Below are 81,120 nucleotides of genomic sequence, written 5' to 3' on the forward strand. Positions count from 1 at the left end.
GCCATGAATCCGGATCATCACCCAGGGTTTCGGTAATGATGCGGGCATCCTCGAGGTGCCCGGCGCCGACATTGTAAGATGCCAGGGCCATCCATGTTCGGTCCGGTTCCTGTATTCGTTCGGGGATGCGCCGGTGCAGGCTAGCCAGATAGCGGCTGCCAGCCTGAATGCTCTGCTGTGGGTCGAGCCGGTTATCTATCCCCATTTCGCGGGCGGTCGTCAGCGTGACCATCATCAATCCTCGCACGCCGGTTGGCGAAACCGCATTACGCCGCCAGTGACTCTCCTGATAGGCCACGGCTGCCAGTAGGCGCCAATCCAGTCCGTGCAGGTCGGCCTGTTCCCGAAAGTCGGCTTCAAACTCCGGTAATCGAGAGCCAATGTGGCGTTCGAAAGTCAGGTTGCCCACATAGTCGAAATCACGAGTGTGGCCTAGATAACGATCTTCCAGTCTGGGGATCAGTTCGGTCCTTTCGAGTTCGCGCAAGGCGTTGTTAACCGCATCGATTAGGGAGCGATCGCGCTGGTTGCGAAACAGCGGGGCGACGGGTCGCGGGTGCTCGGTCAGGGGGTCGAAGCGCTGGTTGGGGAAAAACGGACGCATCACCAGAAAATCACGTTCATCAAGCAGCGCCATATCGAGCTCGCCCATGTCGATTCGGGTCATCAATTCGGCCGGACCGGCGCTGGTCAGCGTCATGTCAAGTGCCGGGTTGTCTGTGGTCAGGCGGTCGCTGAGGCCGCCGTGGCTGACCGGGTCGAGCGTGGCAATGCGCTGCTGATCGAGTTCTGGCGCTGTACTGGCCATCTCCCGGGCCAGCCCGACACGGGTCATCAGGTAGGGGAGTCCGGGTGTAAAATCTTGCTGGCTGGCGTTATAGGTGGTGCCGGTGAGCGCCATGTCGACAGCCCCAGCCGCCAGCGCACGATACAGGTCGGGCAGATCGCTGACCGCGAATAGCTGAACCTCGAGGCCCAGTTGCCGGCCCAACAGTTGGGCCAGATCGTACTCCAGGCCTGCCATGGTCTGGTCGTACTGTACATAGACGCCGTCCGTTTCCCGAATGGCGATGATCAGGGTGTCTCGCGCCTGCACCCGTTGCCAGTGGTTGTGCCAGCTGAAACCGGTGGCTACCCAGAAGCCGATGCCCGCCAGCAATAGCACCAGTATCGCGCCTTGGCAGAAAGAAAAAATTGAACGTCTGGTCAGTAACAAGCGCTGTCCCCGGGGATTGATATGGCTGTGATTGCAGTGCCATTTTACCTGTTTTTCGGCTACCATACGCGCCGATTTTTGCCCGCATCCAGAACAGGCCCCGATATGCTGATACTCCGAGGAAATCCCGTTTTATCCACGTTTCGCCGTCAGCGCTTGCTGGCCCGCTTGCCGACCGTGCTGGATGCCGGGCTTGCCGCCCGGGTTCGGGATGTCTACGCAGAGTACATGCATTTTGCCGACACCTCCGGGGATCTGACGGCAAGCGAACAGGATACACTGGAGCAATTGCTGCACTATGGTCCCCGGGTTGACGTCGAATCGGTCGATGGCGCCCCGGTCTGGGTATTACCGCGGTTTGGCACCATTTCGCCCTGGTCGAGCAAGGCCACCGACATTGCCAGAAACAGTGGCCTGTCGTCCATACGGCGCCTGGAGCGTGGCGTCCGTTATTGCATTCGTACCGATGAACCATTAAGCGAAGACGAAGTGCGACAGGTTGGCCAGGCGCTGCATGACCGGATGACCGAATCGGTGGTTTACGACACGCCCGATGCCGCTCAGCTGTTCAGTCATCACGAGCCGCAACCCCTCAGTCAGGTGGGCATTCTCACCGGTGGCCGGGAAGCACTGGCCGAGGCTAATCAGTCGTTGGGGTTGGCTCTGGCCGAGGATGAAATGGATTATCTGGTTGAGGCCTACCAGCGCCTGGAGCGCGACCCGACCGATGTCGAGCTGATGATGTTTGCCCAGGCCAACTCAGAGCATTGCCGGCACAAGATTTTCAATGCGACCTGGACGATTGACGGCGAGGAGCAGCCCTGGTCGCTGTTCAAGATGATCAAGAACACCTATCAGCATAATTCGGCGGGTGTGCTCTCGGCCTATAAGGACAATGCGGCCGTAGTTGAAGGCTTCCGCACGGGCCGGTTCTACCCGGATGCTGATCATCAGTACCGCTATCACGAAGAAAATGTGCACATCCTGTTCAAGGTTGAAACCCATAACCACCCCACAGCCATTGCCCCATTTGCCGGGGCGGCGACCGGTGCCGGTGGAGAAATCCGTGACGAAGGCGCAACCGGAACCGGCGGCAAGCCCAAGGCGGGACTGGCCGGGTTCAGCGTCTCGGACCTGAATATTCCTGGGTTCGTTCAACCCTGGGAAAGCCAGTATGGCAAGCCGGGGCGCATTGTTTCGGCGCTGGACATCATGATCGATGGCCCCTTGGGCGCGGCGGCGTTTAACAACGAATTCGGCCGGCCCAACCTGCTGGGTTATTTCCGCACCTATGAAATGTCCGCGGCTGGTGTCAACGGCACCGAAGTTCGCGGCTATCACAAGCCGATCATGATTGCCGGTGGATACGGCAATATTCGTGAAGACCACGTTGACAAGGCGTGGGACGCTATTCCGGTCGATTCGGCGTTGATTGTGCTCGGTGGCCCGGCCATGCAGATTGGTCTGGGTGGCGGTGCTGCCTCGTCGATGGACAGCGCCGAGGGCAATGAAGATCTGGATTTCGCCTCCGTCCAGCGTGGCAACCCTGAAATGGAACGGCGCTGCCAGGAAGTGATCGACCGCTGCTGGCAACTGGGTGCCAACAACCCGGTGGCCTTTATCCACGATGTGGGCGCTGGAGGACTGTCTAACGCCTTTCCGGAGCTGGTTAATGATGGCGGGCGTGGCGGTGACTTCCAGTTACGCGATATCCCCAACGACGAACCGGGCATGTCACCCCTGGCGGTCTGGAGCAACGAAAGCCAGGAGCGCTACGTGCTGGCGGTTACCCCGGAGCGACTGGCCGAATTTGAAGCCATTTGCCAGCGCGAGCGCTGCCCCTTTGCCGTTATAGGTACGGCGACCGAAAAACGCCAGTTGGTGTTGAATGACCGGCATTTTGGCAATAAAGCGGTTGATATGCCGCTGGATATTCTGCTCGGCAAAGCGCCGCGCATGGAGCGTCAGTTTGAGCGCCAAAGTTTTGAGCCCGGTTCGTTCTCGACCCGGGGCATTGATTTGCATGAAGCGGCCGAGCGGGTGCTGCGTTTGCCGGCCGTCGCCAGCAAGAGCTTTCTGATCACCATTGGCGACCGCTCCATTACCGGTATGGTTGCTCGCGAACAGATGGTTGGCCGCTGGCAAATTCCGGTAGCGGATGCGGCGGTGACCACGACCGGCTTTTCCGGCTATACCGGCGAAGCCATGGCCATGGGCGAACGCACACCGCTGGCCCTGTTGAACGCCCCGGCCTCTGGCCGTGTGGCGGTAGCCGAGGTGCTGACCAATCTGGCATCCGTGTCGATTGGCGAGCTGGAGCTGGTTCGCTTGTCGGCTAACTGGATGGCAGCCGCGGGCCACCCAGGCGAAGATCAGGCCCTGTATGACACCGTCAAGGCAGTGGGGCTGGAACTGTGCCCCGACCTGGGTCTGACCATACCGGTCGGCAAAGACTCCATGTCGATGCGCACCACCTGGGAAGAAGCCGGGCGTACCAGGGCCGTCACCGCGCCGCTCAGCCTGATCGTGTCGGGCCTGGCGCCGGTGGCGGATGTGCGTAAAACCGTTACGCCCGAATTGCGGACGGACAAGGGCGAGACCGATCTGATACTGATCGACCTGGGCCGTGGCCAGAACCGTCTGGGCGGGTCGGCGTTAGCCCAGGTCTATCGCAAGGTCGGTTCTGATCCGGTCGACCTGGACGACAGCGAAGACATGAAAGCCTTCTGGGCAGTGATGCAGGGGCTGGTTGCCGATGGCAAGCTTCTGGCCTATCACGACCGTTCCGATGGCGGCTTGTTTGCAACGCTGTGTGAAATGGCTTTTGCCGGTCGCACCGGCATCGACATCAAAGTCGAGCGTTTTGCCGGTGATGACGTCACTGCCGCCTTGTTTTCCGAAGAACTGGGTGCCGTCATTCAGGTTGCACAGGCGCAGACCGAAGACGTCCTGCAACAACTGACGGCGGCAGGCCTGGGTGATTGTTCGGCGGTGATCGGCCAGTGCAATGACGATGATTTCATTCGTTTCTCTGATGACGATGAGGAAGTGCTGGTCAAACCGCGAACGGATTTACTGCGCCTGTGGACCGAAACCAGCTACCACATTCAGGCCCTGCGCGACAACGAGGCCTGTGCCCGGCAGGAATACGATGCCTGGCTGAACGCCAACGACCCGGGCCTGCATGCCCAGTTGACTTTTGACCCGAACAGCGATGTCACCCGGTCTGTCGATTCGAGCGTACGCCCGAAAGTCGCCGTACTGCGGGAGCAGGGCGTTAATGGCCAGGTTGAAATGGCTGCCGCTTTTGATCGAGCAGGCTTTGATACCGTCGACGTTCATATGAGCGACCTGCTGACGGGCCGGCGCTCGCTGACCGAGTTCCGCGGTTTGGTTGCCTGTGGTGGTTTCTCCTACGGCGACGTTCTCGGTGCAGGGGAGGGCTGGGCCAAGACTATTCGCTTTAACGATCGTGTTCGCGACATGTTCCAGGCGTTTTTTCACGACCCCTCTACCTTCTCGCTCGGGGTGTGTAACGGTTGCCAGATGTTGTCGAACCTGCGCGATCTGATGCCTGGCACCGACCACTGGCCGCACTTCGTGCGCAATGAATCGGAGCAATTCGAAGCCCGTACCGTCATGGTCGAAATTCCCGAATCGCCGTCCATTTTCCTGGCGGGTATGGCCGGGTCGCGTTTGCCGATACCCGTTGCCCATGGCGAAGGCCTGACCGAGTTTCGCGATCAGGCGCATGCCGATGATGCGGTCGACAGTGGTCTGGTCGCCCTGCGTTACGTCGACAATTACGGTGAAGTAACGCAGCGCTATCCGTTCAACCCCAATGGCTCCATTGCCGGGATGACCGGTTTTACCAACAGCGACGGTCGCATCACCATCATGATGCCACACCCGGAGCGGGTATTCCGTTCGGTCACTAATTCCTGGCGGCCGGACCACTGGCAGGAAGACGGCCCCTGGCTGCGGATGTTCCGCAATGCCCGGGTCTGGGTCGGGTAGAGGTGGCTGAATTTCTGCTCGTCTTTGCCGTCACGCTTGTCGTGATTGTCGGCGTTACGCTGGCGATGATCTGGGGAAAGGCCCCGGTGTATCGCCCGACCCAGGATAGCGTTCAGGCACTGATTACCAGAGCGCTGGAAGGTGAAGCAGGCGAGGATGAGTGGCAGTTCTTTCTGGATATGCCCATACGCCATGATCCGGATCTGGAATCGTTGCGCAAAGACTGTGCTCAGTTGCACGATGAGCAAGGCTTGCGGCCCCGAACGGGCAAGGTGCGATTCAAGGAGGCGGGGCAGATTCGGTTGCGCCATTATCTAAGCCGCCTGGAGCAGGGCGGCTCCAAGTCTTTTTAACTCAAGTGTCGGAGTTCGGTCCAGTTCAAAGGCGGTGGCCCGCACCGGGTACCGGGTATGCCTCTGTAGGGTCGGCATTAACCCGTCCATGGGGCCTAGACTTCGGCATCCATGCCTCAGGCTTCCCCACATAGGCATACCCGGCACCCGGTGCTAGTCTATAGAGCAAACTCTGAAGCGTGAGTTAATCGGCTTCCAGAAACCGTTCCAGAATTCTCAGAAACGCGGCGGTTTTTTCGGCATGGGGCCAGTGGCCTGCGCCCTCGATGATCTTTGCGGTCGCTTTCGGGAAGCGCTCGGTGATAGCCGACTGATCGCTGGCCTGGATGTACTGGCTGTTCATACCCTTGATAAAGAGCGTTGGTCCTTCAAAGGGGTGCTCGAAATCGGGTTCGTTGGCAATGCTGTCGTACTGCTGTTGCAACGCCTCCAGATTGAAGCGCCAGGCCAATTGACCTTCGTCGTTTCGATACAGACTTTTCAGGATGAACTGGCGGATACCCGTGGTTTCGATACCGTCTTTGAGTGCTTCGTCGACCTCTGAGCGGTTCTTGAACTGACTCAGGTCCGTGTTTGCCAGGGCGCGGAAGATGTCCTGATGATGGGGCGGGTAGGCTCTTGGCGCGATGTCGACAATAATCAGTTTATTGAGGTGGGATTGAGCGTCGTTCAGTGCCATTTGCATGGCCACCTTGCCTCCCATCGAATGTCCGAGCAGAGCTGTGTTTTCAATGCCTTGTGAAGACATCCAGTCGGTTACTGCCCTGGCAAATACCGGATACGACTGTTGCTTTACCCAGGGAGAACGCCCATGGTTGGGCAAATCCAGCAGATGAACCCGAAAGTGGTCCGATAACGATTTGGCGATACTGCGCCAGTTGTCGCCACTGCCAAACAAGCCATGGAGTATGACCAGATCGGGTCCTGAACCCAGGGTGTCGCTGTACAGTTCCATGATGCCTCGGAGTCTCCTGCAGTGGGTTGTGGGGTTATCGATTCGTTTATGTTACCAGAGGTGGGTTATGCAATGTCGTTCCGGGTGCGGTGCCTGCTGCATCGCGCCGTCGATCAACCAGGCGTTCTATGGGATGCCTGCGGGCAAACCCGCTGGTGTACGCTGCGTCCATTTATTGGACGATGCCCGCTGTGCCCTGTTCGGGCGACCCGAGCGGCCTGCAGTGTGCTCGGCCTTTAAGGCCGAGGCGGCGTTTTGCGGGGCAAACCGGGAAGAAGCCTTGCAGATACTGGATGATCTGGAGGTCAGCTCCAGGCCGGCTCCCTAGAGGAAAGCGGCCTGTGCGGTTGCCGCTTCGCGCTCCAGCTCTGCATAGAGTGGGTCTTCGCGATCATTCGGCAAGGCCAATCGCTCAAAGGCCGAGACCTTGGTCCAGTCCATGCGGGACCAGCCGCTGGTGCTGTCTTTGAGCACGATCAGGTTGGCGACGGTGATGATGTCGGTCAGATCGGCCTCGGCCGGGTTACGGTCGAATTTGCGATAGTCGCGCGGTACCCGGCTGAGCTGAGGCGAGAAGTCCCAGCGTTCCAGAATGACGCTACCCAGATGACCATGCAATTGATCGATGATCTGACCCAGGGTGATGTTATCGAGAATCAGGTCATCGCGCTCTTCGGCAAAGGTCAGAATGGGTAAAGCCCCTAGCCTGTGCACCAGTGCGGCCAGCAACGCCTCTTCGGCGCCCACGATTGCGGTTTGACGCGCCAGTATGGTTGCCATGGCCGATACCTGGCCGGTCAGGCGCCACAGTTGGCGCATGCGCTTGTCGATCATGTCTGAGGTGGCCTGAAACATCTGCTCCATGGCCAGGCCAATCGCCAGATTTGAGGTGTAGTTCATGCCCAGGCGGCTGACTGCCATCGACAAGTCCCTGACCTCCTGCGGTGCGCGCAGCAGGGGGCTGTTAACCACCCGGATGATGCGAGCGCTCAGGGCGCTGTCGCGGGAAATAATGTCGGTCAGTTGTTTGATCGTCGCATCCGGATCCTCAGCCGTATCCCTCACTTTCAGGGCTACTTCCGGCAGACTGGGCAGAACCAGTTGGTCGTTGTTCAGCGCGTCGATGATGTCTTGCTTGACTGTCTCTAACAGTTTGCTCATGGGGCCAACGTTTCCTTGATACCGGGATGCCGTTCATCGGTAGGGCAGTGTAGCACGGGCATGCTGCGTCAGGCAGTCAGGCCTGCGGGCACTTTATCACCTAGTCTAGCAGCTCCAACGGTATCTGCCGCTCACTGTCCAGGTAGAGTGCCGGGGCATCGGCGGACTGTTTAACCATAGCAAGTCCCAGGCATTGTTCACCGTCTGCTACCCAGTTGATCCAGGTGCCGGCGGTGCCCGTGGCGGTGTAGACCTCTGGCCCGGCCGGTGTTGCATCGCCTTGCCAGCGCAGGCGTTGCAGGCCGCGCTTGCTCTGTCCCTTGTAGTGAAGCCGGGAAATCACTTCCTGGCCAGTGTAGCAACCCTTGTTGAATGAAATCCCGTCGAGTTGTTCGAGCCCGATCGACTGGGGCACGAACTCACCGGTCAGGCTGGCGTTAACCCAGGGATATCCAGCGAGGATGTCCAGCCGTTGCCAGTCGGCTGCAGGGTGCACCCGGGAATTTTCGATCTGTTCCATCAAGGTTTCGTAATCGTCTGCCAACGCCGATAGCCAGATCTGGGCGCGGCCGTCGGGCAGACTGAACGCAAAGTGGCCGCCCTTACGCCAGACATCATTGCTGCCTTTACCCAGCACCCGAGTTAGCCAGTGCCCGGCTTCCGGGCCGGACAGCCCCAGCCCATGCAGCGCCTGGCTCTCATCCGTCAGTTTAGAGCCGCGAAAGAAAGGGATGTACTTGCCCAGGTGGCGTTTCAGGGTGTCGGCGGCGCTGCGCTCGATCACCAGTTTGACGGTGCTCGGCTCAGTCGACAGCAGAATGTTCCAGACGTTTGCAACCACGCGCCCTTTGGGCGTGCAGAATGCCCCTGGCAGTGGTGCCTGAGGCAGGCGTTTCAGGTAGTCCTGGGTGCCCTGGCCCTGCAGAAATGTCAGGGCGTCGGTGCCGGTAATATCGAGTATCGCCAGATGTTCAAGCGGGTAAAAAATCGGGGTGTCGACTGGCGAAGAGGATTCGGTGGTCTGTTGGGTAGCCGGAGGCATGATGTCAGTGTCCGTATTTGGCTGGGTAGTGGGTGTTGAGTCCGGAAAGTGAAGGTTAATGAATCTTGGCATGCCAGACAAACCGGCGTGGTGAGAGGTTCGGTTTGCGCTCGCTTTGCTGTTACACTTTGCCCTTACCAGCCGGATTCATCAAGGGTGTCTCGCCTCACTCCCCAGGGAGTATCGGGACCACCAGGTATCCGGCGTCTCATTGTGGGTTTGAGTGTGGGCGTTTAATCGTGGAAATGACAGAAGAACAGGCTTTGATTCATCGTCGCCTCTGGTGGCACAGTCGGCGTGGCATGCTCGAGCTGGATGTATTGCTGGTGCCTTACACCGAATCGGTGTACCCGACCCTGAGTGAAGACGATCAGCGCATTTATCGCCGACTGATCGATAACGAAGATCAGGATTTGTGGAACTGGTTTCTGGAGAAATCCACTCCCGAAGACCCTGAGATGGCCTATATGGTGCGCAAGATACTGGACCGTGTCCAACCCGATTGAGTGCCGGTTACAACCCTCCCGCCTGCGCTGGCTGATGATGTCGGCGCCCCTGGTCTTATGTCTGCTCTTACTAGGCTTCAGTGCTTTGCCTCTTTGGTCTTTGGGTGCGCTTGCCCTGGTGTTGGGCCTTTGCCTGGTGGTGGCTGTACGCTCAGAACCACCGCCGGTATATCTGCGCTGGATGGGAGCGGACCTTTGGCTGTATGAGCAGATGGCGCCCTCCGGGGCCGAACGCTACTTGTGGCGCGGGCGTGGCCGACGCAATGCGCTCTATGTTCGTTTTGAACTGGAATGTGCCGATACCGGAAACCGTCGCGACCTGATGATCTGGAGAGACAGTGTAACCGACCCCAGCTGGCGCAGTCTCAATGCCTGGTTTCGAATTCAGGCCAGCGCTGTGAGACGGGAGCCGGAAAGGTTGTAAAACAGGTCTCGGAGTGCGCTGCATTGACTGGCGTAGCGGGCGCGAACGACTGGCAATTGAGCCACCCTGAGCTCCGAAACCTGATTCAGTCGTTGTTTCTGAATAGAGGCTTCAGTGTTTTCGTTCCGGAGACAGCACAGTAATTTCCGTCTGCTCCTGGGGTTCGGGGTAGCTGCGGGTGTAGTGCAGACCCCGGCTTTCCTTGCGAGACAGGGCCGATTCGATGATCAACTCGGCCACGACCACCAAATTGCGCAACTCCAGCAAGTCGGAACTGACCCGGAAGTTGGCGTAGTAGTCCTGAATTTCCTGCTTCAGCAGGCGCACCCGGCGCAGTGCGCGCTCTAGCCGTTTATCGCTGCGTACAATGCCCACGTAATCCCACATGAAACGGCGAATCTCATCCCAGTTATGGCTGATGACGACTTTTTCATCGGAGTCGGACACTCTGGATTCATCCCAGAGCGGCAGGTCGTCCGGGTCATTGGGTGTCGGGTCACTGTCCAGAATGTCAGCGGCGGCCATTTGCGCAAAGACGATGCATTCCAGCAGGGAGTTGGACGCCAGCCGGTTAGCGCCGTGCAAGCCGGTATAGGCGCACTCGCCAGCAGCGTACAATCCGGCGAGATCGGTTCGGGCATGCAGGTCGGTGCGAATACCACCACAGGTATAGTGCGCTGCCGGCACGACGGGAATGGGTTCCTGGGTCATGTCGTAGCCATAACTCAGGCAGCGCTCGTAAATGGTGGGGAAGTGGCTGCGAATGAAGGCGGCGGGCTTGTGACTGATGTCCAGATACAGATGGTCGGCGCCGAGACGCTTCATTTCGTGGTCGATGGCACGGGCGACGATGTCCCGCGGGGCCAGTTCGCCGCGCTCGTCGAAACGATGCATAAACCGTTCGCCATTGGGCAGCTTTAACAGCCCGCCTTCACCACGCACCGCTTCGGAAATCAGAAACGACTTGGCTTTGGGGTGGTACAGGCAGGTCGGGTGGAACTGGTTGAATTCCATGTTAACCACGCGGCAGCCGGCACGCCACGCCATGGCGATGCCGTCGCCAGTGGCACCATCCGGGTTGCTGGTGAACAGGTACACCTTGCTGGCACCGCCACTGGCGATCACCGTAGACCGGGCGCCTATGGTCACGACCCGGTCGTTGCGTCGGTCCAGAACATAGGCACCGAGGCAGCGGTCAGGCGCCTCGGAAGTGCCTTTGGTCTTGTTGTGGGTGATCAGATCGACCGCAATGTGCTGTTCCAGTACGTGAATGTTGGCGCGTTGCTGAACGTTGCGGACCAGGGTTTCGGATATGGCCCGGCCAGTGGCATCGGCGGCATGAATGATGCGCCGGTGCCGGTGGCCTCCCTCACGGGTCAGGTGGTAGTCGACTTCAGAGCCGTCTTCATGGGTAAAGGGTACACCCTGATCAATCAGCCACTGGATGGCACTGGCCGACCGCTCAACCGTATGGCGCACCGCTTTGGGCTCGCATAACCCGGCGCCTGCCTTTAGCGTATCTGCGACGTGATCGTCGACGGAATCGACTTTATCCAGCACGGCCGCAACACCCCCCTGTGCCCAGGCTGTCGAGCCCCAGCCCAGTTCACCCTTGCACACAAGGTAGATGTTCAGGTCGCGCGGCAGGCTCAGAGCCAGCGTAAGCCCGGCCGCACCCGTGCCGATAACCAAAACATCAGCGGACAATCGTGAAGGCATTGATGCGTTCTCCGTAGACAGTGTGGGGTGGCCCGGTGCGAAGTAGGCCAGGCGCATGAGCGCCAGTATAACCAAACTCGGATTGATTACTCACTCCCGGGTAACCCTGAGCGTTGCGGTTATTTGTTGAGCGCAGTTGAATCGTTATACTGTCTGGCTTAAGTCAGGCAAAGATGGATACCCTGTGGTCGAAGAGCGTGGTCAGGTCATTGACGTAAATGATTCCGGGAGTGTTGTATCCGTTGTGCAAACCAGCGCCTGTCAGAGTTGCAAGGCCCGTCAGGGGTGTGGTCAGGCGGTGCTGAGTGAGTGGGGCAGCGCCGACCGTCAGGATGCCAAAAACCATTTTTTTATCGACAGCGCCAACATCCTGGCGTCTCGGGCCTTGCGGCCGGGCGATGTGGTTCGCCTGGGCATTCCTGAAGATGCCCTGTCGCGCGCTGCCGTCTGGATGTATCTGTGGCCACTGCTGCCCGCTTTTCTGGCGCTATGGGTGGCTACCCGGCTGTCCCTGACTGAGCCGGTTCAGTTGGTGGCGGCCGTTCTTGCCGGTGCCGTCGCGGTGGTCATCACCCGCTGGCGCTTTGCCCATCCGGGCAAGACCGCACAGCCGCGCATTTTGTCGATTGAAGAGCCAGCGGTTAGCGTATTCGCCCGGGAAGCCGGCTAAAGACTTCAGCGCACTGACTAACAGGGCGTAAATGGCATGTAAAACGAACACCCCGGGCGCTTTGATAAGACACACTTAGGCCTAACATCCCAGTTCAACTCAAAGCTGAGTGGAGTACTCATTCATGTTTCAACGGACATCCATTGTTACCGCAGTCGTGGGCGTTTTGTTTTTGGCCAGCCAGGCCATGGCTGAAGGCTTACCCGATTTTACCGAGCTGGTGGAAGAGCATTCACCGTCGGTGGTTAAAATCACCACCTCAACCGCACCGGTTGAGCGGTCGGCCCAGCCGGACAGTAACCAGCAGGTGCCGGAATTCTTCCGCTATTTCTTTGGTGATCAGTTGCCACCGAATTTCGATTTCCAGCGGCCCAGCCCAACGCCAAGAGAGGGGCTCGGCTCTGGATTTATTCTCTCTGAAGATGGTTATATTCTGACCAATAATCACGTCATTGACGGGGCCGACGACGTTCGGGTGATGCTAACCAATGGCACCTCCTATGCCGCCGAAGTGATTGGCACTGACCCGCAAAGTGACGTGGCGCTGCTGAAAGTTGAAGCGGAAGACCTGCACGCGGTGACGATCGGCAGCAGCGAAGACCTCAAAGTAGGCGAATGGGTGCTGGCGATCGGATCACCATTTAACTTTGAGTACTCGGTTACTGCCGGTATCGTCAGCGCCAAGGGGCGCGCACTGGGTGGGTCAGACCGCTATGTCCCTTTTATTCAGACCGATGTTGCCATCAACCCGGGTAACTCCGGCGGCCCTTTGTTTAACCTGGATGGCGAAGTGGTTGGTATCAACTCCCAGATCTATACCCGTTCGGGTGGATTCATGGGCGTTTCCTTTGCCATCCCGATTGATATTGCCATGAACATTGCCGATCAGTTGCGTGACAATGGTGAGGTTCAGCGCGGCTGGCTGGGTGTCGAAATGTACCCTCCGTTCAACGAGAATCTTGAACTGGCCCGGTCAATGGGTCTGGATCGTGCCGAGGGGGCGCTGATCGCCCGGGTGTTTGAAGGCAGCCCGGCGGAGCAGGGTGGCATTCGAGCCGATGACATCATTCTTGAGTTCGACGGCAAGCCGGTGCGGCGCTATTCCGATCTGCCACCTCTGGTGGGTCAGGTAATGCCCGAAAGCACGGTCGACGTTGTTGTGCTGCGTAACGGAGAACGGGAAACCCTTGAAGTCACTATCGGAATACTCGATGAGACCCGCGTAGCGGCCCAGGCAGCGCCTCCGGAGCCGAGTTCAGACAACTCGCTGAACATCCTTGTGGTGGATGCGGGCGACCGCGATGGTGTTTTGGTTGAAGAAGTGCTGGCCGGGCCTGCTCAGGAAGCGGGACTGCAATCCGGCGATGTCATCACCATGATGGGAGGCTCCTTTGTCCGCGACAAAGAAGATTTCGACCGCATTGTGCGTGAGTTGCCGCAAAATGGGGCCGTAGCGGTCCGCATTTTGCGCGGCACCAACATCGTCTATCTGGCGATTCCCACCGAGTGAATCTAAGCCCCGGCCGATCGCTTTCGGCCGGGGCTGTCATGGTGTTCACAGGTCAAATGGTTTAAACTCGCGACCCCATTTTTAAGCTGAGTATTTGCTTCTGTGAGCAGTGATCTCTCCCACATCCGTAATTTCTCCATCATCGCCCATATTGACCATGGCAAATCCACACTGGCAGACCGCTTTATTCAGGTGTGTGGCGGCCTGACCGAGCGTGAAATGGCCGAGCAGGTGCTGGATTCCATGGATCTGGAGCGTGAACGGGGCATTACCATCAAGGCACAGAGCGTGACCCTCGACTACAAGGCTCGCGACGGCAAGGTGTACCAGTTGAATTTCATTGATACGCCCGGGCACGTTGACTTCGCTTATGAAGTCTCGCGGTCGCTGTTTGCCTGTGAAGGGGCTCTGTTGGTCGTCGACGCTGCCCAGGGGGTTGAAGCTCAGTCTGTCGCCAACTGCTATACCGCCATTGAGCAGGGCCTTGAGGTCGTACCGGTGCTGAACAAGATGGACCTGCCCCAGGCAGAGCCCGACCGTGTCGCCCAGGAAATTGAAGAGATTATCGGCATCGACGCTCACGATGCGGTGCATGCCTCGGCTAAGAGTGGCCTGGGCATCGAGGACGTGCTCGAGCAACTGATCGAACGCATACCACCACCGGTAGGCAACCTCGACGGCGACTTGCAGGCGCTGATCATCGATTCCTGGTTCGATAACTACCTGGGGGTGGTTTCTCTGGTTCGGGTTCGCCATGGCACCCTGAACAAGGGCGACAAGATCATTATCAAGAGCACCGGTCGCATTCATGTGGTCGACAAGCTGGGTATCTTTACGCCGAAGATGGCTGAAAAGAACCGGCTCAGAGCAGGTGAAGTCGGGTTTATCTGCGCCTCCATCAAGGAGATTCGCGGTGCACCGGTCGGCGATACCATTACTCTGTCGAGCACACCCAATGTCGCAGCCGTGCCCGGCTTCAAGAAAAGCAAACCGCAGGTCTATGCTGGCCTGTTTCCGGTCTCTGCCGACGACTACGAAGACTTTCGTACCGCCCTTGAAAAACTCAGCCTGAACGACGCCAGCCTGTTCTATGAACCGGAAAGCTCTGACGCACTGGGCTTTGGCTTTCGTTGTGGCTTCCTTGGCATGTTGCACATGGAGATCATCCAGGAGCGGTTGGAACGCGAATACGACCTGGACCTGATCATCACGGCGCCGACGGTGGTGTATGAGATTCTGAAAACAGACGGCGAGGTTGTTTTTGTTGATAACCCATCGAAATTGCCCGCCGTTAACAACATTGAGGAATTCCGGGAGCCTATTGTCAGGGCGTCGATTCTGGTGCCTCAGGAGCACGTCGGCAATGTGATTACCCTCTGCGTTGAAAAACGGGGTGTGCAGCGTGACATGCAGTTCCTGGGCGGGCAGGTATCGCTGGAATACGATTTGCCGATGGCTGAAATCGTCATGGATTTCTTCGATCGGCTCAAATCGGTCAGTCGTGGCTTTGCCTCGCTCGATTTCGCCTTCGATCGCTTTGAAGCATCGGAACTGACGCGTCTCGATGTGCTGGTCAACGGTGACCGGGTGGACGCGCTGGCGGTCATTATGCACCGAGATCACGTGCAACGTCGTGGTCGCTCGCTGTGTGAAAAGATGAAGGAGCTTATTCCCCGTCAAATGTTTGATGTGGCGGTACAGGCTGCCATTGGCAATCAGGTGGTTGCGCGCACGACGGTGAAAGCCCTGCGCAAAAACGTCACCGCAAAATGTTACGGCGGCGACGTCAGCCGCAAGAAGAAATTGCTGCAACGCCAGAAAGAAGGCAAAAAGCGGATGAAGCAGGTCGGCTCGGTATCGATTCCGCAGGACGCCTTCCTGGCAATTTTGAAAGTGGATAGCTGACCGGCTTTGTAGGCCTCTGGTGCCAGTGTTTTGCATAAGGACAGTATGGAATGAACGTGATTGTGCTTTTTTGGGCCAGCCTGGTTATGACGTTGGTGTTGGCAACGGCGATCTTTATCCGGCAGCGGCAACGCCTGGCGGACGCGGTCGACCAGAGCGACTGGAGCCGGGAGCAGTTGGAGGCACTGTTTGCCCCCAGCATCCTGGAGCGGGGGCTGGGTTACGCACTGCTGGCTCTGCTGTTAGCGTTGATCTGGCAGACCATTCAGCAGAGTTTTGATTTTGCCTTGTTGCTGGCGGTAGCGACGCTGGTTACCGGACTGGTGTATCTGGCCGATATCCTGCTGTTACGGGCTTACCGTCGCAAGGTGCTGGCTGCGGCTGAACAGTCCATGACGGATTTCAAAACCGTTCGTGAAGACTTGAATGTAGAGCCGGGGCTGATAGAAAACAGTCGTTCCTTTTTCCCCGTGTTGCTCATTGTGTTCGTGCTGCGCAGCTTTTTGTTTGAACCTTTTCAGATTCCCTCGGGTTCGATGAAGCCGACACTGGAAATTGGTGACTTCATCATTGTAAACCGCTTCACTTACGGCCTGCGCATGCCGGTGACCAATGACGTGGTCATTCCGGTTAGTCGGCCCGAGCGTGGTGATGTCATCGTGTTCCGGCCGCCGCATGAACCCAGCAAAAACTTCATCAAACGTGTCGTTGGCTTGCCGGGAGACCTGATTCAATACGATTACGGTCGCCGTCAGCTCAGCATCAATGGCGAAGCCATTGACTTTGCCTTTGAACAGCGCACGGCTGACGACGAAGGCCGCTATACGCTGTACAGCGAACAATTGGGCGATGTAGAGCATTTTATCTATCAGAATCAGGCGGGTCCGAGCCGGCATCCGCACGAATGGGTGCCAGCCGAAGGCGTTTTGGTGCCGGAAGGGCATTATTTTGTGATGGGTGATAACCGTGACGCAAGTCACGATTCCCGATACTGGGAAGGGCAGCGTCGTCTGGAGCAAAGCGACTACAATAACCAGGGCAATAATGCCTGGGGGTTTGTGGACGAAAACGCGATACTCGGTGAAGCTGTGGCCGTCTGGATGACGTGGAAGGGCTGGTATCCGGCCTTCTCACGCGTTGGCGCTATTGACTAAGTCGCCAGACTGCGCGAGTTTACCCCGAAGCAGTGGCTAGCCGTGAACCGGTGTTCCAACCTGCCCCATAAGACCGGCAATGCACGCGGCATTGCCCCATAACAGGATGAATGACAATGCGGACTCCGAAACGCGAGCAGGGCATGACGATTCTTTCAATGGCCATTTTGCTGTTTATGGTCATTTTTTTCGGCACTCTGATCATCAAGCTATCTGGCCCTTACTATGATCAGTTCACCATCGACCAGATGATCAGTCGTACCGCCCAGGAGTTAAACGGTGACCAGGCACTGGAATCCGAGTTCAGAGACCGGATGTCGAAAAACCTGAGCATTAATAATATTGAGCTCGATCTGCGCAAAGATCTGACGTTCGATTTGCGCTCCAATGAACCCAAAGTCACCCTCGACTATGAAAAAAGGGTGCATATCTTCGCCAACATTGATGTCGTGCTGACGTTTTATGAAGAATACGGACTCTGACCAGTGTCATTAATGATTGAACGACTCAGCCAGCGGCTGGGTTATCAGTTTAAAGACGGAGCGCTGTTGCAACAGGCGCTTACGCATCGCAGCTTCTCCCGAAAGAACAACGAGCGACTCGAATTTCTTGGTGATGCCATTCTCAACTGCACCATTGCCCAGCAGCTGTATAATCGCTTCCCAAAGGCAAGAGAAGGCCAGCTGTCACGGTTAAGGGCGCACCTGGTAAAAGGTGAAACGCTGGCGGAGCTGGGCCGCGAATTTGAACTCGGTGAATGTTTGCGGTTGGGCAGCGGCGAGTTGAAAAGCGGTGGCTTCCGGCGCGACAGTATTCTCGCCGACGCGATTGAAGCGATCATCGGTGCCATCAGTCTGGATCAATCACTGGATGCGGCACAGAGTGTCATCGTTCAGTGGTTCGAGCAACGGTTGCAGGAACTGAACCTGAGCGACAACATCAAGGATTCCAAAACCCGCTTGCAGGAGTTTTTGCAATCCCGAAAAGCCCCCTTGCCACAATACAGTGTGCGCGAAGTGAGCGGCGAGGCACACGATCAGACCTTTACCGTCGATTGTGAAGTGGAAGGGCTGGAGCAGCCTACCGTCGGTGCCGGTAACAGTCGTCGTATTGCGGAGCAGGAAGCCGCACGCGCGGCCCTCAAAGCGCTCGGAGAGCATGCCAAGTGAATGAACCCTATGAATTGAATACCCGCTGTGGCTTTGTGGCCATTGTGGGTCGCCCGAACGTTGGTAAATCCACGCTGATGAACCACGTTCTGGGCCAGAAAGTGTCCATTACTTCGCGTAAGCCTCAGACCACCCGTCACCGGGTCATGGGGATTCACAGTGAAGGCGATGTACAGATGATCTTCGTCGATACACCGGGGATGCACCGCGGCGAAGAGAAGGCGATCAACCGCTATATGAACCGGGCCGCCGATTCAGCTCTGGCTGATGTCGATGTGATCGTGCTGGTCGTCGACCGAACGGTCTGGACGGACGAAGATCAGTGGGTACTCGACAAGCTCAAGGCTAACAAGGCACCGGTCATTCTGGCGATCAACAAGGTGGATCACCTTGAAGACAAACAAAGCCTGTTGCCTCACATGCAACGACTGGCTGAGCAGTTCGATTTTGCCGAGGTCGTTCCTTTATCGGCGCTGAGAGGCAACAACCTCGAAACCTTGGTTGAGCAGATCGCGAAGCGTCTGCCCAAGAGCCTGTTCTATTTTCCCGAAGACCAGATCACCGACCGGACCGAGCGTTTTATGGCGGCCGAAATGATTCGGGAAAAGCTGATGCGTCAGCTCGGTGCCGAATTGCCTTATTCGATGGCGGTTGAAATCGAACAGTTCAAGTTTGAAGATCGGGTGCTGCACATTCACGGCCTGATTCTGGTGGAACGCCAGGGACAGAAGAAGATTGTTATTGGTGACAAAGGCAGTCGGATCAAGAAAGTGGGTCAGGATGCCCGTATGGACATGGAGCAACTGTTCGACGCCAAGGTGATGTTGAATCTCTGGGTTAAAGTGAAGGGTGGCTGGGCCGATGACGAACGCGCTTTGAAAAGCCTGGGCTACTTTAACGAACCATGACCGGCCGGCGTGCGCCAGCTCAGCCCGCCTACGTGCTGCATGCCCGTCCGTTTCGCGAATCTCACTGGTTACTGGAGCTACTAACCCCAAATCAGGGGCGGTTTACGGCGGTCGGCCGAGGCTCGCGTCCTGCTCTGTTTTGCCCCTGTCTGGTCCGAACCCACGGCACTGCTGAGCTGAAGCAGCTGAGCGATTGGCGCTATCAGGGTGCGGCACCTTTGCACCAGGGTGCTGCGCTGGTTCAGGGGTTGTACATCAACGAACTCTGTGTGCGTCTGGTGCCCCGGTTTCAGGTCGACGAGGCGTTTTTCGGTGTCTATGCCAGTACACTTCTGCTGCTGGCTGAGCCAACGCAACAGGCGCCTGCTTTGCGCTATTTCGAGCGGCGGCTGCTCGAAGCGACAGGGTTTGGGCTGGATTATCGCCAGACCATGGACACCGGTGACTGGATTGAGCCGGGGAGTTACTATCGTTTTGATCCGGCTCGGGGGTTTTGCCAGGGCAGCCGGGACGATAACTTGCCGGGCAGTCTGATTCAGGCCATTGCCGACAATAACTGGCAACCGGGCCCTGCCTTGTCAGTGGCCCGTGAGATCAATGCCAGCCGAATTCAGCATGTGCTCGAAGGCCGTTCCTGGCACAGTAAAAACTGGGTATGCTGAGCTTTGCAACGAGCGACTAAAGAGATTCAGGGTGTGAACATCGGGACCGACATCGTCAATATTCAGCGTATCGAGCAGGTGCTTGCCCAGCAGGGCGAGCGTTTTCTGCGACGCATACTGACCAGCGCCGAACAGGACGAGTACCATCGACGGGGTGCACCGGTGAAGTTCCTGGCCAATCGCTTTGCCGGAAAAGAGGCCATTGCCAAGGCATTGGGTACAGGCATAGCCCAGGGCGTTACGTTTCAGGGCATAGAGATACTGCCGGACGCGCTGGGCGCTCCCCAGGCTCAGTTGCACGGGGTGGCGCTGGTGAAGCAAAAGGCTTTGGGCGCAGCACGGGTTCATATCAGCCTGGCCGATGAACACGACTATGTGGTGGCTTTTGCGGTGATTGCCTGAGGGTGTCAGCTGGGCTGGCGCTTGCCCGATTTCTGCTGCATTTGATAGGCGTATACCTTCAACGCCTGATCCAGCACTTTTCCCCAGTCGTGATCGTTCGACCAGTGCTGCAATTCATTGATTTCTTCATTCAGTAAAAACAGCGCATCTTCCAGAATGGCATAGTGCCCCTGTTTGAGCAGCGATTCGGTGTACATGGCGGTCATCTGAATGCGTGGTACACCGCAATAGTGAGTGGCACCGTGCAGACGGTGAACGTCTTCCAGCAGGGATTTGTAATCGCCTTGCTGATAGAGCGCGTTCATGCGTCTCTGATCCTTTTCCAGGCTGTCCATAAGCATGGCGAACATATCGCGCGCCAGGCCCAGCTTGCCACTGGCTTTTTCCAGACCTGAGACAAAATCGACCACTGGCAATCCATGCAGCGTTTCCATATCGAGCGATGCAGGCGCTTCGGTGTCGGCAGTTGACGCGACGGACGGTGTATCTTCATAACTCAGGGCTGTGCCCGTCCATTTGAACAAGGTTCGATGCAGCTGGTCTTCATCAACCGGCTTGGTCAGGTAGTCGTCCATGCCGCTGTCGAGCATGCTTTGCCGCTCCTCGGCCAGGGCGTGCGCTGTCAGGGCGATGATTGGTACGCGAGCCTGGGCGGGTTCCATCTGGCGGATTCGGCGTGTGGCCTGTTTCCCGTCCATGCCCGGCATCTGAATGTCCATGAATATCAGGTCATACTGCGCACTCTGAACGGCTTTCACGGCGTCCTCGCCATTTCGCGCGCCGTCGACCTGAACCCCGATGCTCTCCAGCAGCGTGATGATCAGTTTCAGGTTGGCGGGGTTATCATCGACCGCCAATACCCGGACCGTGGAGCGCACCAGACCCAGCGCCAGCGACGAGTTCTCGTCGACTTGCCCGGCTTTCTCCGGACGCAACATAGTCACCAGCGTCTGGTAAAGCTGACTGTAGCGCACCGGTGTCGACAGGTAATGCTTGGCGCCCTGTTCCAGTAATTTGTAGCTGATGTCTTCATCGCGCGTTGTAGCCAGTACCAGCGTCGGACAATGCAGTTCCCGTTCAATGTGCAGGATTTGCCGGTAGAGGGAATCGTCGTTGCCAAAACCACTGACATCCACCAGTGCCATGTCAGGACGCACCGTATCCGGCTGTTTGAGGTGTTGGTGCAACTCATCGAGCTGGTTCATGATCAGGCATTCCATGCCCCATTGCTCCGCCTGGTGGCGCAGTGCCAGCTGCGACATTTCGCGCGGTTCTACAACGGCCAGCGTGAAACCGCTGAGATCGGTCAGTTTGGGCGGCTGCTGAATGGCCGGAGCCACTTCTGCCTTGATGTTGAACCAGAAGGTAGAACCCTCGTCCTTCTGGCTTTCCAGGCCAATATCACCGCCCATCTGCTCCACCAGCCGCTTGGAAATGACCAGGCCGAGGCCGGTACCGCCAAACTCACGGGCGGTTGATGAATCGGCTTGCGTGAAGGCATGAAACAGGGCTTTCTGCTCGGCTTTGGACAAGCCGATACCGGTGTCGGTGACGCTGATGCGGACCATCAGTTTATTGCCCTGCGCCTGCTCGATCATGGTACGCACCACAATGCTGCCTTTGGGCGTGAACTTGATGGCGTTGTTAACCAGGTTGGTCAACACCTGCTTGAGCCGCAGCGGGTCGGTGATCAGCTGTTCGGGCACATCGGAATAATAGAGGCTGACAACTTCGAGTTGCTTGGCCTGGGATGCCGGCGCCAGCATCACGAGTACATCCTCGATCGTCTCGCGCAGGTTCATGCTGCGGTTGTCGAGCATCAGCTTGCCCGCCTCGATCTTACAGAAATCGAGCACGTCATTGATGATGGTCAGCAACCCCTGTGAGGACGATAGTATGGTGGAGATGTAGTCTTCCTGCTTGCGCGTCAGGTTGGACTTGGCCAGCAGGCGGGCAAAGCCAATAATGCCATTGAGCGGTGTGCGAATTTCGTGGCTCATGTTGGCCAGAAACTCGGTTTTCACCTGGTTGGCCTGTTGCGCTTCGCGCCGGGCCATGTCCAGTTCGATGTTCTGGATTTCGATGGTTTCCAGGGTCTCGCGCAAATCTTCGGTGGCTTGTTCTACACTGTTCTGCATTTCCTCGTAGGCATCACGCAGGGTTTCTGCCATGGAGTTAATGCCCACTTCCAGATCATGCAGCTCGCCATTGGCTTTCAGATCGACCCGGGCATCCAGGTTGCCCTCGCGAATCGCGTCTACAGTGGCAATCATGTTGCGTACCGGGCGGCTGATTTCCCGGCTAAGCCACACGGCGAGGCCGGACACAGCGATCAGGCCCAGAGAAAGGATCATCAGGTTGATCAGCAAGGTCCGGTAGTGGGCAACCTGGGTGTTGGCGTAGTCGAACTCAATTTCCAGCCAGCCGGTCGGTGCCGAGGTGCTCATGCGCAATTGCAAGTCGGCTGGCGGGTACACGGGAATCAGGTAGCGCAATGTCGACTGGGTTCGGTAACGGGTCAGGCGATTGGTGTCCTGAATGGAATAGGGGTAAGCCGGGCCGCGCATGGTCGGGCCGGATTCCAGCCACTCGCTGCCAAAGGGGTCAAACAGGCGCACGGCGCGTGCATCGCGCTCGTTCAGGGCACGGCGTAGCAGGGCATGAACCAGCTCGGTACGGCCTTCCTGCAGTGGCAGCGACAAAGCATCAGCCAGCCGGTTAACCGCTGTTTCAGTCCGGTTATTGAAGGCGTTGGTTTGCTGGTCCATATCGTTTTTCGTAAACCAGGCGGTAAAGGCTATGCCAAAGACCAGTACCGGCGCCAGAGCGATAAAGAGGATACGGTTTTGAATACCCGTGGAAATCATGTGACTGCCTGTCTTTGTAGTAAAGGAACTGTAATCGGCCCATTGCAGGCGGTCAATTGAAACCCCCTGCCAGAGCGCGCCTGACGTGCAATTTACGGTGTCATAATAGCCGCGATATAGCGCTGACGTTGCTGGTTAAAAGCAGGCGCTATTACGCACCAGCGCCCGAACGCAGTATCATAGCCGCACTTTTTTGCTAGGAGGCAGGTAATGCCCTCATATCCGACGATTGAAGATTTTGTCGGCAACACGCCACTGGTTCGTCTGCAGCGCATGGCTGGCAAGACGACCAACACCATCCTGCTCAAACTGGAAGGCAATAACCCGGCGGGTTCGGTTAAGGACCGGCCGGCGATCAGCATGATCCAGCATGCCGAAGAGCGGGGTGACATCAAGCCCGGTGATACGCTGATTGAAGCCACCAGCGGAAACACCGGTATTGCCCTGGCCATGGCGGCTGCGATCAAGGGCTACAAGATGATTCTGATCATGCCGGCAAACCTCAGTGAAGAGCGTCGCGCCAGCATGCGCGCCTATGGGGCCGAGATCATCAGCGTCACCCAGGAGCAGGGCATGGAGTACGCGCGCGATCTGGCGTTGCAGATGCAGTCGGAAGGCAAGGGTCGGGTGCTCGATCAGTTTGCCAACCCGGATAACCCCCGTGCCCATTATGAAAGCACGGGGCCGGAGATCTGGCGCGATACTCAGGGCCAAGTGACCCATTTTGTCTCATCCATGGGCACAACCGGCACCATTATGGGCGTTTCCCGTTATCTCAAGGAGCAGAGCCCGGCTGTTCAAATCGTGGGGCTGCAACCCGATGAAGGGTCCCAGATTCCCGGTATTCGTCGTTGGCCAGAGGCCTACCTGCCCAAGATATATGAGGCCAGCCGGGTAGACCAGGTGTTGGATATTAATCAGCACGAGGCAGAAGTGGCCATGCGTCGCCTGGCGGCCGAAGAAGGCATTTTTGCCGGTGTGTCGTCCGGTGGCTCAGTAGCCGGTGCCCTGCGCCTCAGTGCACAGCTTGAGAATGCCGTCATCGTAGCCATTATCTGTGACCGGGGTGACCGGTATCTTTCGACCGGCGTTTTTTCTGGCAAAGATTGAACTGGCCCGAAACTGGCTACGGCGAAGGGGCGCCGGCAAAAGGTCCTTGCGCCAGAAGAGTTCAATGGCTAAGGTGCGCCCGGTTTCGGGGAGGTCCTCCGCGACAGGACGTCTGTGCATAGCCTGGCTATGTGACGATTTGAACAACACATGAGTAGCTGATGGTTAAGGTACGCGAAGATCAACCCGTGTTCAGTGACGGAACGGTGGACCTGGAGTCCTGGCTGGTCCGTGTCGAACAGCAAAACCCCTTGCTTGACCGGGAAGAACTGCTGCGGGCCTGTCGCATCGCCAGAGTGGCCGAAGAAGAAGCCGAAACCCCTAAGAACCATTGGGGAGAAGGCGAGTCGGCCTATCGTACGGGCCTGGAAATGGCCGAGATCCTGTCAGAACTGAATTTGGATCAGGATGCCATCATCGCCGCCATCCTGTATCGCACGGTGCGTGAAGAGGAGCTGCCGTTGGATACCGTGCGTGACCAATTTGGTCCGCAGGTAGCCATGTTGATCGAAGGCGTCTTGCGCATGGCTGCCATCCACACCAAGCATAAGTCGACGCGCCGTGCCGTGCTTGGACAGCATGAAACTCAGGGCGAAGCGGTGCGCAAGATGCTGGTCGCGATGATTGACGACGTTCGCGTTGCCCTGATCAAGCTCGCCGAGCGGACCTGTGCCATCCGGGCAGTGAAAAACGCGCCCGCCCAGCGTCGCTACAAGGTGGCGCGTGAAGTCTTCGATATTTATGCACCACTGGCGCATCGCCTGGGGGTCGGTCACCTGAAATGGGAGCTCGAAGACCTGTCTTTCCGGTACATCGAACCCCTGGATTACAAGAAAATCGCCAAGTTGCTCGATGAAAAGCGTCTGGACCGGCAGCGTTACATCGAGAATGTGCAGAACATTCTTCAGGAAGAGGTCGGAAAGGCTGCGATCAAGGCCGAAATTCAGGGCCGGGCCAAACATATCTATTCGATCTGGCGCAAAATGAAGCGCAAGAACATCAGCTTCAGCCAGGTGTACGACATCCGGGCGTTTCGCGTGCTGGTGCCGGATGTGCGCGATTGCTACACGGTACTGGGCATTGTGCACTCGCTGTGGCGCCACATACCCCGCGAATTTGATGATTACATCGCCTCGCCCAAGTCCAACGGTTATCGCTCTCTGCACACTGCCGTCATTGGGCCGGAAGGCAAGGTGGTGGAAGTTCAGATTCGTACCCATGAGATGCACGACGATGCCGAACTGGGTATCTGCGCGCACTGGGTCTACAAGGGCACCGATGCCAAGGGCAAGGCGCATTCGCGCGGCTACGAAGAGAAGGTCAACTGGTTGCGCCAGGTTCTGGAATGGCACGACGAGCTCGGCGATATCCAGGAGATGGTGGAAGAGTGGGGCGCCGATGTCGCCACCGACCGCATCTATGTACTGACCCCCGAGGGCCATGTTATAGACCTGGTTAAGGGCGCCACACCCATCGATTTCGCCTACAAGATCCACACTGACGTCGGCAACCGTTGCCGGGGTGCCAAGGTGAATGGTCGCATTGTACCGCTGACGCATCGACTCAAGATCGGCGATCAGGTGTCGGTATTGACGGGCCGCGACCCGGCGCCGAGCCGCGACTGGCTGAACCCGGACCTCGGCTATGTGCACAGTTCGCGTGCCCGGGCGAAGATCCGGCACTGGTTTAAGTCGCTGGATCGCACTGAAAACCTGCGCGAAGGCAAGGCGATGCTGATGCGCGAATTGCAGCGCTTCAACCTGCCCAAGCTGGATATGGACGAGTTGGCCAGAAGAGTCAACTTTCAGATGGCCGATGACATGTACGCAGCGCTTGGCGCCGGTGATTTGCGCCTGATGCAGGTGGTTCATTCGGCCGAAGCCATGGTTAACCCGCAGCGTCCGGATGAAATCCAGCTGTCGACAGCCAGTGAGCTGAAACCCAGTGGCGACCTGGTCATTCACGGCGTCGGCAACATGATGACGCAAATTGCGAACTGCTGTAAGCCGGTACCCGGCGACCCGGTGGTGGGTTTCATCACCCTGGGCCGGGGCGTCTCGATCCACCGGCAGGATTGCGTGAATCTGCTGCAAATGAAAGACCGGGAACCCGAGCGCATTATTGAAGTGAGCTGGGGTGGGGAGACTCGTCGAACCTATCCGGTCGAGCTGAATATTTTGGCCTATGACCGAACCGGTCTGTTGCGCGACATCATGATGATCATGGCCAACAGCAATATTAACGTGACGTCGGTTAATACCCTGTCAAACAAGGATGAAAGCCAGGCTGACATGAGGCTGACAGTGGAAATTGAAGACATCGATTCATTGGGCAAGGTGATGGCCCAGCTGTCGAAAATCGCCAACGTAGCGGATGTACGGCGGGTAATGCCGCGTGTTAAGCATTAGTGGCCAGCGGGAACTCACGGGAGCTCAAGTTTCGGAGTTCGGGGGCGCCTGAATGGCATTGGTTCGCACCGGATACCGGGTATGCCTCTGTGGGGTCGGCGTAAATCCATCCATGGCGGTACGTCTGGTCCGGCACACCGGTCTCGGGCCTAGGCCGCAGGATATGAATCCCATCCCTGGGATTCACCCTTTGGGCTCGCTTCGCTCATGCTATAACGCTCCTGGCGTTATAGTCCATGCTGCGGACTACCCCACAGAGGCATACCCGACACCCGGTGCTAGTCTCCTGAGCGAACTCCGAAACTTGAGTTTTTGACTCCCAGCACCAGCAATATGCACTGGCGAAAATAGAAGGCAATTAAGCTTGACTCAACGATACGATTATCACGATCTTAAAACGCTGATGCAGCGATTACGCACGCCGGGGACGGGGTGCCCGTGGGATCTGGAGCAGACCTACGAGTCGATTGTGCCCCATACGCTGGAAGAGGTGTATGAGGTTATCGACACCATTGAACGCGGCGATTATCAGCACCTGCGCGAGGAGCTGGGTGACCTGGTGTTTCAGGTTGTTTTTTATGCCCAGATCGCTTCCGAAGAACAGCGCTTTGATCTCGATGACGTGATTCACGATCTGGTTGCCAAACTGATCAGTCGCCATCCCCATGTCTTTCCTGCCGGCACGCTTGAAAGCCAGATTGACCCCAACCAACAAACCGATGCCGGTACAGTCAATGGTCAGTGGGATCAGATAAAAGACGTTGAGAAACAAAGCAGCGGCCGTGTTGTATCACTGCTGGACGATGTGCCCCGTTCATTGCCTGGCTTGCTGCGAGCCCGCAAGTTGCAGAAGCGAGCTGCTCGGGTTGGGTTCGACTGGCCTGATGTTAGTGGCGTGTTTGATAAGGTTGATGAAGAACTGGCTGAGTTGCGTGAAGCGGCTGCTTCGGGTGATGCGGACCACACTGAAGAAGAGCTCGGCGATCTGTTGTTTGTGATCGCCAATTTGTCCCGCCATCTGGATGTTGACCCGGAACAGGCGTTGCGCAAAGCCGCCCGTAAATTCGAAGCCCGGTTCAGTCAGGTGGAAGAGCAGGTTCAGGCTACTGGAGGCGACTGGTCTGCGCACAGTCTCGATAGCCTCGATGATTTCTGGAATCAGGCTAAGGCAAAAGAACCCCGCTGACGGGGTTCTTTTATAGCGTTTTTTAGGCCGTTTCCAGGGCTTTGGCGCCGGCTTTCAGCAGCGGCTTCAGGTATTTTCCGGTTGCTGATGCCTTGTTATTGGCGACTTCTTTTGGCGTGCCTTCGGCAATGATGTAACCACCCCGACCTCCGCCTTCCGGCCCCAGGTCGATGATCCAGTCGGCTGTTTTGATGACATCCAGGTTGTGTTCGATCACCACGACGGTGTTGCCATGGTCACGCAGCCGGTGAAGTACCGCCAGCAGTTGCTTGATGTCGTGAAAGTGCAGGCCGGTGGTCGGTTCATCCAGAATGTACAGTGTATTGCCGGTGTCGCGTTTCGACAGTTCCCGCGCCAGCTTAACCCGCTGGGCTTCACCGCCCGAGAGGGTAGTCGCGCTTTGCCCCAGTTTGACGTAGGTCAGGCCGACATCAATCAGCGTTTGCAGCTTGCGTGACAGGGCAGGAATGGCGTCGAAGAAAGCCCGACCCTCTTCGATGGTCATCTCCAGCACTTCGTGAATGTTCTTGCCCTTGTAGCGGACATCGAGCGTTTCCCGGTTATAGCGCTTGCCGGTACAGACATCGCAAGGCACGTAGATGTCGGCCAGGAAGTGCATCTCCACCTTGATCAGCCCATCGCCCTGGCAGGCTTCGCAGCGACCACCCTTGACGTTAAAGCTGAACCGGCCCGGCTGATAGCCGCGTGAGCGTGCTTCCTGGGTACCAGCAAACAACTCGCGGATGGCGGTAAAAATGCCGGTGTAAGTCGCGGGGTTTGAACGTGGGGTGCGGCCAATAGGGCTCTGGTCGATGTCGACCGCCTTGTCAAAATGTTCCAGGCCGCTGATGCTGTCGTGCGCTGCCGGTGTCAGAGTCGTGGCTTTGTTCAATACGGTAGCGGCGAGTGGGTGCAAAGTCTGGTTGATCAGTGTTGATTTGCCGGAACCGGAAACCCCGGTGACGCAGGTAAAGAGCCCCACTGGCAGGTTCAGGGTCACGTCATTGAGGTTGTTTCCGCGCGCGCCACTGATGGTCAATAGCTTCTTCGGATCCATCGGAGTCAGCTTTTTCGGCACCTCAATGCGCTGTTTGCCACTGAGGTACTGGCCGGTCAGGGATTCCGGGTTGGACATGATGTCGGCTGGTGTGCCCGAGGCGACGATGTGCCCGCCGTGAATGCCGGCGCCGGGGCCGATGTCGAGTACAAAATCGGCGGCGCGAATGGCGTCTTCATCGTGCTCGACCACCAGCACGGTGTTGCCCATATCGCGCAGGTTGGTCAGGGTTTCCAGCAGGCGATCGTTGTCGCGCTGGTGCAGGCCGATGGAGGGTTCATCCAGAATGTACATCACGCCAACCAGGCCGGCGCCGATCTGGCTGGCCAGGCGAATACGCTGGGTTTCACCGCCAGAGAGCGTATCGGCACTGCGGTCGAGGGTCAGATAATCGAGCCCGACATTGACCAGAAAGGTCATGCGCTGAACAATCTCGCGCAGAATTTTATCGGCGATCTGGGCGCGTGATCCGGTCAGTGTCAGTTCTTTGAAGTAGGTGAGGGAGTCACCAATGGCCATGTGGGTCACTTCGGGCAGGTTAATGCCCTTGACGAACACGTGGCGCGCACTTTGTTTCAGACGGCTGCCATGACAGCCCGGGCAGTCTTGCTCGGTGAGGAATTTGGACAGTTCCTCACGCACCATCTGACTGTCGGTTTCCCGGTAGCGGCGCTCCATGTTGGGCATCACGCCTTCAAAGGCGTGGTTGCGCGAGTAAGTGGCGCCGCGACTGTTAACGTATGAAAATTCGATCTCGGTTTTGCCGGTGCCGTCCAGCACATAGCGCTGGAAGCGTTTGGGCAGGTCTTTGAATGGCTGGTCGATATCGACGCCGTAATGCTCGCCCAGTGACTGCAATTGACTGAAATAGTAGACCGAGCGCCGGTCCCAACCCGGAATTGCCCCTTCGGCCAGCGACAGGGCGGCATCGCGCACCACCTTGCCACCGTCGAAATACTGCTTCATGCCCAGACCATCGCACTGCTCACAGGCACCGGCCGGGTTGTTGAACGAGAACATGCGCGGTTCAAGTTCGGTGATCGAGTAGCCGCAGACCGGGCAGGCAAACCGGTTGGAAAACAACATGTCCGGCCCGTCGCCATCCATGTAGACCATTTTCACGATGCCACCGGAGAGGGTCAGGCAGGTCTCGAAGGACTCGGCCAGGCGTAGTTTCAGGTCGTCCCGCACTTTAAAGCGGTCGACCACGGCTTCGATGCTGTGTTTGCGCTTTTTATCGAGCTCTGGCACTTCATCGAGATCCATGACGGTGCCATCGACCCGAACCCGTACAAACCCCTGAGACCGCAACTCGTTGAATACGTGCAGGTGTTCGCCCTTGCGATCATCGATGATCGGGGCCAGCATCATTAGCTTGCTGCCTTCGGGTAACGCCAGCACCTGGTCGACCATCTGGCTGATGGTCTGGGCTTCCAGAGCTTCATCGTGGTCTGGGCAGCGCGGTTCGCCGACCCGCGCATACAGCAGGCGCAGGTAGTCGTAAATTTCGGTGGTGGTGCCCACGGTTGAGCGCGGGTTGTGGCTGGTGGTCTTCTGCTCAATGGAAATAGCCGGAGACAAGCCTTCGATGTGATCGACATCGGGCTTTTCCATCATTGACAGGAATTGGCGGGCATAGGTCGACAACGATTCGACGTAGCGGCGCTGGCCTTCGGCATAAAGAGTATCGAAAGCCAGGGACGATTTGCCCGACCCGGACAGGCCGGTAATAACGACGAGTTTATCGCGTGGGATGTCCACATCGATGTTTTTCAGGTTATGGGTGCGAGCCCCCTGGACGGAAATCTTGTCCATGCCTTCCTCTTTTTCCGGCTGATGCAATGATGGTTGCGGCTGCAAGCCTGAGCAGATACGCAAGCGATCCAGTTTACTGTATAAACGTACAGAACCCAAGTTCGATGGAGGCTGTTTTGGATACTGTGGCTATAACTCGCGCTGGGCATCGGGTACAGACCTGATGGGACGCTGCAAGTACCTCCCTGTAAGCTCGGCGAGCCCCATCTATGGGGCTCGACGCCCATCAGTTCTGCACCCGATACCCAGCGCTGGTCAACCGTGGTTACCTAGCCTGAGTACTTAAGACCCCCTGAAAAATGCTGTATGTGGCAAGCATAACGGGAACCAATTCTGGTACCATGCGCGACTTTGGATCGACACTCGTTAACAGACTTAATTGAATAGCCTGGGCACTGAACCTGGGACATTACGGACATTGCCACTTTATGGCTTTTAACAGTTTGGAAAAAAAGGCGCTGACCGGCCTGGCGCTGCTGTATGCCTCGCGCATGCTCGGGTTGTTTATGGTGCTACCTATACTGACCCTGTATGGCCAGTCCCTGACGGGTGCCACGACGGTGCTTTTGGGTATTGCTCTGGGGATCTACGGCATTACCCAGGCGGTGTTGCAGATTCCGCTGGGGATGTTGTCGGATCGGTTCGGTCGTAAGCCGGTGATTGCCGCCGGGTTACTGATTTTTATCATCGGGTCGGTAATCGCTGCACTGTCGGAGCATGTGTTGGGTGTGGTTATCGGCCGTGCTCTGCAGGGGGCTGGGGCCATCGCCAGCGTTATTCTGGCGTTGCTGGCTGACTATACCCGCCCGGAAGAGCGTACCAAGGCGATGGCCATCGTGGGCGCCATTATTGGTGGCTCCTTTGTGTTGGCGGTGATTATCGGCCCGGTCATCGCCAGTGCCTTTGGCTTGTCCGGTGTGTTCTGGGCAACGTCGCTGATGGCGTTGGCGGGCCTGGTGATTGTGTACTGGCTGCCGACCCCGCCGCCGGCGAAAGTGCATGAAGAACGCCGCTGGCAGGGCAGTCAGTTGGGGCGGGTAGTCCGTGACCGGCAATTGGTGCCATTGAATATCGGTGTGTTTGTACTGCACCTGACCATGACTATGATGTTTGTCGGGTTGCCGGTCGTGCTGGTGCAACAGGGTATCCTGGGCGATCAGCTTGGCTGGGTCTATGCACCGGTGATGGTATTGTCTTTTCTGGGGATGGTGCCAATGATCGCCCTGGCCGAGCGCCGCAAGGCACACCGGGCGTTTCTGATCCTTGCCGGAGCCTTTATCACCCTGGCGATGGCGGGTCTGGGGCTGAGTTCAGTGGCCTGGCTGAGTATCGGACTGGTCTGGTTGTTTTTCGTGGGTTTTAACTTTGTAGAGGCCAGTCTGCCGTCGCTGATTAGCCGTCGCGCACCCGAGTATGCGCGGGGCACCGCCATGGGCGTGTTTTCAACGGGCCAGTTTCTGGGCGCAGCGCTCGGCGGGCTCTGTGGAGGCTGGGCCTATCAGCAGTGGGGAATGGTTGGTATTGGCATGATCGGCATCGCAGCGATGCTGGTGTGGATGGTGTTACTATGGGCGCTTGACCGGAGTGTGGCTGGTCCATCGGCCGGTGCGGCCAGCCGCCAAGCCAGTGGCGAGAACCCGGATTTGTCGCTGCACTGATCAGTAGGCTCCTGGTATACAGCCCTTGATTTATCGCTGGAGCGGTTCAAAGATAACAACGACTGATGCAGGGAACATTGGCAGGTTTTGAGAAAGGCTTCCTGCCTTTGTCAAAACACGGAAAGCAAAAAGAGTGATTTTCGCTTTCCTCCCGAAATCAATGACGTGGCTGTCATGGATTTCGCCGGAACATCCTTGTTCCGGGTGCAGGTGCACGGGTGTCCGCCCTGAAACGACTTTTTACAGAATAGGATGCAACTTTATGGCACGCGGAACAGTTAACAAAGTCATTATCCTGGGGCGCCTTGGGCAGGACCCGGACGTGCGGGCGACTGCCTCGGGCACTCAGGTTGTCAACCTGAATGTGGCCACGAATGAACTGGGCCCGCGCGACGAGCAGGGAAACCGGTCCGATAGCACCGAATGGCACCGTATTGTGATTTTTGGGCGAATGGCTGAAAACGCGGCGACCTATCTGCGCAAGGGCTCACAGGTCTACATTGAAGGCCGGCTGCAAACCCGTAAATGGCAGGATCAAAACGGTGTGGAGAAATACAGCACCGAGATCGTCGCCAACGAAATGCAGTTTATAGGCGGGCGCGGTGACAATCCGGGTGCCTCGCAGGGCGGCGGTTTCGCAAGCCAGGGTGGCCAGAACACCGGTTATCAGGGCAATGCGCCACAGAACGCCGGGGGCTTTGGCGGCGGCCAGCCGCAGGGCGGTTTTGGCGGCAAGCCATCTCCGGCACCGAGCCAGCCTGCTCCGCAGACCGGGCATCAGCCAGCCAATAATTTCGACGATTTCGACGATGACATCCCGTTTTAAGGCTGTTGCCGGGTGAAATTACTGGTTACTGATGCTGAAGGGCAGTTGGGGCGGGCGCTGGGCCGGTTGGTGTCGGCCAGGAGTATCGAGGCTGTTCTGATTCCCGATGCAGAGCTGAATTTGAATGACCGGGAAGCCTTGACGGCGCTGCTAAGGCAGCACCGGCCAGACTATGTCATCAATGCCTATGTTCATAATGATCTGGAACCTGAGGTCTGTGTGGATTCGTGCTGGCCGCACCAGATTGATACCGGGGTAGCCGTATTGGCTGCTGCCTGCCAGGACGCCGGTATTGCGCTGCTTCAAGTATCGAGCGAACAGGTGTTTGACGGTAACAAAACCACCGCCTACTCCGAACAGGATGTGGTGCAGCCGGTTACCGCTGCCGGCCGCGCCTTTTCACAGGCGGAGCTGGCCGTGCGCGAGCAGTGCGAGCACCATCTGATTCTGCGATCTTCCTGGGTGTTTGGCGCCGACCGGCCCAATTTTCTGACCCACATCATACGGCAAGCCCAGGAGCAGGATGTGATTCGCGTCCTGGACACCCAGCGCGGGTGTCCGACGGCGGCGGCTGACCTGGCGCGGGTGGTTATCGCCATGCTGGAGCAGGTTGACTGCGACGTGGATCCCCCCCTGTGGGGGACCTACCATTATGCCGGGAGCGATGTGACCCACTGGCATATTTTTGCCGAAGCCATCGTCAAGGCGACCAAGTCCTGTATTGATGTCGAGGTAGAGTCGGTCGAGGCCACCTACCCGCCCGGTCAGGATGAGCGCCAGCGCCCGCAGAACCTTGAGCTGAGTACACGCAAGATACTCGCTACCTTCGGTATCAAGCAATTGCCCTGGCGTCGTGGTGTTCAGGATGCACTGAAGTTCTGTTTCGAGCCACCGCCCGAGTCGTCTGGCGCCGGGGGCGATTCGTGAGGTGGTTGCGGCGCCTTGCCGTGGGAGTGGTTACCGTTGTACTGGTTCTGATTCTGATGGCTTGGTGGATTACGGTTCCCGGTGACAGCGCGCCCCGTACTATCATTCCTTTTTCCGATTTGAGCAAATACCGGCAGTGGCTGGATGACTACCATCCCGCGCGCCTGGAGCCGGGTCAGGCGATAGCACTTACGGTGCAGCAGGATGACGTCCAGAAGCTGGCCATTTTGCTGGCCTCGACTCAGCCCGCCTTAACCCATACTCAGTTCCGGGCAAGCATTACGCCAGACATCCTGACCCTGGAAGCCTGGTACCCAACCCGATGGCTGGACCGCTTTTTACCGCTGCGACTGACCTGGTCGCCTGGCAGGCCTTTCGAATTGCACCGTTTATGGATCAGCGGGGTCGTCGTTCCGAAGTGGGTCGTGCGCCGGATCAACGCACGCCTGGCTGACCTGCCTGCAGTGCGCGATGCCGAACAGCTGTGGCAAACCCTAAGCCCGGTCGTGGATATGGGCGATGGTAGCCTGACGTTTTCAACCGAATGGACCGATCCGGAGCTTACTGGCTGGCTCAATGATTTCGCGCCATTCTGGTCGGGAGCGGGGCAGCGCGAGCGCCTGGTCGAGGAAGTCGAGTGGGTGCGCGATTTCTTTGTCGCCGATGGCCGTCAGCGGATTCCGCTGCGGGACGTACTGATCGCCCTGGCCCAGCGCCCCAACCTCGACTTTAATCAGGATGGCAGTGCCGTTTTTGGTGCCCTGTCTTATGCAACGCTCGGCTCGGTATCGGGCATGAGACCGGGTGTGGATCTGCCCCGGCTCTCTGGCCAGCGACTGACCTTACACGGTCGCTATGATCTGGCGCGGCACTACACCCTGGCCATGTGGCTGGGCACTCAGATGAACCCCGATGCAGCGCTGGAACTGGCCACCTACAAGGAATGGTCGGATGCGGAAACACGCAGCTCCGGTTTCAGTGCCGAAGACATGGTTGCCAACGTGGCCGGGCTGGAGATGCTGGGATATTTACGCCGCATTGATGCGCAAGATCGTAAAGATTTTCGGCCCGCGACCGATGACCGTTTAATGCCGGCGCGAGAATTCTGGGAGCCCTGGCTGTCTAATGGCGCGGCACTGAACGAGCGACAATTGCGCGAGCTGATTGAGTCAACGCGTGAACAATTGCCGTTCAATGAACCGTGATTGGTGCAAACTGAGCTGGTGCGGGGTGTCTGCAAGCCCCGGCTGCTGCTCTTATGGAAGGAAGTCTGGCCATGGCCAGTGTTGATTATCCGTCATTGAGGCTGCCGGTTGGCCTTGGCATGAAACTGGAAATCGCCGGTGACGAGAAGCGGTACAATTGTCAGCTGATAGGCCACATTCAGGGCCGGTCGGTGCTGGTTACCACGCCACTGGTGGGTGATGGCCGACCATTGCTGGTGCGCAAGGAACAGCCCGTTATTCTGCGCTTCTTTGCCAACAAAAACGCCTGTGCGTTCCGTACTCAGGTACAGCATCTGTGTTCCATACCAACGGCCTATCTGCACCTGGCCTGGCCAAACCGGGTTGAGGCGGGTGAGATTCGCAAGGCGGAAAGGGTGTTGGCCAATGTGCAGGTGTCTATCGTTAACCAGAGCCAGCCGGGGCAGGAGCGGGCGTTCGGTGCCATCGTAGACCTGTCGACAACAGGTGCCCGCCTGGAAACCCTGCAACCGTGCGGTGAAACCGGCGACACCCTATTGCTGACTGGCAAGGTGACGGTGGGGCATGTTACCCGGGTCATCACCATTGAAAGCCGGATTCGGGCCGAACTCGACAAGTTCGAACTGAGCAACAGCATGGCTGCTTATGGCATCGAATTTAACTTTGTGTCTGACATGGATTTTCTGGCGTTGCAGGCCTTTGTGAATGCCCAGATCGCCCGGGGAGCGGAGCGCTAGCCGCACCACACCGACGGACTCCCGGATTCAGGTATCGCGCTGCACAGCGATGTCGGTCAGGCTCATCAGGGCGGTTTTATAGGCTGAGTCACTGAAACCAGCCAGTTGTTCCCGTGCCAGTGCCGCATGAGCCAGCGCCTTGTCGCGCACATAATCGATGGAGCCGCAGCGATGTACGATGTCGATGATGGCGTCCAGGTCATCCAGTCCGCCCTTGCGAATGGCCTGGCGGATCAATTGGGCTTCGTCCGCGCCGGCATTCTGCATGGCATGGATCAGCGGTAGAGTGGGCTTGCCTTCGGCCAGGTCGTCGCCGACGTTCTTGCCCAGTGTTTCCGTATTGCCGTCGTAATCGAGCACATCGTCGATCAGCTGAAACGCCAACCCCAGATTCAAGCCATAGGCAGCCAGTTTGTCGGTGTTGTCTTCCGATTGCTGATTGATCAGCGCCGCGGTTTCACTTGATGCCTGGAACAGAATCGCAGTCTTACCCTTGATCACATCCATATATTGGGCTTCGGTGGCGTCCGGATTGCGCACATTCATCAGTTGCATGACTTCGCCTTCGGCGATGGTGCGGGTGGCCACCGCGAGGCGGTTCATCACCGGCATGGCACCGATATCGACCAGCAATTCAAACGCCCGGGCATAGAGAAAGTCGCCCACCAGTACGCTGGGAGCGTTGCCCCAGCGCGCATTGGCGGTGGGTCGGCCACGGCGCAGATCGGATGTGTCGACGACATCATCGTGCAACAGGGTGGCGGTGTGCAGGAATTCAATGACGGTTGCCAGCTGATAATGGCGGGTATCAATGCCACCGCTTGCGCCAGCAGCGAGCAGGGTGAGCAGGGGGCGCAGACGTTTGCCACCGCTGCTGATGATGTAGTCGGCGATCTTTTCAACCAGCGGTACGCGGGATTCGAGCTGAGACAATATGGTCTGGTTGACCGCCTCGAACTCCTGACTGACGGTGGCAAATACAGCTTTTTGATCCATGCGGGGGGTCTTTGTGATAAACGCCAGCGGGCGATGCTAGGTAGCCCCTGCGGCCGTGTCAAGAAGCGCTGGCCTGCCGTCGTTGCACAGCGTAGAATGGGGGTTGCTTCCATGCCGCGAAATCCGTATTATTGCGCGCCCTGATCGACCTGCTTCATTCCCTGTTATAGGGTGCTCCCAGCGTAGGCGTTGCCTTTAGACACAGGTTAAGAAATGAACCGCTGCAGGTCGGATTGGTTTTAATCATTGGAGAGATACATGTACGCTGTAATCGTAAGTGGTGGCAAGCAGTACCGCGTCAGCGAAGGCGAGACGTTGAAGCTGGAAAAAATTGAAGCCGAGACCGGTGCTAACATTGATTTTGATAAAATCCTGTTGGTGGTTAACGGTGAGAAAGTGAACATTGGCGCGCCGGTTGTTAAGGGTGCCAAGGTAACTGCCGAGGTGGTTGCTCATGGTCGTCACAAGAAAGTGAAGATCCTGAAGTTCAAGCGTCGTAAGCACCACATGAAGCAAATGGGCCACCGTCAGTGGTTCACTGAAGTTAAAATCACTGGTATTTCAGCATAACGGAGAGAAACCATGGCTCACAAGAAAGCAGGTGGTAGTACTCGTAACGGTCGCGATTCCCAGAGCAAACGCCTTGGCGTTAAAGCCTTCGGTGGTCAGACTGTCACAGCCGGTTCCATCATCATCCGTCAGCGCGGTACCCGTTTTCACGCTGGCAACAATGTTGGCATTGGTAAAGACCACACCCTGTTTGCCAAGGCAGACGGCAAGGTCGAATTTGTTACCAAGGGCGAGCATAGCCGCAAGTTTGTGAACATCGTTGCCTGATTGGCACGTTGACACACTCTGAAAAGCCCTGCCTTGCAGGGCTTTTTTTATGGCTGTTCGAAGGTTGGTGCCGGGAGTTCGTATCGGCTGCCGGGTGGGCCTGTCTAGGGTCGGCGTGAACCCCTCCCTGGGGCCTAGACCGCAGCATCCATGGTGCGGACTCCCCCAGACAGACCTACCCGGCAGCCGACACTTGGTTTGGCGGTTGCCTTAACCCATTATTGATTGAGAAATCCTTGTTCCAATGCCAGGAACCTGAGGATTTTGTACAAATGCTATAGTGACGCTTTGTGGCAATAGCCGCCGAGCAAACAACCCAAATTTCGAGGCCGGTTCAAGTGAGCCGGTCTTTATTCCCCAGAGGCTGATCAGATGAAGTTCGTAGACGAAGCCACAATTACCGTGGAAGCCGGCAAAGGCGGCAATGGCTGTGTCAGCTTCCGGCGGGAAAAGTACATTGAGAAAGGCGGCCCGGACGGCGGCGATGGTGGTCATGGCGGCAGTGTCTATGTTCGTGCCGACGAAAACGTGAACACCCTGATTGATTACCGCTTTGTGCGTCGCTATAACGCCGAGAATGGCGAAGGTGGCAAGGGCCGGGATATGACCGGTCACAAAGGCGCCGATATCACCTTGGTAGTGCCCGTGGGTACCACACTCATTGATGCCGATAGCGAGGAAGTGCTGGCCGATTTGCGCGAGGCGGGTGATGCCGTCAAGGTGGCACAGGGCGGCCATCGCGGTGTGGGTAATACTCGCTTTAAGTCCAGTACAAACCGGGCACCGCGGCAGTTTACCAAAGGCTCCCCCGGCGAAAGCCGGAATTTGCGGCTGGAACTGAAGGTATTGGCCGATGTTGGGCTCCTGGGTCTGCCCAATGCCGGTAAATCGACGCTGATTCGTGCGGTCAGCGCGGCCAAGCCCAAAGTGGCTGACTACCCCTTTACCACCATGGTGCCCAACCTGGGCGTGGTGCGGGTGGATGCGCTGCGGTCCTTTGTGATGGCGGACATTCCCGGGCTGATTGCGGGCGCTTCTGACGGTGCTGGTCTGGGTATCCGGTTTCTGAAGCACCTGGTGCGTACCCGGGTGCTGTTGCACCTGGTCGATATGTACCCCTTTGATGAGTCTACCCCGGCCGAAAATGCCGTCGCCATTGTTAACGAGTTAGAGCAGTTCAGCCCGACACTGGCGCAACGGGAGCGCTGGCTGGTGTTGAACAAGATCGATATGGTGCCCGAGGATGAACGCCAGGCACTGGTCGATTCGGTGGTCTCGGCGCTTGACTGGGAAGGCCCGGTCTATGTGATTTCGGCCATTTCAGCCGAAGGCACCCAGCCGCTGGTGCGCGATTTGATGAACTGGCTTGAAGAGCACCGCGCCGCGCTGGCGGCTGACCCTGATTTGCTGGAAGCAGATACCGAACACCGCGACCAGGTAGAGCGGGAAGCGCGTGAACGCATTCAAACCCTGTCTGAACGCCGACGCAGCAAGCGCAAGGCAGAGCAGGCGGATGACGATGACTTTGACGATGACGACGATGATTATGATGTCGAGGTTGTTTACACCCCCTGATCAGGATAGACGCCTGGGCGTAACCGGATCTGGGTCGGGTGTTTGGCAGATTGCAGAAGGAATCAGGTGTGTCTGAAAGCGTGGTTAGGCATTCGGCCGTAACGGCAGGGCAGCGTTGGGTGGTTAAGATCGGGTCGGCCTTGCTAACCAATGATGGCCGTGGCCTCGATGTGGTGCGCATTCGCCAGTGGGTCGACCAGATGGCAACGTTGCGGGCCAGTGGTGTCGAACTGATACTGGTGTCGTCGGGTGCCGTGGCGGCAGGCATGCATCGGCTGGGCTGGAGCCAGCGACCGGAATCGATGGAGCTGCTGCAAGCCGCCGCCGCGGTGGGGCAGACCAAGCTGGTGCAAACCTATGAAGACCTGTTTCAGCAACACCAGTTGCACACTGCTCAGATTCTGCTGACCCACGAAGACCTCTCTGACCGGCGGCGTTACCTGAACGCGCGCAGTACGCTGCGTGCTTTGCTGCCGCTGCCGGTGATCCCCATCGTCAATGAAAACGACACCGTGGTCACCGATGAAATCCGGTTTGGCGACAACGATACCCTGGGCGCGCTGGTGGCCAATCTGGTTGAGGCCGACGCTCTGATATTGTTGACCGATCAGAACGGCCTCTACACCGCCGACCCCCGGACCAACCCGGATGCCCGACTGCTCAGCCAGGCATCGGCCAGCGACCCGGCCCTGCGGCAAATGGCTACTGGCGGCGGCGCCCTGGGTCGTGGTGGCATGGTCACTAAGGTGCGGGCGGCGAGCCTGGCATCACGCAGTGGAGCGGTAACGGTGATTGCCGGTGGTCGGATCGAGAATGTGCTGTTGCGTTTGCGCCAGGGCGAGGCACTCGGCACCCAGTTGACGCCCGATCTTGAGCCTCTGGCGGCGCGCAAGCAGTGGCTCGCTGGTCAGTTGCAAACTCGGGGTGAACTGGTGCTGGATGCCGGTGCGGTGCGGGCCTTGACCGAGCAGGGCAAGAGCCTGCTGGCCGTGGGCGTGACCGACGCCAAAGGGATGTTTCGCCGGGGTGAATGTGTTTCACTGGTGACCGAACAGGGCGTTGTCATAGGCCGTGGCCTGGTGAATTACGACCGGGACGATGCGATTCGCCTGTGTCGTAAACCTTCGGCGAGCTTTGAGTCAGTGTTGGGCTTTGTGAATGAGCCGGAAATGGTGCATCGCGATAATCTGGTTCTGTTGTAACCATTGTCCCTGCTGAGATGGCGCCCTGTAGGGCTGATCATTACATGGCGGCCGGGCAAGTGTTCATGGGGCAGGGAGATGATTTTTGGTAGATGAACAAGACAGAGCGGAGCTGAACCGCTGTGGCTGGTGCGGGCAAGATTCCCTGTATCAGGCGTATCATGACGAAGTGTGGGGGCGGCCGGTAGCGGATGGCCAGTCACTGTTCGCGAAGCTGTGTCTGGACGGACAGCAGGCCGGACTAAGCTGGATCACCATTTTGCGCAAGCAAGCTGGTTATGAGGCCGCTTTTGCCGATTTTGACCCTGATGCGCTGGTGCATTTTACCGACGCTGACGTTGAGCGGTTGATGGGTGATGCGGGCATCGTGCGCAACCGGCTTAAAATTCAGTCGGTGATACGCAATGCCCGCGCCTACGTCGCCATGCGCGAAGCAGGCGAAGACTTTGCTGGCTTTTTGTGGGGCTTTACCGGCAACCGACCGATCGTCAATGCCTGGCGGGAATTGGCCGAGGTGCCCACCGAAACGGACGAGAGCCGTGCCATGTCCAAGGCTCTCAAGCAGCGCGGGTTCAATTTTGTCGGGCCAACCATTTGTTACGCCTTTATGCAGGCAACCGGCCTGGTGATGGATCATCTGACCGGATGTCATTGTTATCAGGCATGCCGGGAGGAAGCGGAATCCTTCCAATTGCGCCAATAAGGTGACTTTCGACGGCTGTAACCGGGGCCAGAGCCCCTTACACTGAGGCACGTTCTGGTCAGGCTGATCCGAATGCCAAACCGTGCCTGTTATGGGCTTTGAATCTGTTATAAGTGGTGTTTCATGTCTCACAAGCCGCCTTTTTTACCCCCGGCGCTCGGTCTGCTGGTCATGCTGGCCATTTTTTCACTGCATTTTATCAAGCCACTGACACTGCTGTTCCCGAACCCGTGGAATTTTATCGGCCTGATCCCCATTGCACTGGGGGCAGCTCTGAATCTGATTGCGGATCGGGAGCTGCAGCGGGCGGGTGCCTCAGTTGAATTTGGCAACGTTCAGGGGCCTCTGGTCGAGCGTGGGGTGTATCGGCTGAGCCGTAACCCCATGTATCTGGGTCAGCTAATGATCGCTGCGGGCCTGGCCATTTGGGTAGGTACGCTGTCATCCTGGGTGGTATTGCCGGTTTTTGTGTTTGCATTGCACAGACTCTTTATCCGGCCTGAGGAAAAGCGGTTGCTCGAACGGCACGGACCGTCTTACACCGCATATTGTCAACGGGTGCGTCGCTGGCTCTGAAGCCGGCTGAATGCTCCGCGAGCATGTGCTTGGATCACCGACAGGGAGCCTGACATGGGCCAGCGTATGTGGGCGCTTTATCAGCGTATTTTGACAGGGTATACCCTTTGGGTACTCATCGGCCTGGTGCTGGTGATCGGTTTGCTGGCGACTCAGGCGCGTCACTTCAGCCTGGATGCGTCCGCCGATGCATTGCTGCTGGAAGATGACGAGGATCTGGCCCTGTTCCGGGAAACCGCAGAGCGCTATGGGGCTCAGGACTTCCTGGTGATGACCTACACCCCGCCAACATCCCTGTTTTCCGATGCCTCCCTGGCCGGGCTGGAAGACCTGCGTGACGATCTGCGTGATCTGCGGGGTGTTGATTCAGTCCTGACCGTACTGGACGTGCCTCTGCTGTCGAACCCGCCGGTACCCATGACCGAACTGGTCTCGAACATCAAGACGCTGGAGGACCCGGAGACGGACGTCGAGATGGCGCGCACCGAGCTCGCCAACAGCCCCCTCTACGTCAACCTGCTGCTCAATCTGGAAGAAAACACCACCGCCCTGCAAATCAATCTCCCTCGTGATACGACCCGGGAGCAATTGCTGACTTTGCAAGCATCGCTGACCGAACAGGCGGGTACGGCCGAGGTGCCCGATTCGATAGCGGCCGACCTTGAGCGCGTTGAGGTCATGCTCAAGGAACAGAGCAATCGCCGTGCGGCCATGGTCCACGAAACCATTGCTGCGGTGCGAGAGGTCATGGCAGAGCACCAGGACGATGCCCAGCTGTTTCTGGGCGGTGTACCCATGATCGCCGATGACATCATCACCTTCGTGCGCAATGACCTGATCACCTTTGGACTGGGTGTTCTGTTTCTGTTGATCGCCACATTAACCGTGATATTCCGGCAACCGCGCTGGGTGATCATGCCCTTGTTGTGCTGTGGTGCCGTTGTGGTAACCATGCTGGGCATTCTGGGGCTGGGGCGGTGGCCGGTTACGGTCATTTCCAGCAACTTCATCTCCCTGTTGCTGATTCTCACCCTGTCGATGTCGATTCACCTGATCGTGCGTTACCGAGAACTGTTGCGTAAACATCACGACTGGGACCAGGCTCAGTTGGTGATGACGGCGGTCAAGCGCATCGCCGTACCTTGCCTGTATATGGCCCTGACTACCGGGGTGGCCTTTATGTCACTGCTGTTCAGTGGCATCCGCCCGGTGATCAACTTTGGCTGGATGATGTCTCTGGGCATCGCCTGCGCCTTTCTGGTGACCTTTTCGCTGTTCCCGGCATTGCTGCTGCTGGCGGGGAAAGATCAGCGCACTGCCGAAAAATCATCGGGTGGCAAAACCACTCGCTTGCTGGCCCGCATTACCCTTAAATCCGGCAATGCGGTGCTGGTAACCAGCCTGGCGTTGGCAGCGTTCACGGTGATAGGTATTACCCGACTGGTCGTCGAAAACAGCTTCATCGACTATTTCGATCAAAGTACTGACATCTACCAGGGCATGACGGTCATCGACGAGCGTCTGGGTGGCACGACCCCCCTGGAAGTGCTGATTAATTTCGAGGACGTACCGGAGCGGGATTCTGCTAGCCAGCCAGCTGAGGAGGAACCGGAAGGCTTTGTAGACGAAGGGTTCGTAAACGAAGGCTTCGCCGAAGAGGATGGATTCGTCGACGAGGGGTTTGGCAGTGGTGGTGCGTCGGTAGGCAGTTTCAGCGACGACTTTGGGGCGGAAGATGACCCGGAGAAATACTGGTACACCCAGTCAAAAGTGGCACGCATCAAGGCGATGCACCGTTACCTGGATGAACAGCCGGAAACCGGGAAGGTCTTGTCGCTGGCCACCATGATCGAAATTGCCGAAGGCTTTAACGACGATGAGGCGCTGACGAACGTACAGCTGGCGCTGCTGTATACCGTTATCCCGAGTGAATTTCGGGACCTGGTCATCGACCCCTATGTCTCGGTAGAGCATAACCAGGCGCGACTGAACGTTCGCATTCTGGATTCAATGGATGGCCTGAAGCGCAACGCCTTTCTGGAGCGGATCGAACGGGATGCCGTTGAAGAACTGGGCTTTGAGCCGGGTCAGATACAGCTGACCGGCATGATGGTGTTGTACAACAACATGCTGCAAAGCCTGTTTGGCTCTCAGGTTCTGACGCTGGGCGTGGTGTTTCTGGGCATTCTGCTGATGTTTCTGATTCTGTTCCGAAGCTTCAAGCTCAGCTTGCTGGCAATGGCGCCCAATCTGTTGGCGGCGACCTTTGTGCTCGGCATCATGGGCTGGTTTGGCATTCCGCTGGATATGATGACCATCACCATCGCCAGCATTACCATCGGCATGGCCGTCGACAACACCATTCATTACCTGGTTCGGTACAAGCGTGAATTCGCCAAAGACGGTGACTATGTGCGGGCGCTGTCGCGCAGCCACAACACCATCGGCAAGGCCATGTTCTATACCTCCCTGACCATCATTCTGGGCTTCTCCATTCTGATGATGTCGAACTTCCGCCCGACCCTGTATTTTGGGCTGCTAACCGCCCTTGCGATGGCTGTGGCTCTGCTGGGTTCACTAACCCTGCTGCCGCGTCTTATTGTGCTGACCCGGCCTTTCGGGACCATTGAAGGGCATCACCGCACCGAGGACTGACCGTTCAGTCGGTTTGCCGGTATGGATGTGCCAGGCGGGCCGGGTCGAGCAGAGATTCCAGCTCTTCCCGGCTCAGGTCGGTTTTTTCCAGGGCGACTTCGATGATGGGCCGGTTGTCGGCATAGGCGATTTTTGCGACCTCCGCTGCTTTCAGATAACCCAGGGCCGGATTCAGCGCGGTGACCAGAATCGGGTTGCGGTGCAGCGGCCCGGATAGGGCCTCGTGATTCACCTTCAGATCATCGATGACCTTGTGCGCCAGGTGTTCGCAGCTCTGGCTCAGCAATGCAATGCTGTCGAGCAGGTTGCGGGCGATCAGCGGCAGGCTGACGTTTAGCTGGAAATTTCCGGACTGGGCACCCAGTGTGATGGCCGTATCGTGGCCGATAACCTGATAGCAGGCCATCAGCACGGCCTCCGGAATCACCGGATTGACCTTCCCTGGCATGATGCTGCTGCCCGGCTGCAGGGCCGGCAGCACGACTTCCCCCAAACCGGCCAGCGGGCCACTGTTCATCCAGCGCAGATCGTTGCTGATCTTGATCAGGCTGGTCGCCAGTCCTTTAAGCAAACCCGATGCCTCAACCGAGACATCCTGGGTGCTGATGCCGTAGAAGGCGTTGTTGTGCGGGCAAAAATCGTTGGCAATCTGCAGGTTCAGATGCCGGCAAGCCAGCTCGGCAAAGCCTTGGGGGGCGTTGATGCCGGTGCCGATGGCGGTTCCTCCCAGTGGCAAGGCCTTGAGTCTGGGCAGACACTGATTGATACGACGCTGGCAGCTGTCCAGCGCTTCAATCCAGGCAGAGAACTCCTGCTCCAGCGTCAGCGGCATGGCATCCATCAGGTGAGTGCGGCCTGTTTTGACCACCTCTCTGTGCGCATCACCCTGCTGGCTCAGGCTGTTTTTGAGCGCGGTGATGGCCGGCAGCAGGTCCTCTTCCAGTGCGAGAGCCGTGCTGATCTGTATCGCCGCCGGAATGGTGTCGTTGCTGCTCTGGCTGGCATTGACGTCATCGTTGGGGCTGATGTCGAGGCCGCTGGCCGTCGCGGCCAGGCGGGCAACCACTTCGTTGACGTTCATGTTGGTGCTGGTGCCAGAGCCAGTTTGAAACACGTCGACCGGGAACTGGTGGCCATTGTTGTGTTTGCGGGCTTCGAGGCAGGCGTTTTGAATGGCGCTCGCTTTGTCTCCGGCAATAACCCCCAGTTCTGTATTAGCCCCCGCAGCGGCGGCCTTGATGGCAAGGCAGGCTTCGATGAAGCGGGGTGGCATCACCTCGCCGGACAGTCCGAAATTGGACAGCGCCCGGGCGGTCTGGGCGCCGTACAGTACGTCGTCGGGAACGGACATTTCGCCAAAGCTGTCTTTTTCGATGCGCATGGCTGCAACTCCAATGGTCAGGTTTGCACACAGTCTAGCAGGCTGTTGAAATTCGCAGAATTTAAGCAACCTGCTGCCGGAACATGGATGTTCCGGCAAGATCGATGAGTGCTAAATCATTGATCTTGAGAGAGAAGTAAAAATCGCAATTTTTGGTTCTCGTGTTTTGAAAAAGGCAGGACGCCTTTTTCAACAACCTACTAGAGTTCTGAACCGGGATGTCCAATCAGGCGGGCTGGCAAAAACAGGAGAGGGGCGGGTCTGGATGGCAGACCCGCAGGATTCAGTCGGTCTGGGGTTGCAGTCGGTTCACCTCAAAAGCGCGAACCCGGCGGTTATCGGCATTCACGACCCGGATCAGCAATTCGCCCAGGGTGATGGATTCGTCACGCTGGGGCACCTTGCCAAACTGATGCATAACGATGCCACCGATGGTATCGAATTCCTCATCACTCAGTTCGGTCGAGAAATGTTCATTGAAGTCTTCAATCGGGGTCAGTGCCTGAACCAGAAAGCCGCCATTGCCGTTGGGGCGAATGTTGGCATCGACGGTGTCGTCGTGTTCGTCTTCAATCTCCCCGACGATCTCTTCGAGTACGTCTTCAATGGTGACCAGGCCCGCGGTCTGCCCGTATTCGTCAACCACCACCGCCATGTGGTTGCGGTTGCTGCGGAAGTCTTTAAGCAGGACGTTGAGGCGCTTGCTTTCCGGCACGAAGTTGACGTTGCGGATGATGGTGTTCAACCGCTTTTTCATGTCATCCAGATCAAACTGGGTTTGCAGGCCAAGGCCAAGCAGGTCTTTGGCCAACAGCACCCCGACCACTTCGTCGGAGTTTTCGCCCAGTACCGGGAAACGGGAGTGTCCGGACTCCACGATCAGCGATAGCCAGTGCTGAATACTGTCGTTGGTTTCCAGGCTGACCACCTGGGAACGGGGGATCATGATATCCCTGACGTGCATGTCCGAGACATTCAGCGCGCCTTCGATGATTTTGAAGGCTTCGTTATCCAGAATGTCGTTTTCCTGTGCGCTGTTCAGGATAGTGAGCAAATCGTCGCGATCTTTGGGCTCCCCGGTGAAGGCATCCGACAGGCGTTCCAGCCAGGATTTCCTACCGGGGTTGCTACTCGTGGGTCGTTCGTCGCTCATGCTAGTGCGTGTCCTCTGCAAATGTTTCCCGGGTCAGTCCGCCCATTATAGGGGGGGGGTGCCGGTCGGCAAGTGGTTCTCAAGCCAGTAAGGGTCGGGGATGTCGAGCGTCGCGAGAATGCGGCGCTCCAGTGATTCCATGATCTCGGCTTCAGCCGGGTCAATGTGGTCGTACCCCAGTAAATGCAAGGTACCATGGACCACCATGTGCGCCCAGTGATGTGCAACAGGCTTGCCCTGTTCGGCCGCTTCGCGGGCCACCACGGGCGCGCAGATGATCAGGTCTCCGAGCAGGGCATTAACCTCGGGGTCGTCTATGCCCGGAGGCAGTTCAAACGGGAACGACAGTACATTGGTAGGTGCATCCTTGCCCCGGTAGTCATGGTTGAGCTGCTGGCTTTCCGGGTCATCAACCAGGCGAATGGTCAGGCTGGCGGCGTCTTGTTCGCCTTTGAGAGCCGTGGCGACCCAGAGCAGCAGGTCATCGAAAGCGGGCAGGTCTGCGGCGTCGGATGCGACCTGGAGATCCAGGTCGACGACGGCCGCTAAAGCCGGGTTAGCGTTCATGGCGGCGGTCAGCTGTCTCCGTGCGCGTCATAGGCGTCGACAATGCGCTGTACCAGCGGGTGACGCACAATGTCTTTGGAGCCAAAGCGGGTAACGCTGATATCGCTGACGCCATCAAGGACTTTAAGGGCATGGGCTAGGCCAGACTGGTTGCCCCGGGGCAGGTCGACCTGTGTCGGGTCGCCATTGATGACCGCGGTGGAACCAAAGCCGATGCGGGTCAGGAACATTTTCATCTGTTCCTTAGTGGTGTTCTGGCTTTCGTCGAGAATAATGAACGCATTGCTCAGCGTTCGACCACGCATGTAAGCCAAAGGCGCCACTTCAATGACGTTGCGTTCAATCAGGCGATCGACTTTTTCCAGGCCGAGCATTTCGTAGAGTGCGTCGTACAACGGGCGCAGGTATGGGTCGACTTTCTGGCTAAGATCTCCGGGCAGAAAGCCCAGCTTTTCGCCCGCTTCCACGGCAGGCCGGACCAGAATAATGCGTTTGACCTGGTCTTTCTGCAGCGCCTGCACGGCGCAGGCGACGGCCAGAAAGGTCTTGCCGGTACCGGCCGGGCCGACGCCAAAGTTGATATCGTGGGTCAGCACGCTGTGCACATAGGCCCGCTGATTGGGCCCGCGCGGTTTGACCACGGATTTGGGCGTGTGCAGCACGTAGAGTTTGTGCTCGTGCAGCTGCGCCCCTTCCTGCTCACTCAGGGTTTCGACCTCGGACTGCTGTAAATAGAGGTTCACCGTATCAGGCAGTAAGTCTTTGCCACCCTTGGTCTCCCGATACAGCCGCTTGATGATGTCTTCGGCCGCCGCAACACTGCCGCCGTCACCGGCCAGTTCGAAGCGATTGCCACGATTATTGACGCGAATGTCCAGGCGATCTTCAATCTGCCGGAGGTTGTCGTTGGCCAGGCCGCACAGGCTGGCCAGTCGCTGGGGATTATCGGGTTGCAGCTCAAAGTGCCGCAGATCGGACGCTGCTGTTGCAGCCTCAAGATTAGACGGGGTAGTCAAAGTGTTCTGGTTCCTCTCACGTTGCGCTGTAAACAGCGGAATAAGCTAAGAATACGCCGCATCCCTGCCATGTCAAAAAGTCGATTACCGTGGTAACTATTTATTACTCAGCCACCATTGTGTTCGTTAATTTTACCTTTGTGCCGGGAGTTCGTGCCAGCCACCGGGTGAGTCTATCCGGGGTCGGCGTAAACCCTTCCATGGGGCCTAGGCTTCGGCATCCATGCCTCAGACTACCCCGGAAAGACTCACCCGGTAGCCGGCACTTGGCCTGCGTCTAAATTCAAGGTCTTATTGACTAGCTCACAGGCCAGATACTTTTCTTTTAACCACCCATCCCTAAAAGACCTAAGGCTAAAGGCAAGTTAGGAATACCGGCAAGGTGAGTATCGGGTGCCGGGTGGGCCTATCAGGGGAAGTCCGCAGCATGGATGCTGCGGTCTAGGCCCCATGGACGGGTCTACGCCGACCCCTGATAGGCCCACCCGGTGCCCGATACGGACTCATGTCTCAAGTGAGGTTCAACTGTCAAGTAAACCACCGATCCTTAATAGGCCAGGTCAGTATTGATAACCTCACCGCGCAGGCTGTTGGCGAAGGCCTCGGTAATACGGACCTGCACGAACTTTCCGATCAATTCGTCGTCGCTATGTTCAAAGAACGTTGGTCGGTTGTTTTCTGTGCGGCCCTGCAGCTCGGCCGGGTTGCGCTTGGAGCGCTCGCTGACCAGTATGGTTTGGGTGCTGCCGACCATGCGGCGGCTGATCTGGGCCGCTTGCTGGATGATTCTGTCTTGCAAAATGGCCAGACGTTGCTTTTTGGTGGCCTCGGGCGTTGTGTCTTCCAGATTGGCTGCCGGGGTACCGGGCCTTGGGCTGTACACGAAGCTGAAGCTGTGGTCGAAGCCAATGTTCTGAATCAGGTTCATGGTGGCTTCGAAGTCGGCTTCGGTTTCGCCCGGGAAACCGATGATGAAGTCAGACGAGAAGCTGATGTCCGGGCGATTGACGCGGATGCGCTCCATTTTTTCGATGTATTCCGCTGCGGTGTGACCGCGCTTCATCGCGCTCAATATCGTGTCTGAACCGCTTTGTACGGGCAGGTGCAGGTGGCTGACCAGTTCCGGTACGTCGAGGTAGGCGTCTACCAGCGAGTCGGTGAACTCGACCGGGTGGCTGGTGGTGAAGCGAATGCGGTCGATGCCGTCAATGCGGGCAGCCAGGGTGATCAGCTCGGCCAGGTCGGCTTCGCCGCCGTCGTGGCGCGGGCCGCGGTAGGCATTGACGTTCTGGCCCAGGAAGTTGATTTCCCGCACGCCCTGTTCCGCCAGTTGGACGACTTCGGTGATGACGTCATCGAACGGGCGGCTGACTTCCTCGCCCCTTGTATAAGGCACAACGCAGAAGGTGCAGTATTTTGAACAGCCTTCCATCACGGAAACAAAGGCCGTCACACCGTCGCTTTTCGGGGCGGGCAAGTGGTCGAATTTCTCGATTTCCGGAAAAGTCACATCAACCATGGCAATGCGGTTGCCGGCGGCATTGGCAACCTGGCCTGAGGAGGCATCGAGCATTTGCGGCAGACGATGCAAGGTCTGAGGACCAAAAATCATATCAACGTAGGGCGCACGGTCGGATATCGCCTGGCCCTCCTGGGAGGCCACGCAGCCGCCAACCCCGATCTTAAGGTCCGGGTTCTTGGCTTTCAGCTTTTTCCAGCGGCCCAGCTGATGGAACACCTTGTCCTGTGCTTTTTCACGGATGGAACAGGTGTTCAGCAGCAGCACGTCGGCCTCATCGGCGTTGTCGGTCAGGGTGTAACCGTGGCTGTCGCCCAACAGGTCGGCCATGCGCGACGAATCGTATTCGTTCATCTGGCAGCCGTGCGTTTTGATAAAGAGTTTTTTGGTCATGAGCCTGCAGTTTTGGTGAACAGGAGCGCCAGCGAGGCCGACGCTCAAAAGGGGCGCAGATTATACGCATAACCGGGCGCCGACCCAACCATCCGGTGCACAGAATTCAGGCAGATTGAGGCGCGGTGCCCCTGGCTATTGAATAAGACCTCTGCAGAGCCCATATTGCTGGGATGAATGAGGCAGCGGGCACTGGTGTTCCGCTGTTGAGAACCCCAAGCATCAGTCAGGACGTTACCCGGCAATGAAACAACCCAAGGCCATTTACAGAGTGTCCTTTATTAATCAGGACAAGGTGTACGAAGTGTATTGTGAACAGGTCTATCAAAGTGACTTGTATGGCTTTATCGAGATCGAGGAGCTGATTTTTGGCGAGCGCAGCCAGTTGCTAGTGGATCCGGGTGAAGAACGGCTGAAAAAAGAATTCAGTGGTGTAAAGCGCAGCTTCATTCCGATGCATTCCATTACCCGCATTGACGAGGTTGAGCAGGAAGGCGTCGCCAAAATAAGCGATAGCAAGGGCGGGCCGGTCATCGCATTTCCGGCATCGGGACCATCAAAACGCAGTTAGAATGCACGGTTACTGTGAATCTGACGGCATTTACACGACAACGACATGGGTTTTGACTGGCCGCCGGGTTCAATAAGGCTATACTTCAGATGATCACCCAAGGTGATAGGGCCAACCGGGGTTGGCAAATGCACCCGTTATGAGGGTTAAACGATGACCGTACTGTTGTTGACGATGTTGCTGGGGGCTGTTGCCTGGCGGGTATACAGCCAGGGTACGGCAGTAAAGCCGGAACCTATCCGGGTGAAACAGGACGAGACCCGTCGCCGGCGGTAACGCCCGATGCTGTCTTGCTGAAAACAGAGGCCCCGCGAGCGGGCCTCATGCCTGCGTCGTTCTGATGCAGCGCTATTAACGACCTCTGTTCATTAAGGTCCGGGCCTCGTTAAACCGAGTCAGCCCGGGCGTTGTCTTGTGCAGTCTTCAGACTGAGCTTGTGCCAGAGTAGGGTGGCTGACAATACCGCCAGAGCCGGCACCGTGGCATACAGTAATATTTCCCAGCTAAACCGGAACAGTAACCAGGCTGCGCCCAGCGTGGCCAGTGCCTGGGCGCCAAACACCAGAAATTCATTCACCGCCTGAACCCTGAACCGCTCCGAGTCCTGATAGGCTCTGGGCAGTAGGGTGGTGCCTGAGACAAACAGGAAGTTCCAACCCACGCCCAGCAGGATCAGGCTGATGGTGTAATGACTGACGCCATGCCCGCTAAGCCCGGCAATGATCATCAGGGCGTAGATGAACAGCCCTAGCACCAGTAAACGCTCCGGTCCAAATCGGCGAATTAGCCAACTTGTAGCCAGAGACGGCAGGAACATCGCAAGAATGTGAGCCTGGATCGCGGTTTTGGTGGCGTGCAGGCTGTGCTGATCCATATCGTGCATACTCAGCGGCGCCGCCGTCATCACCAGTGTCATTACACTGTAGGATATCGCCCCAGCCAACAAGGCCAGCCACAGTACCGGCTGTTGCAGCAAGGAACCCCAGGGCCGACCGACCGATTGTTTAACAGGTGCCTGGTAGGGCAGGTCCCGGTAGGCGAACACCACTAAAACGGTGACCCCTAGCAGCACGCCTGCCAGCAACAGGAAGGCACCAGCGTAGGGAACACCCAGCAGGGATTCTCCGAGCGCACCGAGTTCGGGGCCAACCAGAGCAGCAAATATGCCGCCAAGCAGCAGCCAGGAAACAGCTTGTCCCTGGTGTTCAGGCGCCACCCGCTCCATGGCGGCAAAGCGAAACTGGTTAACAAATGCCATATTGAAGCCGAGGCCGCCGGTCGCTACCAGTAACAGTACAAAGCTCTGGGCATAAATGGCCACTATGGCAATGCCGCATGACGCCAGCGACACCAGGTTACCGATGAGAAAGCCCTTCTTCCGACCCAGATGTTGCATGATCATGGCGGTCGGGAAGGTACTGAAGGCCGTGGTTATGACCAGTACCGACAAGGGCAGGGTAGCCAGTTGCGGATTGGGGGCGAGTTGGGTGCCGATCAGGCCACCGATCAGAATGACCATGGGCGGCGCGCACATCGACAGCGCCTGCATGGCGATCAGAGTCCAGAGGGCGGGGCTTGGTTTGTTCATCGTGGTTTACTCTTTCCTGATTAGCCTTTCTTACAGTGTTTAGACCTTCCCCCAGTGGGAAAGTCAAGTGATCCAATACGGCAAGCTATCTCGAACCCTGTGTGACCGGAGTGAGTGTTGGTTGATTATCGTACAGGTCACTCTATACTCACGCGGCTTGTAAATTCATTAACGGCATTAAAACGACGGAAACAATTATGTGGAATCCAGGGATTTGGGTCGCGACTTTACTGCTATTGGTTATGCCGGTAGCTCTGGTTTGGGCGGAAGCGCCCGGGCAACTGGAATCGGTCGATTCAGACTTGCCAGACATGGCAAGTATTGATGACGTTGCGACCAAAAAACAGGTGTTTTTTGATTTTTTGAACCCCATCATTCAGCGCGTCAACCAGCGCATTGTGGCGGAACGAATCTGGTTGTTGCAGATGCAGACTGATCTGGATCAGGGCAAAACGGCCGCACCCTGGCAGACATCCTATCTGGCCCAGTTGGGGCGTGACTACGAGGTAGAGGAAACGCCCGGCAGTGATGCCTACTTCGAACTGATGCTCAACCGCGTCGATGTTATTCCGGCCTCACTGGTACTGGCTCAGGCAGCCAATGAAAGCGCCTGGGGCACGAGCCGGTTTGCCGTTGAGGGCAATAATCTGTTCGGGCAGTGGTGCTTCGCCGAAGGCTGTGGCCTTGTGCCGGCGGGTCGACCGGAAGGTGAGCGCTATGAAGTGAAGCTGTTCGCAGACGTAGCCGAATCGGTCGCATCCTATTTTCAGAACGTGAATACCCACCCGCCTTATCGTGATATGCGCAATATTCGCTCTGAGCTGCGCTATCTCGGTGAACCAGCCTCCTCCCTGATGCTGGTCTGGGGACTTGAGGGCTATTCCATTCGTGGTGAAGCGTACATTCGCGAGCTGACGGAAATGATCACCCACAACGAGCTGATCGAATACGACCAACGCCCCTTTTACGCGGCTAATTAGCCCGCTCTCCCTTGCCTTTGGGGTACGAAAGCCTTAAAACAGGCCACTGTTTCGTACCCCCGAGGAATCTCATGTTTTCAGGAATAGTGCAAAACCGGGCGCCGGTTACCATTGAAGCTCGTTTGCCCCAGTTATGGACCCTGTCGGTACCGCTGACGGCCAAGCAAACCGAAGGTCTGGTCATTGGCGCCAGTATTGCACTGAACGGTGCCTGTCTGACAGTTACCCGGCAACAGGGTGAGCGCGCCTATTTTGATGTGATGATGGAAACACTGAGGGTCACCAACCTGGCAGACCTGAGTGATGGCGATCTGGTTAATGTTGAGCGGGCGGCGCGCTTTGGCGATGACATCGGTGGCCATGTCATGTCGGGACACGTGCACCACACGGTTCCGATTCTGGATATTGAACGCCCCGAGAATAACTGCATCCTCTGGTTCGGCATTGACGACGAACAACGGCGCTACCTCTTCCCCAAGGGTTATGTGGGTTTGAACGGCTGCAGTCTGACCATCGGCGAAGTCCGCGACGACCGGTTTAATGTGTTTCTGATTCCCGAGACGCTGGCGGTGACTACCTTTGGCGACGCCGGAGTCGGCGACCGGGTCAATGTGGAGTTCGACGCCCACACCCAGGCCATTGTCGACACCCTGGGCCGGATGAAAGCGGCGGGGCAGCTGTGATTCACGAGCCGATAACCGGCCAGGGCTGTACCTGGCAATGCCTGACGTTTGAGCAGTTAGATACGCGCACCCTGTATGATGTGCTGGCATTGCGTGCAGCCGTTTTTGTGGTGGAGCAGAATTGCCCGTATCAGGATGCCGACGGTCTGGATGACCTGGCCTGGCACCTGCTCGGCTACCGGGCCGGTCAATTGGTGGCCGTTGCCCGGTTGCTGCCACCCGGTGTTGCCGGCGACTGGCCAGCGATTGGCCGGGTAGTTACCCGTGCCAATGCCCGCGGTCAGGGGCTGGGCCGGGAGCTGATGCGCGAAGCCGTCACTGCCATGACCAGACTGTTTCCCGGTTCTGGCCTGGCTCTGGGTGCTCAGGCGCACCTTGTTCCGTTCTATCAATCCTTTGGCTTCGAGCCGGTTGGGGATCGGTACCTCGAAGATGACATCGAGCATCAATGGATGCAGCGTCCGCCTAGCCAGTGCCCCTCAGACGCTGGCGCTCACGGTTGAGCTGGTCTGAAAATTCGCTGACATAAGCCAGGTGTTCTTCAATGGCCGTCTGCGCAGCTTCAGGTTTTCGCTGGTAGATTGCCTCAAACAGGCGGGCATGCTGCCCCATCAGGCGTGCCCGGATATCAGGGTGACTGCTGAGCCCGCCTATGTTGGTGATGACGTTATTCTTGAGCAAGCCAAAGAGACCCTGCAGAGTCTGAAGAAAAACGCGGTTGTGGCTGGCAGCGGCAATGGCCAGATGAAACCGGGCATCGGCCTGGGCTTCGGCGTCGAGATCCCGCTGCTGGTGTGCTTTGCGCAAATGCTGGTAGGCCAGGTCCAGGCGTTGCAGGTCGTCGACGGTGGCGCGCTCGGCTGCCAGCGCCGCGCACCGCGCCTCAATGGTGATGCGGTATTCCAGTAATTCGGCGTTCAGCCGCACCGGATCCTGACGTTGGCCGAGCAGGGATGACAGAGGCGAACCGGCCGGTTCAGCGTAGTTCTGGCATACATAGGTGCCGCCTCCCTGGCGACTTTCGATGATGCCCAGCCCCTTGAGCTGCTGCAGCGCTTCACGCACCAGTGGCCGGCTGGTTTCAAAGCGCAGGGCCAGCTGGCGTTCCGAGGGCAGCTTGTCTCCCGGTTTCAGGTCGCCGTCCAGCAGTTGCTGGTTCAGCAACTGGCAGAGCCTGTCTATCCTGCGTATTGTCATTGGTCTGACCACTTTTAAAAAGGCGGGTTGTCGATGCTCCCCAGTTTACGGCTTTTTGTGGCGTACCGGCGCACTTTTAAGGAATTGGATGTCTGCAGGGGGAGGTTTTTTGTTGACGGAGATGGCACCTTAGGTGACCAACGAGCTCTCCCTGATAATAACAAACGCCAGAACAGGACCGGTTATGACGATTGATCGTTTTATTCGCGCATTGAAACACCGCTTGCCCGAGTCGCGTCTGACCACCGACCCGATGCGCTGTTTTGCCCTGGGTACCGATGCCAGTTTTTATCGTCTGACTCCCAAACTGATTGTGACCGTGGAAAACGAGGCAGAACTGAGCTTTCTGCTGGTGCAGGCCCAGCTGTGCCAGGTGCCTGTGACGTTCCGGGCGGCCGGTACCAGCTTGTCCGGTCAGGCAGTAACTGATTCCGTTTTGGTGGTTCTGACCGATCAGTGGCGCGGTTGTCGCATCGACCCCTTGGGTGAGCGGGTACACCTGCAGCCCGATCTGATCGGTGCCGATGTGAATCAGCGTCTCAAGCCCTATGGCCGTAAAATAGGACCGGACCCAGCGTCGATTGGCAGTTGCAAGATGGGCGGTATTGTTGCCAACAACGCCAGTGGCATGTGTTGCGGTACACGTCATAACAGCTACCACACCTTGGCTGGCATGCGCATCGTGCTGGCCGATGGCAGCATCATTGATAGCCGGGATCCACTCAGCGTTGCCGAGTTTCGCTCCAGCCATGGCTGTTTTCTGGACAAACTGGCCGAACTGTCGGCCGACCTGAAAGCCAACGCCACCCTGGCAGAGCGCGTTCGTCACAAATACCGGCTGAAGAACACCACCGGTTACGGCCTGAACGCCTTGCTCGACTTCGACGACCCAATCGACATGCTGACGCATCTGATGGTGGGCTCTGAAGGCACCCTGGGGTTTATCAGCGAAGTCAGCCTGAATACGGTACCGGACTGGCCTCACCGGGCCTCGATCATGATCGGGTTTGACGATCTGGATTTGTGTGCCCGGGCGGTTACCGCCTTGCGATCCTGCCCTGTCGATGCGGTGGAATTGCTCGACCGGCGCGCCATCGAATCGGTGGCGCACATGCCCGGTCTGCCCGAATTTGCGCGACAGTTACCACCAGAGGGGGGGATGTTGTTGGTGGATGTCCGCGCTGAAATGGCCGACGCACTGAGCGGTCACTGCGACCAGGTAATAGCGGTACTGGAGCAATTGCCGGCAGGCTGGTGCAGTACCGGCTTTACTCGCGACAGCTTGCGCATCGCTCAATACTGGAATCTTCGTAAAGGCACCTTTCCTGCCGTGGGGGCCATGCGTGCGACCGGGACCACGGTGATCATAGAAGATGTGGCCTTTCCCGTGGAACGCCTGGCGGAAGGCGTGGCAGCACTGCAGGCCCTGTTCGATCGTCATGGCTACACCGAGGCGATCATTTTCGGCCACGCGCTGGAAGGCAACTTGCATTTTGTGTTTACCCAGGGGTTTGAAGCGCCCGGTGAAGTTGCCCGATACGATGCCTTTATGCAGGACATTGCCGAAGTGGTGACCGGCTCACTGCAAGGCTCGTTGAAGGCTGAACATGGTACCGGGCGTAATATGGCACCCTTCGTCGTGAAGGAGTGGGGTGAGGACGCCTACGGGCTGATGAAACGCATCAAGCAGGTATTTGATCCGGCCGGCATTCTCAACCCCGGGGTGATTCTCAATGACGACCCCAAAGCCCATATCCAACACCTGAAAGCCCTGCCAGCGGCCGATCCGATCGTCGATACCTGCATCGAGTGTGGTTTCTGCGAGCCGGTGTGCCCGTCCCGGGATCTGACGCTGACGCCGCGTCAGCGCATCACCCTGTACCGGGAGTTACAGCGGCAAAGCCGCGATGAGGGCATTGATCCACAGTGGCAAAAAGCCTTCAATTATCAGGGCATCGACACCTGTGCTGCGACGGGATTGTGCGAACTGCGCTGTCCGGTGGGTATTAACACCGGGGAGCTGGTGCTGAGTCTGCGTCAACGCAATAATCATCGTTACAGTCGGCTGGCGCGCTTTATGGGGCGGCACTTTGCCACCCTGGCTACGCTGACGCGCGGCAGTTTGTGGGCTGCCCAGGGGTTACAACGCCTGGCCGGGGCGCAGCGGCTGGAGCGCTATTCGGCGTCAATGCGGCGACTCAGTGGCGGGCGAACACCGCTCTGGCCATCGACAACACCAGGGGCCGCCCGGCCAGTGTATGCACCCATCCGACAGACGCGTCCCACCGATCTTGATACGGTCGTTTACTGGGCCGCGTGCGTCACCCAGGCCATGGGCCCGGCTTTGGGCGACGGGCGCCAGCCGGTACCCGCCGCTGCCCTGAGCGTTCTGCGCAAGGCCGGGCTGGCGGTGGTGGTGCCACAGCCGACCCGGGGCCTGTGCTGTGGTCAGCCGTTTCATTCCAAAGGGCATGTCGACGTGGCCGAGCAGCAGCGCCGGGAGTTGGTTGACGAACTCTGGGAAGTTTCCAGTGGCGGTCGCTTTCCGGTGCTGGCTGACACCAGCCCTTGCAGTTTGCGGGTGCGGGCTGATGCCCAGGCTCGTGGCATCCAGTTTTATGACAGCGTCGATTTTATTGACCGCTTCCTGCTGGACCGGCTTGTTATTCAGCCCGAGACCGGTCGCGTAGCGGTTCATACAACCTGCAGCGTGCAGAAGCAGGGCATAGAAGCCAGTTTTCAGCGGGTGTTGAACGCGGTAACGCCGCACTGGGTGCAGCCAGAGGGCATGGCCTGTTGCGGGTTTGCCGGTGACAAGGGGTTCTCGCAACCGGAACTGAATGCGTCTTCCCTGCGTCACCTGGCTGAGTCGGTTAGTGATTGCCGCTATGGTATTTCTACCAGCCGGACCTGTGAAATCGGGCTCAGTCAGCACAGTGGGCTGACCTACTTTTCACTGTTTGAAGTGCTGGACCGGCAGTCCGACCGGACCGGTTAAACCAAAAAACCCCGGCAAAGCCGGGGTTTTCGTTGGGTGCCAGATGAAGCCAGATTAGGGCTTCAGGAAAGGGTTCAGTAGCCAGCCCAGTGCACCGGTTAACTTGACCGGAGCGGCGACGACCGAGAGCATCAGGCAGTCTTCATGGGCATCGGCCCGCGGCGAGTGGGTGTCACTCGGAGTACGCGTGATAAAGTCGCCGGCACCGTAGGAGCCGAGCTGGTCCGAGAAACCGCCTTCCAGCACGACACTGATTTCTTCACCCCGGTGGTAGTGGTTCGGTACACGGCCACCGGCTTTCATGTGGTGCAGGCCAATGATCATGCCGCTTTCGTCGGTCATCAGGTGACTGACGCGCAGGTTTTTCATCGGCTGGCGCCAGTCCAGCTCATCCAGCGAGGCGGGCAGCAGTGTGGCGAGCGCCTTGGGAAAGCGGTTGCTCATCACGGGCGCTGGCGCCGGTTCAGTAACAGGCTCCTGCTGTATGCGCTGCATCAGCTGGTCGAAAGCGGTATCAGTTACCGGTGCGGCCGCCTGTTGTTCAAACAGAACCGCAGAGGTGCTTTCCAACTCACTCAGAGCAGCACGACATTGCGTGCAGTAATGCAGGTGTACGGAGATCGCCACACTCATGCCGGTGTGGCAGGTACCGGCTGCAAATTCCACAAGTTGATCGGGTTGCGGGTGCCACTGACTCATAGATCGAGTGCCTCTAACGAAAGTTTCATCTTTTTCATGGCCAGGCGAACCCGGCTCTTAACGGTACCCAGGGGCAGCTTCATTTCGTCGGCAACCTCCTGGTGGCTTTTGTCTTCCAGGAAGACCTTGGCCATGACTTGGCGCTGGTCGACCGGAAGCTCATAGAGACCGGCTTTTACCTTGTCCTGAATGCGCGACTGGCGGATTTCTCCAAACAGTTCGGTATCGGACTCAAGATCCCAGATCGCATCGGCAGAGACGTCGGCCCGGTATTTGTTCAGGCGTCGCAGCATGTCGATACGCTGGTTACGGGCAATGGTAAAGATCCAGGTTGACGGTGCCGCCTTGCGTCTGTCGTAGGATGCCGACTTGCGCCAGATGGCAAGCATGACGTCCTGAACCAGCTCTTCAGGGAGATGATCGCCCTGGCTGTGCAAGCCGGAAGACAACGCGAAGGCTTTAATCAGGGGGGCAAAATGCTTGAACAGAGCCTCAAAGGCTTTGGTGTCCTGCCGTCGGGCCACGGCCTCGAGCAGATCCGCCCACTCGTCGGCTGTTTGGCTCGTCTGTGTCATAGTGCGTGCTTTTTTCGATGAGAGTATCGAGATTACATTGGCCGCTGACATTTTTAAACCTGTTGATGGAGTCTCAGGCTAGGATACGTCAGCGTTCGGTATCCGGATCACGCTGGATGATTATTTTTCTGCCAGCGTCTCTTTAATCCAGCGCAACAACCGCTTGCTGTTCTTACCACCGCGTATTGGGGCTTCCGGGTCGTCCGGTTGCTCTTTTCGTGCCGCCCGAACCAGTGAACGGAAGGGCTGGCGGTCGGTATTCGGGTAGGTTTCGAACCAGTTGCTTTCAGCACTGTCTTCGCGAATCAGTCGTTCACGCCAGACTTCCGCCTGTTGCAGATCCCGTTTATACAACTCACTGCTGGGGTCGAGCCGGTCAACGGCCTCGCGAATGGCGTCGACGTCGTTGTCACGCATCAGCTTGCCGATCAGTTGCAGGTGCCGGCGGCGGGCTTCGCGCTGGGTGACCCGCTTGCTTTCATCGAGCGCCTGAATCAGCCGTTCGGTCAGGGGAATGGTGGCCAGTTGATCAGCACGCAGCGTAAGCAAGCGCTCACCCAGGGCCTGCCAGCGGTGCATTTCCCGTTTCATTTCGGATTTGCTGACCAGTTCGTATTCGATGTTGTCGTCTTCAGGGTGGCTCATGAGCGCTCTACGGTGGTGACTGCCTGATCGGGTTCAAAGCAGAAAGAATGTGGCCAGGCGGAGGACGGTCAGCTACCCAGTCGATGTGATGCTTCTGACTGGTACAGCTTGGACTGACAGCGCCGGGTCGATGCTAGTGATTTTAAAAGAAAGGGCAGGGTGGCACCAGCGGCAACCGCAACTATCGGGATCTTCGTGTTGGAAAGGGCTATAACCGCACGAAAATCCTGCAATTACCGACTATTCCGGTTCGTCGAAGCGGTTCTGAACCAGGGAAAGTAGCGCCCCCCAGGCTTCGGAGGCATCGTCTCCCTCAATGCGTACATTCAATTCGGTGCCCTGACTCGCCGCCAGCATCATGACCGACATGATGCTTTTCGCGTCAGCTTCACGGCCATCTTTAACAAGAACGATCCGGCTCTCAAACTGACCGGCGATGCCGACCAGTTTGGCCGCCGCCCGGGCATGCAGCCCGAGCTTGTTGATGATGGTCAGTTGTTCCTGAATCACGCTTCGTCGTGCCCCATGTCCCGGTGTCTGATCTGAACGCTTGGATACTTGGCAGAGAAGGTACCATAGAGTTGTTCACAAATGTAAACACTGCGATGCTGCCCGCCGGTGCAGCCAATGGCGACGGTGAGGTAGGCGCGCTGATTCGCTTCATACTGACGCAACCAGCGGTCGACAAAGCGACGAATGTCTTCAAACATCTCGGTAACGGCGGGTTCGCGCTGCAAGAACGCCTGAATGGGCTCATCCCGGCCGGTATGGACACGTAACGCCTTGTCCCAGTAGGGGTTGGGCAAGCATCGGACATCAAATACCAGATCGGCATCCCGGGGCAGGCCGTGTTTGAACCCGAACGACAGAAACTGCAGGGCGATGCCCCGGGGCTTGCGAATGACCCTGGAGCGTATCTGGTCGCGCAGTTCCTGTAGCGACAGGCTGCTGGTGTCTATCTTTAGTTGTGCCAGTGCCGCAACCGGGGCCAACAGCTTTGCTTCGTGGGCGATCGCTTCGGCCAGTGAGCGATGCTGATCGGTCAGCGGGTGCTTGCGGCGGGTGGCGGAAAACCGTTGCAACAGAATGGTTTCATCGGCATCCAGATACAGAATCTCGGGGACCAGATCGGTTTTCAGGGAGGCCAGAATCTCGGGTAAATGGGCGATGCCCTGAGGCGACATGCGTGCATCGATGCAAACGGCGGTGTTGGGCTGTTCGGTGCTGGCCGACATCCAGCGCACCAGCTCGGGTAGCAGTGACGGCGGCAGATTGTCGATGCAATTAAAGCCCGCGTCTTCCAGGGCATTCAGGACCGTACTCTTGCCCGACCCGGATCGACCGCTAATGAGTATGAGTCGGTGTGATTTGGCCTGCGTCGCCATGGTGATCAGAATCCCTTGAAGAAGAGCCGGTACAGTTCATCGGGATCACGGGTATCGCGCAGGGCGGCAACCGTCTCGGAGTCGTTAAATCGTTCTACAACGGCGGCCAGTAATTGCAGATGTTCATCGGTGGCAGCTTCGGGAACCACCAGGGCGAACATCAAATCGACGGGTTGGCGGTCCGGTGATTCAAAGTCGACAGCTTCATCGAGTTTCACCAGAGCGGCGACGGGCCGGTCGATGTTGGCAAGGCGGCAATGGGGCAGGGCAATGCCCTGACCCAGTCCGGTGGACCCAAGTCGTTCCCGGGCAATCAACTGATCGAACAGATCGAGTTCGGTGACGCCTGGTACTGCGCTGGCAAGACGTTCCGCCAGGGTTTGCAGTACGCGTTTTTTGCTGGCGCCGAACGCGCCAACAAAGACGCGTTCAACGGTCAGGACTTGGTCCAATGGTATCATGATTAACGTGAATTCCCGTGCATTCGATCAACTGTCTTCTCTTTGTGTTTAAGCAGTTGACGGTCCAGTTTATCCGCCATCATATCAATGGCGGCATACAAGTCATCGTGTTCAGAGTCCGCATGAATCTGGGCGCCCTTGATGTTGAGTGAAGCTTCAGCTTTTTGCCGCTGTTTTTCAACACTGAGGGTAATTTGTACATTGCCAATCTGGTCGAAGTGTCGCTCCAGCCGGTCCAGTTTCTGACCGACATAGTCGTTCAGCGCTTCAGTAACTTCTACATGGTGACCACTGATGTTGACTTGCATAGTCCGCTCCTCTTGCAGTGATGGATCTGCGGTTCCCGAAAAGGCGATGTCCGCAGGGCAATGTTATCCGATTTCCCTTTGCCTATTTCAGTCTAGCTCCTATTACAGAATTTGGCGCCTGGACCGACCGCTTTCAAGCACTGGTCGGCTCACTCCATTGATTTAGATCAGCCGTTTACGTTCATTTGATGGAGGAATCATCATGGCTTCACGGTATTTGGCAATGGTACGCCGGGCTACCTGAATGCCTTTTTCTCCCAGCAAGGTGGCGATCTTCGAATCACTCAGTGGTTTGCGCGGGTTTTCTGCTGCGACCAGCTTTTTAATGATGGCGCGAATGGCGGTACTGGAGGCTTCGCCACCACTGTCGGTACTGACATGGCTGCTGAAAAAATACTTGAGTTCAAAAATGCCGCGCGGCGTGTGCATGTATTTTTGGGTGGTTACCCGGGAAATGGTCGACTCATGCATTTCGACCGCTTCGGCAACGTCGTGCAATACCAGAGGTTTCATGGCTTCTTCGCCATATTCCAGGAAGCCGCGTTGATGCTCGACAATGTTGGTGGCTACTTTCAACAGCGTTTCATTGCGGCTCATCAGGCTCTTGATGAACCAGCGAGCCTCTTGCAGGTGGTCTTTTAAATAGGTGTTGTCGCTGCTGGAGTCGGCTCGCTTGACCATGGACGCATAGGAGGCGTTGACCCGAAGTTTCGGCGCAATTTCCGGGTTGAGCTCGACCAGCCAGCGATTGTTCTTGATGTCTTTGCGAACGATGACGTCCGGTACGACGTATTCATCTTTACCGCTTTCGATCTGGTTGCCTGGGCGGGGATTGAGGCTCTGAATCAGCGCAATTACATCGCGCAGCTCCGGTTCCTTGAGTTTCGATTTGCGCATCAGTTGGCTGTAATCGCGCGAGGCAAGCAGGTCGAGGTAATTGTTGACCACCGTCAGGGCGGCGTCGCGCCAGGGGGTGTCTTCGCTCATTTGCTGCAGTTGTATGGTCAGGCAGTCGGCCAGGTCCCGGGCGCAGACGCCGGGTGGGTCGAAGTGCTGAACGCGGTGCAATACGGCTTCGACTTCGTCCATTTCCAGCGGGTCGTCGTCATTGGCCATGTGCGCGGTCAGGCCCTCGAAAATATCGTCCAGGCTTGACGACAAATACCCCTCGGCATTGACGCTTTCGATCAGGCTTTCGGCGATTTGCCGGTCGCGATCCGTCATGGTGGTGAGGTTCAGTTGCCAGTTCAGATGGTCCCAGAGCGAATCGGTGGTGCCGTAAACGTTCTCGAAATTGAAGTCGTCGTCTCCCGAGGGCAGGCCGTGGCTGGTGGGAGCGTGGGTATAAATGTCGTCCCAGGAGCTGTCGACGGCCAGGTCGTCGGGAATGTGTTCGGCAATCTCCAGCTCGCGCTGATCACCCTCGTTGGAATTTGCGGAGTTTTCCGCATCGCTGGTGGCTTTCTGGTCAACGGACTGGCTGTTTTTTGAGTCAGCGGCGCCCGAGTCGTCCACGTCTTCGCGAACCTCGAGCATGGGGTTGCTTTCGAGTGCCTCCTGTATCTCCTGTTGCAGATCCAGAGTCGACAGTTGCAGCAGGCGAATGGCTTGTTGCAGCTGAGGCGTCATGGTCAGCTGCTGGCTCATTTTCAGTTGTAAGGAGGTCTTCATAGAGCGTTATATGTGCCTTTGGCCATGGTTATAAGCGGAATTGGTCGCCTAAATACACTTCACGAACGGTGGCGTTGTTCAAAACGTCCTCCGCTGTCCCTTCTGCAATGATGTGGCCGTTACCCACGATGTAGGCTTTTTCGCAGATGTCGAGGGTCTCCCGGACGTTGTGGTCGGTGATCAGAACGCCAATGCCGCGATCTCTCAAGTGATGGATTATAGCTTTAATATCGCCGACGGAAATGGGGTCGACCCCGGCAAAGGGTTCATCCAGCAGAATGACAGCCGGTTCCATTGCCAGCGCCCGGGCGATTTCGACACGGCGCCGTTCCCCCCCAGACAATGCCATACCCAGGCTGTCACGAATATGGGTAATGTTAAATTCACCCAGCAAAGACTCCAACTGCTGTTTTTGCGCGCTGCGCGACAGGTCTTTACGGGTTTGCAGAACACCCAGAATATTATCCTGTACCGTCAACTTGCGAAAGATGGACGCTTCTTGCGGCAGGTAGCCGATCCCCTGTCGGGCCCGGGCATGCATGGGCAGGCGGGTGACGCTTTTGTCACCAATCAGAACCTCGCCGTTGTCGGCCGGTACCAGGCCAACAATCATATAGAAACAGGTGGTTTTGCCGGCGCCGTTAGGTCCTAACAGGCCAACGATCTGGCCTTTTTCAACGCTGAGGCTGACATCGCGCACAACGGGCCGTTTTTTGTAGCTCTTTGCCAGGTTCTTTGCTTCCAGCAGTGCCATTCAGTCCATCGCTCCCGGTTGCAGGGTCCAGGTAGCCTGGGGCGCATCCCCGTTGTTTTCGGTGCTGCGCCGGGACCTTACATCCAGTGATTCATCGAGCAGGTTGTAGCGGATGTAGTCGGCTTCAATGTCGCTGCCGGCCTGTGTCAGGTGGCCGTTGCCTTCGGTGATGATCAGGTCTTCATCGGGCCGGTACTCAATGCGCGAGCCCCTCACTTCAATCAGGCCATCTTCCTCACTGGGCAGTTCCTGGTAGCGGGCCGGTTCGCCTTTGGCTTCGAGGAAGGTAATGTCACCGGTTTCCGGGTCGCGGCGCACATCCAGGGTATCCGCCCAGACTTCCAGTGTGCCCTGTTTCAGGTAAACGTTGCCGGTGAAGGTGGCTTCACCCCGGCTGCTTTTGAAATTGCCCTCATCAGCGGTGATCGTCATTGGCTGATCACGATCGCCTGGCAACGCCCACGCAGGCTGGACAACCAGGCAGGTCAGGGCCAGAAGCACCAGGAGGGTGAAGTGGCGGTGATGTAGGCGGGTTGTCTCAGTTCGCGTCATAGCGAATCGATACCTCTGATTTGAGCGTTATGTCGGAATCCTCACCGGTCAGTATGGCGTCCATTCCGATACCGCGGGCCTCCTGTCCGGGTTGCAGCAGTCTAACAGGCCTGGGCGTTGTGACGAAGCGACCATTCTGCTCGACCCGCAGCCAGTCGGTATAGAGTTGCATGCCTTCTGGTGTTTGCTGTTCGATCACTTCAACGTTTTGTTCAAAATTCATACTGCCGTCGTTGAACAGTACGGCCTGGTCAGATGTAATTTTCCACGGCTGGTCAGGGCTGGACAGTACGGTCATTACCGGCCGTGTCATCAGGCTTTCGCCATTGCTCTCATAATAGGCCAGAGACTCGGCCTGTGCCCGCAGTTCGGGTTGGCCTGTCGCGTCAAAACGGGTTTGATCCGGTTGTTCGATGTAAAGATCGGGCGCGTTTTCGGGCAGATCCAGCCGGGCTCGTCCCGCGGTTTCATCCTGGCCGGATTGCCACCAGATGGCGAGCGCGACCAGCCCCAGGCTGGTCGCGACAATCAGGGTGCGGCGCCGGTTGGCCATCAGGCAACCCCGGCGCGAAGGATGTCGTGCAGATGAATCACACCCGCGGTCTGGCCAGCGTCTACGATCACCAGTGAGGTGATCTTGCGTTCTTCCATTTCATAGAGCGCCTGGGCGGCCAGTTGGTCGGGGTGCATGGTGTAGGCGCCGCTGTGCAAGACGGCGCGGATGGGTGTGGTCAGTATATCGATGCCCTGATCCAGGGTACGGCGCAAGTCACCGTCGGTGAAAACCCCCAGCAAATCGCCTTCGGCGCTGATGATGGTGGTCATGCCGAGCCCTTTTCGGGTCATTTCCAGCAACGCATCGCGCAGCAGGGTGTCGGGTTCCACCACGGGGATTTCCAGGCCGGTGTGCATAATGTCGCCAATTTTGAGCAGCAATTTGCGACCCAGGCTGCCACCCGGGTGGGAAAAGGCGAAATCATCGGCGGTGAAACCCCGGGCCTCCAACAAGGCAATGGCCAACGCATCGCCCATTACCAGTGCGGCCGTCGTCGAGGAAGTGGGCGCGAGGTTCAGCGGGCAGGCTTCCTGCTCGACACCGCAATAAATATGGGCATCGGACGAGCGCCCCAGAGTGCTGTCTGGGTTGCCGGTCATACCGATCAGGCCCGCACCGAGTCGTTTGATCAGAGGGATTAGGGTGACGATTTCGGCCACTTCCCCTGAGTTTGACAGGGCAATGACGACATCCTGCTCGGTGATCATGCCCATATCACCATGGCTTGCTTCACCCGGATGAACAAAGAATGCCGGGGTGCCGGTGCTGGCCAGCGTCGCCGCCAGTTTGTTGCCGATGTGGCCGGACTTGCCCATACCGGTCACCACTACACGCCCCTTGCAGGCCAATACCCGCTCGCAGGCTTGCTCAAAGGCGCTGTCGAGGTGCGTGGTCAGCCCCTGCAGTGCCTTGATTTCCAGATCAAGTGTGCGCCGGGCTGACGTCAGGTAATTCAGGTGTGGTTTCATCGTAATATGGCTGCCTGGTCCGGTCGGACGTTGTTCGGTCCTGTGTTATAGGAGAGGTAGAATACCACAATGCCTCCTGGTCTGAAGGGGTTGCACAACGGCAGCTCCGTGCAAATTTTTTCTTTATTTACGCAGGGTTATGACTGATGGGGGGTCGATTCAGGCCGGATTCAGGCCTAAGCTGTAGGCTGGACAAAAAAGGGACATCGGGAGCCTTTATTATGAAACACATTGGAGCGGTACGCGCACTCATGCTGGCTGGCATCTTGCTGTTGGCTAGCCAGGCACAGGCATTCACACCCAGTAAGCCTGCCGGGCAGAGTGTTATGGACGGTGTCAACGCCGTGCTGGAGGTGGTTAAGAAACACAGTGAGCAAGGCGGTGCAGGAGATCGACAGGCCTATCTGGAGGAAGTGGGTGAGGTGTTGGACCCCCTGATCGGGTATACCGTTATCGTCAGTCGTATCATGGGTCAGGAACTGCTGGAATCGTCTACGCAGGAACAGAAATTACGCTTTCTTGAAGTATTCAAGCGAAGCATGATCAACACCTATGCGGGTGGACTGTATAATTTTGGTTCCTTTGAGGTCGAATTACTGCCCAGTCAAAACGACAGTGAGAATACCGTACGCAATACCCGTGTGAACCTGAATGTGGTGTCCCCGGATGGCCAGGAATACCCCATGGTGCAGAGTGTTTACTACAGTCGCGAAGCGGACGACTGGCGAATGCAGAATGTGATTGTGAACGGCGTTAACCTGGGCGTGACCTTCAAATCCCAGTTTGATCAGATCTACCGCGACACCGGCGGAGACCTGGACGCAACCATCGATGAATGGGAGCGTACGACGGCTGAAACGTTCGATGAAGAGCAGTTCCAGTAACGGGTTGGCCGGCCATTCAGGTCGGCCCTGGTTTTGAGGCACAGATCATTTCGGTTTGTCTGCATTTTCCGTATAATCCCCGCCCCTTTACATTCATACCCAAGCAGGAAGTACCATGTCCGCAGACGAAATTAAGGCCATGCTCGCCGCCGCCTTTCCCGGCGCAACCGTTGAAGTCGATGGGGGTGGCGCCAAATTTACGGTCCGGATCATCGATGATGCCTTTGCCGGCAAACGCCCGGTTCAGCGTCAACAGCAGGTCTACGGGGTGCTGAATGAAAAAATCACTTCGGGTGACATTCATGCAGTGTCTATGGCGCTGTTCACCCCGGAAGAATGGTCCGGTCAGGAGAAGTGAACCTTGGATAAATTATTGATTACCGGCGGTAGTCGCCTGAATGGCGAGATCCGTGTCTCCGGTGCCAAGAATGCGGCCTTGCCGATCATCGCGGCCACCTTGCTGACCAAAGACCCGGTAACGGTGCGCAACCTGCCGCATCTGAACGATATTACCACCATGATCGAGTTGCTCGGTTGCATGGGCGTTGACGTCACCGTCGGTGAAGACATGAGTGTCGAAGTCTGTGCGGGAAACATCAAGAATTGCACGGCCCCTTACGAGCTGGTTAAGACCATGCGCGCGTCGATTCTGGTGCTGGGTCCGTTGCTGGCTCACTTTGGCGAAGCCAATGTATCTCTGCCCGGTGGCTGTGCCATCGGTAGCCGGCCGGTAGACCTGCACATTCGCGGGCTTGAGGCGATGGGCGCCCATATCGATGTATCTGATGGTTACATCAAGGCCCGGTCAGATGGCCGGCTGAAGGGCGCTCGTATCTTCTTTGATACCGTCACCGTTACTGGTACTGAAAACATTCTGATGGCCGCGACGCTGGCCGAAGGAACATCCGTCATCGAGAATGCAGCCAAGGAACCGGAAGTGGTGGATTTGGCTCAATGCCTCATTGCGATGGGAGCCAACATCAGCGGTGCCGGCACCGACACCATTACGGTAGAGGGGGTTGAGCGCCTCCATGAAGCCGATTACTCCGTGTTACCGGACCGCATCGAAGCAGGCACCTACCTGGTCGCTGCGGCCATTACCGGTGGCCGCGTGAAACTGCGCGACGTCGACCCGGATACACTGGATTCGGTGCTGATCAAGTTGCGCGAAGCCGGGGCCGAGATCACTCAGGGCGACGACTGGATTGTACTGGACATGCATGGCCAGCGAGTCCGGGCGGTTAATATCACGACAGCCCCGTACCCGGCGTTCCCGACAGACATGCAGGCCCAGTTTACCGCGTTGAACGCCATTGCCGATGGCGTAGGTACGGTTGAAGAGACGGTGTTTGAAAACCGGTTCATGCACATCAACGAACTGGAGCGGATGGGCGCCAATGCCCGGATCAAGGGTAACACCGTGGTCATTACCGGCTGCGCAAAGCTGACGGGCGCGCCCGTGATGGCGACCGACCTGAGAGCGTCTGCGTCATTGGTGCTGGCTGGTCTGGTCGCTGAAGGCGATACGCTGGTCGACCGGATTTACCACATCGACCGTGGTTACGAATGCATCGAAGAAAAGTTGCAGCAATTGGGTGCAACGATCAAACGGGTCACGGGCTAAGCCGCCCGAGTCCCATCAGGGCCCGCAGCGAATCTCTTAGCTGCCTGGCCCGACGCCGGAATCGGGATCCAACACAGGACACTGCAGTGCAAAACCCTCAAGCGACATCAACTTCGCCGGATAAAATTACCATCGCCCTGTCCAAAGGGCGGATTCTCAAGGAAACCCTGCCGTTGTTTGCAGCGGCCGGTATCGAGCCGCTTGAAGACATTCATACTTCCCGAAAGCTGATCTTCGAGACCACCCGGTCTGATGTTCAGTTCATCGTTATTCGGGCCACCGATGTGCCAACCTATGTAGAGTATGGTGTGGCGGATCTGGGTGTGGCAGGCAAGGATGTGCTGATGGAGCACGGCGCGGAAGAAATGTATGAAGTGCTTGATCTGCAAATCGCGCGCTGCCGGCTGATGACTGCTCGCCTTAAGGATGCCCCTGAAGTCGCCGGCAGAATGAAAGTCGCGACCAAATTTGTGCGGGTTGCCAAGCAATATTTCTCAGAGCAAGGTCGCCAGGTTGATCTGATCAAGCTATACGGCGGTATGGAACTGGCCCCGATCATGAAACTGGCGGACTGCATTGTCGATATTGTCGATACTGGCAACACGCTGAAGGCTAACGGGCTGGTGGTTGAAGAGCATATTGCCGACATCAGCAGCCGTCTGGTGGCCAGTCGTCTGGCGCTCAAATTGAAAGACGACCGCATCAACCCCATTATTGAGACGCTGGCGGCGGCCGTACAGTCGTCTGCCGTCAGGGCCTGATTGAAAGAGACGATCGCATCATCTCGCTCATCCATAGTTGGTACTAATCAAGAGGCTTGAACCGCATGTCCGAGATCACGATACGGCGCCTGGAAGCGTCAGCCGGTGACTTTAACCAGCAACTGGATGCGTTGCTGGCGTGGGAGTCTGTTTCAGACGCCGACGTGCAGCAGACCGTCGCGACCGTGATCGATAACATCCGACATCGTGGCGATGAGGCCTTGCTGGAATATTCACGGCAATTCGACCGGTTTGATGTATCCACAGCGTCTTCGCTCGTGCTCGACAAAGCCGCCATTGAAGCGGGCTACCATCGCTTGCCAGCGGAACAACAGCGAGCGCTCGGCATCGCTGCCGAGCGGGTTGAGTCCTATCACCAGCGCCAGCTTAGCGAGAGCTGGAGTTACACCGAAGCAGACGGTACCGTGCTTGGCCAGCAAGTTACGGCGATGGACCGGGTGGGTATTTACGTACCGGGCGGAACCGCGCCACTGGCCTCCTCGGTAATCATGAACGCCATGCCTGCCAAAGTGGCCGGTGTGCGCGAAGTGGTGATGGCCACGCCCGCTCCGGACGGCAAGGTGAATGACTTTGTTCTCGGTGCTGCCCATGTAGCTCGCATCGACCGGGTCTTTCTGATGGGCGGAGCCCAGGCAATCGCTGCGCTGGCGTTTGGTACCGATACCGTGCCGGCGGTTGATAAAATTGTCGGCCCGGGCAATATCTTCGTTGCCACGGCCAAAAAGCAAGTGTTTGGCAAAGTCGGGATCGATATGATTGCCGGCCCCAGTGAAATACTGGTGGTGTGCGATGGCAAAACTGACCCGGACTGGATCGCCCTCGATCTGTTCTCTCAGGCGGAACACGACCCGGACGCTCAGGCCATTCTGATCAGCCACGATGCCGACTATTTGAACTCGGTTGAAGCCGCCATTCAACGTTTGCTGCCGACACTGGAACGCGCTGACATCATTCGCGACTCGCTGAATGCGCGCGGCGCCTTTATCAAGGTGAATGCGCTGGACGACGCCGTCGACCTGATCAATCGCATCGCCCCCGAGCACCTCGAATTGTCAATCGAAGACCCGCATGCCTGGCTGCCCCGTATTCGTCACGCCGGCGCGATTTTTCTGGGACGCCACACCCCGGAAGCGCTGGGCGATTATTGTGCGGGGCCCAATCACGTCTTGCCGACCAGCGGTACCGCGCGCTTCTTTTCGCCGCTGGGGGTTTACGATTTTCAAAAACGCAGCTCGATCATTGGCGTGTCGGCCGAAGGTGCTAAAACCCTGGGCGCAGTGGCGTCAGTACTGGCGCGTGGCGAGTTGCTGACGGCTCATGCTCGCAGTGCGGAGAAGCGGCTGGATGACTGAACTGCGCGACCAGGTTGATACCCAGGTTCACCGCTGGGTAAGGCCCGACATCACCAGCTTGGCGGCTTATCCGGTACCGGATTCCACGGGCCTGTTGAAACTGGATGCCATGGAAAACCCCTATGGCTGGCCGGACGCCCTGACCGCACAATGGCAAGCCTTGCTGGCCGATGCACAGGTGAACCGCTACCCCCATCCGGAAGCGCCTGGGGTCAAGGCTGCTCTGCGAACCGTCATGAACATCGACTCGCACTGGGACATCCTGCTTGGCAACGGCTCCGATGAACTGATTCAGTTAATCGCCATGGCCGTGTCCGGAGCAGACCGCACGATACTGGCGCCAGAACCCAGTTTTGTAATGTACCGGATGATTGCCCGCTATCTGGGCATGGATTATGTCGGTGTGCCATTGACGGCTGAGTTTGAGCTGGACCTTGAACTCATGCTCAGCCGTATTGAGCGGGAACAGCCGGCCGTTGTGTTTCTGGCGCAACCCAATAACCCAACCGGCAATCTCTGGGATGATGAAAAACTGCGTCGCATCATTGAAGCGGCCCCCGGCCTGGTGGTGATGGATGAAGCCTACACCGCCTTCACCGAGGCCGACTATCTGAACTGGCTGGACGACTACCCCAATTTGCTGATCATGCGCACCCTGTCAAAGGTCGGTTTGGCGGGCTTGCGTCTGGGTATTCTGATAGGTGATCCGGCCTGGCTTGAGCAGATCAACAAGCTGAGGTTGCCTTACAACATCAATAATCTGACGCAATTGTCCGCGCAGTTTGCCTTGGAGCATTTTGACGTCTTCGAACAGCAAACCGCTGAACTGACGCGCCAGCGCCATGTGTTGCAACAACAATTGGCAGCACTTCCCGGACTGAAGGTCTACGACAGCCAGGCCAATTTCTTACTGGTTCGCACCGGCCCCGGCCAGGCAGCTGCCTTGCATGCCGCCTTGCTAGACGCCGGTATACTGATCAAGAAACTCGATGGCAGCCATCCGTTACTGGCCGATTGCGTGCGCATCACGGTGTCGTTTGAGTCAGAAAATCAACAACTGTTAAGAGCACTCGAACGGCATTTGCACAACACCTGATTCGTGGCTGTTGCGCTGGGGGCGAACCCGGCGCCATTTCCTCCCTCCTGCCATTTCCTTCTGCGATTTACCGTCATGCTCTGCTCTAATAGGGTCAACCCAGGGCAGAGGATTTTCATCGAATGACTGTTTGCGTATTTCACCAGGCCATTCCGGAGTATTTGGGCCGTTCTGATACCCACTTAAGCCTGACACTGGCCTTGAAGGGAGACCAGCCCGATACCGTCTATCTGCGAACTGAACCAGACAACGAGGAACAGCTCTGTGCCATGAAACCCGTACGGTCAGAGAGCGGCTGGGTCTGGTATCAGGCCGAGACTGATTGGGCACCCCATCAGGACCTTACGCTCTATGCGTTCAAGCTGGTCTGGCCGGAGCGTTCTTGCTGGGTTAGTGCCTCCGGGCATAGCACGGCGATGCCTCCGCTGACCGATGTCTTTCGTATCTCAAGGCATCACACCGTACCCGAATGGATATCGGCTCAGGTGTTTTATCAGATCTTTCCGGATCGGTTTCATTGTGGCGACCCCCGGTCAACCCCCGCGAGCCACCAATATGACGGCATGGACGGGCCGTCGACCATTCGCCGGCGTTGGGGTGAGCGGCCAAATCCAGAACAGGGCGGAAACGAGTTCTTTGGCGGCGATTTGCCGGGCATAGTGCAAAAGCTGGATTACCTGCAACAGACACTGGGCGTCACCGCCCTGTATCTGAATCCTATCTTCAGCTCACGCAGTAACCACAAATACGACGCTGAGAATTACCTTAAGGTCGATGCTCACCTGGGGGGTGAGGCAGCGCTTGCGGAATTGTCGGCACAGCTGCATCAGCGAGGCATGCGGCTGGTACTGGATGCCGTGTTCAATCATACCAGCGTGTTTCATCCCTGGTTTATTGCAGCACAACTGAATGACCCCGAAGCACGAGCCCGCTATGTGTTCACCGGAATTCAGAGGTCGGATTACGTGAGCTGGAAAGGGCATGCCGGCTTACCCGTGCTGGACATGGCCCACCCGGACAATCTGCATGATCTGCTGACCGGTGAATCGGCCGTTATCAAGCACTGGCTAAGGCCGCCCTATGCCATCGATGGTTGGCGCATGGATGTGATACATATGATGGGCCATGGACCTGGTGCCGCTAACAATGCTGATACCGTGCGCATCATTCGTCAGGCGATTAAGTCCGAAAACCCCGATGCCTACCTGCTCGGGGAGCATTTTTTCGAGGCCACGTCCTGGTTGCAGGGCGACCAGGAAGACGGAGCGATGAATTATTACGGTTTCACTCACCCCATTCGCGCTTTCCTGGCCGGATGCGACAACCGCTATGATCCGCTGCAACTGGACGCAGCCGGCCTTGCACACTGGCTGGCGCAGGCTCGCAGCCGGATTCCCTTTGCCCAGCAACTGGCCCAGTTGAACCAGCTCGATAGCCACGACACACGACGATTCATAACGCTGTTGAACGGTCATCAGCCGAGGTACCGGATGGCGCTGGGGTTCTTGCTAACCTACGTCGGCACGCCCTGTCTGTATTATGGCGATGAAATCAGCCTGCCGGGTGGCGATGACCCGGATTGTCGCCGCTGTTTCTCCTGGGACGAATCTGAATGGCACGCGGAAACCCTGGCGTTTACCCAAGATTGGGTTCAACTGCGCAAACAGCTGCCTGCCCTGCAAGGCGGTGCCCTGGTACCGCTTTATGCGGTGGGCGACGTTATGGTGTTTGCCCGCGTTCTGGCCGATTCACAGTGTCTGGTGGCGCTGAACCGGGGTGGTGGCTGTGACATCGAGGTGGTTGATGCCCTGTTACCGCTCGCGGCAGGCTGGCAGCATCAGGCTGGTGAGGGCAGTTTGAAGCCTGCCGAACGGGGTTGGGAGTTATCGCTGGCGGCTGAATCGATCGTGCTCTGGTCACGGTCAGCGCTGTGATCGAATTGGTGTACACTGAGACTCCGTTTTCTATCGAGCAGAGTTGATCAACATGACCTTGCACCGTGACGAGCTGACTGACTACCTGAACGACTATCTGGCGGTTGCCCGGTTCAGCGACTATTGCCCCAATGGCTTGCAAGTTGAAGGCAAGACCGACATCCGGCGGCTGGTGACCGGGGTTACCGCGAGCCAGCGCCTGATAGACGAGGCCATTGACCGGCAGGCCGATGCCATTCTGGTTCATCATGGCTACTTCTGGAAAGGTGAGGCGGCGCCACTGACGGGTATCAAGCGCAACCGGCTGGCCGCTTTGCTGGCGAACAACATCAATCTCTATGCCTATCACTTGCCGTTGGATGCCCATCCGGAGGTTGGCAACAACACTCAGTTGGCGCGTCTTATGGGGTGGAACGTTACCGGACAAATCGACGACAGCCTGGTGATGCTGGGAGAGGTTGACGGCGAGCACACCGGCGCCAGCCTGCGCCAGCAATTGTCTGAGGCGCTGGAGTTCGAGGCGTTGCACATTGGGGAGTCAGAAGACCCGATCGAGACCATTGCCTGGTGCACCGGGGCGGCGCAGGGGTTCCTGCAACAGGCTATTGATGCCGGTGTCGATGCGTTTGTGTCCGGGGAGATCAGTGAGCCGACAGTGCACCTCGCCCGTGAAAGCGGCGTGCACTATTTTGCAGCCGGGCATCACGCCACGGAGCGGGGAGGGCCCGCAGCGCTGGGCTTGCACCTGGCGCAACGGTTTGGCTTATCGGTGGAGTTTATCGACCTGCCCATTCCAGTTTAGGCACCGGTACCCGGCAGGATGCCAGCTTCTGCCGGCATCCTGCCACGGGCAGGTCAGTCTTCGATGACGCCTTCATCGCGCAGCAGTGCAATCACCGCCCTGGGGTTGGCATCCTTGATCTTGATGCCAAATGGCGCGTCCGATTCACCGGCGATAATCGCGATCAGCCCGGCCGCTTCCAGGTAAGGAGCGACCGCCAGCGCATCGTCTGGCCGGATAATGGCACTGACGTGACCCAGATCGAACAAGGCCCGCTCGATTTTCACCGCCTGCTCGGCAGCATTCTCCACGGCAAGCACCAGTGATACCGGTTGCTGACGGTACCGGGCCCGACGTTCGTTTTCGCTGACCGGGTGGCTGTCTGACACATCGGCGGCACTCTCGATCATGCCGGCACCGACGGTGATGTTGCTCAGCCGATCTACCACTATGAAGGCTCCCGTAGCCCGGTGACTGCGATAGGGGTCGGCAACAATGGTTTTGTTCAGTTGCAGTCGAACGTCACCAATGCCATTCAGAGGCAAGGTTTCGGTGTCGATGGTGTTCAGGCTGTTCACGTCGATCTGGCGATCGAGGCGGGTGAACTGGCCGGTGGCCGTCTGGGTTCCCACTTTAAAATCGTACTGTCGACCCGGCACCATGGCATCGTCGTGCATCCACACCAGCTTGGCCTGAAACGCCTGAGCGACCAGCGGCGACTGGTTGGCACCGACCAGCATGTCGCCACGACTGATGTCGATTTCGTCGGTCAGCGTCAGCGTAATGGCCTGGCCTGCATGTGCCCGATCGAGATCACCATCGAAGGTTACAATGCGCTCCACGGTGGAGGACAAACCGCTTGGCAGCACGCTGAGTTTGTCGCCGGGTTTAATCTCACCAGACGCCACGGTGCCGGCAAACCCCCGAAAGTTGAGGTCGGGCCGGTTGACGTACTGCACCGGCAAGCGGAACTGGCTCTGGTCGCTGTCGCGGTTGATCTCCAGGGTTTCCAGCAACTCGATCAGCGTTGGGCCGGGGTACCAGGGAGAGCGTTCACTGAGCGTGACCACGTTGTCGCCATCGAGGGCGGAAATGGGCACAAAACGGATATCTGGCAGCGTCAGTTGCTCGGTAAAGGCCAGGTAATCAGCCTGAATCTCTTCAAAGCGTGACTGGCTGAAATCCACCAGATCCATCTTGTTCACCGCCACGATCACATGTTTCAGGCCCAACAGGCTGGCAATGTAGCTGTGCCGCCGGGTTTGGGTCTGCACACCGTAGCGCGCATCGATCAGGATGATCGCCAGATCACTGGTGGAAGCACCGGTCGCCATATTGCGGGTGTACTGTTCATGCCCCGGAGTGTCGGCAATGATGAACTTGCGCTTGTTGGTCGAGAAATAGCGGTAAGCCACATCAATGGTGATGCCTTGCTCACGCTCGGCCTGCAGACCATCGACCAGCAAGGCCAGATCTATCTTTTCACCGGTGGTGCCAGACTTGCGGCTGTCTTTTTCGATTGCCGCCAACTGATCTTCATAGATCATTTTCGAGTCGTGCAGCAGTCGCCCGATCAGGGTGGACTTGCCGTCATCGACGCTGCCGCAGGTTAAAAACCGCAGCAGTTCTTTCTGTTCATGTTGCTTCAGGTACTCATCGATGTCCTGAGCAATCAAATCGGACTGGTGTGCCATGGGTCTGTATTCCTCATGCATTGCGCCTCTAAAGCCTGTTGGCGCTCAAACAAAATCGGTCGGTTGAATCAGAAATAGCCTTCCTGCTTTTTCTTTTCCATGGAACCTGATGAATCGTGGTCGATGGCGCGGCCCTGACGTTCACTGGTGGTGGTCAGCAGCATTTCCTGAATGATCTCGGGCAGGGTGGTCGCCGTTGATTCAACCGCGCCGGTCAGCGGATAACAGCCGAGGGTTCTGAACCGCACCGACTTGTGCTGAACTTCTTCATCCGGGCGCAGCTTCATGCGGTCGTCGTTGATGTTCAGCAACATGCCGTCGCGCTCAACAACGGGACGTTTGGCCGAGAAATACAGCGGGACGATGGGGATGGACTCCAGGTGGATGTACTGCCAGATATCCAGCTCTGTCCAGTTGGACAGCGGGAATACCCGGATGCTTTCACCCCGGTTGATCTTGCCGTTGTAGATGTTCCACAGCTCCGGACGCTGATTCTTAGGGTCCCAGCGATGGTTCCGGTCGCGGAAGGAGTAGACGCGCTCCTTGGCTCGGGACTTCTCTTCATCTCGTCGGGCACCGCCAAATGCCGCATCAAAGCGATGCAGGTCCAGAGCCTGTTTAAGCGCCTGGGTTTTCATGATATCGGTATGTTTGGCGCTGCCGTGGTCGAACGGGTTGATGCCCTGGCGAATGCCGTCTTCGTTGCGATGGACGATCAGGTCGAGATCATACTCCTCAACCAGTCGATCCCGGAATTCGTACATTTCCTTGAATTTCCAGCCGGTATCGACGTGCATCAGCTTGAACGGCAATCGCCCGGGGAAAAAGGCCTTGCGCGCCAGATGCAGCATGACGGCGGAGTCTTTGCCGATGGAGTAGAGCATGACCGGGTTGTCAAACTCGGCCGCCACTTCACGAATGATGTGGATGCTTTCGGCTTCAAGCTGTTTGAGATGGGTAAATACGTCGTGTGACATAGTTCGTCCAGTACAGAAGTGATCTGGGCGAACTATATCAAAGCTTTTTGTTATTGTTGTTAGGCTTTTAAGAACGTTTGGGAATAGATCTATCGCGACTTTTTAGAAGCCGTTTCCGGTTTGGTGCCGGCGGGGGTCTCACCTGCTGCAGCATCGGCTTCTTCTACCCGGGTGAAACCAAAGGATTCCGACAGCATGCCAATGTCTTTGGGGGTTTTGGTGGCGTAGTCTCTGGGCATGTCAAAGTCACTGCTGCTTGCAGCGGGCTGCGGGGCCAGGTCCTGCAGGTCTTCACCACCGGCACGGGCCGATTCCAGGCGATACTCGGGAGCGACCAGTTGGTCGGCGCCCTGGTTCAGGTGGTCGCGGATGCTGGCATAACTCTGATTCAGATTGTCGATCAATTCTGTGGTGCGACTAAAGTGCTCGGTAACGTTGATCTGGTAGTTCTGATGCTGGCGCTTCAAATCCTCCAATTGACGCTTCAGTCCATTGGGGTCCTCTCCCTGTGCCTTGCCCCACAGACGGCTCAAGACCGCACCGGCGAGCAGTGCTATGACGATTATGACGATGAAGGTGATCCAGTCCAGTTGCAGCATTGTGTTCTCCATTAAGCCTCTTACCAGACACAGTATAGATGAAGCAATGTGTCTGTTGTGCTGCCCCGGCGGGCAGTGAAGTCAGTATAAAGCCTTTAAAAATGCATGGCGTGAGAAACATTTGTGCCTGACAGTCATTGATTGTGCAAATGGTTCCCGTAAAATTCCGACCCCTTCACACCCTGCCCGGAGCACCGGATGAGCACACCCTGGACGCGATATCAGGCCGATCTTAGCAAAGAGGGCTTCTCCCATGATCCGGCTCAGGAAGAAGCCGTCAAGGCATTGCAGCAACTTTACGACCAATTGATAGCTCAGCGTGCCGACGAAGCAAGCATCGCCGGGCGCCTGACCCGGATGTTTCGCAAGCAAAATGAGCCGGTGACCGGCTTATATTTCTGGGGCGGCGTGGGACGCGGCAAGACCTACCTGATGGATACCTTTTTTGACACCCTACCGTTTGATGATAAGCGGCGCATGCACTTTCACCACTTTATGCGACGCGTACACCGGGGTTTGAAAGACCATCGTGGTCAAGCCAATCCGCTTGAAGGTGTGGCTGAGGAGATCAGTCACGAAGCTCGGGTTCTGTGTTTTGACGAGTTTTTTGTATCCGACATTGGCGATGCGATGATTCTTGCCAATTTGCTGCGCGCCTTGTTCAAACGCGGGGTGACTCTGGTTGCCACCTCCAACATTGAGCCTGATGGCCTCTACAAAGACGGCCTGCAGCGCCCACTGTTTTTACCTGCCATCGACCTGGTTAAAAAGTATACCCGGGTGATGAACGTTGATGGTGGGGTTGATTACCGCCTGCGGACGCTGACTCAGGTAAAAATTTTTCACACCCCTGCCGATGCAGCAGCAGAAGCGTCGCTGGCGTCCAGTTTTGAGAAGCTGGCTCCTGATCTGGAGGCGGTTGAAGAACAGCAATCACTTGATGTGCTTGGCCGGAATATCAGGACTCAGCGGTTGTGCGAAGACGTTGTCTGGTTTGATTTTGATGCGCTGTGTGATGGACCCAGAAGTCAGAACGACTATATTGAAATCGCCCAGTGCTTCCATGCTGTACTGATCAGTAACGTCCCCGTGTTTCATGGCAAGAACGATGACAAGGCCCGGCGCTTTATCAATCTGGTCGATGAATTTTACGACCGGCAGGTGAAACTGCTGATGAGTGCTGAGGCAAACATAGAGACCCTGTACCAGGATGGGCGTCTGGGTTTTGAATTCAGACGAACGGTCAGTCGTTTGCAGGAAATGCAATCGGAGGAATACCTTGCCAAAGCGCACCGGGGGTAATTCCGCAGCCAGCTCTTGTGAGCTGGTTCTGTCAGACCTGCATCACCGGATAACCGGAGTAAGCTCGTCCATTCGTTCGGTACTTCCGGAGCTGGACAAACGCTATCACCTGTTGTTTCTGGCCAGTCGTTCCGAGGGTAATGTTGTTGCCCGGTCTTTATGGGAAGGCTTTCGAGTTATGGCCCGTCCACCTGCCGGGCGTCCGTTTCGCATCTGGCATGTACGGCGTAATAATGAAATGTTCTGGGGGATTCTGGCCCGGGATGTAATGAGAATGCCGGTAAAGCTGGTGTTTACCAGTGCCGCCATTCGCCGTCATAGCTGGTATCCGAGGCAATTGATCGCCCGTATGGACTCCGTTATAGCCACCAGTGAACGGGCCGCCTACTGCTTGACTGACGTAGCCGCCGTAGTGCCGCATGGTGTAGACATTGAGCGGTTTGAGTTAAATGGTACAGCCATTGAAAACGGCCAGGCACAACCATGGAGCAGTTACACCCGGCGTCTGGGCATTATAGGACGGGTGCGACCCGAGAAGGGGACGGACCTGTTTGTTGATGCGCTCTGCGCAACCTTACCGAATCATCCGGACGCCTGTGCTGTTATTGCCGGGAAAGTCACGTCCCAATACCAGGGGTTTGCGCGCCAGCTTAGGGAAAAACTGTCGGCGGCCGGTGTGCTGGAGCGCGTGTTTTTCCTGGATGAAGTCAGCTCAGATCAAATGCCACTTCTATATAGCCAACTTGATATCGTCTGTGCGCCTGCCCGGTATGAAGGCTTCGGGCTGGTTCCCATAGAGGCTATGGTGTCCGGAACAGCGATTATCGCCAGCAGGACAGGTGCCTATGAGGCGATGGTGGACGAAGCTGAGTCTGGCTTTCTGGTTGACCTGGAGTCTTCACCCCAGATTGCCGAGGCGATTGAACGATTGCTGACCTCTCCTGACTTACTGAATCGTCTGAAACAGGCGGGCCGGCAAAAGGTGCGTGACCAGTTCAGTCTGAATAACGAAGTAGCGGGTATTTCCCGTGTCTATGAAACATTATGGGATCAGGGTACATAAGGGGCTTGACTGGGGAGGCCGCATCTTTATAATGCGCCTCCGCTGTGACCGAACAGCGGCTCCAACCAGCCGAGAGGCGAGATGAAGTGAAAGCTCTAAAGAACTGATTCTAAAGAACATTTCTTAATAAAAGAGTTGACACAACGGAGCGGAGGCGTAGAATACGCGCCTCTTCAAACGACAAGCCCAACGCGCTGTCGTCGATCTTTAACATTGGGAATCAAGTAATTCGTGTGGGCGCTTGTAGGTCGACGCTGAATCACTCTGCTTATTGAGCTTCACTTCGGTGAAGGGATTGA

General features: G+C 57.4%; 74 protein-coding genes (1 of these 74 running past the window's edge). 44 read left to right on the forward strand and 30 right to left on the reverse strand.

Annotated elements, in window-relative coordinates:
* A protein-coding gene (gene mltF / locus ACHUE7_RS05525; protein WP_394169082.1) for a membrane-bound lytic murein transglycosylase MltF crosses the window boundary here: on the reverse strand, positions 1–1,282 show its 5' portion. 230 nt of this gene lie to the left of the window's left edge; the window shows 1,282 of its 1,512 coding nt (coding positions 1–1,282); the start codon lies at positions 1,280–1,282; its stop codon lies off the left edge, out of view.
* A 39-nt stretch (positions 1,283–1,321) separates the two neighbouring features.
* Between mltF and purL the strand changes: the two genes are divergently transcribed.
* Positions 1,322–5,233 (forward strand): phosphoribosylformylglycinamidine synthase, encoded by a 3,912-nt coding sequence (purL, locus tag ACHUE7_RS05530; RefSeq protein ID WP_394169083.1) that lies wholly within the window; start codon positions 1,322–1,324, stop codon positions 5,231–5,233.
* 2 nt (positions 5,234–5,235) lie between these two features.
* On the forward strand, positions 5,236–5,586 hold the full coding sequence (locus ACHUE7_RS05535; RefSeq protein WP_394169084.1) for a hypothetical protein: 351 nt from the start codon (positions 5,236–5,238) through the stop codon (positions 5,584–5,586).
* 184 nt (positions 5,587–5,770) lie between these two features.
* Here the strand turns inward: ACHUE7_RS05535 and ACHUE7_RS05540 are convergent, their stop codons facing one another.
* Positions 5,771–6,541 carry an alpha/beta fold hydrolase gene (locus ACHUE7_RS05540; RefSeq protein ID WP_394169085.1) on the reverse strand — a complete coding sequence of 257 codons (771 nt, stop codon included), beginning with the start codon at positions 6,539–6,541 and terminating at the stop codon, positions 5,771–5,773.
* 67 nt (positions 6,542–6,608) lie between these two features.
* On the opposite strand from ACHUE7_RS05540, the gene ACHUE7_RS05545 reads away from it, so the two are divergent.
* Entirely contained in the window at positions 6,609–6,869 is a 261-nt protein-coding gene (locus ACHUE7_RS05545; RefSeq protein ID WP_394169086.1) for a YkgJ family cysteine cluster protein, read from the forward strand.
* Here ACHUE7_RS05545 and ACHUE7_RS05550 read toward each other — a convergent pair.
* Together ACHUE7_RS05550 and ygfZ are read right to left on the reverse strand one after the other, a co-directional pair.
* Positions 6,866–7,702 carry an HDOD domain-containing protein gene (locus ACHUE7_RS05550; RefSeq protein WP_348477230.1) on the reverse strand — a complete coding sequence of 279 codons (837 nt, stop codon included), beginning with the start codon at positions 7,700–7,702 and terminating at the stop codon, positions 6,866–6,868. The genes ACHUE7_RS05545 and ACHUE7_RS05550 overlap by 4 nt on opposite strands.
* A gap of 100 nt (positions 7,703–7,802) precedes the next feature.
* Complete coding sequence (gene ygfZ / locus ACHUE7_RS05555; protein WP_394169087.1) at positions 7,803–8,744, reverse strand: CAF17-like 4Fe-4S cluster assembly/insertion protein YgfZ; 942 nt, start codon at positions 8,742–8,744, stop codon at positions 7,803–7,805.
* Positions 8,745–8,989: 245 nt separating this feature from the next.
* Here ygfZ and ACHUE7_RS05560 point away from each other — a divergent pair, with 245 nt between their 5' ends.
* The gene (locus ACHUE7_RS05560) at positions 8,990–9,250 is read left to right on the forward strand and encodes an FAD assembly factor SdhE (protein ID WP_394169164.1); all 261 of its coding nucleotides are present in this window, start codon (positions 8,990–8,992) and stop codon (positions 9,248–9,250) included.
* Positions 9,234–9,674 carry a hypothetical protein gene (locus tag ACHUE7_RS05565; protein WP_394169088.1) on the forward strand — a complete coding sequence of 147 codons (441 nt, stop codon included), beginning with the start codon at positions 9,234–9,236 and terminating at the stop codon, positions 9,672–9,674. The genes ACHUE7_RS05560 and ACHUE7_RS05565 overlap by 17 nt, the downstream gene beginning before the upstream one ends.
* A gap of 111 nt (positions 9,675–9,785) precedes the next feature.
* On the opposite strand, the gene nadB is transcribed toward ACHUE7_RS05565, so the two are convergent.
* Positions 9,786–11,393 (reverse strand): L-aspartate oxidase, encoded by a 1,608-nt coding sequence (nadB, locus tag ACHUE7_RS05570; protein WP_394169089.1) that lies wholly within the window; start codon positions 11,391–11,393, stop codon positions 9,786–9,788.
* Positions 11,394–11,529: 136 nt separating this feature from the next.
* On the opposite strand from nadB, the gene ACHUE7_RS05575 reads away from it, so the two are divergent.
* The 9 genes from ACHUE7_RS05575 to acpS all read left to right on the forward strand — a co-directional run bounded on the left by ACHUE7_RS05575 (position 11,530) and on the right by acpS (position 19,773).
* Positions 11,530–12,063, forward strand: coding sequence for a SoxR reducing system RseC family protein (locus ACHUE7_RS05575; RefSeq protein WP_394169090.1), 534 nt, complete (start codon positions 11,530–11,532; stop codon positions 12,061–12,063).
* Between the two features lie 124 nt (positions 12,064–12,187).
* Positions 12,188–13,573: a Do family serine endopeptidase gene (locus ACHUE7_RS05580; protein WP_394169091.1), complete on the forward strand. Its 1,386-nt coding sequence runs from the start codon at positions 12,188–12,190 to the stop codon at positions 13,571–13,573.
* A gap of 102 nt (positions 13,574–13,675) precedes the next feature.
* Positions 13,676–15,478, forward strand: a complete 1,803-nt coding sequence (gene lepA / locus ACHUE7_RS05585) for a translation elongation factor 4 (protein ID WP_394169092.1) — start codon at positions 13,676–13,678, stop codon at positions 15,476–15,478.
* A 50-nt stretch (positions 15,479–15,528) separates the two neighbouring features.
* Entirely contained in the window at positions 15,529–16,632 is a 1,104-nt protein-coding gene (lepB, locus tag ACHUE7_RS05590) for a signal peptidase I (protein ID WP_394169093.1), read from the forward strand.
* A gap of 116 nt (positions 16,633–16,748) precedes the next feature.
* The gene (locus ACHUE7_RS05595; protein ID WP_164743866.1) at positions 16,749–17,114 is read left to right on the forward strand and encodes a DUF4845 domain-containing protein; all 366 of its coding nucleotides are present in this window, start codon (positions 16,749–16,751) and stop codon (positions 17,112–17,114) included.
* 12 nt (positions 17,115–17,126) lie between these two features.
* Positions 17,127–17,801, forward strand: coding sequence for a ribonuclease III (gene rnc, locus ACHUE7_RS05600; RefSeq protein WP_394169094.1), 675 nt, complete (start codon positions 17,127–17,129; stop codon positions 17,799–17,801).
* A complete protein-coding gene (gene era / locus ACHUE7_RS05605; RefSeq protein WP_213679254.1) occupies positions 17,798–18,709 on the forward strand; it encodes a GTPase Era in 912 nt (303 codons plus the stop codon). The genes rnc and era overlap by 4 nt, the downstream gene beginning before the upstream one ends.
* A complete protein-coding gene (gene recO / locus ACHUE7_RS05610) occupies positions 18,706–19,371 on the forward strand; it encodes a DNA repair protein RecO (protein WP_394169095.1) in 666 nt (221 codons plus the stop codon). Before era ends, recO begins: the two co-directional genes overlap by 4 nt.
* Positions 19,372–19,404: 33 nt before the next feature.
* Positions 19,405–19,773, forward strand: coding sequence for a holo-ACP synthase (acpS, locus tag ACHUE7_RS05615; RefSeq protein WP_394169096.1), 369 nt, complete (start codon positions 19,405–19,407; stop codon positions 19,771–19,773).
* 5 nt (positions 19,774–19,778) lie between these two features.
* Here acpS and ACHUE7_RS05620 read toward each other — a convergent pair whose 3' ends face one another.
* Positions 19,779–22,640 (reverse strand): response regulator, encoded by a 2,862-nt coding sequence (locus ACHUE7_RS05620; protein WP_394169097.1) that lies wholly within the window; start codon positions 22,638–22,640, stop codon positions 19,779–19,781.
* A 210-nt stretch (positions 22,641–22,850) separates the two neighbouring features.
* Between ACHUE7_RS05620 and cysM the strand changes: the two genes are divergently transcribed.
* The 3 genes from cysM (at position 22,851) to mazG (ending at position 27,344) form a co-directional block, all read left to right on the forward strand.
* The gene (gene cysM / locus ACHUE7_RS05625; RefSeq protein ID WP_348477244.1) at positions 22,851–23,750 is read left to right on the forward strand and encodes a cysteine synthase CysM; all 900 of its coding nucleotides are present in this window, start codon (positions 22,851–22,853) and stop codon (positions 23,748–23,750) included.
* Positions 23,751–23,911: 161 nt separating this feature from the next.
* Entirely contained in the window at positions 23,912–26,158 is a 2,247-nt protein-coding gene (gene relA / locus ACHUE7_RS05630) for a GTP diphosphokinase (protein WP_127556332.1), read from the forward strand.
* 364 nt (positions 26,159–26,522) lie between these two features.
* Entirely contained in the window at positions 26,523–27,344 is an 822-nt protein-coding gene (mazG, locus tag ACHUE7_RS05635) for a nucleoside triphosphate pyrophosphohydrolase (protein WP_394169098.1), read from the forward strand.
* 22 nt (positions 27,345–27,366) lie between these two features.
* Here mazG and uvrA read toward each other — a convergent pair whose 3' ends face one another.
* Positions 27,367–30,216 carry an excinuclease ABC subunit UvrA gene (gene uvrA, locus ACHUE7_RS05640; RefSeq protein WP_394169099.1) on the reverse strand — a complete coding sequence of 950 codons (2,850 nt, stop codon included), beginning with the start codon at positions 30,214–30,216 and terminating at the stop codon, positions 27,367–27,369.
* A 428-nt stretch (positions 30,217–30,644) separates the two neighbouring features.
* Between uvrA and ACHUE7_RS05645 the strand changes: the two genes are divergently transcribed.
* The 5 genes from ACHUE7_RS05645 to ACHUE7_RS05665 all read left to right on the forward strand — a co-directional run bounded on the left by ACHUE7_RS05645 (position 30,645) and on the right by ACHUE7_RS05665 (position 35,569).
* Positions 30,645–31,874: an MFS transporter gene (locus tag ACHUE7_RS05645; RefSeq protein WP_394169100.1), complete on the forward strand. Its 1,230-nt coding sequence runs from the start codon at positions 30,645–30,647 to the stop codon at positions 31,872–31,874.
* A gap of 262 nt (positions 31,875–32,136) precedes the next feature.
* Complete coding sequence (locus tag ACHUE7_RS05650; protein WP_394169101.1) at positions 32,137–32,700, forward strand: single-stranded DNA-binding protein; 564 nt, start codon at positions 32,137–32,139, stop codon at positions 32,698–32,700.
* Positions 32,701–32,712: 12 nt separating this feature from the next.
* A complete protein-coding gene (locus tag ACHUE7_RS05655) occupies positions 32,713–33,627 on the forward strand; it encodes an SDR family oxidoreductase (RefSeq protein WP_394169102.1) in 915 nt (304 codons plus the stop codon).
* Complete coding sequence (locus tag ACHUE7_RS05660) at positions 33,624–34,832, forward strand: hypothetical protein (RefSeq protein ID WP_394169103.1); 1,209 nt, start codon at positions 33,624–33,626, stop codon at positions 34,830–34,832. Before ACHUE7_RS05655 ends, ACHUE7_RS05660 begins: the two co-directional genes overlap by 4 nt.
* Before the next feature lie 71 nt (positions 34,833–34,903).
* On the forward strand, positions 34,904–35,569 hold the full coding sequence (locus ACHUE7_RS05665) for a flagellar brake protein (RefSeq protein WP_348477255.1): 666 nt from the start codon (positions 34,904–34,906) through the stop codon (positions 35,567–35,569).
* A gap of 27 nt (positions 35,570–35,596) precedes the next feature.
* Here ACHUE7_RS05665 and ACHUE7_RS05670 read toward each other — a convergent pair whose 3' ends face one another.
* Positions 35,597–36,565, reverse strand: a complete 969-nt coding sequence (locus tag ACHUE7_RS05670; RefSeq protein WP_348477256.1) for a polyprenyl synthetase family protein — start codon at positions 36,563–36,565, stop codon at positions 35,597–35,599.
* 258 nt (positions 36,566–36,823) lie between these two features.
* On the opposite strand from ACHUE7_RS05670, the gene rplU reads away from it, so the two are divergent.
* The 7 genes from rplU to ACHUE7_RS05705 all read left to right on the forward strand — a co-directional run bounded on the left by rplU (position 36,824) and on the right by ACHUE7_RS05705 (position 44,113).
* A complete protein-coding gene (gene rplU, locus ACHUE7_RS05675) occupies positions 36,824–37,135 on the forward strand; it encodes a 50S ribosomal protein L21 (protein ID WP_394169104.1) in 312 nt (103 codons plus the stop codon).
* A gap of 12 nt (positions 37,136–37,147) precedes the next feature.
* Complete coding sequence (rpmA, locus tag ACHUE7_RS05680) at positions 37,148–37,402, forward strand: 50S ribosomal protein L27 (RefSeq protein WP_127556322.1); 255 nt, start codon at positions 37,148–37,150, stop codon at positions 37,400–37,402.
* Positions 37,403–37,774: 372 nt separating this feature from the next.
* Entirely contained in the window at positions 37,775–38,977 is a 1,203-nt protein-coding gene (cgtA, locus tag ACHUE7_RS05685; protein WP_394169105.1) for an Obg family GTPase CgtA, read from the forward strand.
* Between the two features lie 68 nt (positions 38,978–39,045).
* Positions 39,046–40,179, forward strand: a complete 1,134-nt coding sequence (gene proB / locus ACHUE7_RS05690; RefSeq protein WP_394169106.1) for a glutamate 5-kinase — start codon at positions 39,046–39,048, stop codon at positions 40,177–40,179.
* Positions 40,180–40,264: 85 nt separating this feature from the next.
* Entirely contained in the window at positions 40,265–40,882 is a 618-nt protein-coding gene (locus ACHUE7_RS05695; RefSeq protein ID WP_394169107.1) for a DNA-3-methyladenine glycosylase I, read from the forward strand.
* Positions 40,883–41,005: 123 nt separating this feature from the next.
* A complete protein-coding gene (locus ACHUE7_RS05700) occupies positions 41,006–41,458 on the forward strand; it encodes a methyltransferase family protein (RefSeq protein ID WP_394169108.1) in 453 nt (150 codons plus the stop codon).
* A 54-nt stretch (positions 41,459–41,512) separates the two neighbouring features.
* Complete coding sequence (locus ACHUE7_RS05705) at positions 41,513–44,113, forward strand: efflux RND transporter permease subunit (RefSeq protein WP_394169109.1); 2,601 nt, start codon at positions 41,513–41,515, stop codon at positions 44,111–44,113.
* A 4-nt stretch (positions 44,114–44,117) separates the two neighbouring features.
* On the opposite strand, the gene ACHUE7_RS05710 is transcribed toward ACHUE7_RS05705, so the two are convergent.
* The 5 genes from ACHUE7_RS05710 to miaB all read right to left on the reverse strand — a co-directional run bounded on the left by ACHUE7_RS05710 (position 44,118) and on the right by miaB (position 50,142).
* Positions 44,118–45,494, reverse strand: coding sequence for a class II fumarate hydratase (locus ACHUE7_RS05710; RefSeq protein ID WP_394169110.1), 1,377 nt, complete (start codon positions 45,492–45,494; stop codon positions 44,118–44,120).
* A 283-nt stretch (positions 45,495–45,777) separates the two neighbouring features.
* Entirely contained in the window at positions 45,778–46,647 is an 870-nt protein-coding gene (locus ACHUE7_RS05715; RefSeq protein ID WP_348477267.1) for an HlyC/CorC family transporter, read from the reverse strand.
* A 45-nt stretch (positions 46,648–46,692) separates the two neighbouring features.
* Positions 46,693–47,214, reverse strand: a complete 522-nt coding sequence (ybeY, locus tag ACHUE7_RS05720) for an rRNA maturation RNase YbeY (RefSeq protein WP_394169111.1) — start codon at positions 47,212–47,214, stop codon at positions 46,693–46,695.
* A gap of 8 nt (positions 47,215–47,222) precedes the next feature.
* On the reverse strand, positions 47,223–48,230 hold the full coding sequence (locus ACHUE7_RS05725) for a PhoH family protein (protein WP_348477269.1): 1,008 nt from the start codon (positions 48,228–48,230) through the stop codon (positions 47,223–47,225).
* A gap of 547 nt (positions 48,231–48,777) precedes the next feature.
* Positions 48,778–50,142, reverse strand: a complete 1,365-nt coding sequence (gene miaB, locus ACHUE7_RS05730; RefSeq protein WP_394169112.1) for a tRNA (N6-isopentenyl adenosine(37)-C2)-methylthiotransferase MiaB — start codon at positions 50,140–50,142, stop codon at positions 48,778–48,780.
* 244 nt (positions 50,143–50,386) lie between these two features.
* Between miaB and ACHUE7_RS05735 the strand changes: the two genes are divergently transcribed.
* Positions 50,387–50,713: a DUF1820 family protein gene (locus ACHUE7_RS05735; RefSeq protein ID WP_127556313.1), complete on the forward strand. Its 327-nt coding sequence runs from the start codon at positions 50,387–50,389 to the stop codon at positions 50,711–50,713.
* Positions 50,714–51,098: 385 nt separating this feature from the next.
* On the opposite strand, the gene ACHUE7_RS05740 is transcribed toward ACHUE7_RS05735, so the two are convergent.
* Complete coding sequence (locus ACHUE7_RS05740; RefSeq protein ID WP_394169113.1) at positions 51,099–52,301, reverse strand: MFS transporter; 1,203 nt, start codon at positions 52,299–52,301, stop codon at positions 51,099–51,101.
* A 197-nt stretch (positions 52,302–52,498) separates the two neighbouring features.
* Between ACHUE7_RS05740 and ACHUE7_RS05745 the strand changes: the two genes are divergently transcribed.
* The 3 genes from ACHUE7_RS05745 (at position 52,499) to ACHUE7_RS05755 (ending at position 54,467) form a co-directional block, all read left to right on the forward strand.
* Positions 52,499–53,281, forward strand: a complete 783-nt coding sequence (locus ACHUE7_RS05745; protein WP_394169114.1) for a glucosaminidase domain-containing protein — start codon at positions 52,499–52,501, stop codon at positions 53,279–53,281.
* Between the two features lie 71 nt (positions 53,282–53,352).
* Positions 53,353–53,964 carry a riboflavin synthase subunit alpha gene (locus ACHUE7_RS05750; RefSeq protein WP_127556310.1) on the forward strand — a complete coding sequence of 204 codons (612 nt, stop codon included), beginning with the start codon at positions 53,353–53,355 and terminating at the stop codon, positions 53,962–53,964.
* Positions 53,961–54,467 carry a GNAT family N-acetyltransferase gene (locus tag ACHUE7_RS05755; protein ID WP_394169115.1) on the forward strand — a complete coding sequence of 169 codons (507 nt, stop codon included), beginning with the start codon at positions 53,961–53,963 and terminating at the stop codon, positions 54,465–54,467. The genes ACHUE7_RS05750 and ACHUE7_RS05755 overlap by 4 nt, the downstream gene beginning before the upstream one ends.
* Here the strand turns inward: ACHUE7_RS05755 and ACHUE7_RS05760 are convergent.
* The gene (locus tag ACHUE7_RS05760; RefSeq protein WP_394169116.1) at positions 54,430–55,161 is read right to left on the reverse strand and encodes a FadR/GntR family transcriptional regulator; all 732 of its coding nucleotides are present in this window, start codon (positions 55,159–55,161) and stop codon (positions 54,430–54,432) included. The two genes, ACHUE7_RS05755 and ACHUE7_RS05760, sit on opposite strands and share 38 nt — an antisense overlap.
* Positions 55,162–55,345: 184 nt before the next feature.
* On the opposite strand from ACHUE7_RS05760, the gene ACHUE7_RS05765 reads away from it, so the two are divergent.
* Positions 55,346–58,159 (forward strand): FAD-binding and (Fe-S)-binding domain-containing protein, encoded by a 2,814-nt coding sequence (locus tag ACHUE7_RS05765; RefSeq protein ID WP_394169117.1) that lies wholly within the window; start codon positions 55,346–55,348, stop codon positions 58,157–58,159.
* 54 nt (positions 58,160–58,213) lie between these two features.
* Here ACHUE7_RS05765 and ACHUE7_RS05770 read toward each other — a convergent pair whose 3' ends face one another.
* The 12 genes from ACHUE7_RS05770 to ACHUE7_RS05825 form a co-directional block, all read right to left on the reverse strand.
* Complete coding sequence (locus ACHUE7_RS05770) at positions 58,214–58,858, reverse strand: ChrR family anti-sigma-E factor (protein ID WP_348474174.1); 645 nt, start codon at positions 58,856–58,858, stop codon at positions 58,214–58,216.
* Positions 58,855–59,433: a sigma-70 family RNA polymerase sigma factor gene (locus tag ACHUE7_RS05775; protein WP_127556306.1), complete on the reverse strand. Its 579-nt coding sequence runs from the start codon at positions 59,431–59,433 to the stop codon at positions 58,855–58,857. The genes ACHUE7_RS05770 and ACHUE7_RS05775 overlap by 4 nt, the downstream gene beginning before the upstream one ends.
* A 120-nt stretch (positions 59,434–59,553) precedes the next feature.
* Complete coding sequence (gene yjgA, locus ACHUE7_RS05780) at positions 59,554–60,078, reverse strand: ribosome biogenesis factor YjgA (protein WP_394169118.1); 525 nt, start codon at positions 60,076–60,078, stop codon at positions 59,554–59,556.
* Positions 60,079–60,318: 240 nt separating this feature from the next.
* Entirely contained in the window at positions 60,319–60,588 is a 270-nt protein-coding gene (locus tag ACHUE7_RS05785) for an HPr family phosphocarrier protein (RefSeq protein ID WP_394169119.1), read from the reverse strand.
* A complete protein-coding gene (gene rapZ / locus ACHUE7_RS05790) occupies positions 60,585–61,463 on the reverse strand; it encodes an RNase adapter RapZ (protein ID WP_394169120.1) in 879 nt (292 codons plus the stop codon). Before rapZ ends, ACHUE7_RS05785 begins: the two co-directional genes overlap by 4 nt.
* A gap of 5 nt (positions 61,464–61,468) precedes the next feature.
* The gene (locus ACHUE7_RS05795) at positions 61,469–61,924 is read right to left on the reverse strand and encodes a PTS sugar transporter subunit IIA (protein WP_213679222.1); all 456 of its coding nucleotides are present in this window, start codon (positions 61,922–61,924) and stop codon (positions 61,469–61,471) included.
* Positions 61,925–61,926: 2 nt separating this feature from the next.
* Positions 61,927–62,232 (reverse strand): ribosome hibernation-promoting factor, HPF/YfiA family, encoded by a 306-nt coding sequence (gene hpf, locus ACHUE7_RS05800; RefSeq protein ID WP_028669370.1) that lies wholly within the window; start codon positions 62,230–62,232, stop codon positions 61,927–61,929.
* Between the two features lie 162 nt (positions 62,233–62,394).
* The gene (locus ACHUE7_RS05805; RefSeq protein WP_394169121.1) at positions 62,395–63,903 is read right to left on the reverse strand and encodes an RNA polymerase factor sigma-54; all 1,509 of its coding nucleotides are present in this window, start codon (positions 63,901–63,903) and stop codon (positions 62,395–62,397) included.
* A 28-nt stretch (positions 63,904–63,931) separates the two neighbouring features.
* A complete protein-coding gene (gene lptB / locus ACHUE7_RS05810; RefSeq protein WP_127556300.1) occupies positions 63,932–64,657 on the reverse strand; it encodes an LPS export ABC transporter ATP-binding protein in 726 nt (241 codons plus the stop codon).
* Positions 64,658–65,209 (reverse strand): lipopolysaccharide transport periplasmic protein LptA, encoded by a 552-nt coding sequence (gene lptA / locus ACHUE7_RS05815; protein ID WP_394169122.1) that lies wholly within the window; start codon positions 65,207–65,209, stop codon positions 64,658–64,660.
* The gene (lptC, locus tag ACHUE7_RS05820; RefSeq protein WP_348474169.1) at positions 65,196–65,762 is read right to left on the reverse strand and encodes an LPS export ABC transporter periplasmic protein LptC; all 567 of its coding nucleotides are present in this window, start codon (positions 65,760–65,762) and stop codon (positions 65,196–65,198) included. The genes lptA and lptC overlap by 14 nt, the downstream gene beginning before the upstream one ends.
* Positions 65,762–66,733 carry a KpsF/GutQ family sugar-phosphate isomerase gene (locus tag ACHUE7_RS05825; RefSeq protein ID WP_348474168.1) on the reverse strand — a complete coding sequence of 324 codons (972 nt, stop codon included), beginning with the start codon at positions 66,731–66,733 and terminating at the stop codon, positions 65,762–65,764. Before ACHUE7_RS05825 ends, lptC begins: the two co-directional genes overlap by 1 nt.
* Before the next feature lie 221 nt (positions 66,734–66,954).
* Between ACHUE7_RS05825 and ACHUE7_RS05830 the strand changes: the two genes are divergently transcribed.
* From ACHUE7_RS05830 to ACHUE7_RS05865, 8 genes are all read left to right on the forward strand, one after another.
* Positions 66,955–67,617, forward strand: coding sequence for an MlaC/ttg2D family ABC transporter substrate-binding protein (locus ACHUE7_RS05830; protein ID WP_394169123.1), 663 nt, complete (start codon positions 66,955–66,957; stop codon positions 67,615–67,617).
* Positions 67,618–67,732: 115 nt separating this feature from the next.
* Complete coding sequence (locus ACHUE7_RS05835; RefSeq protein WP_394169124.1) at positions 67,733–67,975, forward strand: BolA family protein; 243 nt, start codon at positions 67,733–67,735, stop codon at positions 67,973–67,975.
* A gap of 3 nt (positions 67,976–67,978) precedes the next feature.
* Positions 67,979–69,241, forward strand: a complete 1,263-nt coding sequence (murA, locus tag ACHUE7_RS05840) for a UDP-N-acetylglucosamine 1-carboxyvinyltransferase (RefSeq protein ID WP_394169125.1) — start codon at positions 67,979–67,981, stop codon at positions 69,239–69,241.
* 86 nt (positions 69,242–69,327) lie between these two features.
* Positions 69,328–70,002 (forward strand): ATP phosphoribosyltransferase, encoded by a 675-nt coding sequence (gene hisG / locus ACHUE7_RS05845; protein ID WP_394169126.1) that lies wholly within the window; start codon positions 69,328–69,330, stop codon positions 70,000–70,002.
* Positions 70,003–70,067: 65 nt separating this feature from the next.
* On the forward strand, positions 70,068–71,375 hold the full coding sequence (gene hisD / locus ACHUE7_RS05850) for a histidinol dehydrogenase (protein WP_394169127.1): 1,308 nt from the start codon (positions 70,068–70,070) through the stop codon (positions 71,373–71,375).
* Positions 71,368–72,471 (forward strand): histidinol-phosphate transaminase, encoded by a 1,104-nt coding sequence (gene hisC, locus ACHUE7_RS05855; protein WP_394169128.1) that lies wholly within the window; start codon positions 71,368–71,370, stop codon positions 72,469–72,471. The genes hisD and hisC overlap by 8 nt, the downstream gene beginning before the upstream one ends.
* Positions 72,472–72,593: 122 nt before the next feature.
* A complete protein-coding gene (gene malZ / locus ACHUE7_RS05860; RefSeq protein ID WP_394169129.1) occupies positions 72,594–74,405 on the forward strand; it encodes a maltodextrin glucosidase in 1,812 nt (603 codons plus the stop codon).
* 52 nt (positions 74,406–74,457) lie between these two features.
* Positions 74,458–75,207, forward strand: coding sequence for a Nif3-like dinuclear metal center hexameric protein (locus ACHUE7_RS05865; protein ID WP_394169130.1), 750 nt, complete (start codon positions 74,458–74,460; stop codon positions 75,205–75,207).
* A 53-nt stretch (positions 75,208–75,260) separates the two neighbouring features.
* Here ACHUE7_RS05865 and cysN read toward each other — a convergent pair whose 3' ends face one another.
* From cysN to ACHUE7_RS05880, 3 genes are all read right to left on the reverse strand, one after another.
* Positions 75,261–76,880 carry a sulfate adenylyltransferase subunit CysN gene (gene cysN, locus ACHUE7_RS05870; RefSeq protein ID WP_394169131.1) on the reverse strand — a complete coding sequence of 540 codons (1,620 nt, stop codon included), beginning with the start codon at positions 76,878–76,880 and terminating at the stop codon, positions 75,261–75,263.
* Between the two features lie 68 nt (positions 76,881–76,948).
* Complete coding sequence (cysD, locus tag ACHUE7_RS05875; protein ID WP_127556288.1) at positions 76,949–77,857, reverse strand: sulfate adenylyltransferase subunit CysD; 909 nt, start codon at positions 77,855–77,857, stop codon at positions 76,949–76,951.
* Between the two features lie 89 nt (positions 77,858–77,946).
* Positions 77,947–78,468 (reverse strand): Z-ring associated ZapG family protein, encoded by a 522-nt coding sequence (locus ACHUE7_RS05880; RefSeq protein ID WP_394169132.1) that lies wholly within the window; start codon positions 78,466–78,468, stop codon positions 77,947–77,949.
* Positions 78,469–78,654: 186 nt separating this feature from the next.
* Between ACHUE7_RS05880 and zapE the strand changes: the two genes are divergently transcribed.
* A complete protein-coding gene (zapE, locus tag ACHUE7_RS05885) occupies positions 78,655–79,758 on the forward strand; it encodes a cell division protein ZapE (protein WP_394169133.1) in 1,104 nt (367 codons plus the stop codon).
* Positions 79,736–80,821 (forward strand): glycosyltransferase family 4 protein, encoded by a 1,086-nt coding sequence (locus ACHUE7_RS05890; protein ID WP_394169134.1) that lies wholly within the window; start codon positions 79,736–79,738, stop codon positions 80,819–80,821. The genes zapE and ACHUE7_RS05890 overlap by 23 nt, the downstream gene beginning before the upstream one ends.
* Positions 80,822–81,120 lie beyond the last annotated feature (299 nt).

The sequence above is a fragment of the Saccharospirillum alexandrii genome, assembly GCF_043641555.1.
GTDB lineage: Bacteria > Pseudomonadota > Gammaproteobacteria > Pseudomonadales > Natronospirillaceae > Saccharospirillum > Saccharospirillum alexandrii_A.

Excerpts from the sequence above, each read along its gene's own strand:
- purL (WP_394169083.1), top strand. The coding sequence starts at position 1,322 with ATGCTGATACTCCGAGGAAATCCCGTTTTATCCACGTTTCGCCGTCAG.
- ACHUE7_RS05540 (WP_394169085.1), bottom strand. The coding sequence starts at position 6,541 with ATGGAACTGTACAGCGACACCCTGGGTTCAGGACCCGATCTGGTCATA.
- ACHUE7_RS05545 (WP_394169086.1), top strand. The coding sequence starts at position 6,609 with ATGCAATGTCGTTCCGGGTGCGGTGCCTGCTGCATCGCGCCGTCGATC.
- ACHUE7_RS05550 (WP_348477230.1), bottom strand. The coding sequence starts at position 7,702 with ATGAGCAAACTGTTAGAGACAGTCAAGCAAGACATCATCGACGCGCTG.
- ygfZ (WP_394169087.1), bottom strand. The coding sequence starts at position 8,744 with ATGCCTCCGGCTACCCAACAGACCACCGAATCCTCTTCGCCAGTCGAC.
- ACHUE7_RS05560 (WP_394169164.1), top strand. The coding sequence starts at position 8,990 with ATGACAGAAGAACAGGCTTTGATTCATCGTCGCCTCTGGTGGCACAGT.
- nadB (WP_394169089.1), bottom strand. The coding sequence starts at position 11,393 with ATGCCTTCACGATTGTCCGCTGATGTTTTGGTTATCGGCACGGGTGCG.
- ACHUE7_RS05580 (WP_394169091.1), top strand. The coding sequence starts at position 12,188 with ATGTTTCAACGGACATCCATTGTTACCGCAGTCGTGGGCGTTTTGTTT.
- lepB (WP_394169093.1), top strand. The coding sequence starts at position 15,529 with ATGAACGTGATTGTGCTTTTTTGGGCCAGCCTGGTTATGACGTTGGTG.
- ACHUE7_RS05595 (WP_164743866.1), top strand. The coding sequence starts at position 16,749 with ATGCGGACTCCGAAACGCGAGCAGGGCATGACGATTCTTTCAATGGCC.
- rnc (WP_394169094.1), top strand. The coding sequence starts at position 17,127 with ATGATTGAACGACTCAGCCAGCGGCTGGGTTATCAGTTTAAAGACGGA.
- recO (WP_394169095.1), top strand. The coding sequence starts at position 18,706 with ATGACCGGCCGGCGTGCGCCAGCTCAGCCCGCCTACGTGCTGCATGCC.
- ACHUE7_RS05620 (WP_394169097.1), bottom strand. The coding sequence starts at position 22,640 with ATGATTTCCACGGGTATTCAAAACCGTATCCTCTTTATCGCTCTGGCG.
- cysM (WP_348477244.1), top strand. The coding sequence starts at position 22,851 with ATGCCCTCATATCCGACGATTGAAGATTTTGTCGGCAACACGCCACTG.
- relA (WP_127556332.1), top strand. The coding sequence starts at position 23,912 with ATGGTTAAGGTACGCGAAGATCAACCCGTGTTCAGTGACGGAACGGTG.
- uvrA (WP_394169099.1), bottom strand. The coding sequence starts at position 30,216 with ATGGACAAGATTTCCGTCCAGGGGGCTCGCACCCATAACCTGAAAAAC.
- ACHUE7_RS05645 (WP_394169100.1), top strand. The coding sequence starts at position 30,645 with ATGGCTTTTAACAGTTTGGAAAAAAAGGCGCTGACCGGCCTGGCGCTG.
- ACHUE7_RS05650 (WP_394169101.1), top strand. The coding sequence starts at position 32,137 with ATGGCACGCGGAACAGTTAACAAAGTCATTATCCTGGGGCGCCTTGGG.
- ACHUE7_RS05665 (WP_348477255.1), top strand. The coding sequence starts at position 34,904 with ATGGCCAGTGTTGATTATCCGTCATTGAGGCTGCCGGTTGGCCTTGGC.
- ACHUE7_RS05670 (WP_348477256.1), bottom strand. The coding sequence starts at position 36,565 with ATGGATCAAAAAGCTGTATTTGCCACCGTCAGTCAGGAGTTCGAGGCG.
- rplU (WP_394169104.1), top strand. The coding sequence starts at position 36,824 with ATGTACGCTGTAATCGTAAGTGGTGGCAAGCAGTACCGCGTCAGCGAA.
- rpmA (WP_127556322.1), top strand. The coding sequence starts at position 37,148 with ATGGCTCACAAGAAAGCAGGTGGTAGTACTCGTAACGGTCGCGATTCC.
- cgtA (WP_394169105.1), top strand. The coding sequence starts at position 37,775 with ATGAAGTTCGTAGACGAAGCCACAATTACCGTGGAAGCCGGCAAAGGC.
- ACHUE7_RS05700 (WP_394169108.1), top strand. The coding sequence starts at position 41,006 with ATGTCTCACAAGCCGCCTTTTTTACCCCCGGCGCTCGGTCTGCTGGTC.
- ACHUE7_RS05705 (WP_394169109.1), top strand. The coding sequence starts at position 41,513 with ATGGGCCAGCGTATGTGGGCGCTTTATCAGCGTATTTTGACAGGGTAT.
- ACHUE7_RS05710 (WP_394169110.1), bottom strand. The coding sequence starts at position 45,494 with ATGCGCATCGAAAAAGACAGCTTTGGCGAAATGTCCGTTCCCGACGAC.
- ACHUE7_RS05715 (WP_348477267.1), bottom strand. The coding sequence starts at position 46,647 with ATGAGCGACGAACGACCCACGAGTAGCAACCCCGGTAGGAAATCCTGG.
- ybeY (WP_394169111.1), bottom strand. The coding sequence starts at position 47,214 with ATGAACGCTAACCCGGCTTTAGCGGCCGTCGTCGACCTGGATCTCCAG.
- miaB (WP_394169112.1), bottom strand. The coding sequence starts at position 50,142 with ATGACCAAAAAACTCTTTATCAAAACGCACGGCTGCCAGATGAACGAA.
- ACHUE7_RS05735 (WP_127556313.1), top strand. The coding sequence starts at position 50,387 with ATGAAACAACCCAAGGCCATTTACAGAGTGTCCTTTATTAATCAGGAC.
- ACHUE7_RS05740 (WP_394169113.1), bottom strand. The coding sequence starts at position 52,301 with ATGAACAAACCAAGCCCCGCCCTCTGGACTCTGATCGCCATGCAGGCG.
- ACHUE7_RS05745 (WP_394169114.1), top strand. The coding sequence starts at position 52,499 with ATGTGGAATCCAGGGATTTGGGTCGCGACTTTACTGCTATTGGTTATG.
- ACHUE7_RS05750 (WP_127556310.1), top strand. The coding sequence starts at position 53,353 with ATGTTTTCAGGAATAGTGCAAAACCGGGCGCCGGTTACCATTGAAGCT.
- ACHUE7_RS05760 (WP_394169116.1), bottom strand. The coding sequence starts at position 55,161 with ATGACAATACGCAGGATAGACAGGCTCTGCCAGTTGCTGAACCAGCAA.
- ACHUE7_RS05765 (WP_394169117.1), top strand. The coding sequence starts at position 55,346 with ATGACGATTGATCGTTTTATTCGCGCATTGAAACACCGCTTGCCCGAG.
- ACHUE7_RS05770 (WP_348474174.1), bottom strand. The coding sequence starts at position 58,858 with ATGAGTCAGTGGCACCCGCAACCCGATCAACTTGTGGAATTTGCAGCC.
- ACHUE7_RS05775 (WP_127556306.1), bottom strand. The coding sequence starts at position 59,433 with ATGACACAGACGAGCCAAACAGCCGACGAGTGGGCGGATCTGCTCGAG.
- yjgA (WP_394169118.1), bottom strand. The coding sequence starts at position 60,078 with ATGAGCCACCCTGAAGACGACAACATCGAATACGAACTGGTCAGCAAA.
- rapZ (WP_394169120.1), bottom strand. The coding sequence starts at position 61,463 with ATGGCGACGCAGGCCAAATCACACCGACTCATACTCATTAGCGGTCGA.
- ACHUE7_RS05795 (WP_213679222.1), bottom strand. The coding sequence starts at position 61,924 with ATGATACCATTGGACCAAGTCCTGACCGTTGAACGCGTCTTTGTTGGC.
- hpf (WP_028669370.1), bottom strand. The coding sequence starts at position 62,232 with ATGCAAGTCAACATCAGTGGTCACCATGTAGAAGTTACTGAAGCGCTG.
- ACHUE7_RS05805 (WP_394169121.1), bottom strand. The coding sequence starts at position 63,903 with ATGAAGACCTCCTTACAACTGAAAATGAGCCAGCAGCTGACCATGACG.
- lptB (WP_127556300.1), bottom strand. The coding sequence starts at position 64,657 with ATGGCACTGCTGGAAGCAAAGAACCTGGCAAAGAGCTACAAAAAACGG.
- lptA (WP_394169122.1), bottom strand. The coding sequence starts at position 65,209 with ATGACGCGAACTGAGACAACCCGCCTACATCACCGCCACTTCACCCTC.
- lptC (WP_348474169.1), bottom strand. The coding sequence starts at position 65,762 with ATGGCCAACCGGCGCCGCACCCTGATTGTCGCGACCAGCCTGGGGCTG.
- ACHUE7_RS05825 (WP_348474168.1), bottom strand. The coding sequence starts at position 66,733 with ATGAAACCACACCTGAATTACCTGACGTCAGCCCGGCGCACACTTGAT.
- ACHUE7_RS05830 (WP_394169123.1), top strand. The coding sequence starts at position 66,955 with ATGAAACACATTGGAGCGGTACGCGCACTCATGCTGGCTGGCATCTTG.
- ACHUE7_RS05835 (WP_394169124.1), top strand. The coding sequence starts at position 67,733 with ATGTCCGCAGACGAAATTAAGGCCATGCTCGCCGCCGCCTTTCCCGGC.
- hisD (WP_394169127.1), top strand. The coding sequence starts at position 70,068 with ATGTCCGAGATCACGATACGGCGCCTGGAAGCGTCAGCCGGTGACTTT.
- hisC (WP_394169128.1), top strand. The coding sequence starts at position 71,368 with ATGACTGAACTGCGCGACCAGGTTGATACCCAGGTTCACCGCTGGGTA.
- malZ (WP_394169129.1), top strand. The coding sequence starts at position 72,594 with ATGACTGTTTGCGTATTTCACCAGGCCATTCCGGAGTATTTGGGCCGT.
- ACHUE7_RS05865 (WP_394169130.1), top strand. The coding sequence starts at position 74,458 with ATGACCTTGCACCGTGACGAGCTGACTGACTACCTGAACGACTATCTG.
- cysN (WP_394169131.1), bottom strand. The coding sequence starts at position 76,880 with ATGGCACACCAGTCCGATTTGATTGCTCAGGACATCGATGAGTACCTG.
- cysD (WP_127556288.1), bottom strand. The coding sequence starts at position 77,857 with ATGTCACACGACGTATTTACCCATCTCAAACAGCTTGAAGCCGAAAGC.
- ACHUE7_RS05880 (WP_394169132.1), bottom strand. The coding sequence starts at position 78,468 with ATGGAGAACACAATGCTGCAACTGGACTGGATCACCTTCATCGTCATA.
- zapE (WP_394169133.1), top strand. The coding sequence starts at position 78,655 with ATGAGCACACCCTGGACGCGATATCAGGCCGATCTTAGCAAAGAGGGC.